The following is a 115343-nucleotide window of genomic DNA, read 5'->3' as shown; positions in this document are numbered from 1 at the left end:
AGCGGAGTAGTTCATGCGCCGTGAACGCTCCCGTTGAGGCAGACAGCACAGCAAAGCGCCGGCTGGTTTCCCAACCGGCGCTTTCCCGTGCGTGGACTTAGCCCGCGTGTTTACCGTGATCCGAACGTGCTTCAACGCCTTGGAGGAGCAGTAACGCCATGCGTTCCTGCTGCCTGCGTTCGCGCTTGAGTTCCTTCCGGAGAGCAGCGAGCTCTTCAGCAGTATGGGCCTGCTGCTCGGCAATTGTCTGTTGCTCCCGCAACCTTGCCTGCAGTTCCACGTTGGCCCGGCTCAGTTGTAACTGCTGTTCTGCCAGAACGTACTGCGTCCGCGACAACTGCTCCTGGACTTCCTTCACATCAGCGGTACCGTGAGGCCGTTCCTGGGTAAGGATCCGTGCAAACTCGAGGTCAAGATCGGATCCCGACTCCGGGCTGGAGGCTGGGCGTTCGGTGCGCGGAAGGCCCCGATCCCCCGCCGGCACCTGCCGTCCGCCCACCGAAACGGGAGGGTGGGCAGCCAGGCCGCGTGCGCCGTCGTCGTCCGCTTCTACTGTGTCCAGGGACGAGGTATCCAGTGACATTCCAGCGTCTCCGGAGGCCGTGGCAATGAGCTCTTTCTCGGGAGCAGCATCAACCGTGCGGCGCAGTGGACGCTCCTTGATGAACAGCACTGACAAGAGGGCCACCACGCTGATGATCGCGGAAATGAGGAAGATCTGGGCAGTTGCGTCGCCGTAGGCGGCACGCATGATCTCAGCGACGGGAGCGGGCATATCGGCAAGGTCCATGCTGGCCCCGGATGCGCCGCCCTGGACGGGAATTCCGGCTGCGGCCATGCCTTCAACGGCGAGGTCCTTCACATGCGTGGACATGATGGCACCGAGCACGGAGACGCCAATCGCGCCACCCACCGAGCGGAAGAACGCCACAGAGGCACTGGCAGTTCCGATGTCCTTGGACTGGACGGTGTTCTGCACGGCCAGCACGAGGTTCTGCATCAGCATGCCCAGGCCGAGGCCGAACACGCCGGTGTAGATCGCCACGATCCACAATTCAGTGGTGTGATCCATGGTTCCTGCGAACGCCAGGCCGCCAATGAGAAGGACGGAGCCTGCAATCAGGAACCTCTTCCACTTACCGAAACGGCTGATGAGGATACCGGAGGCCACGGAGCCGATCAGGTTGCCCGCGATCATGGGCAGCGTCAGCAGGCCGGCCTCAGTGGGAGTGGCGCCGCGTGCCACCTGGAAGTACTGACCCAGGAAGGTTGAGGAGCCGAACATGGCGATACCAACGGCAACAGAGGCCAGGATAGCCAAGGCCGTGGTGCGCTCGGAGATGATCTTGAGCGGAATGATGGGCTGGGCCACCTTGGTTTCCACGTAGACCAATACCGCAAGCAGTGCCACGCCGCCGCCCACCATCAGGGCGGACTGCCAGGAGAACCAGTCGTAGTAGTCAGGGTTGCCGGCGAAGGAAACCCAGATCAGGAGCAGGCTCACGCCGGACGTCAGAAGGATGGAACCGAGCCAGTCGATCTTGGCGGGGCGCTTGATGTGTTCGATCTTGAGGGTGATCTGGAGCAGGATCAGTGCCACAACAGCCAAGGGAACACAGACGAAGAACGTCCAACGCCATCCCAGCGGGCTGTCAACGATGAAGCCGCCCAGCAGCGGGCCGCCGGCTGTACCGACAGCCATGACCGCACCCATGTAGCCCGAGTACTTGCCGCGATCACGGGGCGGAATCATGGAGCCGATGATCGCTTGCGCCAAAGCGGTGAGGCCACCCATGGCCACGCCCTGGATGACGCGGGCGGTCAGCAGCAGCGGAATGGTTTCGGACAGGCCGGCCATGACGGAACCGGCCACGAAGATGATAATGCTCAGCTGGACAAGAAGTTTCTTGTCGAAGAGGTCCGCCAGCTTGCCCCAGATGGGCGTGGTGGCAGCGTTCGCCAACAGCGCGGCCGTAATGACCCACGCGAAGTCGGTTTGCGTGCCCTTGAGCTCGGACATGATGGTGGGCAGCGCGTTGGCGACGATGGTGCTGCTGAGGATCGCCGTAAAGAACGCCGCGAGGAGGCCGGTGAGGGCTTCCATGATTTGCCGGTGCGTCATGGGCGCGGCGGCCTTGTGCGCGGTGACTGAGGCGTCCACCGCCTTGGAGTTTTGTACTGGTGTAGCCATGCGTGGGCTCCTAAGCTGTCTGGTTTGTTGTGATGGAGCCGGCCGCCGTTGCCCGGATTGAGTCCTTGAGGGACTCCGTGAGTTTGTTGATCACCTGAGAGGCCTCGAGGGCGTCTGCCTCGCTCCAATCCGCCAGGTAATCGCGCAGTCTCACGCTGCGTTGTTCTTCAAATTCGCGCAGTTTCGCGGAGCCTTTCTCCGTCAGTGCGAGGAGTTGGGCCCTGCCGTCCGCTGGGTCCGGCCGCCTGACCACGAAGCCGAGTTCCTCGAGTTCACTGATGTGCCGGCTGAGGACCGGAGCGCTGACACCGAGCCGCGTGGCCAGATGCGTTGCGCGGCTCTCTCCCTCGCCGATGAAGCGCATCACCCCTTGCACCGCCATTCCGACGTCGGGAACGCGGGACATGTGGGCGGTCACCACACAGCGCAATGTGCGCTGGAGATCGAAGATTTGATGCACAAGATCGGTTGCCGTGGCAGAACCAACGGACATGGAAGACACCCCTCTTTTTGTTTGCCTAAAGCAACTATAACTCAAAGTGATTGCTTTGGGAAACTAAAGAGTGGGTGTGCATGGGCGTTGCGGGGCCCGCTCTGCGCCCTATTTCCGAGGAATAGGGCGCAGAGCGGGCCTCACAACGCAGAAAGCCCCCGCACGGAGTACCCGTGCGGGGGCTGCTTGCTTGGCGCGCTTAGTCGTCCAGGTGCGTGGGCCCGAACATCTTCAGCAGCGTTTCAACCACGACGACGTTGGGTCCGTCGGCTTCGAAGGACGCCTTGAGCGCGTCCCCCACTTCTTCGGGGGCCACCCGGCGGGCCGGGACGCCGAAGGACTCGGCGAGCTTCACGAAGTCGGGGCGGGCGAGCTCGGTGGCCGTGGCCTGGCCGAAGGCACCCACCATGTACTCGCGCAGGATCCCGTAGCCGCCGTCGTCCACGATCAGCCAGGTGACCGGGACGTTATGCTGCTTGGCCGTGGCGAGCTCGGAGATGGAGTACATCGAAGAACCGTCACCGGACACAGCCAGCACACGGCCGGGTTTGCCCGTGGTCTCCAGGCCCACGGCCCCACCGATGGCTGCCGGGAAACCATAACCGAGGCCACCGGCGCCCTGGGCGGAGTGGAACTGGCCCTGCCGGGCGTCCCAGCAGCTCCAGCCCCAGTACGCGGAGATGGTCATGTCCCAGAACGTTTGCATGTCGGCCGGAACAGCCTCGCGGATGTCGGCCATGAACTTCAGTTCCTTGGCCAGGTCCTGGGATTCAAGCCGGGCCGTGACCTTGGCCAATGATTCCTTGACCACGTCTTCCGGGCTGGTGCCGTGCCAATCACGCCGTGTTGCGTCCGCTGCACCTGCTGCGGCGAGGGCTTCGTCCAACGCGGCAAGTGCCTGCCCGGCGTCGGCGCGGATGCCCAAACCCGGGCGGTTGGATTCCAGGACCCGGGGTTCGGCGTCGATCTGGATGATCCGGCCGCGGGGTTCGAACGTGAAGTAGTTCGAGGTCACTTCACCCAACGAGGAGCCAATCACGATCAGGACATCGGCGTCTTCCAGGACATCGGTCATGTACCGGTCCTCGATCCACGACTGCAACGAAAGTTCGTGGGTCCACGGGAACGCACCGTTGCCACCGGGAGTGCAGATCACCGGGGCGCGCAGCTGCTCAGCGATCGAGAGCAACGACTTCTCAGCCCGGCCACGACGCGTACCGCCGCCTGCGATGATCGCCGGACGTTCCGCCGTCGAAAGCCACTTCACCGCTTCGCGGATCAACTCCACGCGCGGCGGGTTGTCGAACGCCTCAGCCAGCGCATCCTCCACCGGGGGCACCATGATGGGATCCAGCAGGACGTTCTGCGGAATTTCGATCCAGACAGGGCCCTGCGGCGAGGAAATCGCCTCGGTCCAGGCGTCCTGGATGGCGGATGGGATACCGGAAGCGTGCTGGATCAGTCGCTGGCTCTTGGTGACGTTCGCGGCCGAGGCCTTCTGGTCATCGAGCTGGTGCAGCATGCCCTTGCGACGCGCACCCAGGCCATCGAGCGGGATCTGGCTGGCGACAACCACCATGGGAACGCCCGTGGCGTAAGCCTCCTGCAGACCGGCCAAGGACGTCAGCGCACCCGGCCCGGTGGACAGGAACAGCACACCCACCTCACCCGTGGCACGGGAGTAGCCGTCCGCGGCGAACGCCGAGTTGTTCTCCACGCGGGAAGACACGAAGTGCAGATTGCCGCGGCCCATGGCGTCGAACAGCCCGAGAGCGTGCTGGCCCGGGATGCCGAAAACAGTCTTCGCGCCCAGCGCTTCAAGGGTCTCGACGACGAGGTCCCCACCGTTGCGCTGGTTAGTCCCCTTCGTGGGAGCTGCTGTGCCAGGATCGAAGTCGATCATCGCTGGTCTCCGGTTGCTCCGGTTGCCTGTGCGAGCTCCGCGATGCGAGCGCCGAGCGCCTGCTGCGCGTAGCCGTTCGGGGCACCTTGGCGGTCGCCTTCGACGGCGTTGTCCGCCATGAGGGTCACGAGCTCGTAGGCTACGTGGCTGCCTGCGACGCCCGTGATCTCTGCGTGGTCGTAAGCCGGAGCAACCTCAACGATGTCCGCGCCAACAAGGTTCATGCCGCGGAAGCCACGGATGATTTCGAGGAGCTCGCGGCTGCTGATACCGCCGGCCTCGGGAGTGCCGGTGCCGGGTGCGTGCGCCGGATCCAGGACGTCAATGTCCACGGAGATGTACAGCGGACGGTTGCCAATGCGGTCCCGGATCTTGGCCACCGTCTCCAGGACGCCTTGGTAGTAGACGTCTGCGGAGGTGACGATTCCGAAGCCGAAGCGGTGGTCGTCGTCGAGGTCCTTCTTGCCGTACAGCGGGCCGCGGGTACCCACGTGGCTGATGGCCTCGGTGTCCAGGATGCCTTCTTCCACAGCGCGGCGGAAGGGGGTGCCGTGCGTGTACTCGGCACCGAAGTAGGTGTCCCAGGTATCCAGGTGGGCGTCGAAGTGGAGCATGGCAATGGGCTCGCCGGTTCGTTCGGCTGCTGCGCGGAGGAGGGGCAGGGCAATGGTGTGGTCGCCACCAAGGGTGACCAGCTTGCTGCCGTTGGCCGTGAGGTCCAAGGCGTTCTGCTGGATGGTCTCAATGGCTTCGTTGATGTTGAACGGGTTCACGGCCATGTCGCCGGCGTCGGCAACCTGGATGTTCTCGAACGGGCTAACGTCCCAGGCCGGGTTGTACGGGCGCAGCAAGCGGCTGGCCTCGCGCACATGATTGGCACCGAAGCGCGCGCCGGGACGGTAGGAAACACCCGAGTCGAAGGGGACGCCGACAACCGTGACGTCGGCCTTGGCAACCTGGTCCAGGCGGGGCAGGCGGGCGTAGGTGGCGGCACCGGCGTAGCGCGGGATGCGGGACGAATCGATGGGGCCGAGGTTCCCGTTGGCTTCAATACGGAGCTCTTCCAAAATATGCCACTCCTTGTAATCATGGGGCGATTGAGTCACTAGCTGTGACACCCATCATACACTCGAAGTTTCCTAATATGCATCACCTGTTTACAAATCAGATTACTGAAAGGGGCATGAGATGCCGGTCACAGCAGGCGTAAAGATTCCATAAAAACCGGGGTCCCGGCGTCGACGGCGGCCATACGCTCCTAACGGAAGCAGCACCGTGCTGCGCGAAAGGACAACGTGACCACCCTGACGAGGCCTCCGGCCGACCCGGCCGACCGGCCAAAGCACTCCTTCAACCTCAAGTCGTGGCTGCTCGAAGGAATGCCGGACACCTCAGGCAAGCGGCAGGGCCCCCACGGGAAACCGACAGACTCCCACAAACCGCAGGCCTGGTGGAAGGTCATGTGCCTCACCGGCCTGGACTACTTCTCCACCCTTGGTTATCAGCCGGCCATTGCCGCACTTGCTGCAGGTTTGTTGTCGCCCTTGGCCACGTTGCTCCTCGTGTTCGCTACCCTGGCCGGCGCGCTGCCCGTCTACCGGCGCGTTGCCAAAGAAAGCCCGCGCGGCGAAGGATCAATCGCCATGCTGGAACGCCTGCTGCCACGATGGGGCGGCAAGCTGTTCGTCCTTGCCCTCTTGGGGTTTGCAGCCACGGACTTCATGATCACCATCACGCTCTCAGCCGCCGATGCCACGGCCCACCTCATCGAGAACCCCTTCGCCCCGCACTTCCTCGAAGGCCAGCAAGTGGTCATCACCATCGCCTTGATCGCAGGACTCGGCATCGTCTTCCTGCGCGGATTCAAGGAAGCCATCAACGTGGCCGTAGTACTGGTGGCAGCGTTCCTCGCGCTGAACCTTGTGGTGATCGTGGTGTCCATGACCCATCTCTTCACCGAAGCCGGTGTCATTACCGATTGGTGGACCGCGCTCACCACCTCCCATGGCGATCCCATCATGATGATCGCCTTGGCACTCCTGGTCTTCCCCCGTTTGGCACTTGGACTCTCCGGATTCGAAACCGGCGTCGCCGTCATGCCCCAAATCAAGGGCCACCCCACAGACACCGATGCCAAACCCACAGGCCGGATCAAAGGTGCCCACAAGCTCCTCACCACCGCGGCCATCATCATGAGCTCGTTCCTCATCACGTCCAGCTTCACCACCGTCATGCTGATTCCCGCCGCCGAATTCCAGGACGGCGGCAAAGCCGAAGGCCGCGCACTCGCCTACCTCGCGCACAAATTCCTCGGCGACGGCTTCGGAACCATCTATGACGTCAGCACCATCGCCATCCTTTGGTTTGCCGGCGCCTCCGCCATGGCCGGTCTGCTGAACCTCGTCCCCCGCTACCTGCCCCGGTACGGCATGGCACCGGCATGGGCACGGGCACTCCGCCCCCTGGTCCTGGTCTTCACGGTCATCGCTTTCATTGTGACCATCATTTTCCAGGCCGACGTCAACGCCCAAGGCGGCGCCTATGCCACTGGCGTCCTGGTCCTCATTACCTCAGCCTCCATCGCGGTAACCCTGTCCGCACGGAGAAAGAAACAACGCGCACAGGTCATTGGCTTCGGCCTGATCTCCCTCGTCTTCATTTACACCACCGTGGTCAACTCGATCGAACGCCCCGACGGCCTCAAGATTGCCGCCCTCTTCATCCTGGCCATCATGGTGGTCAGTTTCATCTCCCGCATGCGGCGCGCTTTCGAACTCCGGGCCACTCACATCAAGATGGACGAGAAAGCCCTCGAATTCGCTGCAAACGCTTCCGATGGGCCCGTTCGCATCATCGCCCACGAGCCAAAACACCTCAGCGCCAGCCGATACCGGGAAAAGCTCCAACACGCCCAGCAGGCCAGCCATCTGCCCGTTGACTGCGACGCCGTCTTCATCGAGGTCATTGTGGACGACAGCTCGGACTTCGAGCAGGAACTCCAGGTTGTAGGCAAACTCAGGCATGGGTTCAAAATCCTGGAGGTGCACAGCAACAACGTGCCCAACACCGTGGCCGCAGTGCTCCTCCACATCCGGGACGTCACAGGGTTCATGCCCCACATCTACTTCCGGTGGACCGAGGGCAACCCGATCTCCAACCTCAGCAAGTTCCTGTTCTTCGGCGAGGGAGAGATCGCACCGGTAACCCGCGAAGTATTGAGGGAAGCCGAGCCGGACATCACGCGCCGACCATGGGTGCACGTGGGCTGAGCGCGGCTTCCGCCCGCCGAGACTGCAGTTAGTGCCAATGTTTCCCCGAAACATTGGCACTAACTGTCACCTCGCGGGGCGCCAGGAACTAGCGGCTGGCTGCCGGCACCAGCACCCACAACACCTCGACGGTTTCATCTGTGGGGTTGATCCAGGTGTGGGGTTCGCGGCCCGGGAAGGAGAGCGTGTCCCCTTCTTCGAGGTCGTACTCCTCGTTGGTCAGGATGAGCTTGATCCGGCCCTTGACCACATGGAGTACGTCCACGTCGCAGTCCACTGCGTAGAGCTCATTTTCCCCGCGGCCACGTGGCTCGATGGTTGCCTGCAGGATTTGTAAGCGACGCTCGGAGCGGGCGGTCAACAAGCGCTCCACAATGCCCTGGCCACCCAGGGAGATGCGGGGGCCGTCGTCGCGCTTGGTCAGGTGTGTCTCCGGCGCCGCGAACAAATCGCCCACGGACACAGACAGCACCTGGCACAGAGTCACCAAGGAAGCGACCGACGGCGATGTCAGGTCCCGCTCCACACGGCTAAGGAAGCCCTTGGTCAGTCCGGTGGCATCGGCCACTTGCTCAATGGTGAGGCGCTGCGCCTGCCGGGCTGCGCGGATTCTGGAACCGATGGCAACTGGCACATTGCTCGGTTCAACGGGTAGAGCCTTCATTCACGAACCTTTCAGGCCTGTCATGTGGCCCTGTCATTGGAGCAATAGTAGCCGGGAGACAGGCCAAGAGCGCCAGAATACGCGGAAGCATGACCAAAGGATCTTGACTGTTACTCCCATCACAACATATCCTCATAGGCAACAAGTGTTGTCTGTGAGGCACACAACACATCCCCAATCTCCAATCGTCAGCACAGAGACTTCGTCGCTTCGCAGGAGTATCGTCGAAAACCCCAACCTCTGTGCATCAGCTCCAAGGACCGTTCATGGAATCATCGGCTATAAACATCGCAATCGTGGTGGTGTACCTGCTCGCCATGCTGGCATTCGGCTGGTGGGGCAAGTCCCGCACCAAGAACAACAGCGACTTCCTGGTGGCCGGCCGCCGCCTGGGACCCTTCCTTTACACCGGCACCATGGCTGCAGTGGTTCTTGGTGGCGCATCCACCGTGGGCGGCGTCGGCCTCGGCTACAAGTTCGGCATCTCCGGCATGTGGCTTGTGGTGGCAATCGGCTCAGGCGTGCTGCTGCTCAGCCTCCTGTTTGCCGGGACCATCCAGAAGCTGAAGATCTACACGGTCTCCCAGATGCTGACCCTTCGCTACGGCAGCACGGCAACCCAGACCTCGGGCATCGTCATGTTGGCGTACACCCTCATGCTCTGTGCCACGTCCACCGGCGCTTACGCCACCATCTTCGTGGTCCTCTTCGGCTGGGAGCGGTGGCTCGCCATCGCTATCGGCGGTGCAATCGTGCTGGTCTACTCCACTATCGGCGGCATGTGGTCCATTACCCTGGCCGACCAGGTCCAGTTCGTCATCAAAACAGTGGGAATCTTCTTCCTGATGCTTCCCTTCGCCCTGAACGCTGCAGGTGGCCTCGATGGCATCCGCGCCCGCGTGGATGAGAGCTTCTTCGACATCGGCGGCATCGGCCTCCAGACGATCATCACCTACTTCGTCGTTTACACACTGGGACTCCTGATCGGCCAGGACATCTGGCAGCGCGTGTTCACCGCCAAGACCCCCACCGTCGCCCGGTGGGGTGGCGCCACTGCAGGGGTCTACTGCATTCTTTACGGCTTCGCAGGTGCCTTGATCGGCATGGCGGCCAGCGTTGCACTCTCCGGCGTCGAAATCGCTGCCAAGGACGACGTTTACGCTGAGGTCGCTACCCGGCTCCTGCCCATCGGCATCGGCGGCCTGGTGCTTGCTGCCGCCGTGGCCGCCATGATGTCCACGGCGTCCGGCGCGTTGATCGCTGCGGCAACCGTTGCCCGTGCCGACGTCATGCCCTTTGTTGCCAGCTGGTTTGGCAAGAAGATAGACACGTCGGACTCTGACAACCCTGAGCACGACGTCAGGGCAAACCGTTACTGGGTCCTCGGACTGGGGCTGGTGGCCATCATCATCGCCATCTCCACCAAGGACGTGGTGGCCGCGTTGACCATCGCTTACGACATCCTGGTGGGCGGCCTGCTGGTAGCCATCATCGGCGGTCTGGTGTGGAAGCGTGGAACGGGCATCGCAGCAGCCTGGTCCATGGCCGCGGGTTCAGTGGTGACCCTGGGGACCATGACCATCCTTGAGATCAATGCTGAGGTCCCTTTGGACGGCATCTACGCCAATGAGCCCATCTACTTCGGCCTGATCGCCTCGGCCTTGGTTTACGTGGTGGTTTCGCTCGCCAGCAAGCCCACCGATCCGGCAGTGATGAAGGCCTGGACGGACCGGGTTGCCGGCACGCGCGTGGCAGAGCAGGAGCTCACCACGCCTGCCCCGTAGGCAGGTACAAAGAAACAAGCAAAGTTCGACGGCGGCGCCACCCCTTTCCGGAGTGGCGCCGCCGTTGTTTTGTCCCCCGGAGAAACGCACACCAGGCCCCACAACAAACACACCCCATTTGCGAGGCCCACTCTGCGCCCCAAAACCCCACCCAACCACGCACACCAGGCCCCACAACAAACACCCCCCATTTGCGGGGCCCACTCTGCGCCCCAAAACCCCACCCAACCACGCACACCAGGCCCCACAACGGGTACCCCTGGCAATGGGGTAGGGTGGTCCCAGCTTCAAGAGATGTGGCGCCAAGCTCCGACTTGCCACGCACCAACCCCATGTTCACGGGTGGTTCGGATGAGGAAGCGGCCCGTCCCGGACCAGAGACAACCGAGCGGGCAAGAGCACTCCACCAAGGAGCAGTCCCTTGCCGTACCAAGGCGATACCACCCCGGCCACAGCCAGCACCACAGAGACAACAGGGACCCCCACGGTCGCGGTGATTCCCGCCGTCGACCTCTTCCTGGGCGCGGTGACCATCCTTGCCGGGAACGGTGCCACGGCCCGAACCGGGCGCTTCCGGCATCCCCACCCGCAATTGATCGCGCAGGCGTTGGCCCAGGCGGTCCGGCCAACGCGTTGGTGTGAAGTGTCAAGGACGCTGACGGTGACTGTCGCCGCGGCGGGCAGGCGCGACGGTGCGCAAAGGCAGTTCACACTCAGTCGCGAGGATCCGGCCTAGCTTTCTTCGTCGTCCGCACGGAACTCTTCGGTTTCGTCGATGGGGACCACACGTTCGTCGTCGTCGGGGGCGTCTACTTCCTCAACCCAGGGCTGGTCCACTTCCTGGTCCTCGGCGTAGTCGTAGGCGGGGTCGGACTCGATGGTGGTCCGTTCCTGGTAGTTGGCGTGTGATTCGGTGGTGTTCATGGTGCAACCTCCGTCTCGTGGGCCGGTTTTCACGGGCCGGCTCAGCCCGTTGACCCGACTGCAGGAATCCAGGAGTGGGAGGACCCCAATCCCCTGTCCTTCCATCTGAGCACCGGCCTAAGCAACGGTCAAGGAACACCGAAAATTACGGTGCACCGAACATTCCGGCTAAGGAATACCAGCCAAAAATCCCTGCGAATAAGCGGTAACGTTGAGCGTGCAATGGGGCCGCAACTACCCCACCCAGCACAGGAGACAAAGTGCAGATGCACCAGGAATCCCACAGTTCGTCGAGCCACACTCCGGACACCACCCCCGAATCAGCAGCCGCCGAAAACGCTGGCACCCAACCCCCGCCGCCGTCGAACGCGGACATCCGCCGCTGGCGCCAATACCTGGCTGACGAGCGTGCCGAGGCCGCCGTGTACCGCGAACTGGCCCAGCGGCGTGATGGTGAGGAACGCCAAATTCTGCTCGCCTTGGCCGAAGCGGAAGGCCGGCACGAGGCCCACTGGCTCAAGCTCCTTGGTGAGCACGCGGGAATGCCCAAAGCAGCTTCCAGCCGAAGCCAGTTCCTGGGATTCCTTGCCCGTAACTTCGGCTCCGTCTTTGTGCTTGCGTTGGCCCAGCGCGCCGAAGGCCGTTCGCCCTATGGCACAGAGCCTGCAGCAACTCCTGCCATGGTGGCCGATGAACAAATCCACGAAGAAGTAGTCCGGGGCCTGGCCACGCGTGGTCGCAACAGGCTCTCCGGGACTTTCCGCGCCGCCGTTTTTGGTGCCAACGACGGCCTGGTCAGCAACCTTTCGTTAGTGATGGGCATGGCAGCAACCGGCGTGCCCAGCCCCGTGGTCCTGATGAGTGGCGTGGCAGGTCTGTTGGCCGGTGCGCTGTCCATGGGTGCGGGCGAGTACGTTTCGGTCCGCTCCCAGCGGGAACTCCTCAATGCCACGTTGCCCACGCAGGCAACCTTGACGGCCGCGCCGTCGTTGGACATAGAACACAACGAGCTGGTGCTGGTGTACCTGGCCAGGGGCATGACCCACGAGGCTGCGGAGCACCGCGCTGCCGAGCGTATGGGATTGTTCAGCTGCGACTGCGATCCGAGCCTGTCCTTGCAGCCTGAAAGACCGCCCGCGGATGAGCACGAATCCGTTGGCTCGGCGTGGGGCGCTGCACTGTCCAGCTTCTGCTTCTTTGCCTCGGGCGCCATCGTGCCCATCCTCCCGTTCATCTTCGGCATGACCGGCATTGCAGCTTTGATGGTGGCCGGGGTTCTGGTGGGTCTGGCGCTCCTGGCCACCGGCGCCGTGGTCGGCCTGCTGTCCGGAACGTCACCGCTGAGCCGCGGGCTGCGGCAGCTGGCCATCGGCCTGGGAGCGGCCGCTGCCACCTACGGACTGGGCCTGGTGTTCGGAGCAACCATCATGTGAGTTTGGACGGCCCACAAGTTTGGACGGCTCGGGCCGCAGACCGTAATGTTGGTTCGTCCTCCGCGCTGCCCCGCGTGACCAGGGCATCAGGAATGGAGAACCGTGGACCCGGAGCGGGAAATAACGCGCGTGCCAAAACACCGGCGCAGTGGCACAGTGGTGCTGGTTCTCCGCGGCGTCCTCATAGCCGGTCTTGCCGCAGTCGTGGCTGTTCTGGTGAGTGGGTACCTGCAGGGCGATCCCCGCATCACCGCCCTGTTCCCGGGCCTGAGCGTTCCGGGTGCCCCGCAGAGCGGGCCCGGCGGTGCCGAAACCCCGCGCGTCCAGGACGCGCCGCCGCCAGGACTTGAAGAGGCGGATGCCCCGCTGGCCTCGCCGTCAGCGCCCGGCACCACCAACGATTCGTATAAGTTCCTGGCCACCAACGACGACGGCACACCGGTAGGTTATTCGCCGTGCCGTCCGCTGCATTACGTCGTCAACAATGCCACCGCACCTGATGGCTCCGATGCCTTGCTGGCCACCGCCTTGGCAAATATTTCAGCAGCGACCGGTATCCAGTTCATCAACGACGGCACCACGGACGAGCTGCCTGTTGACCGGCGCGAGCCGTATCAGCCGTCAAAGTACGGTGACCGGTGGGCTCCCCTGCTGATCTCGTGGACCACGCCCGTGGAAGCACCTGCGCTGGCCGAGAACGTCATTGGGACCGGTGGCAGCACCATGTACTCCCTGAACAACGGTCCCAAAAGTTACATCACCGGGAGCCTGGAGCTTGATACGCCGCAGGTAACGGAACTGCTTGCCAGTCCCGGCGGGGCCGATTACGTCCTGGCAGTCATGCAACACGAACTGGGGCACGTAATGGGTTTGGATCATGTGGATGATCCGATCCAACTGATGTACCCGGAAATCGGAGCTCCGGACGGACTCGCGGCGGGCGACTTGAATGGCCTGCATCTTCTTGCCTCTGCGCCCTGCCGCAAGGACATCTAGGCCCCTTTCGCTGGTGGAGCATCTCGGCCATGGACTCCCGGCGGAGCGGGACTTATGCTGGCCAGTACGGCCGACGGCGGCGCCCCACCTCCCGTCGCAGCCTTCACGTCAGGGGGTTCCATGGAACCTTACGGGTCGCCCACGTGGCCGGACCCCGATCCCCCTCGCCCTCAGTACCTTCCGCAGTTCCAGCGCCCTCCTGAGCCTCCCCCCGTCAGGCCGCCGATCAAGCACAGCAGCGTTGTGGCCATCATGTTCCTTGTCGGCGTTCTCGCGTTGGTGTGCGCGGGAGCCTACTTCAGCGGCGAACTCCGCCCGTTGCTGTATGGCCCGTCCTCTTCGCAAAGCCAAGCACCCAGGCCCGGGCTGGTTCCGTTCGGCCAGCGTCTGGACCCTGTCCCGGGGCTTGAGGAGGCGGACGCGCCGCTTGGGACGCCGGCACCTTTGAAACGCACCAGTTCCTCGTACAAATTCCTGGCCCTCAAGGAAGACGGAACCCCGCTGACCTACTCACCGTGCAGGCCCATCCATTACGTGGTGAACTCGGACCTCGCACCGGCCTCCTGGCAGCCTTTGGTGGAAGAGGCCGTGGAACAGGCCGGGGCAGCCACGGGGTTGAGGTTCATCTACGATGGCCCCAGTTCCGAAGTTCCTTCCCCCACCAGGCCCGGGTACCAGCCCGAAAGGTACGGGGACCGTTGGGCCCCTGTCCTCATTGCGTGGAGCACCCCTGAGCAGGTGCCACGCCTGACCGGGCAGACCGTGGGCCTTGGCGGTAGTTCCTCCGTTGGCCTCAGCAACGGCTACAAAGCCTATGTCACCGGGACGGTGTCCTTGGATGCTCCTCAGTTCGCTGAGATCGTGAACGCCCCCAGCGGGGAGGAAATCGGCATAGCTGTGATCATGCACGAGCTCGGGCACCTCCTGGGCCTGGACCACGTGGACGATCCGCGGCAGCTCATGTTCGATCAAGCTTCCTGGGTGCGCGGATACGCTGCCGGTGACCTCACCGGATTGGCCCAGCTGGGCACGGGTCCTTGCAGCAAGGACTTCTAGGGTCCTATCCCGCAACCACCTATCCCGCAACCACCTATTTGGCAACCACTGCGAGGGCATCCTCCACGGTGTCAACCAGGAAGATCTTCTCCGCCATCGGCTTCCCGGCCGCGAGGCTCTGCAGCATGGGCCAGGCAGGAAAAGTCCGTTCCCAGTGTTCGCCACCCACCAACACCATGGGCGTGATGGTCTCCGGGGCCCCGTAGTAGTTCTCGCAGGCATCCTGGAAGATCTCCTGCACTGTCCCTGCGGCACCCGGGAGGAACACGATCCCACCGGTACAAAGCTCCAACAGGATGGCTTCCCGCACGGCGTTGGCGAAGTACTTGGCGATGTGGGTGGCGAACAGGTTGGGTGGCTCGTGGCCGTAAAACCAGGTGGGAATACCGAGGGTCGGGGTACCGTCCGGATAACGTTCGACGACGGCGGCTGCTTGCCGCGCCCAGGCCGTCACCGAGGGCCTGAATCCCGGCACAGCGGCGAGCGCCTCAAGCGCGGCGGTAGCGTCGGCGTCGGGCAGTCCGCTCAAGTAGGCCCCAAGGTTGGCCGCTTCCATGGCGCCGGGACCCCCACCCGTGGCGACCGTAAAGCCGGCCCGGGCCAGCAACCGTCCCAGCAGCGCGGCGTCGGCGAACTCCTTGCTGCCCCGCTGCGCTGCGTGCCCGCCCATCACCCCCACCAATTTGGTTCCGGAGAGTTCGCCCTTCTCCAGCAACTCGTCGAGCGCGTCGCCGATTGCATGGTCGTGGAGGGCTGCAGCGAGTGTGGCGTCCAGGCTGCCCCGCTGCCCGGGCAGGATGCTCCATTGGTAGACGCGGGCGTCGAAGGTGGACTCGTATTCTGTGGAGGAAATGTCCGGGTACAGTTCCCCGGCGGTGTACACACCGCTTCGGTAGGGGTTGAACGGCACATTGTGAAGTTGGGGGAAAATGAGCGCTCCCCGCCGTCGGAGGCTTTCCTCCACCCCGGCATCGAAGGTGCAGCCCAGAAAGATCGCGCCTTCGGGGTCCAAGGCTTTGAGCTCCCGTGAGTGGCCTCGGAGGTCCAACGACTGCGCATGCCAACCGTGCATGGAGCCGGCACCAGCACTGATCAGACGGCGGAAATGGGTCACGCTTTCCACCTCGAGCGTTCGCGGACTTGGGTTCAAAGCTCCGGAGCGATTCATGGTTTCAGCGTAGTGGTGCGTCGGCCCCGCGGCCGGGTGTTTGGGTGCGCGGCTGCAGCACGGTGCATCATGAAGGATGAAGAGTTCAGAAGTTGTTCGTCCGCGCATCGGCGTTCCGGTACGTCTGAGCAGTTCTGACACACCCGATTCCCGCGTGGGTGAAGCCAACCGGCTCTTCACCTGCATCGTGGACCTGTTGCGTGAGGCTGGGGCACAACCTGTGCTGCTGACTCCGGTTTCCGCGGACAGCGCCGGACGGTTGGCCGTGGAGATGCAAACGCTCGACGGCGTGGTGCTGCCGGGAGGCGGCGACATCAACCCACGCCTTTACGGGCAGGACCCGGATGGGTCCCTTTACGATGTGAACCCTGAGCAGGACCACCTGGACATGGACGTTGCCCGGGCAACCATCGACGCCGGCCTGCCGCTGTTGGGTATCTGCCGCGGCCACCAACTGCTGAACGTCCTCTACGGAGGAACGCTGATCCAGGACATGGCGCCATCGGCAGTGAACCACAGCAGCCTGGACCCGGCCGATCCCGAGGCCGGCGAATGGGCTTGGCATGACGTGGTCCTGACGCCCGGCTCGAAGACTGCAGGCCTGTACGGATCTCCCGATGGGAGTACCGTCAAAATTGCTTCCGGACACCATCAGGCTGTTTCCCGGGTGGGTGAAGGCCTCTTGGTCACTGCCATCGCGGACGACCGAACCGTGGAAGCCCTGGAAGACCCTTCCCGGTGGGTGGTGTCGGTTCAATGGCATCCGGAGGCCGCCCAGTTGTCCGACGCCGGGCGTTTGCTGCCCTTCAAGGAGTTTGTGGATGTTTGCCGCAACCCTACCCACGGCCCTTCGGCAGGAGTACAGTAGCGCTCACTGCATCGCTTTTACACCAGGCATCTGTTGGTGCAGTGAGTAACTACATCCGACATGACGTCCCGGGGGCGTCGTAAGTTTGCCGGCTGGGGGGCCCAACATCTGCTCAAGGAGCATGGTTGTGGACCGTCCAAAATACGCCAGTCTTCATACTCGACTACCGCTCGTCAGCACCCGCACACCAGCCCGGCGAATCGTTGGATTCCTGCTGGGCCTTTCTGTTGCCCTTTCATCCCTCGTCTTCGGCCTGGCCATGCCCGCCTCGGCGGCCGTACCTCCCTGCCCTGGCACCGGAGGGGCGCAGATGATAGTCGCCCACACCGACGACGATCTAATCTTCGTCAGCCCCGACTTCATGCGGGACATCCAGGCCAAGCGCTGCGTCCAGACCATCTACATCACCGCGGGGGAAGCCGGTGAAGGGCAGTCCTACTGGGGCGGCCTGGAGGACGGCATCCGGTCCAGCTATGCCATGATGGCCGGTGTAGCCAACGCTTGGACGGCCTCCGATGCCGGAGTTCCTGAGCGTCCACTAACCCTTCACACTCTCACTGCCGCTCCGAATGTTTCGGTGGTGTTCCTGCGGCTCCCGGACGGCTTTCCCAACGGGAACGGCACTACCCGCTACAACGGCCAGAGCATCCTGAAACTATGGGACGGTCGCATCTCCACCATCCGCCCCGTTGATGGATCTGCCACGTACACCAAAGCGCAATTGCAGAGCGTACTGAACCGGTTGGTGGCCAACTTCAAACCCACCACGTTCCGTACCCAGGACTGGACCGGCAACTTCACCACCCCTTATGACCACAGCGACCATTGGGCGGCAGCGAAGTTCGGTCAACTGGCTACCCGCGCCTACACAGGACCGCACACTTCCTCCGCGTATGACGCATATGTGATCGACGAATACGCCCAGAACGTCACGGGGACTGAACTCACCAACAAGGTGAACACCTTCAGGCGCTTCGCTGAGTTTGATGATTATCTCTGCGGCGACATCTGCCCGGACACTCCCTACAGTGACTGGCTCAAACGGCAGTACATCACTGCGATTGAATGGACCGGCAACGCAGCGAAATCGGCGGGAACCACTGTCTCAGCCTCCTCTCAGAAGGCCTCGGGACAAAGTCCGGAGAAAGCGCGGGATGGATATGCGTGGGGCACTCCCATGGACGCCAACCGTGAATGGGTCAGCAACGGTGGCAAAGCCGGCAGCTGGATCCAATACAACTTCTCCCCCGCACGGACCATCAACGCCGTGACCCTTTTTGACCGCCCCCTGCCCAGTGACCAGGTGACCGGCGGCAATCTTGTGTTCTCGGATGGCACCACTGTTCCGGTTGCGGCGCTGCCCAACAACGGCTCAGGACTGACGGTGAACTTCCCTGCCAGGACCGTCAGCTCCGTGCGCTTCAACATCACCTCCGTCAGCGGTACCACCACCAACGTGGGCCTGGCGGAATTCGAAGCGCATATCACCGCTGACATTGTTGCCCCCGTGGTCACAGCCACCCCGACAGGCGGCACGTACGACGTCGGACAAAAAGTCACGCTTGCCGTGAACGAGCCAGCCACCATCTACTACACCCTGGACGGGTCCACGCCCACTACGGCCAGCAGCAAATACGCTACTCCCCTCACTGTGAACGGGCCGCTGACCGTGAAGTACTTCGCGGTGGATACCGCGAACAATCCGTCTGCCGTCGTCACCCAGGTCTATTCCACCGGCCCTGACGTGACCAAGCCTGTGGTGACGGCCAACCCCACGGGCGGCGCCTATGCTCCCGGCACCACCATCGCCCTCACGGTCAATGAAGCGAACTCGGTGATCAAGTACACCAAGAACGGTTCCGACCCCTTGACCGCTGGCTTGGTGTACTCGGCACCGATCACCTTCGACGGCACGGGCCCGATGACGCTGAAATACTCGGCCACGGATCCTGCCGGAAACGTCTCCGACGTCGTCACCCAGACGTACACGGTGCCACCGGACACCACGGCTCCGGTGGTCACGGCCAATCCCACCAGCAGGGCATTGGCCAGTGGGGCCACCATCACCCTCTCCGCAAATGAACCGGGTGCGGCCATCTACTACACCAAAGATGGCAGCACGCCCACGGCAACGGAATCGGCCACGAACATCAAGTATTCGGCCCCGGTTTCCATGGGCACCACAACACTGAATCTGAAGTACATCGGGGTGGACACAGCGGGCAACACTTCGGCCGTGGGCAACCAGACGTACACCGTACCCGCAGCCGGGCCGCCGTCGGCCCATGACTTCAACGGTGACGGCAAAGCCGATGTCTTGGCCTCCGACACCGCCGGAAACCTGTATTTGTACCCCGGTGACGGAGCAGGCGGCCTCCTGCCACGGCAGACAGCCTTGGCGGCACCGGCATGGTCCAGCATCAACGAAACCATCACCCCCGGCGACTTCAACAGGGACAGCAAGAATGACCTCCTGGCCCGTGCCGGCGACGTCCTGTGGTTCTACCCGGGCGATGGGGCCGGAAGTTTCGGGGCCCGGGTCCAGGTGAGCACCGGCTGGAGCACCATGAGCCAGCTGTTCTCCCCCGGCGACTTCAGTGGCGACGGTATTCCGGACTTCATCGGCAGGCTGAGCTCCGGGGAGTTGCGGCTCTACGAAGGCAACGGAACCGGCGGTCAGCGAACACCCACCACTATTGGATCCGGCTGGAATGTGATGAATGCAATTCTGAGCACGGGGGACTTTAATGGAGATGGAAAGTCAGACGTCCTGGCGCGACGCGCAGATACAGGCGCTCTCTGGCTCTACCCCGGAAACGGAACCCGTGGGTGGCTTCAGTGGAAGCAGATCTCCGCGGGCTGGGACAACCGAACATCGATAGTCGGACCCCGCGACCTCAACGGTGATGGCAGCAACGACGTCATAGGCCGCATCGGCGACACCCTGTGGCTGTATCCGGGCACAGGCAGCGGAGCGTTCAGCACGGCACCGCCCATCAGCTTGGGCAGCGGTTGGCAGGTGTTGAAGATCATCGCCTAGCCGGCCCCCTGGACCTGGCGCGGGTCGGAGTTTTCCCCCAGACTCTTCGGCTCGCGTCAGCCATGTTAAACCAACAACGCGGGGTCACTTTTGGCCCGTTCCGGTGGTTGGAACGGGCCGTCAGTGACCCCGCGTTGCTTTGGTGAAGCTTAGAGCGTTGCGTAAACTTCGCGCAGCAGCGTGGCGGTCTCGGACGGCGTCTTGCCGACCTTCACGCCTGCGGCTTCGAGAGCTTCCTTCTTGGCCTGTGCCGTTCCTGCAGAGCCGGAGACGATGGCGCCGGCGTGGCCCATGGTCTTGCCCTCGGGAGCGGTGAAGCCTGCAACGTAGCCAACAACAGGCTTGGTGACGTTGGCCTTGATGAAGTCGGCTGCGCGCTCTTCAGCGTCGCCACCGATTTCGCCGATCATGACGATTGCCTTGGTCTCGGGGTCAGCTTCGAACGCAGCCAGGGCGTCGATGTGCGTGGTGCCGATGATGGGGTCGCCACCAATACCGATCGCGGTGGAGAAGCCGAGGTCGCGGAGTTCGTACATCATCTGGTAGGTCAAGGTACCGGACTTGGACACCAGGCCGATGGGGCCCTTGCCCGTGATGTTCGCCGGGGTGATGCCCACCAGGGCTTCGCCGGGGGTGATGATGCCGGGGCAGTTCGGTCCGATGATGCGGGTGATCTGCTTGCCGTCAGCGTCCACCTTGGACTGGGCGAGTGCCCAGAACTCGGCGGAGTCCTGAACCGGAACGCCTTCGGTGATGACTACAACGAGGCCGATTCCGGCTTCGATGGCTTCAACCACGGCGTCCTTGGTGAATGCCGGCGGAACGAAGACGATGGAGACGTCCGCGCCGGTTTCAGCGATGGCTTCCTTGACGGTGCCGAAGACGTTGATTTCCTTATCGCCGTGCAGAACCGTGGTGCCGGCTTTGCGGGCGTTGACGCCACCAACAATGTTGGTGCCGGCCTTGAGCATGAGGGCGGTGTGCTTGGTGCCCTCGCCGCCGGTGATGCCCTGAACGATGACCTTGGAGTCCTTGTTGAGGTAGATAGACATTGTGTCGCGTCCCTTTACTTAGCTGCGTTGGCGAGCTCGGCGGCCTTGTCGGCGCCCTCGTCCATGGTGGCGGCCAGGGTAACCAGCGGGTGGTTGGCCTCGGTCAGGATGCGGCGGCCTTCCTCAACGTTGTTGCCGTCGAGGCGAACTACCAGCGGCTTGTTCGCGGAGGAACCCAGCTCAGCCAATGCACCAACGATGCCCTTGGCAACCGCGTCACAAGCGGTGATGCCACCGAAGACGTTCACGAACACGCTCTTGACCTGGGAGTCGCCCAGGATGACGTCGAGGCCGTTGGCCATGACCTCAGCGGAAGCTCCACCGCCGATGTCCAGGAAGTTGGCGGGCTTGACGTTGCCGTGGTTCTCACCGGCGTAAGCAACGACGTCGAGGGTGGACATCACAAGACCGGCGCCGTTGCCGATGATGCCTACTTCGCCGTCCAGCTTGACGTAGTTGAGGTCCTGGGCCTTGGCCTTGGCCTCCAACGGGTCAGCTGCATCCTTGTCTTCCAACGTGGAGTGGTGCACGTGGCGGAAGTCAGCGTTCTCGTCCAGGGAAACCTTGCCGTCGAGGGCAACGATCTCGCCTGCGCCGGTACGGACCAGCGGGTTGACCTCAACCAGGGTTGCGTCTTCCTTCTTGAAGACATCCCAGAGCTTCAGAATGACGTCGGCCACTTTGCCGCGCAGTTCTTCAGCAAAACCTGCAGCAGCGACGATCTCGTCAGCCTTGGCTTGGTCGATGCCCACTGCGGGGTCGATGGCGATCTTGGCCAGGGCCTCGGGACGTTCCACGGCAAGCTGTTCGATTTCCATGCCACCCTCTACCGAGCACATGGCCAGGTAGTTGCGGTTGGCGCGGTCCAAAAGGACCGAGAAGTAGAATTCCTCGGCGATGTCAGCACCCTGGGCGATCATCACCTTGTTGACGGTGTGGCCCTTGATGTCCATGCCCAGGATGTTGGTGGAGTGCTCAAGCGCCTCTTCGGCAGTCTTGGCAACCTTGACGCCGCCAGCCTTGCCGCGGCCACCAACCTTAACCTGTGCCTTGACGACAGTTACGCCGCCGATCTTCTCGGCAGCTGCCTTTGCTTCTTCAGGAGTGTGCGCCACGATGCCGGCGAGCACGGGTACACCGTGCGCCTCGAACATATCGCGCGCCTGATATTCAAACAGGTCCACGGTTTAGTGTCCTTCTACGTCGAAGTAGTTTTCTGTTCAGCCGGGAACCGCGATGACCGCGATAGCCAGCTGCGGAAAGTACGCGGTAACAACCAGGATTGAAGCCGGTCACATTGCGTAAGGTCCTCTCGGAACTTTAGCCCTTTGAGGAGTCCCGCCAGCTACACACTACCTGTTAAGTGAGTAACCTTACACTTCTATCGGTTGTAGAAAAACCGCAGAATTTCGCGGTTTTTCGACTGTTCACCGGCGGCCCGGCGGCGATCACGAAGCTTACTTAAGGTTCCCCGCCACCGTTTTGCCGCCGTCGGAAATCAACTGGTAACCCTCGCGGCTCACGAAGAATGCCACGCCACCGGACACATTTCCGCAGGCAACACCACCGTTATATGCCGAACACCGAAGACCATTGCGCTCGATGTTCTGACCTTCTGCCAGCTCACGCAGCTTGGAGATGGGACCATCACGGCTTCCCTCCGGCCCGAACTCCGACTCCATTTGTGTTACGCCGGAACGACATGAGCCGTAGACGGCCTTCTCCGGAGTCAGGAGGGCTGTCCCGCCCAGGTATCCCAGGCCGATTCCTGCGCAGTCGTCAGCGATGTCGTCCGGTTCCGGTGCGGTGTACTTCGCCAGTTCACAATGGGCCACCGGGACAACAGCGAACTTGTTGTTGGCGGCGTCCGAGTATGAGTTGGCCTCATAGGGCAGATTCAGATGACCGCCCCGGGAAGAGGTCAAGGCACACACAATGCTCTTATCAGCCGTGACGAACGCAGTCACTTCCTCGCCCGCGGACAAGGTGGTCTGCTCGGTGACAGGAACCTGCTGCAGCTGTTCCAGCGGCGGTAGCGGTGCCGGCGGAACATAGTCCGGATCCTCGGTGGCGAACGAGCATCCGGCCGCCAGCACCATGAGCAAGGCGGCAAGGATCGCCCCAACAGTCCGTCGCATGCCCCTCATTATGCCCTGCTGTTTCACGCATCCAACTTGGTCAGGGGCGCGTACCGCAACAGCAGGCGCTTCTCGCCGATGTCGAACTTCACCTTCGCCACCGTCTTGTCCCCGGCGCCTTCAATGCCCAGCACCACTCCGTTGCCGAAGCTGGTGTGGTTCACTTTGTCCCCCGCCACCACGGAAATGACTTCCTTTTGCGGCTGGACCCTGTTGCGTACGACGGCGGCGGGAACGTCGGCGTCGAACCCTGCGGTAGGGCTGGCGGCAGCGCCGCGCGATGTGCCCGCACCCCAGAAGGAACCACCGTAGCGGTTGGACCCGACGGGGGCGCTCCCCCAGCCGCCTGCGGCCTGGCGGCTCATTCCTTCACGCTTCCACTCCACGAGTTCGGAAGGGATCTCTTCCAGGAACTGGCTTGCGGGGTTGTACTGGCTCTGGCCCCACATGCTGCGGACTTCGGAGCGTGTGACGTACAAGCGTTTGCGCGCCCGGGTAAGCCCCACATAGGCCAGGCGCCGTTCTTCGGCGAGCTCCTTGGGATCCGTCGCCGAGCGCTGGTGCGGGAAGATGCCATGCTCCATGCCGGTAAGGAAGACCACCGGGAACTCCAGGCCCTTGGCGGTGTGCAGCGTCATGAGCGTGACAACGCCCATCCGCTTGGCCTCAGCCACGGCGGCGTCGATGTCCGCACCCGGGGCATCGGGGATCTGGTCGGCGTCGGCCACCAGGGAGACCTGTTCCAAGAACTCGCCGAGGGATCCGTCCGGGTTGTCGCGCTCGTATTCCCGAACCACGGCCACCAGTTCGGCCAGGTTCTCCACCCGGGATTCGTCCTGGGGGTCGTTGCTGGCGCGCAGGCCTGCCAGGTAACCAGTCTGTTCAAGGACGGCCTCCAGGGCAGCAGCGGCACCGGACCCGGAGGCCACCTCGGCGAGGTCATCCAGCAGCTTCACGAAGCCCAAGACGGCGTTCACCGAACGGGTGGCCATGCCCGGCGCTTGATCGGCGCGGCGGGCTGCGGTCATGAAGGACGTACGCTCCCGCTCGGCCAAAGCGGCAACTGCACCCTCTGCACGGTCACCGATCCCGCGTTTGGGTTCGTTCAGCACCCGGCGGAGGTTGACGTCGTCGTCCGGATTCACCAGAACCCGCAGATAGGCCAGGGCGTCCTTGATTTCCTTGCGCTCGTAGAAGCGCGTGCCGCCCACTACCTTGTACGGCAAGCCCACCCGGACCAGGACGTCTTCAATGGAACGCGACTGCGCGTTGGTGCGGTAGAAGATTGCGACGTCGCCTGGCCGCAAATTGTCCTCGTCCTGCAAACGGTCGATTTCCTTGGCGATGAACTGGGCTTCATCATGCTCGTTCTCTCCGACGTAGCCAACGATTTTCTCGCCGTCGCCCTCCGCAGTCCACAAACGCTTTTCCTGGCGGTTCGGGTTGCGGGAAATCACCGAGTTGGCGGCGCTGAGAATGTTCTGCGTGGAGCGGTAATTCTGCTCGAGTTTGATGGTGCGGGCATTGGGGTAGTCGGCTTCGAATTCCACAATGTTGCGGATGTCCGCACCGCGGAAGGCATAAATGGACTGATCGGAATCGCCCACAACAGTCAGTTCGCTGGGTGCTACATCCGTAGCCGTGCCCACACCCACGATTTCCCTGACCAGTGCGTACTGGGCGTGGTTGGTGTCCTGGTACTCATCAACCAAGACGTGCCGGAAGCGGCGCCGGTAAGATTCCGCGAGCGCCGGGAAGGCCCTGAACATGTACACGGTTTCGGCGATGAGGTCATCGAAGTCCATCGCGTTGGCTTGCCGGAGACGCTGCGTGTAGCCCTTGAAGACGTCTGCAACGGCGCTTTCAAAGGGGTCGTTGTGGTTTGCCGAGGACACGTAGGAGTCGGCGTCAATGAGTTCGTTCTTGAGCGCGGAAATCTTGTGTTGGATGGCCTTCGGCGCGAACTTCTTGGGATCGAGGTCCAGATTCTTGGCCACCAGGGTGATCAGGCGCAGTGAATCAGCGGAGTCGTAAATGGAGAAGTTGGAATTCAGGCCCACGTTGGCCGCTTCCCGGCGCAGGATACGGACGCAGGACGAGTGGAACGTAGAGATCCACATTCCCTTGGCCCGGGGTCCCACCAAAGCTTCGATGCGTTCCCGCATTTCGGCCGCCGCTTTGTTGGTGAAGGTGATGGCCAGGATTTCACCGTGATGCGCACGCTTGGTGGCAATGAGGTAGGCGATCCTGTTACTGAGGACACGCGTTTTGCCGGAGCCGGCACCGGCCACGATCAACAACGGACTTCCTGCGTGCTTGACCGCTTCTTCCTGCTGCGGGTTCAGCCCTTGGAGCAGGGCGTCAGCAGTGGGCAAGCCGTGGGCTCCCTGGTTGTCCCACCCTCCCTGGGAAGGCTGCCGGGGAGGGTTCCCTGACCCGCTGGTCCCCTCCTGAAGGCGGGGCCCGGTGGCGCCTCCGCCTGAAGAGGAAAGCTCCGGGGCAGCCTTGACTGCGGCTTTGGTGCCTGCTTTGAAGGGTCCGTCTGCGTAGGGGTCAAACAACATATCCATGGTGCCTACCAGTCTAGGCTGTGCCTCTGACACTCAAAGGCACAAGACCTGGATCAGGTCTCCGGGTGGCACCGGCGGCGCACCAGGTGGATCATGCTGTCGCGATCCGGGGCGCCCTCCCTTATGCGGACAAACCCTAGGCAAATTGGGGAACAGAGGTGAGGGCGGCGCTCAACTCGCGTACCGCCGTCGGGCCTCCAGCCACGAACCAGTTCAGTCCGTTGACCGTCACGACGGCGGTGTCCCCGCCGGCCGCACGGACAATCGCCTTTCCGGGGAGCCAGTCCCATTCAGGGCAGCTGTGCTGGAACCAGCAGCCAAGTTCGCCGTCGGCCACGCGGCCAAGGTCGCAGGAACCGGAACCGAACATCCGCAGTGATGCGGCGGAAACTGCAGCCGCGTGCCACGGCATGGCGGCGCGGGGGTCTGCCAGCCAGGTGGGATGAATGTAGGTGGCGGCGGAGATTTGGCTGACGGGGAGGTCGCCGGAACCGGAGATCGATTCGCCGTTCAGGGTGGATGGGCGATCCTGGCCGCCCAGCCAGAGCTTGTCCAGTTCCGGTTGGTAGATGGCCCCGAGCAGCACCTCCGGATCGGCAACCGGCTTGCCGCCGTGGTCTGAATCGTCGCGTTTAAGGGCAATGGCCGAGCACCAGTACGTGGAGCCGTGCAGGAAGTTGTAGGTGCCATCAACGGGGTCGATCACCCAGGTCCGTCCGCTGGTCCCGGCAACGGACGCGCCCTCCTCGCCCAGGATGCCGTCGTCAGGGCGGCAGCGCCTCAACTGTTCCAGGACGTAAGCCTCTGCTGCGTGATCGGCTGCAGTGACGACGTCGGACACTGAGGTTTTGCGTTCACCCTGGAGTCCGCCCATCCGCATGAGCAGCGCCAGCTGGCCCGCCTCGCGGACCAGGGCGCTGGCCAGTTGGTAGTCATCCAGTGACGGATCGAGTTCAGTTGCTGTGTGCCTGCCAGTGGTCATGGTTCCACCTTATGTGGCGGGATAATGAATCACATGGCCAAGACACCCGCCCAGCGCATCAAGAAGCACGGAGCCAAGGCAGTGGTCCCCGATCACTCGCTGCCTCCCGTGATCAATACCACCACTTCGCGCACCCCGCAGAAGGCGCAGAGCAACTCCAAGCTCATTGTGATCGCGGGCGTGGTGGCGAGCCTGTTCCTGTTCTGGTACCTGCACCTGCTCACCCTCAACCAGATGACGCAGCTCTCGGGCGGCCTGGCCATGCCTGATTCGTTGATTGGCGGTTTCTCGCAGGAGTACATCGTCCAGCTGCGGGATGCCATGGATGAATCTGCCCGGGGCCAGCTCAACTATGTTCACAAGACCGCCGGCACCCTGTTTCCGCTGATTTTCGGCTTCAGCTGGCTCCTGCTGATCGGCACCAACGTGGCGCGAAAGTCATGGCGTTGGGCACTGTGGGCTGCTCCCCTGCTGTTCGCGGTGGCTCACCTGTGGTCCAACGTGGCCATTGATTCGGTGCTGGCATCCGAAGCGCCCGACGCCGGTTCGGTGGCCTTGGCGTCAGCAGTCACGGTTGCGTCCTGGGTACTGTTCCTGATCAGCCTGGTGTGCGGCGTGGCAGCCGTGTTCCTTGGGCGAAAGAGTGCGAAGCCCGCCTGACCACACCTTCGCGCGGCGCACCAGTGCGTACGGGCGCGGACGGCGGCTACGGGTGCGCAAAGCTCACAGGACCCGGAGCCCTCGCCGTTCCGTGTGAACACGCTGGGCAATCACCAGGCCGGCGGTTGCGAGGCCCACGGTCACCGGGTACCCCATAAACCGTTCCAGCAATCCCGGCTGAGGTACTTCCATCCCTGTAATGGCACCGATCACGAGTGCCCCGATGCAGATCAGCCCGCAGGCACCGAGGAACCAACTCATCGGCGTCTGCCGCCACCACAGGACTCCCAGCAGCAGGAGGGCAAAGCCGCCACCGATGAAAAACATCAAAGCCCCCGCAAAATGCCAGGGTGAGCCCAGGTCTTCGGGCACCAGGCCCACAATCACCGTTCCCATGCCAGCAACACCGGTGAGGATCCGGATGGTGACGGCCAGGATCCACGGCACGGTCAACACGCGGGTCTGAGCGGATCCCCCGGCGACGGCCCGGAAACGCCGTGCCTGCACACCGGGCCGCGCCGCGACGCTCAACAGCCCTGCCTTCAGGAACAGCGCGCCGAGGACCAAGGCCAGGCCCTGCACCACGAAGGAGGCATTCATCAGCAGATGCAGCGGCGAACAAACTGCCCTGTCCTCGTAGATGCCACAGGAGACCGCCCCAAGATCACTAATGAATCCGGTGGCCCTGCTGTAGGGTTCCGGGCCTGCCCACGCCGCGATCACGGCAGCTTCGGCCACAAAGTACTGGACCACGCTCAATTGCGCCCAGCCTCCGATATTCGCCCTGATGCTGCGGGTATCCGGAAGGAAGGATCCAACTGTCGCCGGTTCAGTCACGTGCCCTTTCATGAACGTCAGCCTAGCGGTGTTCGGGCAGCGCCCCGGCAGCTTGTATGCTTGTAGTCGTGTCCGGGCCCTCGAGCTCCAGCAGTGGGATTTAGCGCCATGGACACACAGGCCCTCGTAGCTCAGTGGATAGAGCACGGCTCTCCTAAAGCCGGTGTCGTTGGTTCGATTCCAATCGAGGGCACTTGAACCACCAGCAGCCCACCCCGGACTTGCAGGCCTACCTGGCCGGCAGTTGGCGCGTGGAGCGGACTCTCCTGGACCGGACGTCCGGCACCAGCGGAACCTTTACCGGCGTCGTGCGCTATACCCTGAACCCCGACGGCGGGCTTGACTACCGCGAAGACGGAACCATGCACTGGCCTACCCATTCGGGGCCGGCATTCCGCGAGTACCGGCTGAAACCGGGCGCCGGGCCGGATTCGATGGACGTTTTCTTCCCCGACGGCCGGCCGTTCCATGTGATGAGCTTCTCCGCAGAGGGCAACCGGGATGAGCACTGGTGCGACCCCGACGATTACCGCGTCAACTACGTCTACCAAGATCCCGGCTCGTTCAGCTTCACCTGGGATGTCCGCGGGCCCGCCAAGGATTTGCTGCTGGAATCGCACCTGGTTCGTATCGATGCCGGGAGGCAAGCATGAGTGGAACCGGCACGGACCTGATCGTTGTGAGCGCGGTCTGCGTCTACAACCATCAAGGTCATCTGCTGACCGTCCGCAAACGCGGGACGGACAAGTTCATGCACCCGGGCGGCAAGCCCGAGTCCGGCGAAACCGCTGCCGAGGCTGCTTCCCGGGAGCTCTTCGAGGAGGTCGGGATCGAGGTAACGCCGCACCTCCTGGAGCCTTTCGGCGTGTGGTTGGCTGTGGCGGCCAACGAGGCAGCCACCACTATCGAAGCCACCGTTTTCACTGCTCCCGGAACGTGGGAGGCGCACCCCTCCGCGGAGATAGCGGAAATCCGCTGGCTGGACCTGGACGCCCCGCTTCCCACAGATCTGGCACCGCTGTTGACGGACCACGTCATCCCTCTGCTGACCCCGCCCAAGTAAGACCCTGCCCAAGTAGGTAGCAGATCACGCCGTTCTCAGCGCTCAGAACGGCCTGATCTGCTACCCAGTTGGGCTACAGCTCCGGGACTGCTTCCTGCGCCACGGCTGTGGCTTCAGCAAACTGGGTTTGGTAGAGCTCCGCGTAGCGTCCATCCGCAGCAAGCAGCTCAGTGTGCGTGCCACGCTCCACGATCCTGCCGTCCTCGACCACCAGGATGGCATCTGCGGCACGGATGGTGGACAAGCGGTGCGCAATCACGACGGCGGTACGCCCCGCAAGTGCCTCGCCCAAGGCCGCCTGGACGGCGGCTTCATTGGTGGAGTCCAACGCAGCAGTGGCTTCGTCGAGGATCACAACACGGGGCTGCTTGATGAGGAGCCGTGCGATGGTGAGCCGTTGGCGTTCGCCACCGGAGAGCCGGTAGCCGCGCTCCCCCACCACGGTTTCCAGGCCATCGGGCAAGGACCGGATCATCGGTTCCAGACGTGCCCGCCTGAGCACGTCCCACATGTCGTCTTCGGTAGCGTCCGGCCGGGCGAGGCGCAGGTTGGAGGCGATGGTTTCGTGGAAGAGGTGGCCGTCCTGGGTCACCATGCCCATGGTGTCGCGCAGGGAATCGAAACTGAGATCACGGACGTCCACGCCTGTTCCGGGCGCTTGCCCGCCCAGGCGCACGGCGCCGGAGTCGACGTCGTACAAGCGCGAGAGCAGCTGCGCCACCGTGGATTTGCCGGCACCTGAGGAACCCACCAAGGCAACAGTCTGCCCGGGTTCAACCCTGAAGCTCACACCGTGCAGGACTTCCTCCCCGCCCCGGGTATCCAAGGTGGCCACGTCCTCAAGGGAAGCCAGCGACACTTTTTCTGCCGAGGGGTAGGAGAAACGGACGTCGTGGAACTCCACGGCAACGGGGCCTGCAGGCACGGAAACGGCGTCAGGCTTCTCCGTGATCAGCGGCTTCAGGTCAAGGATTTCAAAGACCCGCTCAAAACTGACCAAGGCACTCATGATTTCCACACGGGCATTGGACAGCGCAGTCAACGGAGCGTAGAGCCTTGTCAGAAGAAGTGCGAGCACCACAACATCGCCGGGTGCGAGCTGCCCGCCGATTGCCAGCCAACCGCCCAAACCGTAGACCAAGGCGAGCGCCAGGGCAGATACCAGCGTCAGGGCCGTCACGAAGGTGAACTGCAGCATGGCAGTCCGGACGCCAATATCCCGGACCCTGCCGGCACGCTCAGCGAACTCCCGGGATTCTTCATCCGGGCGGCCGAACAACTTCACCAACGTGGCTCCCGGGGCTGAGAACCGCTCCGTCATCTGGGTTCCCATGGCGGCGTTGTGCGCGGCAGCTTCGCGGCGGAGGTCCGCCAGTTTGGAACCCATCCGCCGGGCCGGGATCAGGAAGATCGGCAGCAGCACCATGGCCAGCACAGTCACAAGCCAAGAGGTGTTCAGCATGACCACCAGCGTGAGGATCAGGGCCACCACATTGCTGACCACACCCGACAAGGTGCCGGCGAAGGCGGACTGCGCCCCGATGACGTCGTTGTTCAAGCGGCTGACCAAGGCGCCGGTTCGGGTTCGGGTGAAAAACGCGATGGGCATGCGCTGCACGTGATCGAACACGCGCGTGCGGAGGTCCACAATGACGCCCTCGCCGATGATCGACGACAACCACCGGGTCACCAGGCCCACACCGGCTTCACCCACCGCAACGATCGCAATGAGGACGGCCAACCAGATCACCGTTCCAACGCCTGCGTTGGCAATGATGGAATCAACCACCTGACCGGCAAGCACAGGAGTGGCCACAGCGAGGAAAGCACCGGCAATCGAGGCGATCACAAAGGCGATGAGTTTGCCCTTATGCGGCGCAGCGAAAGCCATGACCCGTTTCAGGGTTTCCTTGGAGAACGGCTTGGAGCCGCTCTTGGCAGTGGTGATGTTGTACAGCGAGCTCCAGGCCACGCGGTCCATGCTCATGGGTTACTTCTCCTGGCTTGGGGTGTGATGAAGCTCTTGCACTTGGCCGTTTTCCAGGTGCCAGCGCGAATCGAGCCGAACGTTTTCCAATAACCGGCGATCATGGGTGACCAACAGGAGTGCGCCTTCGTAGCTTTCCAGCGCCTCCTCCAGTTGCTCAATGGCCGGAAGATCCAAATGGTTGGTGGGTTCGTCCAGCACCAGCAGGTTCACGCCGCGGGCCTGCAGCAACGCAAGCGCTGCACGGGTCCGCTCCCCCGGGGACAATGAATCCACGGTGCGGGAGGTGTGATCGGCTTTGAGGCCGAACTTGGCCAGGAGAGTGCGAACATCCGCACTGTTCCAGTCCATCAACACGGCTTCAACAGCGTCACCGAGCGGCCGCCCGCCGTCGAGCAGTCCACGCGCCTGGTCAATTTCGCCGATGGCCACCGAGGCACCCATGGAGGCATCGCCGTCGTCCGGTTCCTGCGTCCCCAACAACAAGCGCAAAAGCGTCGACTTCCCGGCACCGTTCGGTCCGGTAATGCCGATGCGCTCGCCGCCGTTGAGTTGAAGGTTCACAGGACCCAGCGTGAAGTCACCTTGGCGGGCGACGACGTTGCGCAAGGTGGCGACGACGGCACTTGAGCGGGGTGCCTGGCCGATGCTGAACTGCAACTGCCACTCCTTGCGGGGTTCTTCCACCTCGGTGAGCCGGGCAATGCGGGACTCCATCTGGCGGACTTTCTGGGCCTGCTTCTCGGACGATTCGCTGCTCGCGGCGCGACGGATCTTGTCATTGTCCGGGTTTTTCTTCATCGCGTTGCGGACGCCCTGGGAGCTCCACTCACGCTGGGTGCGTGCCCGGGAGACGAGGTCGGCCTTGGTGTTGGCGAACTCTTCGTAACGCTCCCTGGCGTGGCGTTTGGCCACAGCGCGTTCTTCGAGGAACGCTTCGTAGCCGCCGTCGTACACGGCAACGGAGTTCTGGGCGAGGTCCAGCTCCACCACCGTGGTGACACAGCGGGCCAGGAATTCGCGGTCATGCGAGACCAGGACCACTCCGCCGCGGAGGCCTTGGACGAAGGCTTCAAGCCTGGCCAGCCCGTCAAGGTCAAGATCGTTGGTGGGTTCATCAAGGAGGACCACGTCAAAACGGCTGAGCAGCAGCGCGGCCAAAGCCACGCGTGCAGCTTGCCCGCCGGAAAGGCCGGTCATCAGGGCGTCAGCGCCGAGCTCCAGTCCGAGGTCTGCCAAGACAGCAGGGACCCGGTCCTCCAGATCGGCTGCACCGGAGGCCATCCAGCGATCGAACGCCAGGGAATACGCGTCATCGGATCCGGGCGCTCCCGAGCCGAGGGCTTCGGCCGTGGATTCCATCTCATGTGTCGCTTGCGCACAGCCGGTGCGCCTGGCAATGTACGCCGCGATTGTTTCGCCGGCGGTGCGCTCGTGTTCCTGCGGCAACCAGCCCACAAAAGCGTCCGAAGGGGCAAGGCTGACGTTCCCCGCTTGTGGCTGGTCCACTCCGGCAAGGATGCGCAGCAGCGTGGATTTACCGGCGCCGTTGGCTCCCACCACACCCACAACATCTCCGGGCGCAACAGTCAGGGAAAGGTCCGAGAAAAGGGTGCGATGGCCATGACCACCGGCAAGATCCTTGGCCACCAAAGTTGCAGTCATTGTCTATCCTCCACCAAGGGAACGCAGAATTTCAGGCCGCGATTCCCGCGGGCATGGAAAAACCCGCTGGTCCGGACTTGGGGGGTGTACGGACCAGCGGGTTCAATCATCAAGCATAATTCAATGTGGCGTCAGCGTAAAATCGATCCGTACTCCCACTTAGGCCCCAGTTTGCTTCGCCTTCACGGCCCCTCCAGGAAAGTTCTCCATGCCCTTACAGTCCAAGGCGTTCCAGCGCTGGCTTCACGGTGTTGCGCCCGAGGCCAGCACAGCTGACGTCTGCAGGATCGCGGGCATCAAGCGAACAACGTTGGCCCAGCAGCTTGTCCGCGGCAAGGTTGCCGAGTCCACCTTGGTGAGTATCAGCCGCGGTTTCAACATCAATCCGGTACAGGCCCTGTCCACTTTTGATCTTTACGCCGACCTTCAGGGCCCCGCCGTCCCGCCCACGTCCTGCGAACTCGTCAGCCAGGTGGCCACCATCGACTTGCTGAGAGCAGTGGTGGACCGGAGCGAACCGGGCTCCTCCCCCGCTCCGCGCCTCTCGGAGCCCCCGCACCCCACGTCCGTGCGGAACTGGGTGGACGCGATCGACGACGGCGAGTTGCGGCACCGGGTCAGCGGCACCACCGGGATCGCGCCGCAGAATTTCTCCGCACATCTGACGGCCAACAGGCTCCCGCCGGAATTGGCTATCGCCACCTCGCGCGCTGCCGGGGTGGGGCCGGCAGGAGGGTTGGTGGCCGGGGGGCTGATTACGGAGGCCGAAGCCGGCTGGGCGCCCAATGCCAGGCAGGAAGCGCTGGACAGGATGTCCCAAAGTGCTTTGGCCACCCTTGCCGGCGAGCGGCTTCTGGCGTTGGGCAAGACGCTGAAGCGCCAGGAACAAGACCATGAACGAACTGAACGAATTTGGGAGAACCTCGGATGACGGCCGTCCTGCCCTGGATCACGCTGGCGGTGTGCCTTGCCATTACCCTCGCACGGATTCCCAGCGCATGGCGCGGAGAAAATCGTGAGGTTTTCTATGTTTTTGCGCTGATCTCGTTGAGCATCTTCATCAGCATTGAGGCCCCCTACCTGGTCATTGACGGGTGGTTCGGCGGGATGAACATCTGCAATCTGGTGCTCCGTTTCCTGCTGTACGGCACCTTCTATTTCATGGGCATCAAGATCGCCACAGCTTTCGGTTCGCCCTCTGCCGTGCGCGCGATCAAAGGCCCTTTGGGAATCACCGCTGCGCTGCTTGTGGGTGCTTTGACCATCTACTTCTTCATCATCACGGACACCCAAGGTTCCTCGGCCGGTATGAGCGGCTTGCACTGGGGACCGTCGTTGGAAGCGTACGCCTTCATGGGCCGCCTTTATCCCGGCTTCGTGGCTGCATGCCTGGTCCCCGCCATCTGGCGGACCGTGATGAGCACGGCGCCGATCCTGCTGCGGATCGCTTCGGCGTTGTTGCTGCTCGGTTTGTCACTGCTCCTGTTGTCACAGCTATTCCCGCTGATTCCCTTCTCAGAGGCATGGTTGAGGGTCCTCATCAACTACTCAGCGGCCACCTTTACAGCGATCGGTCTGGCCGGCATCTGGTTCTCCAAGTCAGTTGCGCGACGAAAGCAACGTCTCTCAGCGTAAGACTTTCACAAAACCATTAGATCGTGGCACAATCATGAATGTGTGAACGCGGCTTGCAGCCTGACACCGGAATCAGAGAACGGGTTTCCGGTGGATGTGGCGCCCACGTGATCACAATTGGGGGGATGAGTGGTGGCGGGCTGTTGGGGACCGCCCCCACTCAGCCTTTTTAAGGGCACGCTCGCACGCCGCCCGCCAAGCCTGGCCGGGACGGTGACTAAGATGGCTCCATGAACAGCCTTCGTACCCGCCGCTCTGTCCTTGCAGCTACTGTGGCCGCGGCCGCCCTTGCACTTTCCGCGTGCGGCGGAGGTTCTGCGCCCGCACAGTCCGGCGGTGACACGTCCCTTTCAGACGTGAAATCGAAGGGTGAACTCGTCATCGCCACCGAAGGTACCTACCGCCCCTTCAGCTTCCACGCTGACGGCGCCGGGGAGCTCACCGGGTTCGACGTCGAGATCGCCCAGGCTGTGGCCGGGAAACTCGGCGTGAAGGCTACCTTCCAGGAGACCCAGTTCGATGGCATCTTTGCCGGCCTGGAATCCAAGCGATTCGACACCATCGCCAACCAGATCTCCATTAACGACGAGCGCAAGGCCAAGTACGATTTCTCCACGCCGTACACCATCTCCACCGGCGTGGTAGTCACCAAGTCGGACAACAGCAGCATCAACAGCTTCGCGGACCTCAAGGGCAAGACCACCGCCCAGTCACTGACCAGCAACTTCTACAAGATGGCCGTTGAAGCGGGCGCCAATGTCCAGGCAGTGGAAGGCTGGGCCCAGTCCGCCACGCTGGTGCAGCAAGGACGGGTGGATGCCACCGTGAACGACAAACTCACGTATTTGGATTACGCCAAGAACACTCCCGACTCCGGCCTGAAGGTGGCCGCCGAGGCACCGGATAAGACCGAGAGCGCCATGGTGTTCCGCAAGGGCTCCACGGAGCTCACAGCAGCTGTGGACAAGGCGCTTGCCGATCTCAAAGCTGACGGCACGCTAGCCAAAATTTCGGAAAAGTACTTCGGCGCGGACGTCACCAAATAGATGAACTGGGACCTCATCTGGAGTTCCTTCGGGCCGCTGATCACCGGTGCCGTCACGGGGACCATTCCGCTGACGCTCGCGTCCTTTGCCATCGGCCTGGTTCTGGCATTGGTGGTGGCCCTGATGCGTCTGAGCCCCAACTGGTTCCTGTCAGGCATTGGCCGCTTTTACGTCTCGGTCATCCGCGGCACTCCCCTGCTGGTGCAGCTCTTCGTGATCTTCTACGGACTGCCCAGCATCGGAGTGAAGCTGGACCCGTGGCCCAGCGCGATCATCGCGTTCTCCCTGAACGTGGGCGGCTACGCGGCTGAGATCATCCGTGCCGCCATCCTGTCCGTGCCCAAGGGCCAGTGGGAAGCCGGCCACACCATCGGCATGTCACGGCCGCAGGCGCTGGTGCGCATCATCCTTCCCCAAGCGGCCCGGGTGTCCGTTCCGCCGTTGTCCAACACTTTCATTTCGCTGGTGAAGGACACGTCCCTCGCCTCGCTCATCCTGGTCACCGAACTGTTCCGCAACGCCCAGCAAATCGCGGCGTTCAGCCAGGAGTTCATGGCCCTCTACCTGCAGGCAGCCCTGGTTTACTGGGTCATTTGCCTGGTCCTTTCCACAGCGCAATCCGCCGTGGAAAAGAGATTGGACCGCTATGTCGCCCACTAACGAATCCGCACAGGAACCCCTCGTCGCCTCGGTCCTGGTGGCGCGGAACCTGGCTAAGGCCTTCGGAAGCAACGTTGTTCTGCGGGACATCGACATCGATATCCGGCGCGGCCAGGTGGTGGCCCTGATCGGGCCTTCAGGCTCCGGCAAGACCACGGTCCTGCGGTCCCTGAACGGCCTGGAGATTCCCGACGCCGGCACGGTCACCTTTGGTAGCGGCGATGACTCAGCCGAGCTCGCCATCGATTTCGGCGCCAAGGTGGGGAAGAAAGAGGTGGCTGCCCTCCGGGACCGCAGCGCCATGGTTTTCCAGCATTACAACCTTTTCCCTCACATGACGGTCCTGAAGAACATCATTGAAGGGCCCGTCCAGGTCCAAAAGCGGCCACGGGCGGAGGCCATTGCCGACGCCGAACGTCTGCTGGAGCGCGTTGGCCTCGCGGACAAGCGCGATGCCTACCCCTTTGAGCTCTCCGGCGGCCAGCAGCAGCGCGTGGGAATCGTCCGGGCGTTAGCGCTCAAGCCCCAGCTGCTCCTGTTCGACGAGCCTACGTCTGCGTTGGATCCCGAGCTCGTTGGCGACGTCCTCGGCGTGATCAAGGAACTCGCCGAAGAGGGGTGGACCATGGTGATCGTCACCCATGAGCTGGCTTTTGCCCAGCATGTGGCAGACGAGGTAATTTTCATGGACGGCGGCGTCGTGGTGGAACGGGGGCCGGCGGCTGAGGTGTTGCGGGAACCGCGTCAGGAGCGGACCAAGCTCTTTGTGAAGCGGCTCCAGCACGACGTCTAAGTGGTTCGCAGGATTTCAGTGGTTCGCAGGATTTCGTTGGTTCGCAGGATCCAGGTAGTACACAAATATGGGGGATAAATCCTTGGAAGAGACAGTCAGCGCGCCCGGCAGGGGTGGCTCCAAACGCACGGCAATCATTGTTGTTGTCCTTGTTGCGGCGTTGGTGGCCGTGGGGATTGGCACCTGGTTTACCCTCTTCCGGCCTGCGGAAACAGGCCGTGCCGACGTTATCCGCTTGGATAAGCACCGCATCATGGTGGACAACTCGATGAACCTCTACGATCCCCTGGTGGAACAGTTTTCGGGACGGTACTCGAACGCCATCTCCGAAAAAGCCGGACAGTCTGAAGAGGAGAAAGTCCTCAGCCAGGACCGTGAGCGCATAGTGCGCGAGTCACAGGCAAATCGCGAACGCTTGGAAAACATGGCTGAATCTCCGGTGCTCAAGGACCAGGAAGTCGCCGAGTCTTTCACCCGCTTCAAGGATCAGTACGGTGCGGTGATCGCGCACAACGATCAACTGCTGATCAATACCACCAACATCTACCGGTCTGTGGGCGGGCCCTGCGCAGCCCTGCATTCGTCACTGAACATTTCGAGCGAGTCCTACGCCCAGGATTACGTCAAGAGTGCTGATGAGTGCCTGGCCGCGCTGGGCGCCGCCAAGGACGGCGCTGACGCCGAGACCACCACCCTGCTCAGCGATGTTGAGGCAGTCATCCGCGGGCAGCGGGACAAACAACAGGAAGTGCTCAATAGCAAGGACCCTTTGGAGCGCCTGAGCAAGAGCACCCTCGCCGCCGTTGCCCTGTTGGATATCAATGAGGCATTCGCCAAGGCGCAGACAACATATGAAACTGCCACCAAGGACAAATACTCAAAGATCATCGAGAGTGCCAACAGCTCGAATTCCACCTTCGAAAGCGTACTCAAGAAGAGCCTGGAAAAGTTTGATGCAGCATCCGGTGAGGGGAAATAGCGATGACCATGGAGCCCGTTCGCAGTAAGAGCCGTCCCCTCCTGATTGCCCTCACCGTTGCCGTTGTGCTGGCCTTGGTTGCTTCGGTAATAGCGATTTCCTTGACCACCATGGCCGCTCAGCAGCGCAGGGAAAGCCTGGTCCTCCTCAAGGATGAGCGCCTGACGGCACTCGTCGATGCCAGAGGCAAAGTCCAGCCCGCAGTGAACAAGTACTTGGCCGCGTACAAGAAGGCCCGCAACGCCCCCGCATCACGCGAGGAAGCTGAGAAGAGCTCCGCCACGGAGCGGGACGAGTTCCAGCAGACCATCAAGTCCGCCCGCACGGCCTTGGCCGAGGCGCAGGCCAGCAACACCGCCGGTGCAGAAGCCGGCACGGTTACGGGGGCAGTAGACCTCCTTGGCGACTCCTACCAGGCTTACCTCGATTCCATGGAAGGCCTCGTGCAGTCCTACCCTCAGTTCGAAGGCCTCTTCAGGGAGGACGCAGGGTGCAGCGGACTGTTTGTGGGATCCAAAGCAGCCAACCTCCGGGAACGCCAAACACTCCTTGGACAGGCCGCTGTCCCTTGCCGTGAAGCGGTCAACCAACTCAAGCAATCCAAGAACGTCTCCTACGTGGAGTTTGCCCGGACCTTGGACAACGAGATTGCACAGCTGGAAGTGCATGCAGAAACAACCGCAAAGTCCGAGGAAAACTACAACGAATTCGTCCGGCTGAAGGACGAGTACGTCAAGAAGGTTGATGATGCCACCGCCCGGAATGCCCCCGACGCGGAATACCGCACCATTGCCGACGAACTCAAAGCCCTCAACACCCGGATAAAGAACAACAGGTCGGAGTTCGACTTTGCGGCCAAACGCTACCTGAACGGCGTGAAGGAAATGCCCACCTTGGTTGAGGAAGTGTTCTCCAAGAACGTCGCCGCCCAGATCAAACACCACGACACCGTGATCCCGCTTCGGGTCCAGGTGCTCAAAGATGCCATCGACGCCGAGCTGGCGGAGTAGTTCAGCGAACCACTTCCATCAGCGAATCAACCTCAGCGTGACCAACTGGAAGGGCCGGAGCACCAGCTTGGCGTCGGAGCCCTTCTCCACGGTCACCCCAGGAGTTTCGGTGGGGCGTTCCAGCAGGTCCGTGGCAACCACATCAGAGCACTCAAAATTTGCCCTGAGGAGGCCTGTTGAGCGCTCCCCCAACGATTCGTAGAGCCGGACAATCACATCGCCCGAGCCATCCTCGGCCAGCTTCACCGCCTCCACCACAATCGCGGGGTTGGTCACGGACAGCAGCGGCTCCACAGGCCGTCCGCCGGTGATGTGCCTCGGCTTCAGGTTGGTGCGGTAGCCCTCTTCCACGGCATCAGCGATCGCAGCGCCGGGCCGGATGGACATCTCAAGCGTGTGTTCGCCCCGGTCTGCCTCGGGGTCCGGGAACCGGGCGGAGCGCAGCAGCGAGGTGCGGACCGTCGTCGTGGTTCCGCCGTCGGCTCGGACCGCCCTGGTGACGTCGTGACCGTAGCTGGAGGAGTTGCACACGGCCACGCCGTAGCCGGGCTCTGCCACATGGATCCAGCGGTGGGCGCAGATCTCGAACTTGGCTGCTTCCCAGGATGTGTTGGTGTGCGTCGGGCGGAAGACGTGGCCGAATTGGGTCTCGGACGCTGACCGGTCCGCCCTGACATCCAAGGGGAAGGCGATCTTGAGCATCTTTTCGCGTTCCTGCCAGTCCACCGTGGTGCTGATCCCCAGCGACGCCGCACCGGCGTCGAGCGTCAGGCGCTGCGAAATGGTGGAGGCACCCACCTTGCGCTTGACCACCACGACGACGGCAGCCGGCGAGCGCTCAACCTCGACAGCGTCCGCTTGGGTCAAGGGAGTGACGTTGCGGCGGTAGAACTCTTCGATGTCCCAGGCGTCCCACTCGTTCGGGGTATCGCGGAACAGCTCCAGCAGGTTCCCGGTATGCCCGGGGGCGATGGCGTCGCGGCCACTGGCATGGTCCACCAGCGAGGTCAGCAGGCCATCATGGTTCAGGACGGCACGGACGATGCCGTTATCCAGAACGTAGCCGTCCTCCAGCTCCTCCACCGTGACTCCGGAGCCCGGCTCCGTTCCCTCGGCCGCCCCCAGCGCGGGGACGCCGTTACGCGGATGCGGGGCGGCGTTCAGCAGGAACTGTTGATCGCCCTCGCCTACCAGTGCTCGGGCTGCATGGCTGATGATCGCCTCAAGGTCCCTGGCTATGGCTTCATAGTTCCGTTCGGCGTCCTGGTGGACCCAGGCAATGGAGCTGCCAGGCAGGATGTCGTGGAATTGCTGGAGAAGAACCAGGCGCCAGAGCCGTTTGAGCTCGTCTGCGGGATACGCGTAGGCCCCGCCCAGGCGGACGGCGGCAGTGGCGCACCACAGCTCCGCTTCACGCAGCAGGTGTTCACTCCGACGGTTGCCGCGCTTGGTCTTCGCCTGGCTGGTGTACGTTCCACGGTGCATTTCCAGGTACATCTCACCCACCCAGACGGGCAGCTTGGTGTACTCGGCTTCGGCCTTCGTGAAGAAGTCCTTGGCTGTGCCCATGCGGACCTTCGGGGACCCTTCCAAATCTGCCGTGCGGTGGGCAGCGGCAACCATTTCGCGCGTGGGTCCGCCACCGCCGTCGCCATAGCCGAAAGGCACCAGGGACATGGTCCCGCGGCCGTGATCACGGTAGTTGCGTTCGGCGTGGGCCAGTTCGCGTCCGTGCAGCTCAGCGTTGTACGTGTCCACCGGCGGGAAATGCGTAAACAGGCGGGTGCCGTCTATGCCTTCCCAGGCGAAGGTGTGGTGGGGCATCCGGTTGACCTTGTTCCAGGAGATCTTCTGGGTGAGGAACCACCGCGAACCGGCTTCCTTGACGATCTGCGGGATGGCTCCGGAGTAACCAAACGAATCAGGGAGCCAAGCCTCCTGACACTCGATATCGAATTCGTTCAGGAAGAAGCTCTTCCCTTCCACGAATTGGCGGGCCATGGCCTCGCCGCCTGGCATATTGGTGTCCGATTCCACCCACATGCCACCCACTGGAACGAACTGGCCCGCCTTCACCTTTTCCCGGATCCGCACAAAGAGCTCAGGGAAGAACTCTTTCATCCACGCCATCTGCTGCGCCGAAGAACAAGAGAACACAAAATCGGGGTCTTCATCCATCAAGGCCACCACGTTGGAGAAGGTGCGGGCACACTTGCGGATGGTTTCGCGTACGGGCCACAGCCAGGCGGAATCGATGTGCGCATGACCGGTGGCCAGCAGTTCGTGGGCTGAGGCGTAGGCGGGACGGCCAAGGACCTGTGTCAGCTCTGCGCGGCCGGCAGCGGCGGTTCCGGCTACGTCGTCCGGGTCCATGACGTCCAGCATGCGCTCAAGCGCACGCAGGATCTCGTGGCGTCGTGGCATTTCGATGGGAAGTTCGTGCATCAAGCCGCTGAGGGTCCAGATGTCCTGGTTGAGTTCCCACACCGTTTCGTTCATTTCAGCGATGGCAATGCGGCCCAGTCTGTACTGGGGCTCTTCCCCGGAGGTCGCCTTATCTCCCAGGGGCGTGGGCGCGAACGACCACCCCTGTGCGACATCAGGATTGGCGGCGGCCTCCACGTAGAAGTCCACGGAGTGGCCTCCGCCCAGCAGTTTGAGCGGCACGTGGTAATTCCGGGGCGAAATCGCCTTGATGATGCTTCCATCGGAGCGCCAGGCGGTGCCTTCACACTGGAAACCGGGGACCTCGCTGTTGAAGCCAAGATCAACAATGATCTCCACTGTGGTGGACTCGGCCATGCCCCAGTCCTCCGGCACCTCGCCCTGCAGGCGCAGCCATTTGGTGCTCCAGGCCTTGCCCCACGCAGCTCCGGGCTCCTGCCGCACGTAGACCTGGCGTAATGCTTCGGCGGCCGGCACGGGCTCGCCGGGTGCGTCCCAACTGCTCAGCTGGAGCGGGATCGCCCGGCCGTAAACAGCCGGAAGAATGCGTTCCCGAACAAATCGGTCGAGACGCTGTTCAGTGATCCGACGGTCGTCGTGCAATGAGTTCCCCTTTGGGCGTTCGCTGGGTCATGAGTCTCGCTAACCGCGGCCCTTAAATGCTGGGCACGGACGGCGAAGGTGGTATCGCCGTGCTTCCAATCGATGGATAAAATTTACGTTGTTCCATCTTATTAGCCAAGTGACTGACGACTATCGCCAACGGTTTGCACGTCCATCTCAGGGGTGTCCACAACTATTCTGTCCCGCCCGGCGTACACATTAAGGCTGAGCCCGCGGCTGAAGCCAGCCAGCGTGATCCCCGTTTCCTCCGCCAGTTCCGCAGCAAGGCTGGACGGCGCGCTCACGGCCGCCAACACAGGAATCCCTGCCATGGCTGCTTTCTGCACGAGCTCGAAGGAGGCCCTGCCGGATACCTGAAGCACCGTGCCCTTCAGCGGGAGCATACCGGCGCGCAAAGCCCAGCCCACCACCTTGTCCACGGCGTTGTGCCTGCCTACGTCCTCCCGCAGGCACAGCAGCTCCGTGCTGCCGTCGTCATGGATCCTGAAGAGTCCGGCAGCGTGCACGCCACCGGTTTTGTCAAAGACCGCCTGCGCCTCGCGGAGGCGGTCCGGCAGCGCGGCCAGTGCCCGGACCGGGACCATGACGTTGTCCTCGCGCGGACTGTGGTGGGAGGATTTGCGGACAGCCTCGATCGAGTCCGTGCCGCAGATTCCACAGGAGCTTGAGGTGTAGACGTTGCGGCCGATGTCTGGCCGCACCACGTCCGGCCTCAGCTGGGCGTCCACCACGTTGAAGGTCTGCACCCCGTTTTCGTCCTCGCCGGAACAGAAACGCTCGGAAATCAGCTGGCCAGGCTCCCAAATGATCCCTTCCGAGACCAGGAATCCCGCGACGAGGTCGAAGTCGTCTCCGGGGGTCCGCATGGTCACGGAGAAGGACATCTCGCCCAAGCGGATCTCAAGAGGCTCCTCCACCGCCAAGACGTCTTCCTTGAAACGGACGGGATGCTCCACTGCCTGAGGCGAACCGTCCAGAACAAACTTGTGCACCTTGCGGCGCTGGGTTACGCGTCCCATATCAGGATCCGTTCTCCTCATGCTTGACGAAGCGCACCGTCATGGCTTTGTAGCCTGGGGTGTTGGATTCCCGTGCCACCAGTTCGCGGTGTACCAGCGCGTTGGCTTCCGGGAAGTATGCTGCGGCACAGCCCTTGGCTGTGGGGTATCCGATGAGCCGGAACTTGTCGGCCCGCCGTTCTGTTCCCGCGAAGGTGGAGATGACATCCACCAGGTCACGGTCTTCGAAGCCCAGTTCTTTCAGGTCCTCCGGGTGGACCAGGATCACACGGCGCCCGTCGGAGACGCCACGATACCGGTCATCCAATCCATAGAACGTGGTGTTGTACTGATCGTGGCTGCGAACCGTCTGCAGGATCAGGTGGCCCGCCGGTGCTTCAAGGTACTCCAGCGGCCGCACGGAGAAACGTCCCTTGCCGATGTCCGTGGCGAAGGTCCGGGTATCCCGGGGCGGGTTGGGCAGGACGAAGCCGTTCTTGGTTCGGACCCTGGCGTTGAAGTCCTCAAAGCCGGGAATGACACGCGAGATGTGGTCCCGGATGACGTCGTAGTCCTCGGCCATGGCACGCCAGTCCACACTGTGGTTGTCCCCCAGCGTCGCTTGCGCCATGCGGGCCACGATCACCGGTTCGCTCAGCAGGTGCTCGGACACAGGTGCCAGGCGCCCCTGCGTTTTGTGGATGACGGACATGGAGTCCTCCACGGAAAGGAACTGCTTGCCCTTGGGGTGTTTGTCATCCGTGTCCGTCCGGCCCAGCGTGGGCAGGATCAGGGACGTTTTGCCGTGCACCACGTGGGCGCGGTTGGGCTTGGTGGAAATGTGGACGGTCAGTCCAGCGTTCTTCAAGCCTTCCTCCAAGGCCGCCGTGTCCGATCCCGCCGCTGCGAAGTTTCCGCCCATGGAGACGAAAACATCCACCTCGCCCTTTTCCAAGGCGTGCTGGGTTTCCACGGAGTCGTAGCCGTGATCCCGCGGCATGTGGAAGCCGAACTCCGCATCCAGCGCGGCAAGGAACGGTTCCTTGGGTTTCTCCCAAATGCCCATGGTGCGGTCACCTTGGACATTGGAGTGGCCCCGGACAGGGCAGGCACCGGCGCCACGCTTGCCGAAGTTGCCCTGAAGCAGCAGGAGGTTGATGATCTCGCGGAGCGTATCCACCGAGTGCGGCTGCTGGGTCAAACCGAGAGCCCAGCAGATGATGGTCGCCTTCGACTCAGCCATCATCGCCGCCGCCTGGGTCACCTCTTCCCGGCTCAGCCCTGTTGCCCGCTCCGTTGCGGCCCAATCCAACACCGAACGGGCTTCCTTGTAGGCAGCGAACCCTTCGGTCTGCTCATCAATAAAGGAATGGTCGACGACGGTGCCCGGGTTGCGCTTCTCTTCCTCCAGGAGGAGGTGGCCCAGAGCCTGGAAGAGTGCGAGGTCGCCGCCTACTTTGATCTGCAGGAACTCGTCAGCGATGGTGGTGCCGCCACCGATGACACCGTTCAGGGACTGGGGATCCTTGAAGTTCAGGAGACCTGCTTCGGGAAGCGGGTTGACGGCGATGATTTTGCCGCCGTTGTTCTTGCAGTCACGGAGGGCGGACAGCATGCGCGGGTGATTGGTTCCTGGATTTTGGCCCACCACCAGGACCAACTGCGCGTGGTGAATGTCCTCCAGTGAGACGGTGCCTTTCCCAATTCCGATGGTGGGGTTGAGGGCACTGCCGGACGACTCATGGCACATGTTGGAGCAATCGGGAAGGTTGTTGGTGCCCAGGCTCCGCGCAAACAACTGGTACATGAAGGCGGTCTCGTTGGCCGTCCTGCCGGAGGTGTAGAACACACACTTGTCCGGGGTGGAGGCGTTGATGTGCTCCCCGATCAGGGCGAAGGCGTCGGCCCACGTGATGGGCGAATAGTGGGTGTCCCCCGGTTTGATGACCACGGGCTCGGAAAGTCGTCCTTGGCTTCCCAGCCAGTACTCGGTCTTATCCTCAAGGTCCGCGAGGGAATGCTTGGCCCAGAATTCGGCGCCCACTGTCCGGGTGGTGCTTTCCTCGGCGATCGCTTTGGCACCGTTCTCGCAGAACTCTGCGGGACTCCGCCTGCCCGTGATTGATTCCGGCCAGGCGCACCCCGGACAATCGAAACCGTCATGCTGGTTGACCCTGAGCATGGAACGGACCGTACGGCCCACCCCGGCTTGGGAGTAACCGCGTTCGAGGGCAACCGTGACAGCTTTGAGGCCTGCCGCTGCTTGTTTGGGCGGGTGGATCTGCAGGTCATCTTCGTTGATGTCCTGTTCTGGAGCATGCCTGTTCATGAGTCCATCATTGCACTTTGTCACCAGACCCAAAGCCCCATATGACACGACTCAAGCGTCCAGCGCGCTCCAGTCCACCGGGCCGGAAGGAGCCTTTCTTTGCTGCCTCGGCGCCGCTTTCCGGGCCTTCTCTTCCGGGGCTTTCGGCGCGGGCAGTGCTTTGCCCCACGGCAGGGCGAACGCAGGCACCATCTCACCCAGTTGGACTCCGTGGGGCGGCACCACCATCACCCCGTCCGCGCCGGCCAGGCCACGCATCATTCCAGGGCCGGCATGGTGGGTTGGAGACGCCAGCCCGTAGACGAGCTTGAACGGCATCAGGCGGGTGCGTCCAGGCTCGGCATCGATGGTGGTGCCGCAGGGAACCTCACCCACCTCTTCCAGACGGCCGTGTCCTAAAGCCGCCAGCAGGGGTGCGCCCACGGTAAACAAAGCCATCATGGCAGCCAGGGGATTCCCCGGCAGGCCCAGCACAAACCGGCCATCGGGCAACTCCGCCAGTACTGCCGGGTGTCCCGGGCGCATGGCGATGCCATCAATGAGCAAACTGCCGCCCAGTTCAGCTACGGCTTTTCGCAGGTGGTCGGTCGCCGAGCGTCCCGTACCGCCCGTAGTAATCACGACGTCGGCGGGCGGTTCCGCTTCAACGAACGGTTCGTCGGGGGTCAGTTCGTCCAGCGTCGGCTCGGTATCCTGGAGTGCGTCGATCCACTCTTCATAGTTGTCACCCACCCTGAGCTGTTCCCCTGCGATGCCGCCCAAAAGCTCCACCACGGCGCCCAGCTGCGGACCGAAGGTATCCCGGACCTGGCCAGGAAGCGGAACACCCCGGGTGACCACTTCCGAACCCGTCAGGAGGAACCGGACCAGCGGTTTTCCGAGAACCTCCAGCTGATCCAGGCCGGCAAGCGCTGCCAAGGCAATGTGTGCCGGATTCAGAACCGTCCCGGCGTTAAGCAGGACGTCACCCTCGGCGGCCTCCCCTGCAGCTTTACGGATGTGTTGGCCGTTGCGGGGCTCCCCCGGTTTGGCGCTGCCGCCAAGTGCAAGCACCGGCAGGCCGTCGTCGTCGGTGGTTATCACACCGCTCTCGCTGCGCAGTACTGCCTTGGCCCCGGGCGGAATCAGCCCGCCCGTAACTATGGGACTGGCTTGATGCGGCGCCAGCCGCTGCCCCGGCTCGTTGAGGATCCATGGACCACTGCCGTTGACGGCCCACCCGTCCATGGCGGACGAAGCGTAGTGGGGCATGTCCTGCACGGCCAGGGCATCCGAGGCCAGGGTGCGCCCAAGGGCTGCACTAAGCGGGACAGGGCCGGACGGAATGGGAGCGGCGACATCAAACGCGCGCTGCCGGGCTTCATGCCATGTGTGTGCCGCGTGATGGCCCTCGTGGGGGGCCACCGTCATTCCGTGCCGGTCCCGGACTCCGCATACTCCTTGGCAATTTTGCGGGCCAGTTCCAAGGCAGCGTTCATGGACGCATCATCGCTGGCCTGGCCGATCCCGCGGGCCATGCCGGCGGCATATCCGGCAATGAACGTTGTCAAGGGCGCAGCAGGGCGCACCACTGAGTGTGCCGCAACACCTGCCACCGCTAGGACCTCGTTGATGTCCACTTCCACGCCCTCAAGCTCGAAAGCCTGAAGCAGTGTCCGGCACCATTCCTCGAGAGTCTCTTCCTGGCTCTTCACGTCCGCCTCCAACTCGTAGTCAATGCCCAAGGCCGCCGCGTCCTCCCACGTATCCACGTCCTCCGTGGACCCCGCGGGGACCTCAACCTCCAGCACGTTCAGCCTAGCAAGCAGCCGGAACACTGAAGAGTTCGTTAACCCGGAACCTTCTGACGCTACACCCACTTCCCTTTCCAAGGCGGCCGTACTGTAGGCCCCCAGGAGTGGTTGCTTCCGCCCGTCCACAGAGACAGCCATGGCGCCTTCCACCCCAGGACTGGACTCCAATGCGGGCCACAGAAGGCCAACTCCGCGGGAGGCATGCGGCATATCGCAGGCCAGAACCAGCGTCCACGGTGCGTTGGGGCCATTCTTCTTCAACTCAGCCAGGCCTGCTGCAATGGCTGCCGCAGGTCCGGCGAACACGGGCTCCTCACGTGCCCGCAGGATCCTGACCGGGAGCTGTCCGCCGGCGCCCGCATCCGGCCCCACCACAACAACCGCCGAAGCACCCCGGGCAGCCTGCAGGGCATGCGAAAGCAGGGTATCGCCGTCGTACTTCAAGGATGGCTTGGGCACGCCACCGAGGCGGGTGGCCCTGCCACCCGCCAAAATCACGGCGTTGAACTCCATCCGCCCAGACTACCCGGGCGGCCGAAGCACAACAGAAATCGATCAGGCAGCGGATTCCGGCAAAAGGAACGGGTCCCAGTCCGGCGCAGGTTTCTCGAGTTCTTTGATCTGCCACATGGTTCCCTGGGGCACACCGGGTTTGAAACGGAGCTTCCAGCCCATCTCGGCCAGCGTGTGATCGCTCTTGGCGTTGTTGCATTTCAAGCACGCCGCAACCAGGTTTTCCCAGGAATCCGCGCCGCCCCTGGACTTGGGGTGGACGTGGTCTATGGTGTGGGCTGTTTTCCCGCAATAGGCACAGCGGTGTCCGTCGCGGCGAAGAACTCCACGACGACTCACGGCGGTAATCCTGTTGTACCGGGGGCGGATGTAGCGGTTGAGAAGAATCACGGATGGACGTCCGAGAACTTCCTGTGGCCCGACGACAGGCTCGTCGCCTTCGGCCACTACGCTAGCTTTCCCCGTCAACACAAGGACCAGCGCCCGGCGGAATGTTATTACCGCCAGCGGTTCATATCCAGCATTCAGAACGAGTGTGCGCATGCACGTACCTCTTCACGGCCGCACCCGTCAGGGGCACGAGGGCCGGCTGCCCTCTGCTTGTACGGGCTGTGGATCGACACCATAAGGGTAAGCACTTATATGCCGTATCAACGAATTTTTCTGTCGTTTCGCTCACAGTGTCGGCAAGAATTCACGCGCGGTTAAAGCAGAACACCCCGCCGGCCGAAGCCTGCGGGGTGTTCCAAAAGAGGGTGTATCAGCCGTTGACGCGAATGAAAACCGGGCCGGAGCCCACGTTGACGCTGAACAGTGCCGTGGTGGATCCGTTCCATCCACCGTGGACTGCCTGGCCGTTGCCTACGTAGACAGCGATGTGCGCCTGTCCAGCTAAACCACCGTTGGCATAGTAGGCGAGGTCGCCGGGCTGGGCTTCTGCTGCACTGACCGTGCGGCCCAAGGAGAGGTAGCCTGCAGGCCAGTCGTGGAAGTTGATGCCCACGGCTGCAAGGGAGTTGGTGACCAGCATGGTGCAGTCCTGGGTGACGCCAAGCTGGGCGTAAGCAGCTGCCGCGATGGCTGCGCCGAGCCCGCTGGAAGCGGCCGGAGCTGCCGGTGCGGGGGTCGTATTGCTGACCGCCACAGTAGCGCTCGCTGCCGGAGCGGCCTTGGCGGCAACCGGAGTTGCTGCCGTGGCTTCGGCCTTGGCTTCAACCTTGGCCGGGGCTTCTTCCACTACTACGGGAGCGGGGGCTTCCACGGTGGTGACCACGGGGCGCTCGTAAGAGATCGCCACAGTGGAGTCCGCTGCGATGGTGGCCTGGACTACCGACTGAACGTCCAGAGTGGACGTGGAGGTCGACTCGCGGTCCACGTTGGTCTCTGCAGCGTTGGCAGCGATGCCACTGGTCAGGACCAGGCCTGAAGCTGCGGCGATCACTGCTGCCTGGCGGCCAACGCCGCCGGCGTTGGAGCTGACAGCCTTGGCGATGACGGCAAGCGAGCTGGTCTTAGGGGCCTCAGCGCGGTGCCGTGCAAGCTTGTTTGCACTGGTCATGATGTTCTCTTTTCGTATCCGAGTGCCGTTGGGGTGCACACGAGTAGTGGGTTGGCAGGCACTGTGGGCATGCCGGCCGACCCCCGAACTGGATTATTTAGCGGAGGGTGTAGAACGAGGAAGTGCCGGTGGAAGCCACGGAGTGGAGCAGCGTTCCCTGACCGGGGTTCAAAGCGCTGATCATCATGCCGTTGCCAACGTAGATGCCCACGTGGGCTCCGCCGTTCTGCATGACGAGGTCGCCGGGAGAAGGAGTGCTGGTGGGGGTCATGGCCGTCCAAGCATTCACGCGCGGGATGCTGATGCCCGCCTGTGCATAGACCCACTTGGTGAAGCCGGAGCAATCCCAACCGTTCGGCGTTGTGCCGCCCCAAACGTAGGGAGAGCCGATTCCGGTGTAGGCAATGGCGGCCAAGCCGGAGGCTGCTGCGCTGGCAGCCGGATCTTTGGCAGTGGAGGACTTCGCCGTCACAGCTTCAGAAGCTTCTCCGGTGGTGGCCGCTGCGCGCTCAGTAACCCGCGCTGCGCGCTGGACTACTTTGGGGGCTTCTTTCGTGGCCACGGTGGGGCTTTCGAAGGAAACGGTGGCTGTGGGCTCTGCTGTGACCACTGCCGTAACAACCAGCTGTTGAGCGCTGGAGGCTTCGGTCTTGGAAACATCGGCGTCTGCTGCGTGTGCGGGCAATCCGACGGTGAGGACGAGGCCTGAGGCTGTTGCGAGAACGGCGGCCTGGCGGCCCACTGTTCCGGCGTTGGAGGAAACAGCCTTGGAAAGCGTGTTCAACGGGTTCGTACGAACCGTTTGGGCGCGATGGCGCGCAGGGGTAGTGCGTGATGACACGTAGGTAGCCTCTCCCAATGCCTGCGAGGTGAGCTGTCGGATTCGGATGGGAGTCATCCGGCCGCGCTGCTTCCAAGAAGTTTTGCGACTTAACCCCAAGGCCTTCTTTCGAAGACCAGAAGTGGTTCCCCCGCCCCTGCCAGACGATTTTTGCGAACGGACCTTGAGCGGTGGCAGAGCTAGGCAATCCACTCAAGTGCACCGGCCCCCTAAAAAGCCGATGCGCTCTGTACGCTACAACAATTGAACGCGAATGTCACATTCAGGTCACGGGGCGTCCCGCTCATGCGAGAGGCGACCATCATCTGACTTAGAGCCAGCCCATGGGGTCTACTACTTCGCCGTTGACCTGGACCTCGAAGTGGAGGTGGCAGCCGGTGGAAGCGCCCGTGGTGCCGCTCAGCGCAACAGTATCGCCACGGTTGACGGTCTGGCCCACCTTGACAGTGAATGACGACAGGTGGTTGTACGTGGTTTCGAGGCCGTTACCGTGGTCGATGACCACGCGGTTGCCTCCGCCATACTCGTGCCATCCGGCGAAGGTGACCTTGCCGGTGGCTGCTGCGTGGACGGCGGTACCGCACTGCGCTACGAAGTCCTGACCCCGGTGGAAGTCGCCGGCGCCGCCCGTGAGGGGGCTGATGCGGTAACCGAAGGGGGATGCCGTGGTGAGCGAATCAAGGGGGCTGGCCATGGTGCCGACGGACGAGGCGCGCTGGATGCTTCCGGCCGACTGGGCGCTGAGCAGTTGCTTCAGCTTCCCATCGGGGTCAGCGGCAGTGGCGACGGCGGCGCGGCTGAAGTCGATCTTGGCCGAAGCGGCAGCGGAAACCTCCGGCTGGCTACCGGCGGGGGCTGCGACGGCGAGGGCGGATTCGGTCTGGCCTGATTCCGAGGTGGCCATGACCGGGCTGGTGGCCGGCAGGCCGACAGTCAGGGCGAGTCCGGTGGCGGCAAGCGCAACACCGGCCTTCTGCCCGACGCCGCTGGCAGCGGCGAAGTCGGCAACCTGGCGCATGGGGCTCTTACGGCGGCGCACCTGACGTTCGGTGTCGCGGGGCCGGATCTCCGTCACGACGGTGGCTGGCCGCAGCTCAGCAGCGGGGCCGGACGCACGGCGACGGCCCCTGACGTTCTGCGATGTCAAACTCTGTTCCTCTCTCAAAAGCCTGCGAAGTTAGCTGTCGGATTCGGGTCAGAGAGTACAAAGACCCGGTCCGCACGAGGCGCTCACGGCACACAGGTATCCCAAGAGGGACTTGCATACGTGGGCACTTCTGCTGCGGACTTCACCCCAAGGCTGCTTCTCTAGACAGCCGCTTGTGGTTCCCCCGCCTCTGCCAGTGGTGGGTGACACACCTGATCCGCTGGCAGAGCTCGGCTCCGGATCAGGTAACGCTTTGGTATCGGCGCTAGTAAATAACTATAGGGGATTAAGGCCTTCGGTAATAAATTCGTTATCAACAGGAGCGCGCTCAGCGCGGAAGGCCCTTATCATCTTTTTCGGAAAACCGCCGGTCACGCGCGCAGAACAGGCGCAGAAGTGAGGTTTGACACGCTGTGGTCCAGCTGCGGTCAGCTGACGGAGACGAAGACGTGCGCGGCCACTTCGGGAGGCAACTCCAAAGCGCCTTCAATCCCGGGAACCCGAACCGAAATGTACTCGCCAACGCGTTCCAGCGAGACCGTCGCCCCCGGGCGGATTCCGCCCTCGTCCAGTTGGGTCAGGAGCTCAGGCTCCACCTGGATGGGTTCGGCGAGACGGGTCACCGCCACGCGTGAGTCGGGGGCATATCCGTCCATGGCCTGAAGCAGGTTGACGTCGAGCCGGGGGAAGGGCTGACTGGCAAGGCCACCGAGCGCCTCAAGTCCGGGGATCGGGTTGCCGTAAGGCGATTCCGTGGGATGCTCCAGAAGCTCGTAGAGTCGTCGCTCCACCCGCTCGCTCATGACATGCTCCCAGCGGCACGCTTCATCGTGGACGTAGGCCCAATCCAGCCCGATCACATCAGCCAGCAGGCGCTCCGCCAGGCGGTGCTTTCGCATGACCTCCGTGGCACGTTTCCGTCCGGCTTCGGTCAGCTCCAAGTGGCGATCGTTGGAAACAATCACCAGGCCGTCGCGTTCCATGCGTCCGATGGTCTGGGAAACAGTGGGTCCGGAGTGGCGCAGGCGCTCGGCAATGCGGGCCCGGAGAGCCACAATGTTTTCTTCTTCAAGCTCCAAAATGGTCCGAAGATACATCTCAGTGGTATCGATCAGATCCGTCATCCAGCTCAGCTCTCCTCGAACGCAGTTTCTTGCGTAATCTCCACCGTACCGCGTCCCTTGCCAGGGCGGTCGGTGTGCACCGCCGCCCCTTGAACGCCAACCCCCAGCGTAGCTTATTTGGAATTACTCTGGATAATTCCGGTCGCATTCGGTGAGCCCGCATTCCACGTAGCGGACTATGACGGCCGCAGGTTCCTGCGCGCGGGCCGTGTCAGGCAGAATTGGGGTGTCGAGGGGGCAGCTGATGCCCCATGCCACCTCCCATCTCTAGCCGACACCCATTGGAGCGCCACGTGAGCGACAACAGCATCACCATTCCCGCCGACCTGCTGCCCAAGGACGGACGCTTCGGCGCTGGACCGTCCAAGGTTCGCCCGGAACAGATCGAGGCTCTGTCTGCAGCATCGTCCACCATTCTCGGCACCTCCCACCGCCAGGCTCCGGTCAAGAACCTGGTTGGTTCGGTCCGTGAAGGACTCAGCCAGTTCTTCCGCGCTCCGGAAGGGTATGAAGTGGTCCTCGGCGTGGGCGGTTCAACCGCATTTTGGGATGTGGCTGCGTTTGGCTTGGTGGAGAAAAAGGCCCAGCACCTCTCCTTCGGTGAGTTCGGTTCCAAGTTCGCCGCCGCCACCAACAAGGCACCCTTCCTTGATGCTTCGTCCATCATCAAGGCCGAACCCGGAACCCGCCCTGTGGCACAGGCCGAAGCCGGTGTTGACGTCTACGCCTGGCCCCAGAACGAAACATCAACCGGCGTAGCCGCTCCCGTAAAGCGGGTCCAAGGTGCTGACGAAGGCTCCCTCGTTCTGGTGGACGCCACGTCAGCGGCCGGTGGACTGGACGTTGACGTCGCCGAGTCCGACGTCTACTACTTCGCCCCGCAAAAGAACTTCGCCTCCGACGGTGGACTGTGGCTGGGTCTCTTCTCCCCCGCCGCCTTGGAGCGCGCGGCCCGCGTCAAGGCCAGCGGCCGCTGGATCCCTGACTTCCTGGACCTGCAGACCGCCATTGACAACTCAAAGCTGAACCAGACCTACAACACCCCGTCGCTCTCCACCTTGGTGACCCTGGATGCCCAGGTACAGTGGCTCAACAGCAACGGCGGCTTGGACTTCGCCAGCAAGCGCACGGCAGATTCCGCCAACCGCATCTACTCCTGGGCTGAGGCCTCGGAGTACGCAACGCCTTTCGTCGCCAAGGCCGAAGACCGCTCCAACGTCATCGCCACCATCGACTTCGACGACTCCATTGACGCCGCGGCCATCGCCAAGGTCCTGCGCGCCAACGGCGTGGTGGACACGGAGCCTTACCGCAAGCTCGGCCGTAACCAGCTCCGCATTGCCACCTTCGTCGCCATCGAGCCGGACGACGTTTCTGCGCTCCTTGCGAGCATCGACTACGTTGTGGGCGAACTGAAGAAGTAGCACCACAGGATGTCGTCGGCGTCGTTCGGGTCGTTCCCGGACGGCGCCGCCGCCGTTTAAAGTCCGTTACGCGCCCTGCCTGCGGGCCTCGCCGTCGTCAGTTTCCGGACGCGCATTCAGCGATTCCACCCGGAAGTGCCTCAGTCCGCGGGCCCGCCGGTCAAAACGCAGCCGCAGCTGCTTGGCGCGGATGATCCACAGCAAACCCACGACGGCGGTGCTGACGCCGGCAGCCGCTGCGACGCCAACGGCCCAGCGCGGGCCGCCGACGTTGGCCACCCAGCCCACCAACGGTGCCCCAATGGGGGTGCCGCCCATGAAGATGGCCATGTAGAGGGACATGACCCGCCCGCGCATGACGGCCTCGGTGGTGGACTGTACGTAACCGTTGGCGCTGGTGATCAGGGTGAGCGCGAAGAGCCCGCAAGGAATCAGGGCCAGCCCGAAAAGCACTGCGTTCGGTGCCATGGCGGCCAGTGCGCTTGCCACGCCGAAGCCCCCGGCAGCCCCGAAGATCAGCCTGAGCCGCGGCCTTCCGCGTCTGGCAGCCAACAGTGCACCTGTCACCGAGCCTATGGCCATGACCGAGTTCAAAGCTCCGAATGCGCCTGCGTCCATGCCGAACTGGGTCCCCACCATCGCGGCAATGAACAGGGGAAAGTTGAGCCCGAACGTTCCCACAATGAAGACCGCCACCAACACCACTTGGATGTCCGGCCTGTTACGGACGTACCGTAAACCCTCCCGGATGCGCCCCTTGCCCGCGGGCGCCTTCGGTTGGATGCGGAGTGAGGATGTGGGAATGAGCTTCAGGGCCCAGAGCATGGCAACGAAGGACAGGGTGTTGATGAGGAACACCCAGCCGGGGCCCACCACCACCGTCAACACACCGGAAACGGCGGGGCCGATCATCCGGGCCACGTTGAACGAGGCGCTGTTGAGGGCAACCGCGTTGGGCAGGTAATCGTCGGTGACCAGTTCGGAAACGAAGGTCTGGCGGACGGGCGCGTCCACGGCGGTGACAATTCCGAGCATGAGGGCAAAGAGGTAAACGTGCCAGAGTTCAGCGATGCCCAGCAGTACCAACACGCCCAGTCCCGTGCTGAGGAGGGCCATGGCCACCAGGGTGATGAGCAGGAGCCTGCGCCTGCTGTAACGGTCAGCCAGCAGCCCCGCCCATGGAGCAAGGAAAAGTTGGGGACCGAGTTGGAGTGCAAGGGTGATGCCCATGGCCCCGGCGTCGTGCGCGGTCAGGTGGTCAAAGACCAACCAGTCCTGCGCCGTCCGCTGCATCCAGGTGCCGATATTGGAGATCAGCGCACCGAAAAACCAGATGCGGTAGTTGAGGATTCCGAGTGACCTAAAGGTGGACATCAGCGTCCGCCTTCACTGTGGTCACCCCGGGTTTCCGCAATGCCTATTCAGCCCCGGCTTCGTCGTGGTCAGCGTCGTCGTCTGAGTCGGCCTCAGCGTCGTCGTCGGCGGTTTCGGTGGCCTCGTCTTCGGCGGCCTGCACGGACTCTTCCGAGACGTCCTCAACGGTCTCTTCCACCAACGGCGTCTCATCCTCGGGACGAACGCGTTTGGCCCACGGCACCCACTCGGGAGCCAGGATGGAATCCTCGGAAGGCAGCAAACCGAGCTCGCTCACCGTCACGATCTTGGAGCGCGAGTTGCGGGTCACCACGGCGTACCACTGCCAGCCGCCGTAGCCGGCCAGACGGGACTCGAACAGGTGGGTCACCACACGGTCACCCTCCGACTTGGCGCCAAGGTGCGCCCCGACTTCACCCGGGTTGGCGATGCCTTCAACTGCACCACGAGCAGCATCGACGGCGGCAGCCAGGAACGCGTCCGGCTTGCCGGTGCGCCACACGGGTAAACCGGTTCGGGATTTGGCCGCGCCGGGCTTCCGCGCGGGGGCGTCCCCGTTTCCAGGAGCCTGGGCAGCTTCAGGGCCGGCCTTGGTGTCCTGTGCGGATTCCGATGTCATGGCCGGTCCTAAGCTTCCAGCTCGTCGGCAACCTTGCGCAATGCCAGGCTGATGGCCTTGGCCTTGTTGCCGTCCGGGTACTTACCTGAGGACAAGGAGCCGGAGAGGTTGTCCAGCACCGTGACCAGGTCCTGCACCATGGGTGCGAGGTCCTTGGCGTTCATGCGCTTGGCCTTGGCGATGGAGGGCGTCTTTTCCAGGACCCGAAGTCCCAGCGCCTGTGCTCCACGGCGGCCGTCAGCCACACCGAACTCAACGCGGGTACCGGCTTTGAGCTCCGTTATGCCCGCGGGCAGGGACGTTTTGGGCAGGAATACTTCCTGGCCGTCTTCAGCTGCGAGGAATCCGAAGCCTTTTTCCTTGTCATACCACTTGACCTTGCCGGTAGGCACGTAATCAACCTTCTTCGTTCTTGCTGTGGGAGACACGTCGGGCACATCACCGCATCCGCAGGGATCTGCGGGATCGAGGGTGACAGCCCGGTCCGTGCTGGTCTGTTCCTTCAAGGTTATCCTGCCGGACCCCCTATTCCCGCTTTGCCGCGATCACGCGGTACCTGAACCGGAGATCACGCAGTCCCCGTCACGGGCTGCTGCTAGCGTTGTGACCATGACTTCCCCGGGTTACCGCCGCCCTCTCATGATCATCGCCGCCGTCATTGCCGTCATCTCCCTGGCAGCCGTTGGCACGGTCATGGCTGTGGCACTGAACGAGGACGTGCCGCCGGTATGGGTGACCTGGACGGCCCTGTACGGACTGCCGGTGGCCTTCATGCTGGCCGCATTCCTGGTCCTTGACGCTGTTCGCCAGCGCCGCCGGCAGTAGCCTCCAGCCCCACCGACGAGCACCAGCGGCCCCGGGGCGGTAACGTTGGATTGATGTCCCTTATACGCGCGCTCAGCAAGGAACTCGAAGCGCGCAGCGACAATTCGCTGCGGGCCTTGTTTGCCGCGCGGCCGGACCTCATCTCCCCCATGGCTCCCGACTTTGCAGCCCTTGCTGCGAGGGCGAGCGCGCGGGTCAGCGTGCAGCGGGCCCTGGAGCGGTTGAACAAGCCTGAGATGCAGGTCCTGGAAACACTTCATCTGTGCACCAATGCCGATACCGGCCACAGTATTTCGGCGGCCGGGCTGAAGAAGGTCATTGCCGGTTCCACTCTGTCAGCGCTGGACCCCATCCTCGCAAAGCTGCAGGAGTTGGCGCTGGTCCACAGGGCGGATCCGCCGGCGGGGTCGCCGGCAACCTCGTCCCGTCAGCGTTTTTACCTTCCCGTGGGCAGCCTTAAAGACGTCATCGGAATCTACCCGGCGGGCCTCGGCCGGAGCTACACCGAACTTGTGCGGCTTCAACCGGCGTTTACCCAGCGGGTAGTGCAATTGGTGGCCGAGCTCCATCACAGCGGTGCCGGCATCCACCCCGCCAGTACACCGATGGATGCAGCCCTCGCCCTTCAACGGTGGACGTCCACCCCGGAAAGTCTGCGCGCCATCCTCGCCACTGCGCCGGACCGGACAATGGGCCTGTTGGACAAGTTCGGCAGCTGGGCCATGGGTGCAGTACCTCAAGCTCAGCGTCGCGCCTCGGTCACCCACGAAAGTCACGACGTCGGGCCTATCGACTGGCTGTTGGCCCGCGGTTTGCTGGTCCCCTTGGATGCCGGCCATGTGGAGCTGCCCCACAGCGTGGGCCTTGCCCTGCGCGGGGGTGCGATCGTGGACGACTTCACGCTGACCCCTCCCGTTCCGGAACTCGGCCACACGAGTGCCGCCCTGCGACGCAACGCGGCCATGGGGGCCATCGCCGAAATACTGCGGCTGACAGCCGAGCTGTTGTTCGCCGTTCGGGAACAGCCCTTGGCTACCCTCCGGAGCGGTGGTGTGGGTGTGCGCGAGCTGCGGCGTTTGGCCGAATCCATCCGTTTGGGTGTCCACGAGTCAGCGGTGCTCCTTGAGTTGTGCGCCATGGCCGGGCTGCTCCGCTTGGATGTGGACAGTTCCACGTGGGTTCAACCGCCCTCGCTCGAATGGCTGAACCTGCCCCGTCAGGAACAATGGCTGTGGTTGGTCAATGCCTGGCTGGCCAGTGAGCGGGCACCATCGCTTGTAGGGCAGCCCCTCACCGGCCCGTCCTCATCGGCAGCTCATCAAGGCGCGGCCGGCACCACCATCAACGCGTTGTCCGCAGAGGCGCAACGGCCCGACGCCCCGGTGGTCCGTCGTCGGGTCCTGGAGATTTTGAATGAGCTCACAACCGAGGCGGCGGCCCCTGATGGCAAGGCGCCGGTTTTGGATGCGCGAGCTGTGCTGCAGCGGGCTGAGTGGGCCCAGCCGCGAATGTCCCGCCGGTTCAGTTCCTTGGTTCGGGGCATCCTTGAGGAAGCCTCACTTCTGGGCCTGATGGGATCCGGAGCGTTGACGCAGCTTGGTTCCGCCATGGCTGATGGCCAGCCGGAAAAGGCCATGACCATCCTGGGTGAGCACTTGCCGGCTGCCGTAAACCACATCCTCCTCCAGGCCGATCTCACGGCGGTGGCTCCCGGATACCTCGCCCCGGAACTGAGCGAAACGCTGCAGTTGATGGCCGACGCCGAGGGCCAGGGTCCGGCGTCGATCTACCGGTTCTCAGCCACGTCCGTCCGGAGGGCGCTCGACGCCGGCCAGGATGCGGAATCGCTGTTGGCGTTCCTCCGTGAACATTCGGCCACGGACGTGCCCCAACCTTTGGAGTACCTGATCCAGGACACCGCTTCCCGGCATGGCCGCCTCCGAATCGGAACGAGTGCCAGTTTCATCCAAAGCGACGATGAAACTGCCATTACCGATCTTCTTCTCGAGGCACGGACCTCGGCTTTGAGCTTGGTGCGCATCGCACCCACTGTCCTGACGTCCTCGGCCAGCCCGCGCGAAACTGCACGCGTCCTTCGCGAGCTGGGACTCTCGCCTGCAGTCCAGGAGGCCGAAACCGCCGTCGTGCGTTTCAAACGGACAACGGCCCTGCCCGGGAGCGCCCGACCGGTTTATACGGCGCCCCGAACGGCTCCGCCGGACGACGATGTGGAGGCCCAGCTTTCGGTCCTGCGGCAACACCGCGCAGTCCCGGCGGAAGCGACGGGCGAGGCGTCCACGCAGCTCGGCTTGGAGACCTTGCAGAAGGCCATTCGGCTCAAACAGGCAGTGACCATGAATGTGGTGGACAGCCTGGGGAATGCCAATACTGAAACCGTTGTTCCTGTATCCGTCTCCGGTGGTCGCGTCAGGGTGTTTGATCCTGCCAAGGACACCGAACGGGTGTTGTCCATCCACCGGATCATCGATGTGGAACCCGCAGGAGAAGTGAGGATTCAACAGTGACCGACGGTCCGCTGATCGTACAAAGTGACAAGACCATCCTCCTGGAAGTGGACCACGAGCTCGCCACCGAAGCCCGGCATGCAATCGCCGCCTTCGCCGAGTTGGAGCGCGCCCCGGAACACATGCACAGCTACCGGCTGACGCCGCTGGGTCTCTGGAACGCCCGGGCTGCAGGGCTGGATGCGGAGCAGGTGCTCGATACCCTCCTGAAGTACTCCCGTTTTCCTGTCCCGCACTCCCTGTTGATCGATATCGAAGAGACCATGTCCCGCTACGGCCGGCTGCGGCTTGAAAAGGACGCCCAGCACGGACTGGTGATGCGCACCGATGACTACCCGGTGCTGGAGGAAGTCATCCGTGCAAAGAAGATTGCTCCCCTGCTGGGGCCCAGGATCGACGGCGAAACCGTGGTGGTGCACTCTTCCCAGCGCGGACAGTTGAAGCAGCTGCTCCTCAAACTGGGCTGGCCCGCGGAGGACCTGGCCGGCTACGTTGACGGGCAACCGCACCTCATCATGCTGGACGAAAGCGGCTGGCAGCTGCGCCCTTATCAGAAGTTGGCCACGGAGAACTTCTGGGCCGGCGGCAGCGGCGTCGTCGTGCTTCCCTGCGGGGCGGGAAAGACGCTGGTAGGCGCGGCAGCGATGGCTACATCCTCCACCACCACGCTCATCCTGGTCACCAATACCGTCTCCGCCCGGCAGTGGAAGGACGAACTGCTCAGGAGGACATCACTGACCGAAGACGAAATCGGCGAATACTCCGGTGCAGTCAAGGAAGTCCGGCCGGTCACTATTGCCACCTACCAGGTCCTCACCACCAAGCGCGGTGGACTCTATCCGCACCTGGAACTCGTGGACGGGCACGACTGGGGACTCATTATCTATGACGAAGTCCACCTGCTGCCCGCCCCGATTTTCCGGATGACCGCCGACCTCCAGGCCCGGCGTCGGCTAGGCCTCACAGCAACGCTGGTGCGGGAGGACGGGCGCGAAGGCGAGGTCTTCAGCCTGATCGGTCCCAAGCGTTACGACGCACCATGGAAGGACATCGAGGCGCAGGGCTACATCGCGCCCGCCGACTGTGTTGAAGTCCGGGTAGACCTCCCCCGCGACGAACGGGTGGCCTATGCGATGGCCGACGATGCTGACAAATACCGGCTCTGCGCCACCTCGGAAACCAAAACCACACTGGTTGAAGAGCTCGTGGCAGTCCACAAGGGTGAACAGTTGCTGGTGATCGGCCAATACATTGACCAACTGGACGAGATCGCCGAGCGGTTGGACGCTCCCCTGATCAAGGGCGAAACCAGTGTCAAGGCACGGCAGAAACTCTTTGATGCCTTCCGCAAAGGTGAGATTCACACGTTGGTGGTGTCCAAGGTGGCCAACTTCTCCATCGACCTGCCTGAAGCGTCGGTCGCCATCCAGGTCTCAGGTTCCTTTGGCTCACGGCAGGAAGAGGCCCAGCGCTTGGGACGCCTCCTCCGCCCCAAGCAGGACGGCCGCGCAGCCCGTTTTTACTCCCTGGTGGCGCGGGACACACTGGACCAGGATTTCGCGGCGAAACGCCAAAGGTTCCTGGCCGAACAGGGCTACGCCTACCGGATCATGGACGCCAAAGACGTGGGCAAGGACGTTGGGCAGGAGCAGTAGGAAGCCCGCCGGAACTATATTCCTCAGGACTCTTGCTATTGATCTCCAACAACTTTACGATTCCTAGTGAAGCTCTCCGCCCTTAATGGTTGCCCCTGGTCCAGGCAGCCTGGCGGCCAGCCGTCGGCGGTGGGGGAAGCCCGCAGCCAGGGAGCCGATGGTTTGAAGGCCTTGAAGAATCTGTGAATTGATTACCAGAGGATTCCCCATGCGCAAAGCCCTCCTGGTCCTTTCCGCGATAGTCCTGCTGTCAGCACTCGCACAGCTGTTTTTCGCTGGATACTTCCACTTCCAAAACACCATCGAAGCCCAGCGTGAAGCGGGCGTCTACCATGCAGTCAACGGCCAATATGTGTTGCGGTATTCAGCGTTGCTGGCCGTGATCGTAGCGGCCCTTGCCAAGGTGGGTTCCCGTACCATCTGGTTGGCTGCAGGAATTTTCCTGCTGACCTGGCTTCAGCTGTTCATTTTCATCATCGGCGGCATGTTGACAGGTTCCTCACCGGAGTTCATTACTCCGGCGGGCTCCTGGGTGGTCGCCATCCACCCGATCGTTGGCGCGATGATGATTTTCATGTCCTATTGGTTGTTCAAGCGCGCCAGAGAGGCTGCCCTGAACCCGCAACCGCTGCCTCCCAGGGCCGCCTCTTCGGATGCTTCCACGTCGCCCAGCACAGCCTGAGCACCCGCAGCTGTGAACACCTCGCAGCTGCTGGCGGTAGATCTGCTGCTGTCCGTCCTTTCGGCCGGCGCGTGGATCGGCGCCGCGTGGATGACCGCGTCCCTGAGCGACAAGTCCCGCCGGAATGACGTGGCCTTGCTGCTATTGGGCATAGCCGTCGCAGTGACAGTGGGACGGTATGCATTGCTTCCCGCTTTGGTGGCGGGCAGTTGGTGGTTTGCCAGCGAACGCATCACCATCAACCTGCCTCTGACCGCCATCCCCGCGGCTTGGGCCGCAACGGCCGGTGTTCCGTTCTTGCTGAGGAGGCGGAACACCGGCCCCAAACCCCGCACCAGTGATCCAGGGCGTTCCAGTCGATCCCGCGAGTGGGCCGTCCCGGCCATGGTGGCAGCTGCCGCGTCAGCCATCGCGTCACTGGCGTTGACGTTTATCCTGGGTCCATTCCCGTCCCTGTGGAGCCTCGTCGTGGTGCTGTTGATGATGGCGGCATCTGTGGGGATCGCAAGGCTGGCACTGTTTCCGCGGACCGGTCAGGTCACGCCGCCGTCGGCCTCCCGCGTCGGCAGAAGGCCGACGGCGGCTGCCGCAGTGGCCGGGTTGATGATCTGTACGGCTTTGGGTTCGGGGGTCTTTGCCTGGCTTGGGAGCCGGTCGGCCGACGGCGCCACCATTACTGCCGCCGTCGGTCATCACGGCAGTAACGGAACCCCAGTGAAGGATCCGACGCCGGTGACCAGCCTTGTGGGAAATGTCTCCGCCGACGCCGTGGTCCGGCGCTACGAACTGACGGCACGGGTGGAACAGGTGACGCTGCCATCCGGGCAGACCAGAGAAGCCTGGACGTACGGCAGCCTGCCCGGTCCCGCCTTGGAGGCCAACGTGGGCGAAGTGATGGAGGTGGTGCTCAACAACCGCGACGTAGCTGCGGGCGTAACGCTGCACTGGCACGGGTACGACGTCCCCAACGCCATGGATGGGGTGGCCGGAGCAACCCAGGATGCCGTGATGCCCGGGAAGTCCATGACCTATCGCTTCACCGCCGCCCAAACAGGTACCTACTGGTACCACACCCACCAAGATTCCGCCGAGGGGGTCCGTAAGGGCCTCTACGGCACATTCGTCGTGCACCAGCCCACATCTGCCCGTGCTGATACGGACATTGTGGTGGCGGGGCACGACCTCAGCGGTCTGGGGTTGCTGGGCTCCTCAGACCGTGGCAGCGTGCACATCGCCACACCCGGCTCCACCGTGCGGGTACGGCTCATCAACACCGATTCCGTGCAGCAGCGGTACTTGATCCAGGGCACGGCCTTCAAAGCCGTGGCGGTTGACGGGACGGACGTCAACCGGCCCCAGGAAGTGACCGGCAAACTGCTCCGGCTTGGTGCAGGCGGCCGGGTGGACCTCGCCTTCACCATGCCCGCCTCGCCGGTAACGGTGCGTTTGGACGCCGCGGCCCGGGCGGCCGTGGTCATTGCGCCGCCTGGTTCAGCTGCCGCAGATTCCGGCGGAGCGAATCCGGAGACGGTACCGGCAGGTGTTTTTACCTCAACACCCGTGCTCGACCTGCTGGAGTATGGCAAACCCCTGGATGATTCAGAGCCCGTCCGCCCGATCACCCGGGAAGAGGTGATGGTGCTGGACCGGCAGTTCCGTTTTGTTGACGGAATTCCCCGCTACGCCTTCACCGTGAACGGGGCGGCGTATCCGCTGGTTCCCTCCATGGAAGTGGCAGAGGGCGATACCGTGAAGGTAACGGTGGTGAACCGGACCTCAGAACCACATCCGATGCACCCGCATGGCCACCATGTGAAGATTCTGAGCAGAAACGGCGTGGTCCCCAGCGGATCACCGCTCATCCTGGACACCGTGGATGTGATGCCGGGCGAGGTATGGGAACTGCTGCTTCACGCCGACAATCCCGGTATCTGGATGGACCACTGCCACAACCTGGACCATGCAGCCGAGGGGATGATGATGCTCCTGAAGTACCAGGGCGTGTCATCACCGTTCGTGCACGGCGGCCACTCTCACAACCGGCCTGAATAAATGGACTACCGGCATAAATGGACTGCCGGAGAAGCGTGAGACTCAGGCGACCATCCGACTGGTCACCTGGATCTTGACGTGGTCCACCACAGCCCAGGAGTCCTCATCGCGGAGTTGTGCGCTGGCGAACCGTTCGGCTGCGGTCAGGTTGTCAAAGTCCTCGCGCCGGATGCGGCCTGAATCGGTGTCCAGATATGTCACGTGGAACTCGACGTCACTGGTGCGGTTCTGGTGGATGCTTGCGGGAGCTGCTGTGTTTGCCATGGTTAAAGTGTGGAACGGGGCACTGACATTATGGGAAGCATCCGCAGGCGTGTTGGGATTTCAAGGATTTAGTGCTTCCTCAAATGCTCAGGGCTTCCTCAAATACAGCCCCGAAACCTGGCGGACCGTATCGCTGAGAACATCCAAGACGCTGGATGCGGTCTTCCATCGCTGCCAATACAGCGGTACGTCGAAGGGCCGGTCAGGGGCCAGCTCGATCAGCCGGCGGTCCGCGATTTCGGGTCCGCACTGAACTTCCGGGATCAGGCCCCAGCCGAGGCCCAAACGGATCGCGTCACCGAAGTCCTGGGAAGCCGGGACGTAGTGCCTGGGTCCTTTCCGCTCCGGGACCGGCTCGCCCTCGGCTGTGAACGCCGCCTGCACGAAGGCCCACTGATAGGTGTCCTTGCGGTCGAAGTCCACGGTGGTCGCCGCATTGAGCGTGGCCCCGCCCAAGTGCCTCACCGGGCGCTTGTCCAACCCCTCTTCCAGCCCCGGGAACCACCGTTCCACGAACTGCGGGGCTGCAACCGCGCGGTAGCGCATCACCCCAAGGCTCTCTACGCGGCACCCCTGGACAGGCTCGGGAGTTGCCGTCACGGCGGCCATGACTGTTCCGGAGCGAAGCAGCGACGTGGAGTGTTGCTCATCATCCCGGTGCAGGTCGAAGGTCACGCCGAGGTCCCCAGACACCTGGGCCAGCGCTTGCAGGAACCACACCGCCAGCGAATCCGCGTTGACCACAATCGGCACGGCCAGCTGCGCCCTGTCCGTACCCATCCCCAATTCCCGTCCGGCGTCCGCTTCCAGTTGCGCCACCTGCCTCGCCAAACGAAGCACCACCTCCCCTGCCTCGGTGGCTTGGGCCGGGTTGCTGCGTTGAAGCAGGACCCTCCCGGCCTGCTGCTCAAGCGCCTTCAGCCGTTGTGAGACCGCAGACGGCGTGATGTGGAGGAGGCGCGCAGCAGCATCCAGCGTGCCCTCGGAGAGAACCGTGGCAAAGGTGAGCAGCTGATCTGAAGGAAACTGAGGCATAAGAAGATCTTATGCAGCATGAAAATCTTTAGCTGGTCTAAATGTTCGCCTGACCATAATTTCGAAGGGTGAACTTTAACGATTTCTTCCAACCCGCCGGCCTAGGCTTGGCCACAGGACTTGCCCTCATCGTCGCTATCGGAGCCCAGAACGCTTTCGTCCTCCGGCAAGGAATCCGGGGCGAGCACATTGTGCCCATCGTGGCCGTCTGCGCCTTGTCCGACGCAGTGCTCATCGCGGCCGGCGTGCTTGGCACCGGTGCGCTCATAACGGCAGCCCCTGCCGCCGTCGTCGTTCTTCGCTACGTGGGAGCCGCATTCCTGGTGACGTACGGCATCATGGCGGCGCGGCGCGCCCTCCGACCGCAGTCGCTGACCACTAGTGGAGGACCAATCAATGACGGCGGCGCGAAGCGCGGTGTCGCTGCAGCCGTCACTACCGTCCTCGCCTTGACCTGGCTCAACCCGCACGTCTACCTGGACATAGCCCTCCTCGGTTCCATAGCCAGCGCCCAAGGAACCCAACTGCAGTGGTGGTTTGGTGCCGGCGCCATGCTGGGCAGCATCCTGTGGTTCTGCTCTTTGGGGTTCGGTGCGCGTTTCCTCCGAGGATTCTTTGCCCGGCCCCGGTCCTGGCGGTTCCTCGATGGCGGGATCGCCGTGACCATGGTGGCGTTGGGGGCGGGGTTGGCGCTTGGGGCCTGATAGGCAGCATCAGCCACGCAGGCGGCTCCCATGCGGCGTCCAGAAAACTCCCAGTTTCTGGGAGCATCATGGGTGTCATGAAAAAGAACGGTCCTGAAGCCAAGCTTCTCGTTGTCGACGACGAGCCAAACATCCGCGAGCTGCTGTCCACGTCGCTGCGATTTGCAGGCTTCGAGGTCGTTGCGGCCGCCAACGGTCGCGAAGCCCTCGCAGCGGCCGATCTCCACTCCCCGGACCTTGCAGTCCTCGATGTCATGCTGCCGGACATGGACGGATTCACCGTGACCCGGCGCCTCCGCGCTGCCGGTAAGCACTTCCCCGTACTCTTCCTCACCGCGAAGGACGACACCGAGGACAAAGTCACCGGCCTCACCGTCGGGGGCGACGATTACGTCACCAAGCCGTTCAGCCTCGACGAAGTGGTGGCGCGCATCCGCGCCGTCCTTCGCCGCACGCAACCCCTGGAGGACGACGACGCCGTAATCCGCGTGGACGATCTTGAACTCGACGACGACGCCCATGAGGTCCGCCGCGGTGGCACAGTGATCGAGCTGTCCCCCACCGAATTCAAGCTCCTGCGCTACCTCATGCTCAATCCCAACCGCGTGCTGTCCAAGGCCCAGATCCTTGACCACGTCTGGGAGTACGACTTCAACGGCGACGCCTCAATCGTGGAGTCCTACATCTCCTACCTGCGACGCAAAGTGGACATCGATCCCGATGCCGCAGCCCTGATCCAGACCAAGCGCGGCGTGGGCTACGTCCTGCGAACGGCAGAGAAGCGCTGACCCTTGCTGCAACGCTGGAAATCGGCGTCCCTGCGGTCGCAGCTCGTCGCCATCATCATGGGCCTGCTCCTGCTTGCCCTGGCGGCCACGGGCGCTGGAACGCTGACGCTCGTCAAGAGTTACCTGCAAGGCCAGGTGGACGACAAACTCAAAGCCGCCGTCGCCTTGGCCCAGGATCAGCAGTCCTTTGACAAGCTGGCCCAGCCCAACACCTCAACTCCTACGGACACCGCAGTACCCACGGACTACTCGCTGACGCTGTATGTACCCGGCCTGGAGCCGTACCCCTTCGGCGGCAGTCAGAAGGATCGTCCGGCAATCTCCAACATCACAGCGGCTGAGGCCAAACTCCGCGGCAACGCCCCCTTCCAAGTCAAGGGCACTACCGGTACCAACTGGCGCGTTGTGGCCGTCGGGGTCACCGCCAACGGCCAAAACGGCGTAGTGATCATCGGGCTACCGCTCACTCCTGTGGACAAAGTCATGGAGCACGCAGTCCTGGTGGTCGTTGGCGTTGGCCTTTTGACGCTGGTTTTGGCGTTCTTCATCGCTACCTGGACCGTGGCCCGGTCCTTCCGTCCGCTGGCCAAAGTGGAAAAGACGGCTGCGGCCATCGCGGCCGGTGATCTGTCCCGCCGCGTGGAAGTGGACAATCCTCACACCGAGGTTGGCCGGTTGGGCGGATCCCTCAATGCCATGCTTGCCCACATCGAGGCATCTTTTGCTGCCCGCGCAGCGTCCGAAGGGCGCATGCGGCGTTTCGCGGCCGACGCCTCCCATGAGCTGCGAACACCCTTGGTGACCATCCGCGGCTTCTCCGAGCTGTATCGTCACGGCGCCTTGGCCACCGAGGAGGACGTGGCCATGGCAATGGGCAGAATCGAAAGCGAAGCCAAGCGCATGGGCTCCATGGTGGAGGATCTGTTGATGCTCGCCCGGCTTGATGAGCAGCGGCCGCTTCAGCTCAAGCCCGTGGACCTGCAGCTTCTTGCACACGATGCCGTGGTTGATACCAAGGCCTCCTCAGGAGACCGGACCATCACCCTGACCGGACTCGACGCCGCCTCCCCCACCGCCGCGCCCGTCCAGGGCGACGAAGCCAAACTCCGGCAAGTCATAGGGAACCTGGTGGGAAATGCGCTGAGGTACACCCCCGAGGGCAGCCCCATAGAACTCGCTGTCGGTGTTCGCACCACACCTGCCGGCTCGGTTTCAGTCATTGAGATCCGCGATCACGGGCCGGGCATTCCGGAGGCCGAAACCAATAAGATCTTTGAGCGCTTCTACCGTGCGGACACCTCACGCACCCGGGAAACCGGAGGCAGCGGCCTTGGGCTTGCGATTGTTGCTGCGATTGTGGGCTCCCACGGCGGTTCGGTCCAGGTTGCCGAGACCGACGGCGGGGGTGCCACCCTGGTGGTCAGCCTCCCGTTCCACAAGGAATCGGCCGAGCTGTTGTCCACATAACGCGGTTGTCCACATAGCGACGAAGGCCTGTTCTGCGGGTGCGGGAGGCTGCTTAGGCTCGATGGTGTAGCCACCCATTCCCCGCAACACGCGGAACTTCTTCGTCGAAAGGCATCATCCATGAGCGTCATCTCAGTCGATACCGAATTGCTCCAGCTCAAGTCCGCCAACGTCAAAGGAACAGTGGATCGCATCAGTTCCGATGTTCTGGCCATGAGGCGCGGCTTGGAGGAACTCGAGGCCACCTGGCGGGGAACAGCTGCCACGAATTTCCAGGCGCTTATGGTGGAGTGGTCCCTGACCCAGAGCAAGGTTGAGGCCTCCCTGGCATCCATCACCATGGCCCTGTCCTCAGCCGCCACCACCTATTCGGAAGTGGAACAGGGCAACACCCAGCGCTTCAGCTACTAGCTGCCCTCGGCGATTCTTCCCCTCCCATGAACTCCTGCGGGGCTGGCTGTCTTCCCCCTGCACAGCCGCCTCGCAGGTCTGTACAGCCGCCTCGCAGGTCATGAGTACCGTCTCCAGGGCTCCCTCTCCGGGGATTTAGCCCTCGACAGTCCCCTGGTGGAACCGGAGCCGCCATTGGCCGCGGTCCAACAGCCATACGGAGCTGCGGAGCGCTGAGCCTGTGTGCGCGAAGCTGCGGTAATTCAGCAAGATGGTGTTCTCACTCAGCCGGTCAGCGCTGAGCAATTCCAGTTCGGTCGGTTCGCCGGGATCCTCTTCCAAGGCCATCATCATGGCGTCGCGCGTCCAGAACCTTCCCGAACTGCCGATCTCCGCGAAGTCCGGGTGGAGCAGCACACCGATCCTGCCAATGTCCGCCCTCACCTCCGGCCTGAGCAGTTCCCGCTCCAACGCCAAAACCGTGTCCTCTGCAGACAACTGCTGTGCAGAAGCATCATCTTCCAGCTCGCTGAAGAGATCTGCTTGGCCAAAGATGCCGGATTCACCGAAGAGCGTGGGCTCAAAATGAGGCCGGGGGCTGCGGTCGGCTTTAACGGGTGCAGAACCGGCTCTCGCGGCGGAGACACCGGCCCCGGTGCTGGCAGTGACAGGTTCAGAGACTGGCACATGAACAGTCTCTTGCTGAAACCTCACCTGCTCCTGTGCCTCGCCCTGCTCTGGTGCCTGGCCTTGCTCCTGGGCTCCGGGAAACCCGGGGCCGGCCCGGTGGGCTACGCCTTGCTGATAGGCCGTTGCAGCGGCCCGTGCTCGCTCGTCGGCGGCTTCGTTGAGGTCGTGACCAGCATGGCCCTTGACCCATTCGAAGGTGTACTTACGGCCAACGATCGCTTGGTCGATGTCTTTGAGAAGGTCCACGTTCAGCACGGGTTTGCCGTCGGCCTTTCGCCAGCCCTTCCGCTTCCATCCCGGCATCCACTTGGTGATGCAGTTGATGACGTACTGGCTATCGCAGAGGATCCGCAGCTCTTCTTGTGGCACGTGGGCCGTGGACCGGAACAGGTCCAGGACGGCCATCAATTCACCCTGGTTGTTGGTACCGTGCGGCCAACCTCCTGCTCGCCAGCAGGAGTCATCAACGTACCAGGCCCAACCGGCCGGCCCAGGATTACCGAGGGCAGACCCATCGGCGGCAGCAATAATCGTCATGGGGTTAATCCTGCCAGACCCCACCGACACTAAAACCGTGATATCACCCAACTAAGTAGCAGATGATGTCGTTCTGACCGCTCAAAACGACATCAACTGCTACCTACTTGGGTGCCGACGCCAAGAGTGCCGACGCAAAACGGCGGCCCCCACCAAAAGGTGAGGACCGCCGTCGTGATGCTGGTCTAGCTCAATGCTGTTCCAGCGGAAATGCTTGGCGCTGTATCGCTACAGCAGGGAGGCTTAGAAGCCGCCCATGCCGCCCATGTCGTCGCCGCCGGCAGCCGGAGCGTTCTTCTCGGGCTTGTCGGCAACTACAGCCTCGGTGGTCAGGAAGAGACCAGCGATGGAAGCAGCGTTCTGGAGAGCCGAGCGGGTGACCTTTACGGGGTCGTTGACGCCGGCAGCCAGAAGGTCTTCGTAGACGCCCGTGGCAGCGTTCAGGCCGTGGCCCGAAGGCAGGCCGCGAACCTTGTCCACCACAACGCCCGGCTCGAGGCCGGCGTTGAAGGCGATCTGCTTCAGGGGTGCGTCGATGGCAACCTTGACGATGTTGGCACCGGTTGCCTCGTCACCCTCAAGGGTGAGGTTGGCGAATGCCTTGGCGCCTGCCTGGATGAGGGCTACGCCACCACCGGCAACGATGCCTTCTTCAACAGCAGCCTTTGCGTTGCGGACTGCGTCCTCAATGCGGTGCTTGCGTTCCTTGAGCTCAACTTCGGTTGCGGCACCGGCCTTGATGACTGCAACGCCGCCGGCCAGCTTGGCCAGGCGTTCCTGCAGCTTCTCGCGGTCGTAGTCGGAGTCGGAGTTTTCGATCTCGGCGCGGATCTGGGCCACACGGCCTGCGATCTGCTCGGCGTCGCCGGCACCCTCAACAATGGTGGTCTCGTCCTTGGTGACAACAACCTTGCGGGCGGTGCCGAGGAGTTCCAAGCCAGCGTTTTCGAGCTTGAGGCCAACTTCTTCGGAGATGACCTGGCCGCCGGTGAGGATGGCGATGTCGGCCAGCTGCGCCTTGCGGCGGTCACCGAAGCCCGGAGCCTTGACGGCAACGGACTTGAAGGTGCCACGGATCTTGTTGACGATCAGGGTGGCCAGGGCCTCGCCCTCGATGTCTTCGGCGATGATCAGCAGCGGCTTGTTGGACTGCATGACCTTCTCCAGAACCGTGACGAGTTCCTTCACGTTGGAGATCTTGGAGTTGACGATCAGGATGTACGGATCTTCGAGGACCGTTTCCTGGCGCTCTGCGTCGGTGACGAAGTAAGCGGAGATGTAACCCTTGTCGAAGCGCATGCCTTCGGTGAGTTCGAGCTCCAGGCCGAAGGTGTTGGATTCCTCGACCGTGATGACGCCTTCCTTGCCCACCTTGTCCAGGGCTTCGGCGATGAGGCTGCCGATTTCCGGGTCGCCGGCGGAGATGGAAGCCGTAGCTGCGATCTCTTCCTTGGTCTCGATTTCCTTGGCGGAGGCGAGCAGTTCGCTGATGACTGCCTCAACAGCCTTCTCGATGCCGCGCTTGAGGGACAGCGGGTCGGCGCCGGCGGCAACGTTGCGCAGGCCTTCCTTCACCAGTGCCTGAGCAAGAACGGTTGCAGTGGTAGTACCGTCGCCAGCGACGTCATCCGTCTTCTTGGCAACTTCCTTGACCAGTTCTGCACCGATCTTCTCGTAAGGATCGTCCAGCTCGATCTCCTTGGCGATGGAAACACCATCGTTGGTGATCGTGGGGGCGCCCCACTTCTTTTCGAGGACGACGTTGCGTCCACGCGGGCCGAGGGTGACCTTGACGGCGTCTGCGAGGATGTTCAGGCCCCGCTCGAGGCCGCGGCGTGCCTCTTCATCAAATGCAATGATCTTGGCCATAACGGCGGTAGTCCTTTCGGGACAGTCGTTAAGAAGGTACCTGTCAGATGGGGTGCCCGCGACGGACGGTTCTTCGCTTGCGGCCTATGTATGCCCCGCGCTCCGAACCTCACCCCACCAAGGTGTTTCTTGATCCTCCGCGGATTCCCTACCCGTCCACCGCCGGGGTTAACCGGGCCGGACTTAGCAGTCGAACCGTAGGAGTGCTAAATCAATAATTAGCACTCGACCGGGGAGAGTGCAAGCAGAGATTCCACTTTGCGCTATAAACAAAGAGGTTTCAGCCGTGGGCTGACGGGAAGAGGCGTGGTGGCCGCGATCAATTAAGCGACGCGGACGCCTTCGGCTTGCGGACCCTTCTGGCCCTCCCCCAGTTCGAACTCGACGCGCTGGCCTTCTTCGAGGGCGCGGAAGCCATCCATCTGGATGGCTGACCAATGTACAAAGACGTCGTCGCCGGATTCATCCACAGTGATGAAGCCGTAGCCTTTTTCGGCGTTGAACCATTTGACGGTTCCCAAAGCCATGATGCCCACACTTTCGCAGTAGCCAAGACCGGTTGCCGGGATCTCCGTACCGGAATCAATCCACTGTAACCACTGTCACCATCACCGCGCTGCCGAGGAGGGGCAGAGCACCGCTTTTGTTATTGAGGCTTAACCGAGTTGGGGTCTTTGAGCTCCGCGTCGCGCCCGCGGTCTACTGGAAGCCGGGTCCGGCCACAACCACCAGCGGCTGTTGAACCTCAGGTGTTTCCACAATGTTCTGAATACCCAGCAAGGTTCCCAGCGCCTCGGCGTTCGCCTTTTGCGCGGGAGCGTTGTAGAAGATCACGGACGTCTGCTGCGGCAGTCCACCCCAGTTCCCTACCGTGCTCAACGCCCAACCGTCACCCTGGACGAGGCCCGCCACACGCCCGGCCAATCCAGCGGTTCCCGCACCGTTGTAAACAGCCACCGGAGTGGTCTTGTCCACAGCGGCCGCGGAAGGAGTGGCGGAAGGAGATTCCGACGGCGTCGTTTCAGTGGGTTCACTGCTGGGCTCGCTGGAAGCGGAGGGCGCATTGGATTCTGTCGGTGCAGCAGACGGTGCCGTAGATGTCTGCTGGGGCGCCGGCGTCGTAACGTTTGACGCAGCGCCCGGTGCTACCAGGCCAAGGTTCGGGAGGACCAGGAAGGCGACCAGTCCGAGCACCAAGGCCACTGCCCCCACTGTCAGGATCGGCCACAAAGCGGGGCGCGGGGTGTCCTGGGCGTCGCGGTGAACGCCCTGGCGGGACGTGCTCTGCGGAACCTGATCGAATTCGTCCTTGGCATATTTGGTCATGGTGAAGCGGTGTCCTTGCTGGTTGCTGCTGACTGATCAGCCGGGCGATTTACGCGTCGGACCCCAGGCGACGTGCAGTCCTCGCACGCTGGCGTGACGTACGTAGTCTACGCAGTCTCTTGACGAGCATGGGATCGTGGGCCAACGCGTCCTCGGTATCGATCAGCGCGTTCAAGATCTGATAGTAGTGGGTGGCGGAGAGGTCGAACAGCTCTCGAATAGCCTGTTCCTTAGCTCCGGCGTACTTCCACCACTGCCGCTCCAGCGCCAACATCTGCTGGTCCCGCTCGCTCAAGGGAGAGTCGCTGCGGGTCTCGGCTGCGAGGTCCTCGAGCGCGAAACCTGTGGCCTGCGACGCCATCGGTTCCGGTGCTGGTTCTGCCACGGCACACTCCTTCGACGCTTGGTGGGGGTAAATGCCTACCCCCATGTTACGGGCGAATAACAACGCTGTCATTCGCAGGGCCGGCACTGCGCGGGAGACAATGGCGTGGTGACTGGCGAGGATGCACTCTTTGATCTTGAACCTGCCGACGCGGCCGACCCAGGCTTCGCCGCGCTGTGTGAGCTGCCGCTCGATGAGCTGATGGCTCCGGACTGGGCGGACGCCTTGCGCCCGGTGGAAACCCACCTCCGTGAGACTTTGAGCTACGTGTCCGGGCGGTCCTCCAGCGGGGCGCAGGTTCTTCCTGCAGCCAGTAACCTGCTGCGGGCCTTCAGGCAGCCACTGGCCGACGTCAAGGTCTTGATCCTCGGCCAGGATCCCTACCCAACTCCCGGCCACGCGATCGGACTTTCTTTCGCCGTTTCCAGCCCGACGCGCCCCATTCCACGAAGCCTCGCCAATATCTACCGCGAACTTCACGACGACCTCGGCCTGCCACCCCGGGTGCACGGCGACCTCAGCGCCTGGACCGAACGGGGCGTCCTGCTCCTGAACCGCGTCCTCAGCGTCGAAGCAGGAAATGCCGGCTCTCACCGCGGCAAGGGATGGGAAGCCATCACGACGGCGGCCGTCACCGCCGTCGCCAACCGTACGGACGGTGCGGGCCGGAAGAGTCCACTGGTGGCGATCCTGTGGGGCAAGGATGCCGAGAGCGTCACGCCGCTGCTGGACGGGGCGCCGTCCATCGTCTCGGTCCATCCGAGTCCGCTCTCCGCATCACGAGGGTTTTTCGGCTCAAAGCCCTTTAGCCGGGCCAACGAATTGCTGGAGGACCTAGGAGCTGAGCCCATCAACTGGGAGCTGCCGGTACTGTAACCACCACTGCCCTGTAACCTTCGCCTCATACCCAGCGGGCGCGCAGGTAATTAGCTTAGGCTTGCCTACATGACTGCACTCCCCGTCACTTCGTCCGCCTCACGCAAAACCCGTCCGCAGGTCAACCTGACCGTCCTGCGCAACGAACGCCTCTCACCGCACATGGTGCGAATCGTCGCCGGCGGACCTGGCTTCAGCGATTACGCGAACAACGAATACGTGGACCGCTACGTCAAAATCGTCTTTCCGCAACCGGGCGTCGAGTACGAACTCCCGCTGGATCTGTGGGTCATCCGCGACACCATGCCCCGCGAGCAGTGGCCACACACCCGGACCTACACCATCCGCTGGGTGGACCTCGAAGCGCAAGAACTGGCCATCGACTTTGTGGTCCACGGCGACGAAGGGCTGGCAGGCCCCTGGGCTGCCGCCGCGAAGCCCGGCGACTCCATGATTTTCACGGGTCCGGGCGGTGCCTACAACCCCGCACCGGATGCCGACTGGTACTTGTTCGCCGGCGACGACGCCGCCATACCCGCCATCGCGGCCTGTGTTGAGGCTCTTGCTCCAGATGCCCGCGGCACTGTCTTCCTCGAGGTGGATAACGAGGCCGACATTCTTCCGATTTCCGCGCCGGCCGGCGTGGAATTGCACTGGCTGCTCCGCAAAGGGGTTCAAGCCGGGTCCAGTGACCTGCTTCTGGAGGCACTCAGGAACACGCCATGGCTGCCCGGACGCGTCGATGTCTTCGCCCACGGCGAGCGGGGCTACATGAAGGGTCTCCGTGAGATCTTCTTCGTGCAGCGCGGTCTGGAGCGTTCTCAGGTATCGCTCTCCGGATACTGGGCGCAGGGTCGCGTGGAGGAAGTCTTCCAAGCCGAGAAGAAGCTCCCTGTCGGTAAGATCTAGCCTCAGTTCTTAAAGCCGAACGGCGCCGCCTCAAGGCAGCGCCGTTCGGCTTTTGTGGTTAACGCCTGCGTACCCGGCGCCGTTCATTGCTGGACAGCCCCTTCGTGAGCGGCCTTGCCAGGTTGTCGCCCAGCACAATGCCCGCCGCCACTCCCAGCACAATGGCGCCGGCGTTGAGCATGCCTCCCGCACCGAGCAGGATGTTGCCCCCTTCAACCGTGAGGGCGTACATGGAACGGAAGATCGTCAGGCCTGGGAGCAGGATCAGTGCGGCGGGAACAGCCACCACAAGCTGCGGTGCCCCCAGCTTGAGCGCCACCACACGGCCCAACAAGCCGATCACCACTGCAGCGACAGCCGGCGACAACCGGTCGCCGAGGCCGGCTTCGCCAACCCCCCACAAGACGAAGAAGCCCACAATGCCCACTGCCGCCGTCGGGACCAGCAGCCGCATTTGAGTCTGTTCGGTGACTCCGATGGCCACCACCGCAACAGCGATGAGGAACGCTTGGACCCACAAGGGGTAAGCGTCGGGGAAGGTCTGTGTGACGTCCAGGACGGCGCTGCCCATCAGCGTTCCCACGACGACGGCAACGCCGATCCCCGCCACGATGGCACCGAAGGTGAGCAGGGTGGAAAGGAACCGGCCCGCCGCCGTTACCGGGAAGCCGTTGATGGCGTCTTGGACGGACGAGACGAGACGGCCTGTGGGGAGCAGCAGCAGAATGCCTCCCGCCACCACAATGGATGGCGCAATTTCCACCCCGGCCCAGCGAAGCATCAGCGCAATGAATGTGACCAGGAACGCGCACGCCATGGTGTTGAAGAAGTCGGCGGTCCGCCATCTGGCAAGCTGACGGGAGAGCAGGCTGATCAGGATGTTTGAACCAAAAGCCACCGCAGACGCACCGATGCCACCGCCCAGGACGCCCACGAATACTGCGGCGAAGATGCCGAAGGCGATAGTGACCATCCACCGGGGGAAGGGCTTGGCGCTACGGATAATCTCGTTCAACCTGCGCACGGCTTCGTCGCGGCCCACTCCACCGGCCACGATGTCCGTGACCAGCTGATGCACCTGGGCAAGGCCGGCGTAGTTGTTGGTCCAAGAGCGCACCACACGCAGCAGCGTGATGGGAGTTTGATCCTTCGGCGCGTAGTTGATGGCCACCGACTGGTTGGTGATGTCCACTTCAACGTTCTTCAGGCCAAGGGCTGCTGTGACCGCAATCATGCTGGTTTCAACCTCAAGGGCGCCTGCACCGTAGCGGAACATGACTTCAGCCAAATGCAGGGCGAAGTCAATGGTCTTGCGAGCCGAGGCGTCCACACCCACCACTTGAATGGTGGGGTTGGCGTAGGGACTTCCGGCCAACCGGTCCACGATGTTCATGGGTGCGGTGGGCGGGCTGTCACCTTGAACCAGACGCATCAGCATGCGTTTGGCATTGACGTTCTGCCGGACCTGGGATGGCCGCAACGGCTGGGTTTTGGGCAGCCCATCGGTGTGGGGCCTGTTGGCGGACCCGTCGGGGCGTTCAGTCACGCGGTGATCCTCCCTTGGCTTGTGTGATTAGCGGTTCCTCCGAAATTTTCCTACTACGGGCAATTTCTCAAGGGGCAATCGTCCCAGAACTGTCTGGGCGGTCCCTGCGAGCTTCCTGACCGCTCGGTAGCCATGGAAGACCAGCGGGTTTACCGGGGCCACGAAATCACCCACCAGCTGCACTACCTCGCCGCCGAAGCCCTTCTTGAATTCGTAGCCACCGTGGCCGGTTTCATCCTGGCCTTGGATACCGAAGGTGCCGTAGAAGTTGTAGCGCGAGTATCCGTTGTTCAAGGCGTGCAGCATCATGCCCCAGTAAAGGGAGGTGGCGCCGTTGAAGTAGATGTAGTCCTGGACGGTCCCGCCGATGACGCACACCAGTTCGTCTCCGGAGCATGCAAAGTGAATGGCTGCAACGGTGGCGACGCCCACAGAATCCGGGAAACGTTCAATGTCCTTGAGGCTGCGCTCGTAACTGTCCACGAGGTCCTGGACCACTTTGACGCGGTTGGCTTTCTTCTTGCTGCCGGTCTCCTCCACCTCGCGCTTCAGATCCGCCAGGGTTTTGGACTCGGCATCCAAGCGCTCCGTGATGGAGGCCCGGTACTCAGGGATGTTGATCTTGGCCATCATGAGCTTGGTGAACTCATCGGAGGTGTTCCGCAGAAGTTGCTCGTAGTACTCGCGTTCGCGGTACGTGAAGCCCTTCTCATCTCCGGCAGTGCTGAGCGCGTTGTAGAAGTCATCCAGCGTTTCCAGGGTGGCCTGTTCGAGGTAGACGCCGTTCTTCTCAGCTTTACGGATGGCCTTGCGGGTGCGGTAGTTCATCCCCATGATGAGCTCTTCGGAATCGGCGATACCGTCGAGCTGCTTGATGAACATCCAGTTGATGTTGGCGAAGTTCATGTCGAAGCCCTGGTGCGTGAAGCCCAGGCCTTCGAACTCTTTCAGCAACGGACGGTTGTCCTCAACCTCGGGGTGCTCGGCGCCTTCTTCGTCCCGCGCGATGTACCGGATGTTGGGCGAGATGCGCAGTTCGGCGGCCTTCTTCGAGGCCGCATGCTTCTTTAACTGCTCGACGACGAAGCTCACCACCGAGGGGTCGCTGTAGTCCATCAGTGGTCCCTTGGCGCAGTCGGCGGTTTTGTACCCGATGCGGTTGGACGTGTAGACGAGCTTTCCCGCAGCAATGAGGCTGCCGTTTTGCATCACACCAAAGAGCTCGACTTCCTGTCCCCGTGCACGCTGGAAGCGTGTGAGATCGAGGGACTGGATAAAGCTGCCCTGCGGGTGTCCCTTGGCGAATGTCTCGAAATCAGCGTCACTGAGAATCACGAATTCCATGTCGGTTCCAGCCTCAATCGGAGTCAAAGAAATTACCTCACCTAAAAGTAGATTGCACCCGTTGGTGGCCGGGGCGGGCCTGAAGTTGTGTTGCTGGCTGCAAGTGGGACCTCAGTAGAACTGGCCGCCGGTGCGCATGGTTTCGAGTCGACGGAAGATGCGCTCCGCGCCCTTGAGCCACAGTTTGTGGCGGACGGGTCCCAGGACGTGGTCGTAACAGCCGACGAAGTCCGTGACGGTCTTGGTAAAGCTCGTCTTGAACGAACCCAGTCCATAGAGCGGGTGGGTCTTGTCCTTGATCCTTGCAGCGGGCGGTGTTCCGCAGAAGTCGTATTCCACGCACCCCAATTCCTGCATACGCTGGATGGCCGCCCATTGGACCAGATGGGAGTCGCCGTACTGCTTACGGTTCTGGGTGGACCCGCCGTCCTTGTACGTGGCTTTGGAGCCGTAGTTGATGACGAAAGCACCAACGCTGGGCGCGCCGTCCTCGTAGACAAAGAAGAAATGGCCCTGTCCGCGGCTGCAGAATTCTTCCCAGAACTTGGAGTAGTACTCGTAGTTTCGCAGGGGCATGGCCCCCTTGGCGTTCATGGTGTTCTGCATGAGCGTGTAGAGCTTGCGGTAGCTGTCCTCGCCCGGCTCTGCCTGCCTTACCTCGCAGCCTTCACGCTCGGCCCTGCGGACGGCGTTGCGGGCACGGGAAGAAATGCTGCGCAGGACTTCATTGGCCGGCGCCGATATGTCCAGCAACGCCGTGGAATCGTTGGACTGGATGTTGGGAGCCTTGACCAGGCCGGCGGCTTGGAGTTCCGCTGTTGCTTCAGCCGACTCAACAATGTCTGGCTCGATTTTGATGCTGAAGACGTTCATTTTCTTCTCGCGAGCCAGCGCGGCGACTGCCGTGAGGGCAGGCTGAATATCGCTGACATCTGCGACGTCAGGCCCCTTGATCAGGTACCAGAGCCGACCCATCACAGGGAACTTCTTCTCCAGGAGCAGGTTGTAGCTGGAGTACTCCTGAGTCTCGACGACGAGCCGCCGGACCAGCCAGCCGTTTCCGTCTTTGACTGCCGCGTAGGCATCCGACTGCAGCATGTTGCCGCCATTCGGATTCGCCGTGACGTGCTTGTCCCAGTTATCGATTTCCTCGGCGGTGGCAAAGCGGGCGGTAAATTCTCGCAAGGTGGCCGTGTCCAATCTCAGGGTTTTGGTGCAGTGTTCAAAAGCGTAGTGCGCATGCGGACATGCAGCCCCAAGTCTATCGGGGTATGTGGATATCGCCCGATTCCGCTGATTTACCAAGGGATTAGAGCCTGATCTGGTCTGCGCTCTCCAGCCTGATGGCTTTGGTTTCCATTCCGGATTCCCGCTGGCCCTTCACAAGACGATCCGCGTTGATGAGCCGGCTGAGGCTGAGCCCGGTGAGGTCTGCGATCTGCCCGATGGGTACTTGGAATGTCCGGAACGGCCCCAGCGGCGGTGGCTCACCTTCAAGGAGTCGCTGGCCGATCGCCTTTTTCAGCTCCACTTTGCCCAGCATGGGCGATTGGTCCAGCACAAAGCCGACAGCGGCCAGCTTGGCGTCGTTGGTCCATGCCGCGATCTTCCAGAACTTCCGAGGAATCTGAACTCCCCTATACACAGGATCGTCATCGACGAACACCGGCCCAGTGAACACGCTGAGCTTCGCGTCATGGGCGTCTGCATGGCCCAGAACGTGATCTTCCAGCCCCACCCACAACTCCTTGCCCTGATTGAAGTCATCAATCTGTGGTGCCGCGTTGGTATAGCTAAAGGTGTCCTGGTTGGCTTTCTTCGCCGTTGCTGCATCGCCCCACACCGGATCCAGGCGCCGGACCAAGTGACCGCGATCAAACGCATTGTTCTTGTACAGATCCGGGCCGGCTTGCTGTTCCCGGGGGATTCTGTCATCCACATGCCATGAACCCTCGCGGGCCAGGGGCACCAGTTCCTTGCCGTTGATGTTGACCCCCACAATCGCCGCGAGCTTCCGGGTAACCCGGAAGCGCACAGAGAAGTGGGTGTAGTCCAAGAGAATGGTGGTTGCCTGCGGACTGGGCAGTTCAAGCCGTGTCCGCAAAAAGTCCCTGCTGTATCCCCCGCTCATGGACACAGCATGACATCAGGGGCTGACAGTAATGGGGCGCCGGGCCCTTCGCTGCTCAAGAAGTGCCACCACAACGGCCGCCACTGGGCCGATGACAGGGACAGCAAACGCCAGCAGCGCCAATGCGAACCGAACGCCCGGTGAGAAGGACTTAGTGCGAAGTACCAGGATCACGGCGGCTACCAACAGAAGGATTGACACTGCCCCGGCGCCCAATACGGCAGTTTCCCACAGCGTAGGGACAATCGGATTCGGTTGGTTTTCCATACGGTCCCCCAGAGGCAGTTGTGAAGTCACAGCCTACAGAATCAGCATTCGACGACGTTGACGGCGAGGCCGCCCATCGCGGTTTCCTTGTACTTAGTGGACATGTCCTTGCCCGTCTCCCGCATCGTCACGATCACCTCGTCCAGGGAGACCCGGTGCGTCCCATCGCCCCACAACGCCATCTTCGCCGCGTTAATGGCCTTCGCCGCCGCGATCGCGTTCCGCTCAATACACGGAATCTGCACCAACCCCCCGATCGGATCACACGTCAACCCCAGATTATGCTCCATCGCGATCTCCGCAGCGTTCTCCACCTGACCCGGCGTACCACCCATCACCTCCGCCAAACCAGCAGCAGCCATCGACGACGCCGAACCCACCTCACCCTGACACCCCACCTCAGCACCCGAAATGGACGCCTGCTCCTTATACAAAACCCCCACCGCACCAGCAGCGAGCAAGAACTTCACCACCACATCATCCCGATCCGCCTGGGTGGCCTGATCCATCCCCGGAGCGTAGTTCAACGCGTAATACAACACCGCCGGAATAATGCCCGCCGCACCATTAGTCGGCGCCGTCACCACCCGACCACCAGTGGCGTTCTCCTCATTGACCGCCAACGCGATCAAATTCACCCACTCCTGCCAATACTTCGGATCATTCCGGTCCTTGTCCTCCTTCAGGAGCCGCTCCAACCAATCCGGTGCACGACGACGAACCCTCAAACCACCCGGCAACACACCTTCACGCTTCAACGACGTCTCAACACAGGCCTCCATCACAGCCCAAATATGCAACAGACCCGCACGGATCTCCTCCTCAGACCGGGACGCCCGCTCGTTGATGAACATGATGTCGCTGAAACCCAAACCCTTGGACGCGCACCGGCCCAACAACTCCGCCGCCGTCCTAAACGGCAAGGGCAACTCCTTCTTCGACTCCTCAAGATCCTCCAGGGCCGCGTCCTCCTCACCCTCCCGGACAATGAACCCACCACCGACCGAAAAGAACGTCGCCTCCCGCAGCACCTTCCCCTCCGCGTCAGAGACAGCAAACTTCATCCCATTCGTATGCCGCGGCAACACAGTCAACGGATGCAGAACCATGTCTTCCACCGCATACGGCAACTCCGCACCCTCACCCGAAGCACCAGCCAGGTTCAGCACTCCAGTCTCCGCGATCGCCGCGAGCCGCTCCTCCACCTCCTCAGGCAGGATCAACTCAGGGTGGTACCCCTCCAAGCCCAGCAGCACAGCAGTGAAGGTCCCATGCCCCTTGCCCGTCGCAGCCAACGACCCATACAAATCAACACGCAACGATGCCACCGAACCCAGGACACCAGCGTCCTTCAGCTCACCAGCAAACACCGCCCCAGCACGCATCGGCCCCACAGTATGAGAACTCGACGGGCCAATACCCACAGAAAACAGATCGAAAACGCCAACAGCCATGGTCGGGATTCCTTAACAAAGCTTGAAAACGGTCCGGCAGATGGTCCTACCGGAGGGCCGTCCCCGCTTGTGGCGGAAAACGACCGAAGCACGACGCCGGATGGCCCCCAAAGGCGGCAACCCGGCGTCGCAATACTATTCAGTTCAACAATCCCACGCTACGCCACAGTGTGCGTGCTTGGGTGGCCCGATGGAACGGACGCCATTCCCCGATTCGGGGATTCCCTGCCGAACATGCCGTGCGCACGGCACATCCCGCAGCGAACCCCCGAAATGGACTCGGGCGCAGGCAGTTAGGAGAGGTCTCCGCCATTCTTGGAGGCGTACTCCTCGGCCGAGAGCAGCGGGCCCTCGGACTCAGCGGCGACCTTGAACAACCAGCCGGCACCGTAGGGATCGTTGTTGATCAGGGCGGGGTCGGAAACAACGGCGTCGTTGATCTCCGTGACCTCGCCAGTAACCGGCGAGTACAGGTCCGAAACGGACTTGGTGGACTCAACTTCGCCGCAGGTCTCGCCCGCAGTCACAGAGGAACCTACCTCGGGCAGGTCAACGTACACAATGTCACCCAGTGCGTCGGTGGCAACTTCGGAGATACCAACGGACACGGAGTTCCCGTCTCCGCGTGAAACCCACTCGTGCTCGTCGGAGTACTGAAGTTCGGGCGCTACTTTGGGCATTCTGATTCCTTACTATGGTTGGTCAAAACTATGGGTGGGATGGTGGGGCACCGAATTCCTCCGCGTGCTGCTCCTTCGTCGCTTTGACGCACGCTTCCGGAATCCGCTCCCCCACCGAACGGCCACGCGAGTCCGGCCTCCGGCCGAAGGCGACTGACTCAGCGAACCCGCTTGTAGAACGGCAGCGCGACGACTTCGAACGGCTCGCTCTTACCCCGCAGATCGATGTCCAGTGCAGTCCCCTGCCCGGCAAACTCGACGTCGACATACGCCAACGCTACCGGGTAGCCGAGCGTGGGGCTGGGCTGACCGGACGTGACTTCGCCAACCACTGCGCCGTCTTTGAGGACCGGGTAGTGTCCACGGCCTGCCCGGCGTCCCAGGCCCTTGAGACCCACAAGCTTACGGCCGGACGTAGAACCAGCACCGGACGCTTTCAGGGCAGCGAGTGCTTCCTTGCCAACAAAGTCGCCTTCCTTGGAGAGCGCAACAACCGGCCCAAGGCCTGCAGCGAAGGGGTTGCCTTCCCGGGAGAGCTCGTTGCCGTAGAGGGGCATGCCTGCTTCCAGGCGCAGGGAGTCGCGCGATGCCAGCCCGGCCGGAACCAGTTCGCCTTCATTCGCGGCAGCCACAATGGCCTGCCACAGCGCGGCAGCTGATTCGTTGGCCACGAAGATCTCGAAGCCGTCTTCGCCGGTGTACCCGGTGCGGGCGAGCAGCAGGTCTTGAGTGCCGCCGTCGAACGTGAACGGGACGTCAACCGCCGCGTAGTACTTGAGTTCGGTGACCAGTGCGTGCTGTTCGGCCGGGACGAGGCGAAGGAGGATCTCTTCAGCGAGCGGCCCCTGAACGGCGATCAGCGAGGTCTCGGCGGAAGCATCCTCGACGACGACGTCAAAACCAGCGGCACGCTCCAACAACGCCGCAGCAACAACGGCAGCATTGCCTGCGTTGGGGACCACCAGGAACTTGTCCGAGCCTTCTTCGGTAGAGGCACGGCGGTAGACGATGAGGTCATCAATGATGCCGCCGTCTTCCTGGCAGATCAGCGAGTACTTGGCCTTACCGATGGCCATGGCGGAGATCTTGCCTACCAAGGCGTAGTCGAGGAACGCGGCAGCCTCGGGACCGGTGACCCAGACTTCGCCCATGTGGGAGAGGTCGAACAGGCCGGCGGTCTTGCGGACGGCGTGGTGCTCAGCCAACTCCGAGGAGTACTTGAGGGGCATTTGCCAGCCACCGAAGTCGGTGAAGGAGGCGCCGAGCTTCTTGTGCTCTTCGTAGAGAGCTGTGTAGTTCTCAGTCATTTTCCGGAACCCCTTAGTTCTCGAAGTCTTCGATCGGCGGGCAGGAGCACACCAGGTTACGGTCTCCGGCGGCACCGTCAATGCGGCCAACAGGCGGGAAGTACTTGTCCTGCTTCAGGTGGTGGACCGGGAAGGCGGCCTGCTCACGCGGGTACGCGCGGTCCCAATCAGAGGTTACGACGGCGGCTGCCGTGTGAGGTGCGCGGCGGAGTGGGGAATCCTGCACGGAGAAGTCGCCGTGGGCAACCTGCTCGATCTCGGCACGGATAGTGATCATGGCTTCGATGAAGCGGTCGATCTCCACGAGGTCTTCGGATTCGGTGGGCTCCACCATGAGCGTGCCCGCCACCGGGAAGGCCAAGGTGGGCGCGTGGAAGCCGAAGTCGATGAGGCGCTTGGCCACGTCTTCAGCGGTGACGCCGGTCTTGGCCGTCAGTTCGCGGAGGTCCAGGATGCACTCGTGTGCCACAAGTCCGCCTTCGCCGGTGTAAAGAACCGGGAAGTGATCGTTGAGGCGGGAAGCGATGTAGTTCGCAGCGAGCAGCGCAGACTTGGTGGCTTCGGTGAGGCCCTGGCCACCCATGAGCTTCACGTAAGCCCAGGAGATCGGCAGCACACCGGCGGAGCCGAAACGGGAAGCCGAAATGGGGACGTCGTTACCTTCGGTCCAGGACGCCGCATCGCCCGGCATGAACGGTGCGAGGTGCGCCTTGGCTGCGACCGGGCCTACACCGGGTCCGCCGCCGCCGTGCGGGATGCAGAAGGTTTTGTGCAGGTTCAGGTGAGACACGTCGCCACCGAACTTGCCCGGCTGGGCGAGCCCGACGAGTGCGTTGAGGTTGGCACCGTCGATGTACACCTGGCCGCCGGCCTCGTGGATGGCGTCGCAGACTTCGCGGACGTCGGCGTCGTACACGCCATGCGTGGACGGGTAGGTGATCATGATGGCCGAGAGGGCATCCCGGTGGGCTTCGATCTTGTTCTTGAGGTCAACGTGGTCGATGGTGCCATCGGGTGCGGTGGCCACTACAACAACCTTCATGCCGGCGAGTACCGCTGAGGCCGCGTTGGTGCCGTGCGCGGAAGCCGGGATGAGGCAGACGTTGCGCTGTTCGTCGCCACGGGAGAGGTGGTAGCCGCGGATGGCCAGCAGGCCTGCGAGCTCACCCTGGGAACCGGCGTTGGGCTGGATGGACACTTGGTCGTAGCCGGTGATCTCGGTCAGCTGGGCTTCGAGGTCGGTGATGAGTTCACGCCAACCCTCGGTCTGGGAGTCCGGGGCGAACGGGTGGATGGAGGCGAACTCCGGCCACGAGATGGCCTCCATTTCAGCCGTGGCGTTGAGCTTCATGGTGCAGGAGCCCAGCGGGATCATGGTGCGGTCCAGCGCGAGGTCACGGTCAGAGAGCTTGCGGATGTAACGCAGGAGCTGGGTTTCGGAGCGGTGGGTGTTGAACACCGGGTGCTGCATGAAGTCGCTGGAACGCTCCACGGAGGCCTCAAGCGCAAAGCCTTCAGCGGCTTCAGCCACTGAAGCGCCGAACACCGCTGCGACGTCGGCCACAATCGCGGAAGTAGTGGTCTCATCAACCGAGATGCCCACAGTGTCGGCGTCGATGCCGCGCAGGTTGATGCCCTTGGCCTCGGCAGCGGCCACGAGCTCGCCGGCCTTGCCGGGAACGCGGACGGTGATGGTGTCGAAGAACGAACCGTGGAGGACCTCGACGCCGGCAGCCTTCAGGGACGCTGCGAGGGTGCGGGCGTGGCTGTGAGCGGTCTCCGCAATCGCCTTCAGGCCCTCGGGACCGTGGTAGACGGCGTACATCGACGCGACGATAGCGAGCAGGGCCTGCGCGGTACAGATGTTGGACGTGGCCTTCTCGCGGCGGATGTGCTGCTCGCGGGTCTGCAGCGCCAAGCGGTAGGCGGGGACACCGGCGTCGTCCTTGGAAACGCCCACCAGGCGGCCGGGCATGGAACGCTCCAGACCCTTCTGGACGGCCATGTACGCAGCGTGCGGGCCGCCGAAGAACAGCGGGACGCCCAGTCGCTGCGCGGAACCAACAGCGATGTCCGCGCCCTGCTCACCGGGAGGGGTGATGAGCGTCAGGGAAAGGAGGTCGGCAGCGACGGTAACCAGCGCGCCGCGTTCCTTGGCGTCAGCGATCACGGCGGAGTGATCGAACACGCGGCCGGAGACACCCGGTTGCTGCAGGACGACGCCGTTGATGGCGCCTTCCGGGAGGCCGAGCGACAGGTCGGCCACCTCAACCTCGAAGCCGAGCGCTTCGGCGCGGCCCTTCACGATGGCGATGGTCTGCGGCAGGCAGTCGGCGTCAAGAACGGTTTTGCCATCCTGGACAGCTTTGTTCTTGTTGGCACGGCGCATCATGAGCACGGCCTCGGCCACGGCGGTTGCTTCATCCAGCAGGGAGGCGTTGGCGATCGGCAGGCCAACCAGGTCCTGCACCATGGTCTGGAAGTTCAGGAGCGCCTCAAGACGGCCCTGGGAGATTTCCGGCTGGTACGGGGTGTAGGCGGTGTACCAGGCCGGGGACTCAAGGATGTTGCGGCGGATCACCGGAGGCGTCACGGTGTCGTAGTAGCCCTGGCCGATCATCTGGACGGCGGTCTTGTTCTTCGAAGCGAGCTTGCGGAGCTCGGCAAGAACTTCAACTTCGCTCAGGGCGTTCTGCAGGGTGAGGGCAACGTCCTGGCGGATATCGTTCGGGACGGCTGTGTCGACCAAGGAATCAACGGTGTCGTAACCGACGGACTTGAGCATGGTCTCAATGTCGGCCTGGCGGCGTGCGCCGATATGCCGATCGACGAAGGTGGTGGAGGCAGAACTAACCGTCACGAAGGAACTCCATTACTTGGGCAGCGTTTGGGTACGCCACAGCGGCTGGGTTCCTCCCCGCTCTGTATTGGACCTGAGAGTTTCCGCGCGTTGTGGGACAACCATCGCTTGCACCGTCGGTGAGCACAGCTCTCTTCACCCTGAGGTGCCGAGTGCCTGCTGCTTTCCAGAGTTGCCTTGCCGCGGCGGTGCGTGGGCCTGAGAGATTCCTGGGGAGGGTTTGCTCCTACGGCGCCTGCATCACTAGCTTGCAGGACTCTCCCGCCGCAGATCAAAGGCATGTTCAGTTGTATGTGGGCGCCACGCTGGGCACGCCACAGGAGTTAATTGTCCTACGCTCCGGCCTCAGCAGCAAATGGAGGAACTACTGCTTCCGTAGCCGCTCGAGCACTCCCAACAGGATTTCGACGTCGGCCTCCCGCCCGGCGTTGCCGCCCTCCTGGCCGCCTTCAAAAATCGCGTTGAAGTAGAGGCCATCGCCCATGTAGCTGACAGCCTTGGCAACGTCCGGTCCGACGTCTTCTGCCAGCACGTCCAGCCACCGCTGTTGGATGGCGGCAAACCTGCGGCGGGTTTCCTCGTGAGCCACTTCAGCCAACCTGGTAGCGGCAACGAAGGCCCGGTCCATGGGCGTATCTGCCCAGAGCGAGGACCTGATGAAGTAGGCAGCCGAACCATCGGGCGCGGCCTTCATCACTTCGGTGTCTTCATCGGCGAGCAGGTCCAAGCGCTCCAAAAGGGCCGTGATCAGCGCTTCCTTATTGGGAAAGTGGTAGAGCAGCCCACCCTTGGATACCCCTGCACGCTTGGCAACGGCATCGAGCGTGGCAGCCCGCTCCCCCACTTCAATGAGGAGGGCTTCAAAGGCATCCAGGACGGCGTCCCGGGCAATTGGTTTTCGTGGCATGTGTCCATCATTCCCTAAAGGCTCTCGGGGGCTATATTTGAAACTATACCGTCTGGACGGTATAGTGATGACATGTTCTCGCCGTCCTCAACCCAAGCACCCCGTTCCGCCCACCCCGCTAAGGGCCAGGCAGCACCGTGGCGCGACTGGACGGCACTGGCGCTCCTGATGTTTCCGGTGCTGCTGGTGGCCGTCGACAACACAGCGCTCACCTTTGCCCTCCCCGAAATCGCCCGATCCCTGAACGTTGGCGGCGTCCAGTTGCTCTGGATTGTTGACGCCTACCCGCTGGTCCTCGCCGCGCTGTTGGTGTCCATGGGCAACTTGGGCGACAGGATCGGACGACGGCGGCTGCTGCTGGTCGGCAGCACAGGCTTCGCAGCGGTTTCGGCTGCTACAGCATTCGCACCGTCCGCTGAATGGCTGATTGCCGGCCGCGCCGGCCTTGGTGTCTTCGGTGCCATGCTGATGCCCTCAACCCTGTCCCTGATCCGGAACATTTTCACCGATCCCAACCGTCGCCGGCTCGCGATCGCCGTTTGGGCTGCAGGCTTCTCCGGCGGCGCCGCCCTTGGCCCGATCTTTGGCGGCTGGCTGGTGGAGCACTTCTGGTGGGGCGCCGTTTTCCTGGTAGCAGCATTCCTGCTTTTGCCCCTGCTTGCTTTCGGCCGGGTACTGATTCCCGAGTCCAAGGATGCCAATCCCGGACGTGTGGATGCGCGCAGCATCCTCCTCTCCGTCGTCACCATGGCGCCGTTCGTTTACGGGATCAAGGAATTCGCGGTTCATGGTTTCGGGGCGTCCGCAGCTGCCTTCATGGGCTTTGGCCTGGTGATGGGCATCCTGTTCGTGCGTCGCCAGCAGCGGATCGTGAACCCCATGCTGGATGTTGCCTTGTTCAAGAACAAGGTGTTCAGCACGGCAATCGTGGCGAACGTCCTGTCCCTGTTCTCCATGACGGGCTTCATCTACTTCTTCGCCCAGCACCTGCAACTTGTTGAGGGCCAGTCCCCCATGGAGGCCGGTATCGCGATGATTCCCGCCCTCCTGGCAACGGTCATCGCCGGCCTGCTGGTGGTACCGCTGGTCAAGCGTGTACGGCCAGGGTTCGTTGTGGCCGCAGGCCTGACGCTCAGTGCCGTGGGCTATCTGATCGTCGTAGTGGGCGATCACGGCAGCGGACCGGTGTTCCTGTTGTCAGCCCTGACCGTCCTGGCCGTCGGCGTGGGCGCTGCGGAGACCATCTCCAACGACCTCATCCTGGCTTCAGTGCCGGCCGACAAATCCGGTGCCGCCTCGGCTATCTCCGAGACCGGCTACGAACTGGGGTCACTGTTGGGAACGGCAGTGCTTGGCTCGATCCTCACGGCTTCTTACCAGCACAACCTGATCATGCCGGACGGCATCTCCGAGCAAGCTGCCGGGAATTCCGGTGAGACGCTCGCCGGCGCTGTTGATGCGGCGGCCGCACTTCCGGCCCCGTTGTCGGAGGCGTTGACACACGCCGCCCGGACAGCGTTCGAGTCCGGCGTCCACATCACTGCGGCGATTGGGCTGGTACTGATGGCCGGCGCGGCAGTGCTCGCCGCCGTCGTGCTCCGGCGTGTGCCGAAGGCGCAGTAATAGGTAGAGCGCCGAAGGCGCAGTAATGCCGCTGTGAGGCCCGCTCTGCGTGGTTCTTTGGGGATTTGCCACGCAAACCGGGCCTCACAGCGCTTCGGTTGGCGCCGCTTTCTTGTCGACGACGGCGGTCAGCTCGTCGATTCTGTCGAGGGCATCGCTGAGCCGGCTGACAGTGTTCCATAGCTGCGGGTGTTGTTCCCTGACTTCCTCGAGCGTGGCGCCAGCCGAGGTCAGGGATGCGAGGTCGAAGCTCACATTGGTCCGGGCTCCGGCGATGGCCGCGCGGAGGGCTCCGAAGCCCACCACGACGTCCGCGATCAGCGCAGGGTTGCCGTTGGATGCGAGCCAGCCGAGGTCTTCAATGGCATTGATCGCCCGCTCCCCGAGGACCGCTGATGCCTTCGCGGCATGGACGGAGGCTCGATGAATGGCGTCCTCGCGTTCAGGTCCGGGATCCAAGCGGAAGGCTGCGCCGAAGGCGTTGGAGGCGGAAGCGTCGTCGTCGGCTAGTTGAAGGGCCGTTTGACGGAGTTCGTGAGCACGGGAGTGAACGCCGCTGAGCTGCTCGCGCTGGGACTTCTCCGCCTCGGTGTATCCGGCCACCATGGACGTCAACGAGGCCGCGATGGAGAGCATCACCCCTGTTCCGGCGCCGCCGCCCGGGGATCCGCTGGATTCCGCCAACGCCTTGGTCCACTCCTCAACAGTGGATAGCTGTGTGGTGACTGACTCGGAATGGTTCATGACATCCAGTGTGCCGGGGCTTCCCAGGCTTTGCATCCATGGGCTGGATACACTGGCCACACCATGGCGTCGAACGAAAAGGGCAGATTCATGACCATTGACCTCGAAGAGCTTTATAAGGACCTGCACGCCAACCCCGAACTATCCTTCCAGGAGACCCGAACAGCCGGGATCGCCGCGGGATACCTCGAAGATCTTGGCTTCGCCGTTCACCGCAACATCGGAAAAACCGGTGTTGTTGGGGTTTTGGACAATGGGCCCGGACCAGTGGTGATGCTCAGGGCAGACATGGATGCGTTGCCAGTGAAAGAGGCAACGGGTTTGGACTATGCCAGCACGGCAGTGGGTGTTGATCATGAGGGCAAAGACATGCCAGTCATGCATGCTTGCGGCCATGACGTGCACGTGAGCTGCCTTGTTGGCGCGGTGGAGGTCCTGGCCGCGCAGCGTGATGAGTGGCAAGGCACGCTGATCGCTCTCTTCCAGCCGGCCGAGGAATGGGGCGGCGGGGCAGAAACCATGGTTGCCGACGGGCTGTATGACGTGGTGCCGAAACCGGACGTCGTCCTGGGCCAACATGTGGCCCCCTTCCCCGCGGGATGGTTCGGCATGCGTGCCGGCGTCACCATGGCGTCCGCAGATTCCCTCAACATCACCTTGCATGGACGAGGTGGCCACGGATCGCGTCCGGAGACCACTGTTGACCCGGTGCTCATGGCTGCCGCGACTACTGTGCGATTGCAGGGCATTGTCTCGCGCGAGCTCGCCGCCAATGACTCTGCGGTGGTGACGGTGGGGCAGATTCACTCAGGGACCAAGAACAACATCATTCCCGAAACGGCAACATTGGGCCTCAGCGTCCGCACCTTCAGTGACGGCACCAGGGACAAAATCCTTGGTTCCATTGAGCGCATTGCCAAGGGAGAATCCACAGCTTCGGGCGCTCCCAAGGACCCCGAAATTCAGTTTGAAGAGCATTTCCCGCTGACCGTCAACGACGCAGCCGCAACCGGCAGGGTGTCAGCTGCGTTCACGGCAAAGTTCGGAGAGACACAGATCATTGATCCTGGCCCCGTGTCCGGAAGCGAAGACGTGGGAGCCCTGGCGAAGGCCGCAGGCGCTCCGCTGGTTTTCTGGTTCCTAGGCGGTGCTGAGCCTGCTTTGTTCAAGGAATTCGCCACAACGGGCCGCCTTCCAGAGGACATTCCCTCGAATCACTCGCCGTACTTTGCGCCAGTCATCCAACCGACGCTGGCGCGCGGAACGGAAGCGCTGGTGACGGCTGCCCGGGAGTTCCTGGCCACTAAGTCGTAGGACTGCTTTGTCCCAAGGCAGACCGAGAAGGAAAGGCGCTGCGAGCGCGGCGCCTTTCCTTAACGTGCTTTTCGGTGCGGCCCAGTATCCGGCCTAGTGGGATACGACTAACGTGCGCGCATCCTCAACAGCCCGGTTGGTCTCCTCCATCATGAGATCTGCATTGATTGCAGCACCTGCCATGACACCTGCGGCTGCGGAGGCCATCACCTGCCCCATGAGATCGGCGACGTTTCCTGCAGCGTAGACACCCGGCACCGACGTAGCACCGCCCATGGGATTGACGTCAACGTGGCTTCCAACACCCATCGGGTGCTCCACTATGGGGACGCCCAGGGTTTCCAGCACGCCGGATCTTGCCTCCAGCCGTGGGCCGGTGACTACAGCGTCCACCGGAATCATGGTTCCCGATGCCAGGACCACACCCGTCAAAGCGTCGTCAGTTATTCGCAGGGCCTGGACTCTGCCGTCCACCACGTTGATGGATCGGGCAGCCAGTTGTTCCCACTGTTCTTCTGTCGGTTCCACGATGTCATTGAGGAACAGGGTGATGTCGGGGCTCCACTGGCGGAACAACAACGCCTGGTGCAAGGCCATGGGCACTGACCCCAGGATTCCGATTGCTTGATTCCGGACCTCCCAGCCGTGGCAGTACGGGCAGTGCAGGACGTCGCGGCCCCAGCGTTCCCGGATGCCCTCGATCTCGGGCAAGATGTCCACCAACCCGGTGGTCACCAGTAGTCGGCGCGCTTTGACAGTTTGACCATCAGCCAGGTCCACCTCGAAGGCGAGCTCTGAACCGGCCGTTGGCTCCGCCGTCGAGCGTGCGCCAAGTGCGATGCCGGACATTATGTCCGCCCCGTACTGGAGCGCCTCCGCTCGTCCGAGTTTCAGCAGCTCCTGGGGATTGACTCCGTCCCGCGAGAGGAATCCGTGCACCCCGGCTGCGGGCGCGTTCCGCGGCTCCCCGGCGTCGATGACGAGGACGGACCGCAAAGCCCTGCCCAGGGTGACCGCAGCACTTAACCCAGCTGCGCCACCTCCCACCACAACGACGTCATACTCCCCCGCGACCCGGTTGTTCTCATTTTCCGTACTCACCAATGCCTCCACATCTCCAGCGACCCTGCGCCGCTCCTTCCATGGTTGGTCAGGATCCGCTGAATCAGCAAGGAAGTTTGCCAATATGGCAAACTTGGAGCATGACTACGGATTTCAGCACCATGCTCGACGCCGTCGGCCCTCGCCTGCGTGCCATGCGAACCCAACGCAACGTGACCCTCACGGAGGCTTCGGAAGTCACCGGCATCTCCGTCAGCACGCTTTCCAGGCTGGAATCGGGCCAACGCAAACCCACCCTGGAGCTTCTTCTCCCCATCGCGCGGCTGTATCAGGTCCCATTGGAAGAACTTATTGACGCCCCGGAAACAGGCGATCCCCGCATTCACCTCAAACCGCACGTTCACGAGTGGGGAACGGCCGTTCCCCTCACGCGACGCCCCGGCGGCATCCAGGCCTTCAAGATGGTCCTCAGGGGCGGCACAGGCAAGGAGACTCCCACGCCGCAATCGCATGAGGGCTACGACTGGGTGTATATCCTCAACGGCAAGCTCAGATTGGTGCTGGGCGAGAACGACTTTGTCCTGAAACCGGGCGAGGTGGCGGAATTTGATACCCGCACACCACACTGGTTTGCCAGCGCCACCACAGAACCGGTGGAGCTCCTCACCCTCTTCGGGCAGCAGGGCGAACGGCTCCACGTGCGGGCCCGCCCCAAACGCTGAGGCGGCAAGCGCTGAGCGCTGATTACGGGAAACTCAGGTTACGAAGCCAGCCATTCACGCGCACTTCGACGCGGACCCGCCGGCTCGACCCTATGCTCCTGCTGGTTGATCTCAGCCCACACCTCATCGAGGGAGAGTCCGAGGACCTCCGCAATTGCTGCGACGGTGGGGAACGCAGGCGTCGCCACCCGGCCTGATTCGATCTTTCGGAGCGTTTCGGGCGAGACGCGGGCATCCAGAGCAGTCTCCAGCATGGAGCGTTCCCCCCGGGCGCGACGCAAAAGAGCACCGAGGCGTTGTCCGCGCTCGGCCTCTGCGGGTGTAAGCGGCAACCTGACCATGGCTCCAATTGTAATACCGGGATAATATGGCCGGGATAGTTATTGGTTTTCACATGAAAGGCCTCGCATGATTGAGATCCTGAGCCGTACAGAACTAGGCCGCGCCAAGGAAGCCGGCGCCCTGGTGGCCAACATTTTGCACACGCTGAAAGGCCGGGCAAAGGTGGGCACCAACCTCCTCGACATAGACCGATGGGCAAAGAGCATGATCCTCGAGGCCGGAGGCGTCTCCTGCTACGTGGACTACGCGCCCTCCTTTGGTCGCGGGCCATTTGGCCACTACATCTGCACCGGAGTTAACGATGCAGTCCTGCACGGATTGCCCACGGACTACAAGCTGGCTGACGGCGACCTGCTGACGCTGGACCTGGCGGTTTTGAAGGACGGAATCGCGGCGGACTCCGCCATCAGCTTCATCGTGGGCGAGTCTAAGCCGGCCGAGAGCGTCGCGATGATCGAAGCAACCGAACGGGCATTGCGCGCGGGCATCGAGGCCGCCCGGCCCGGCGCCCGCATCGGCGATCTCTCCTACGCCATTGGCTCAGTTCTGAGCGACGCCGGATACCCCGTGAACACCGAGTTCGGAGGCCACGGCATTGGCTCAACCATGCACCAGGAGCCTCACGTACCAAACATGGGCCGACCCGGCCGAGGATACAAACTACGCCCTGGTCTCATGCTGGCCCTGGAGCCCTGGGTGATGGCCGATACCGCCCAGCTTGTAACAGACGCCGACGGCTGGACGCTCCGCAGCGCGACCGGGTGCCGCACCGCCCACAGCGAGCACACCATTGCCATCACCGACGACGGAGCCGAAATTCTGACCCTGCCGACACTCTGAGCCAATGATTTCCCGGACGCTCCCGCCCTTGTTCGGGTGACTCAACGCTGAACGGGGCGCGGGGCGAACGAATGCGGAATCCGGGCAAACCGGTTCACTCCCTGAGACGCCTCACACCGCATCTTGCGCTTGAGGGTGACTCCCGTCATACTAAATGAACGCTATTCATTTAGTGACAGTCGTCTCACGGAGTAAACCCCCCATGATTGAAATCAGACACGTGGAAGCCTTCGCTTCCCTGACCACCGGCCCGGTGACATATCGGCACCCGGCCGAAGCGGTGGACCCCAACGCCCCGCTCGGCACAGTAAAAACGCAACATACCCAGGCAGTTACCACGTGAGCGCGTGGCGCATGCCATCGGAAACGGCTCCCCAGGACCGCGTTTGGATGGCTTTCCCCACCGGCGGCTACACCTTGGGTGACACCGACGAAGAGGCGCACGCGGCGCGCTCCACTTGGGCCGCCGTCGCGAACGCCATCCTCGAGTTCGAGCCCGTCACCATGGTGGTATCGCCCGACGACGTCGAAACAGCTGCGCACTACCTGGACCCACGCGTTGAGGTAATTACCGCTGACCTCAACGACGCCTGGATGCGGGACATCGGACCGTCGTTCGTCTTGGACGCCAACAGGCAACTCGGTGCTGTGGACTGGATCTTTAACGGCTGGGGTGGCCAGGATTGGGCAACCTGGGACAAGGACTCGCTCATCGCCGAGGCCATCAGCGGCCGCGCCAACGCCCGGCATCTCCCCTCAGGGATCGTCAACGAAGGCGGGGGCATTCAGGTAGATGGCGAGGGCACTGTCCTGGTCACCGAAACGGTTCAGCTGGACCAAGGCCGCAACCCTGGCCTGACCAAGGCTGACATCGAGCAGGAACTCGCCCGGACCATCGGCGCTACTCACGTGATCTGGCTTCCCCGGGGCCTCACACGCGACTCCGAAAAGTTCGGCACCCGCGGACACGTGGACATCGTGGCCGCAATTCCAAGCCCGGGCACCTTGTTGGTCCACTCGCAGCAGAACCCGGAACACCCGGACCACCACGTCTCCCGCGAGATCATCGATTTCCTGCGCACCACCCACGACGCAGCTGGCCGGGACTGGAACATCATCGAAGTTCCCGCCCCCGAAACACTCACCGACGACGAGGGGTATGTGGATTACAGCTACATCAACCACCTCGTGGTCAACAGCGGGGTCATCGCCTGCAGTTTCAATGACCCCATGGACGAGAAAGCCCTCCGCATTCTCGCCGATGCCTACCCCGGCCGCCGCGTGATCAGTGTTGACGCGCGCGAACTGTTCGCCCGGGGCGGCGGCATCCACTGCATTACGCAGCAGCAGCCTTCGGCCATCTAGAAAGGGCCTCATATGAGCCAGACAATCCACCGCAGCGGCAGTAACGCCGCAGAGTCGCATGACATCAGCGGCAAGGGACTGAAGACGGGGCAGTTGGGGCTCCTCGCCGTCGTCGTTCTTGGCATTTCAACCATCGCCCCGGCGTACACGCTCACCGGTGCGCTCGGCCCAACCGTCAACGAGGTGGGGCTGCAACTGCCCGTCATCTTCCTGATCGGTTTCATCCCGATGATCCTTGTATCGCTGGCCTACCGGGAGCTCAACGCGGACTCCCCGGACAGCGGCACCACCTTCACCTGGGTCACCAAGGCTTTCGGCCCCTGGGTTGGCTGGATGGGCGGCTGGGGTTTGCTCGCAGCCAACATCATCGTCCTATCCAACCTGGCTGGCGTGGCCGTGGACTTCTTCTACCTCTTCCTGGCGCAGGCCACGGGCTCACCTGAGCTTGCCGACCTCGCCTCGAACAAGCTGCTCAACGTTGCCACCTGCTTCGTTTTCGTGGCGCTGGCCGTGTGGATCAGCTACCGGGGCCTTCACACCACCAAGATCGTCCAGTACGGCTTGGTAGGTTTCCAACTGCTGGTCCTGGGCCTGTTCGTTGCCATGGCTTTCGCCAACTGGTCCACGTCCGAGTCCGCTGTTCCCTTCAGCTGGGACTGGTTCGACGTCACCAAGGTCGAGACTTTCGGCCAGATCGCCGCCGGTATCTCGTTGTCGATCTTCGTCTACTGGGGTTGGGACGTTTGCCTCACCGTGAACGAGGAAACTGCCAACGGTAAGAAGACTGCCGGCCTCGCAGGCACGCTCACAGCGGTGATCGTCCTGGGCATCTACCTGCTGGTCACCATCGCCACCATGATGTTTGCGGGCGTCGGCGACACAGGAATCGGCCTCAACAACGCTGAGAACCACGCCAACGTCTTCACAGCACTGGCATCACCGGTCATGGGTCCGTTCGCCATCCTGATGTCCCTCGCCGTACTCTCCAGCTCTGCCGCATCCCTGCAGTCCACGTTCACGTCGCCGTCCCGCAGCCTGCTGGCCATGGCGCACTACGGCGCCCTGCCGGAGCGCTTCAGCCACATGAGCAAGAAGTTCTCGACGCCGGGCTTCGCCACCATTGCGGCCGGTGTCCTGTCCGCGGGCTTCTACGCGGTGATGCACGTGATCAGCGAGAACGTCCTCAACGACACCATCCTGGCCCTGGGCCTGATGATCTGCTTCTACTACGGGCTCACGGCCATCGCGTGCGTCTGGTACTTCCGGAACAGCGTTTTCTCCAGCGTGAGGAACTTCTTCCTGCGGCTCGTCTGCCCGCTGCTGGGCGGCGTTGGCCTCTTCGTGGTGTTTCTTCAGACCGCCGTGGACAGCTGGGCTCCTGAGTTCGGCAGTGGCTCGGAAATCTTCGGAGTGGGGCTCGTGTTCGTGCTCGGCATCGGGATCCTGGCGTTGGGCGCGGTGGTCATGCTGATCATGTCCCGCGTTCGGCCCGGGTTCTTCCGCGGCGAGACCATCCGGAAGGATACGCCGGCACTGGTTGTGCCGGAGTAAGACGCCGCTGCAACCCCGCGATCTGGGCACTTCAGCGCCCCGTCAATCACCAGCGATGCGCCACGTCCACCACCAGGCGAGAACCGCCGTCGGGCCCGTCCAAGGTGAACACCCGGAACGGAAGGCGGGCCCGGACACCCAGCCCGATGCTGGTAGTGCCCTCAAAACTGCCCGCATAAACCACCTGCCGGAACGTTTGGTACCCGGAGACGTTGGACAGTTCAGCCTTGGCTGCCGGCAGATACGTCGGCTGGCTGTACTGGTTGTACGACGGCGCCGTGACCATCACTTGCAGATCAGCATCCCCCAGAACAGGGATGGAATAGCCGGTAGCATCCTGGGTCACCACCGGAACATACTGAACCACGTAACCGGCTACCTTCCCGGTCATATCTATCACCAGGCGGTCGTAGCAGGGCTGTTGACCCGTACGGACGTTGGTGACATTGGCGGAACTCCAGTCAAGGTCGGCCTTAGCCATGGAACCCCACGAGATGCCGCAATATGTAGCTGCCGAGGCGGGCCCCGGTGCCACCAGACCGAGCCCGGCAGCAGCCATGACCGCTGCCAAACCCGCTCCAAGTTTCCTCATTTTTTGTGCCCCCTTCAGGCGAAGTTGATACTTCAACAGTAGGAGTGCATCAGGGTGTTTGGGCGGGTTGTGGCCGCTTCGGGGCGCAACCGTTAAGTGGGTGCAGCTGCGGTCACAAGAGAGTTATTGAAGAGCGGTTTTTTGAGTGATCAGCGGCCACATCAAGGGTCTTCGGGCACATGTTCGTGATCGAAGATAACGAGACCCGGGCGTTACTTAGCCTTCGCAGTCCTTGCAGAACTTCAGACCGTTCTTTTCCAGCGCAATCTGGGACCTGTGACGGACCAGGAAACAGGAGCCGCACGTGAATTCGTCAGACTGCTCCGGGACCACAATGACAGTCAGTTCTTCACCGGAAAGATCTGCACCGGGCAGGTCAATTCCTTCGGCGGTATCGTTTTCCTCGACGTCGATAACCGCAGTCTGCGCAGTGTTTCCACGGGATGCCTGAAGGGCCTCAAGCGATTCGGCGGGAGACTCTTCTTCTGTCTTGCGCGGGGCATCGTAATCAGTAGCCATTGAGGTTCGCTTTCGTTGCTGCATAGTGCCTATTCCGGCACCTCAGTGAAGCAGTTTAGGGCATATTACTCGTGATCAACGAATAGTGTGCCCAACGCGACATTCTGCAGCATTCCCGGCGGGTTCTACGGTTCTGTATGTACCCTCAGGGCGTGAGCTTGGATGGCCTGCGCGCTGGCAACAGTGACGCCGCTGAGGGCAGGTAGCCACGACAAGTCGCTCCTGGTTCCTTGCCCGCCCAGGCCGTGTTCCTCCGCTGACGGATCCGTGCAATCCAGGACGTAGGCAGCCTCGATCCAGGCCGCTATGGTGGTGCCGACTGAGCTGGCAAGCGAGGCTAGTGATCCGATCATGCGGTAACGGTATCCAGCCCGCGTTTGGAGGCGGTTTCCGGTGGATCACGAGCTTGTTAACTCCTCAGTCCTGCACAGCCTGCTCCACGATGTACTCCGCTATCGCCATGGACGACGTAGCGCCCGGAGACGGTGCGTTGCGCACCAAGACCGTGTCCCGGCGTCGTGCGATGACAAAGTCGTCCACCAGCGAACCGTCACCGTTCATGGCTTGGGCCCTCACTCCCCGGGTGCCAGGAAGAATGGTGGCCCCTTCCAGGGAGGGTACAAAGCGCATGGCCTCGCGGATGAACTTTTTCCTGCTCACCACGGTCTGGAATTCGCGAACGGCTGAGGGCACATTGTGTCGGGCGAAATTCCAGAACCCCGGGAAGAGCGTGTAATTCAGGACGTCGCGAACGTTCACCTCGTTCCACGCGTAGGACTCGCGGCCGAAGGAGATGAACGCATTCGGGCCGAGCAGCATTTCGCCGTCGATGCGTTTGGTGAGGTGGACGCCGAGGAAGGGATGTTTGGGGTCCGGGACGGGATAAATGAGGCCGCGCACTTGGTCCCGGGCTTCCTTGCCCAACAGGAAGTACTGTCCAAAGAACGGCACGATCCGTGGCGTCGCCGGCTCACCGGTCGCCTCGGCCACCCGATCCGACTGAAGACCGGCGCAAACCACCACGAGGTCGTAATGCTCGCCGCCGTCCTTGGTACTCACCACCACACCGCTGTCCTGCTGCTCAAGCGCGATGACTTCCTGTCCCAGACGGATGGTCCCGTCCGAGCTGCGGACGTCGTCGGCGAGCGCGTTGGTGATGGCCCTGTAGTCAACGATCGCCGTTTCCGGCGAGTGCAAAGCTGAAAGCCCGACGGCGTTCGGCTCCACCTCGCGTATCTGGTCACCGCGCAGCATGCGAGCGCCCGGCACCCCGTTAGCTGTGGCTCGGGCGAAAATGCTGTCCAGGCGCTTGGATTCCTCGGGGGTCTGGGCGATGACCAGCTTGCCGCAGGAATCGTAGGGAAGGTTCTTCATGGCGCAGAATTCCTGCAGCAGCTCCACTCCCCTGCGGCACAGCTTCGCCTTCAGCCCGCCGGGTTCGTAGTACAGGCCCGCGTGAACCACACCGGAGTTGTGTCCAGTCTGGTGTGCTGCCAGCCGGTCTTCTTTTTCGTAGACGGTGACCTGGACGCCCTCGAGCCTGTTGGTCAGTTCCCTCGCCACAGCAATACCGATGATCCCGCCACCAACCACGGCGCAGCGTTTGATGGTCCTCATGGCTGGCACTCCTCGTCGTAGGGGTGGGTCGGGCGTTGCAGGGTGGTTCTCAGCATTTCATGCGCATTACCCGAGCGGCAGGTAAGGCCGGAAAATGGCACGAAAAAGGGCGACACGCGAGGTGTCGCCCTTTTCATTGGCAGGTATTACTTGCCGTGGTGGTGACTATGCAGTCGGCTGATCGAAACGCTGACCGGCCGGGTTGGACGGCAGGAGCGCGAAGACCAGGATGGCAAGTCCACCCACGAACGGGATCAGTCCGAGGAGAGCCAGCCATCCACTGAAGTTGCCATCGTGCAGACGACGAACCAGCAGTGCGATGGACGGGATAAGGACCGCCAGGTAGAAAACGGCAATCAGGATGAGGCCGACAACAGCTCCCGGGCCTGGAACTGTTCCGCTGCTGGTAGTGGTGGATCCAGCCGCACCTAGAATGCCGGTGAGGATCTGCAGGACGATCCCGACGACGCCCAATGCAAGGGCGACCCACCAGTATTCACTGCGGCTGGCGCGGCCTGAGAATGCGGTGTACTTCTTGAAGAAACGCGTGACGGCTGCGCCGATCGGAGCGCCGTAGTACGGAGCCCACAGCGGCGGCTCGCCGGCCTGGACGCCGTACTGCTCAGTTTGTTGCGGTTGTTGCGGGTAAGAGCTCATTGGTATATCCCCCGGGTTAGGTGTGAGTCGTGATGGAGCTTAGTGCTCAGTGTGAGTCGTGCTTATCGTAATGCCCCAACAGCGAATAAGGCAGTTCGATGGAGGAAATTAACCCGGATTTAGCTTGGTAACGCAATATTTCGTTCCACGAGGCTCCTCATGAGACCCAAATTTGTTCGAGGGCTAACCAACGGCAAACACGTCGATTTCCACGGAACCGGGCCTTCGCCGTCCTGTTCCCACCATGATGGTGTGATTAAGCCAAGCCAACTCGGGCGAAGCAGTTGAAAAACGCGGACTGCACCGGAAATAGATCAGGGCGGGGTCTACGTCTTCTCCCCTATTCAACCTGGCGATATCTTTCGCGGCGCCGAAGCGGAGAGCCGCGTTGTGCACGTACACCACGGCTCCCCCTTCGAGCTCCACCGCGTATCTGGCGTCCAACTCGGTCAGCTCGGCGTTCCGGAGAATCTGGTAGTCCGCACCGGCTGGCACTACGCGCCCTTGGAACTGTGGCCCGGATACCGTCCCACCAATAATGGGAATGATCCGCCGGTGCCCCTCCGGTGTTGGCCCCACATCAATGGGCTCGCCGACCTCCACGCTGAAGGTGGCGAGGAACGTTAATGCCGGCGGCTCCGGACAGAGCGTCACTGGGCGTAGTGCTTTCGGAGGTCCATTTTCCGGATCTTCCCGCTGGCGGTTCGGGGCATCTCCTCAACGAACACCACGGACTTGGGGATTTTGTACCGTGCCAGCCGACCCTCTAGATGCGAGCGCAGTTGCTCCTCAGTGAGGGATTCGCCCTCACGCAAGGTGACGATCGCCCGGGGCACTTCTCCCCATTTCGGGTCATCAACACCGATCACGGCCACACTCCCCACAGCGGATAGCTCCGCAATGGCAGCTTCCACCTCGGCCGGGTAGATGTTCTCGCCCCCGGAAATGATCATGTCCTTGATGCGGTCCGAAACGAACAGGAAGCCTTCCGCATCTTGGTAGCCCATGTCGCCGGAGCGGAACCAGGACGACTCGGAATAACTCTCAGCGGTGGCTTCGGGCCGGTTCCAGTACTCCTTGATGACGTTGGGGCCGGAGATTTGAATCTCCCCCACCTCGCCAAGGGCGGCGATGCCGCCCAGCGGATCGGCGATCCGCACATCCGTGAAGAAGTGGGGCAGTCCTGCAGAACCAGCCTTTTCCTTGGACCTCGATACCGGCAACATGGTGGCACCGGGCGCGGTCTCCGTCATGCCATAGCAGCTGGTGAAACCTATGCCGCGCCGCTCATAGGCTTCTAAAACCCTGCCAGGAACAGCGGAACCGCCGCAGGTGAGCTTGTCCAGGGAGCTAAGGTCCGCCGTCGACCATCCGGGATGGTCGCAGAGCATCTGGAAGGTGGTGGGGACGCCGTTGAGTGTGGTGATTTTGTGCTGCCCCACCAGCTCCAGTACCCGGCCGGCGTCGAACTTGGCTTCAAGCACCACGGTGGCACCCTTCAGCAGCATGGGAAGCAGACCCATATCAAGGGACGCCACGTGGAACAGCGGCGAGATCATGAGCGCCACATCGTTGCGGTTCAGGTCCATATCCACCACCGTGTTGAAGCAGTTCCAGGTGATGTTGCCGTGTGTCAGCAAGGCACCTTTGGGTTTACCTGTGGTGCCGGATGTGTAGAGGATCATGGCGCCGTCTTCCAACGTCACCGCTTCATCCAGCGGGGTCGCCGTTGCAGCGTCAAGCACCTCACCATAGTGTTCGACGCCGGATGGCAGCTTGAGAGCCGAACCTTCAGTGACGTCGTCGGGCGCCACCACAAGACGGTGTGTCACGCCGGTGTCCGTGCAGGATCCGGCGGCTACGGACTCCAAGGATGCAGCGCTGATGAGCACGCGCGCGCCCGAGTCCTGCAGTTGAAACCGAAGCTCAGGAGCGGTCAGCCGGGTGTTGAGCGGGACGAACATCGCCCCGAGCAACCCGCATGCGAAGAACGTCTCCACAAAGGACGGGTGATTCTCACCGAGGTAAGCCACCCTGTCCCCCTTGGCCACTCCCCTGTCCTTAAGGGCTGTGGCCAAACGGTCGCTCCGGTCTGCGAGTTCGGCGTAGCTCAACGTATGGCTGCCCGAAATGAGTGCCGTCTTAGGCCCCGATTTGGCACGGCGGCGGTGCAGCCAGGATCCAACTCCGTTGTTGTCCATGGTGCCGTACTCCTAACTGACCGTAGAGAGGTCGTTGTTCTTAGACTCCCGCGTCAGCAGGATGAAGACAATCGATACCAGCGACATGATGGAAAGGAACACCACGACGGGGACGATGCTCTGGCCGGCATCCTTATACAGGCCCGCCACAATGCCGGGGGTGAAGCCCGCGCCTATCAGTGTTGCCAGTTGGTAGCCGACGGCCGCGCCGGTGTAGCGGTTAGTGGTGCCGAATTGCTCGGAAACGAACGCTGCAAGCGGACCGTAAAGGGACGAATGCAGAACCAGCGCCACTGTGAAGGCCAGGAAAACCAAAGCGATGTTGCCGGAACTGAGCATCCCAAACATTGGGAACAGGTACAGGATGAACAATGCCAGGCCGGTGACCATGACCGGACGGCGACCAAAGCGATCCGAGAGCCTGCCGCCCAGAAGCACGAACAGGATGGAGATGGCCGAGGCGCCAGCGAAGGCATAGAGCACGCCCTGTTGTGGTGCACCTTTGGACACCGCGTAGGTGACGGAGAACGTGGGCAGCACTACCTGGAGGCCGAAGCCGGCGGCACCGGCAAACATGATCATGATGAGGGCCTTGGGACGCTTCAATACTTCCAGCAACGGGATCTTGCGCTTAGTGCCTTGGGCGCTTTCCTTGGCAACGGCCTCGGCGAAGATCGGGCTTTCCGAAACCCGCAACCTCACGAACATGCCCACGATCAAAAGCACGAAGGACAACAGGAACGGCACACGCCATCCCCACGCCAGGAATGCGTCTTGGGGAAGGGCGGAAAAGATGCCCATGACCACGGTGCCGAGTACTGCGCCCGTCGGGGCACCGGCGTTGACGAACGACGCCGCAAACCCGCGCCGTTTGGGATCCGAATGCTCCAAGGCCATGAGCGCGGCCCCGCCCCATTCACCGCCCACAGCGATTCCCTGGAAAACACGCAAGACCACCAGGAGTACCGCACCCCAAGGACCAATGACGTTGGCTCCAGGAATCAGGCCAATCAGCGTTGAGGCAATACCCATCATGGCCATGGACACAATCAGCATGCCCTTGCGGCCGATGCGGTCACCGAAGTGCCCGAAGATGATGCCGCCCAAAGGCCGGGCAACATATCCGGCAGCGAACGTGGCATAGGCGGCAACGACGCCCACCCACTCGTCAGTGCCGGCGAAGAACACTTTGGGGAAGGCAACTGCTGCGGCTGTTGCATATAGCAGGAAGTCGTAGAACTCGATGGTGCTGCCCAGATAGCTGGACATGATGACCGTGCGCGCTTCTTTGCGCTTGGCGGCCGTGCTCGACGGTGCGAGCGCAGTGTGTCCTGACATGGCTGTTCCTTGGGAGAGGAGGGAGGGTGGGTCTTAGCGGGTTATTTGTAGAAGCGGGCGAGGAATTCGGCCACGACGGCGGGGCGTTCCTGGCCTTCGATCTCGATGGTGGCGTTGACCTTGATCTGGGCGCCGCCCTTGACCTCGGTGACTTCGGCGATGCTGCCGTTCATCCGGACTTTGGAGCCGACCTTGACTGGTGAGGTGAAGCGGACTTTGTCCAGGCCGTAATTAACCTTGGTGGTCACGCCTTCCACGTCGAAGAGTTCGCCCCAGAACGGGATGATCAGGGACAGGGTGAGGAAACCGTGCGCGATCGGAGCGCCGAAGGGACCGTCCTTGGCGCGTTCGGGGTCGGTGTGGATCCACTGCTGGTCGTCCGTGGCATCGGCGAACAGGTTGATCTGCTGCTGGGTGATTTCGCGGTAGTCGGTGGTGCCGAGGTCCTTGCCGGACATGGTGAGCAGGGTGTCGAAATCGACGACGAGATTGGGCATCTTTGCCTCCTGTGTTGTTGTTTGTAGAGATTTAGTGGGTGAAAGCACTGGCACCGGTGAGGGCGCGGCCCACGATCAGTGCGTTGATCTCGTGGGTGCCTTCGTAGGAGTACACGGCTTCCGCGTCGGCATGGAAACGCGCGACGTCGGAGGCGAGGGTGATGCCGTTGCCGCCCACCACTTCGCGGGCGAGGGCAACGGTTTCGCGCATCATCAGGGACGTCTGCATCTTGGCCAGGGCCGAGTCCTGATCCCGGTAGATGCCCCAGCCCTGCTGCTCGGTCAGCCGGACAACGAGTGAAAGCGAAGCGGTGACGTTGCCGAGCATGCGGGCCAGCTTCTCCTGGACCAGTTGGAACGAGCCCAAGGACCTGCCGAACTGCTGACGCTCCTTCACATAAGCCAGCGCAGCTTCGAACGCCCCGGCCTGGATTCCGGCGGCGATCCAGGCAACGTCCGAGCGCATCGCCCGGAGCATAGCGGCCACGTCCTTGAAGGAGTTCACGTTGTGCAGGCGCATGGCTTCGGGAACCCTGACATTGTTCAGGGTGATGTGGGCGTTCTGCATCATCCGCAGTGAAGTTTTACCCTGGATCTTCTCCAGGGACACCTCGGGAGCGGTGCGGTCAACGAGGAACGCTTTGACCTGCCCGTCGGCGACATCGCGGGCGAATACGCACAGGACGTCGGCTGTGGCCGCGCCTCCGATCCACCGTTTGGCACCGTCCAGAACCCAAGCACCGGAGCCCGTGCCGCCGTCGGGATCTTCTTCGTAACGGGCGGTGGTGGACAAACCGCCTGCGATGTCCGAGCCGTGCTCGGGTTCGGTCAAGGAGAAGACGCCCTTGAGGGAGAAGTCGATGACTTTGGGCATCCATTCCTTCTGCTGCTCTTCGGACGCGCCCACCCGGATGGCTGTCCGGAACAACCCCGCCTGGGCGGTGTACCAAGTGGCCAAAGATGCATCAGTACGAGCCAGTTCGAAGATCCGGAAGCCGTGGTAAATCCCCCGCGCAGGGGCCTCAACAGTGAGGTGGGCCGGTTCCATCAGATCCAGGTCAATCAACGGCCGGGCCAGTTGCTCGGGGAACTCCCCCTTCTCCCAGTACTCGGCCAACAAGGGCTTGGCTTCGGCGTCGAGGAAGTCCCGCAGCCGGCCAAGTACCTGGCGTTCGGCAGTGCTCAGCAGCGCCTCGGCGTCGTACCAATCCGCCACGGAATACAGCCGCTGTTCCTGGCTGGTCTTAGTGGTAGCCGTTGCGGTCATCTCAGCCACCCAAACCAAGCAGCCGGACGGCGTTGTCCTTCAGGATCCTCGGCCGAACCTCGTCCTTCAGCGGCAGGTCAGCGAACGCACCCAGCCACTTCTGCGGGGTGATCAGCGGGAAGTCGGTGCCGAACAGGACCTTGTCCTGCAGCACTGAATTGGACAGTCGAATCAAGGATTCCGGGAAGTACTTTGGTGACCAGCCAGAGAGGTCGATGAAAACGTTGGACTTGTGCGTCGCGATCGAGTTCGCCTCGTCCTGCCATGGCACCGACGGGTGGGCCATGATGATCTTCAGGCCCGGGAAATCTGCCGCCACAGCATCCAGCAGGAGCGGATTGGAGAAGGCGAGCTTGATCCCGTACCCGCCGGGGAGACCTGCCCCCATGCCGTTTTGACCGGTGTGGAAAATGCAGGGAAGCCCCAGTTCCTGGAGGGTTTCCCACAGTGGATAAAACGTCTCGTTGGACGGATCAAATCCTTGCAGCGACGGGTGGAACTTGAAACCGCGGGCACCGAGCTCAACAGCCTGATGTTTTGCCCCGGCGATCGCGTCCTCCCCCGTCCGCGGGTCAACACTGCCGAACGGAATCAGCACATCATTGTTCCGGGCAGCGCCCTCGATGAGTTCCGGGATGCTGTTGGGCTCGTGCTTGAGCTGGGTGCGGGCGTCAACAGTGAACACGACGGCGGCCATGTTCAGTTCGCGGTACACCTCGGCGATCCTGTCCAGCGATGGCGTGCGGTCCTCGGCTTTGAAGTACTTCGCCGAGGCCTCCGTGAGCGCATCAGGGAGCGATCCGTGGCCGCAGCTGTCTACTTCGAGGTGGACGTGCATGTCGATCGCATCCAAGGCAGCCGCATCGATGCCAGGTTCGTAACGGGTGGCCATGATCAGCGGGCCTCAGCCTTGGCCGGTTCGGGCTGCAGTTCCTCGGGCAGCGGCAGGAATTCCTCGCCGTAACTCTGCAGGTTTTCCTGGCCGAAGAGCGTGCCGGCGTTCTCTTGCAGTGCCTTGTAGCTCCAGCCCCCTTCGCGGTATTCGGTGCTCGCCGCCGTCGGGTGTGTCCAAACCTGCAACCGGTCACCACCGGCACCGATCGCCTGGCCGGTAATTTCAGCAGCCTCATCAGAGGCGAGGAACGCAATCAGCCCGGCGACGTCGTCGGCCGTTCCAAAACCGAGGTCGTGACGGAAGAACGACGGCATTGCCTCGCCACGCTCATCGGCCTCTACGGCCTTCTGGAAGTAAGGGACCGTCTTGGTCATCGCCGTGGCGGCCACCGGAATCACGGAGTTAACCGTCACGCCGGCCTTCTTCATCTCCAGAGCCCAGGTTCGGACCATGCCTACGATCCCGGCCTTGGCAGCGGCGTAATTAGTCTGCCCGAAGTTGCCACGCTGACCGGTGGGCGAACCAATGGTGATGATCCGGCCGGCAATGCCGTTCTCCTTGAAGTACGCGAACGCCTCCCGGACGCAAGTGAACGTCCCTTTCAGGTGCACGTTGATGACCAGGTCAAAGTCCTCGTCGGTCATCTTCAGCAGGCTCTTGTCGCGCAGGATGCCGGCGTTCGTGACCAGGATGTCCAGACGACCGAAAGCTTCCACAGCACCTGCAACCAGGGCCTTCGCGGCGTCAGTGGTGCCCACCGGAACCACCACAGAGGTGGCGCGTCCGCCGTCGGCCTCGATCAGCGCAACAGCGTCCGCAGCGGTCTGAGCGTTCACGTCGTTAATAACGACGGCGGCACCCTGGCGGGCGAGCTCCCTCGCGTAAGCGAGTCCAAGACCCTGTCCACTCCCGGTGACGATTGCAACCTTGCCGTTCAAGCTCATGGCGTGCTCCTTCGCATGCAGTAACCGGCCTGAGCCGGTGAGGCCGATCCCACTGCATCGTGAGATCCTTGTCATGATCAATGAGAATACGGATCATTGAAAAAGTCAACGATTGTTTTTCATTACTATTGGAGTTGTCATGGGCCCGCAAAGCACCGAAGTGGAAACCCCGCGCCTGGCCGCAGCAAAAATCGGCAGCGATGTGGGCCTGTTGCTGGCCAAACTGCACGCCACAGGTTCGCTCCTGAACAACAAAGCACTGGCCGACTACGGCCTCCGCGAGCGGTCATTCTCAGTGCTGACACTCGCCTGCAGCGGGTTGGAACCCACCCAACGCGAACTGGCCGATTTCCTCAGCCTGGATCCCAGCCAGGTGGTCAGCCTGGTCGACGACCTCGAGCACCGCGGACTGGTCAAACGAGCCCAAGGCAAGCAGGACCGCCGGGCCAAGATCATCGTCTCCACCGCTGAGGGCCGCCGGATCCACAACAAAGCAAGGGCCGGACTCGAAGAGTGTGAGCGGACGCAACTGGCCACACTGACTGAAGACGAGAACGCGCAGCTCAGAGCGCTGCTCAAGAAAGCCTTGTGGGGTTAGGCTGAGTGCCGGCGGCCCGGACTGAGGCCGCCCGATGGACATCTGCACAGCAGAGCCCCGCTCACGTATGCACCTGTCCATACCGGCATCCGGACGCTTCTGTCAGGATCGGAAACTATGAGCTTCCCTCTTTTCCACGATCCCCTGCAGGGCGCCGTCACCGTAGACGCACCTGCTCGCGATCCTCAAGTCCACCGCCAAAGCCGCACTAACAACAGGCCGGCTCGCCAAGCCACACATGGATCCAAGCCTGCACGCACCTCCCGGCAGCGAGAGGTAGCGAAGGTTGCCGAAGACCTCCAGGCTTTGATGGCGCGGACCTCAGGCAGACACTAGCTAACCCTCAGTGCCCGTAAGTCGCTGCGCAGGTTGGGTAGTATCCAGACGAGTAGTCGACTTTTCAAGATGATTTCTTCCACCATTTCTGGACGTTCGACTGCACGGCCCGGACCATGAGCACCTCTACGGCGGCCCATACTCCGGTGATGATCTGGGATGGTGGGCGGACCGGATTCGTGAGTGGGACGTCCACGGCAAGGACGTATACGTCTACTTCAACAACGACGGCGGTGGTAACGCCGTGCGCAACGCTGACACTTTGCGGTGGCTGCTTGGGGTCAGTTGACTCTCTATGCCAGGCGACCCCGGACGATCTCGCTGACAGTCTTGCCATCAAAACGGCCAGCAACCTTGGCGGTGACTGGCTTCATGACGGCTCCGATGGAACGCATGGACAACTCCTGGCCATCAGCCTTCAGAGCCTTGATGGCATCGTCAACGATTGCTTCCACTTCTTCCCGAGTGAGGGCTTTCGGCAGGTAGGCCTCGATGATTTCGGCCTCCGCCACCTCGGCTGCGGCCCGATCTGCCTCGCCCGCCTCGGTGTAGATCCGAGCCGTATCCCGACGCTTTGCGGCTTCCTTCTGAAGCAGCGAGGTGACCTGCACGTCGTCGAGCTCCACCGGCGTCTTGCCTGACTTCTCACGGGTGGTGATCTCACCCAGCACGTTGCGCACAGTGGTCAAGGCAACCTTGTTGCCTGCTTTCATGTGGTCAACGACGTCCGCTTTGAGGCGTTCTTTGAGTGTCATGATGCTCCTTGTTTGGGTTCCTCCTGTTATCTTCCCAGAATGAGTGCATGGGGGATGTTTCGCGGAGCCGAGCCGCGGGTGGTTGGGCATTTCCTATGGCGCGTCCTCGCCGCACTAGTGCTCGTTGCCTCCGTGGTCGGTTCCTTCATTCTGGTATCAACCCAGATCCAGGTCGCCGCCAGCAGTGTCCACGTTCAGGACTCCGTGGCGAGTAACACCTCGGCCGAGACTCAAGTGCTGGGCGGATCCTGCTCCGTTGTTTCCTTCTCAGTGGGCCCGCTGACTACTACTTGCGCGGGGCTGTGGAGAAGGTACCCGTTGAGCCAAGAGAACAAGGCGCGGATCTTCTGTTGGAGGCCGGACAACAGAGCAAGGTGCACCAACAGCCAGGACAGGAAGGCAAGGATGCCCTGGAGCTGGAGCCGCTTGCGGCCCAGTTCTGCTACCGCAGCTCCGCGCCCCACCATCGCCATGTAGCCTTTGTCCACGTAGCGGAAGGGCGTGCGGTTGCCGCCGCTGAGGTCCGCAAGGACGTTCTTGGCCGCCCACTTTCCAGCTTGCTGAGCCACCGATCCCAGCTGCGGCAGTTTTGCCCCCGTTGAGTCCGTGATGTTGGCTGCATCTCCGATGACGTAGACGCCGTCCGCGTCAGGGGCGGTGAGGTCGGTGCGGACATCGATTCGTCCGCCTCTCCCCTGGGTGAGGCCCGAGCCGGCGATGAGGTCGCCCGCCTTCAGTCCACCGGCCCACACGACAATTTGCCCTGGTACGGAGTTCCCATCCGCCAAAGTCACTCCGTCCGGCCGGACCTCGGTCACGCCCACTCCCATGTGGAGTTGGACGCCCACCTTCTTCAAATGATCGGTGGCGTAGCTCTGCGACTTCTTGGAAAACATGTTCAGGACTGTGGGCACCATGTCCACCAAATGAACCCTGCAGCGTGCCGCGAGTTCCGGCGAGAAGTACTTGCTCACCACGTATTTGACGTTCTCGGCCATTGCCCCGGCCGTTTCAACTCCGGTGGGTCCGCCGCCCACCACCACTACATCCACGGACCCGTCGGGGTTTCTGTCGGCCTGGTCCAACAACCGGGTGAGGCCGGTCCCCAGCTTCGTGGCATCCGTGACGGAATACAGCGGGAAAGCATACTCCTCGGCGCCGGGCGTGTTGAAGAAGTTCGGTACCGCACCCACCGCGATGACCAGGATTTCGGCGTGGAAGACGCGGCCATCAGTAGTCCTGACCACTCGCTCGGCGGCGTCAACAAAATCCACTTTCGACGTCAGAACCTTCACCGTCTTGTAGCGCCGGAAAACGGAACGCAGTGGCCGGGCAATGGCCGAAACCCCAATTTGCGAGGTAGCCACTTGATAAAGGAGCGGCTGAAACTGATGATAATTATTCGCGTCGATCAGCAAGACACGGACACCCTTGCGCCCCAACTCCTTCGCTGTTGCTACACCAGCGAATCCGGCACCGACAATGATGACTGGGTATGAGTCCTCCATGCGAGCAACTTACTTCACTCCACGTCCGGACAACAGAGGCCCGTGACCCGCCGTCGAGCGTTTATGTTCTTCTCCTCTGGGTACGCAGTGGGTAGTGTTCTGCATTCGGCAACGCACGCGGAAGGGTGATCTTGTGAACGAGGACGGGCTGACGGACGCAGTGCAGGAAGCGGGAGCCGTGGAGTTGCTCCTGATCCGGCACGGCGAGAGCGAAGGCAACGTGGCCGCAACCGAGGCACGCTTGGCGGGGGCCGAAGTCATTGACGTTCCGGCCAGGGACGCTGACGTGAATTTGTCGAGCACCGGGCAGGACCAGGCGAAGGCCCTGGGCACGGCACTCGCCCGGATTGCTGAAGAGCTAAGACCGGACGCCGTGGTCTCCTCCCCCTACGCCAGGGCACGGCAGACCGCGGAAATCGCTGTCGAGACGGCCGGCTGGCCGGTCAAGGTGCTCACCGATGAAAGACTCCGGGACCGGGAACTAGGCATCTTGGATCGGCTGACGAGCCTGGGCGTAGAGACCCGATATCCAGACGAGGCCGAGAGACGGCTCTGGCTGGGCAAGCTGTACTACCGGCCGCCGGGCGGTGAATCGTGGGCCGATGTGGCGCTCCGCCTCCGCTCAATCCTGGATGAGCTCAACACCTTGGGTACAGGTCACCGGGTGATGCTGGTCTGCCACGACGCCGTCATCCTGCTGGTCCGGTACGTTCTTGAGGGCATGTCCGAGCAGGAAGTCCTTGACCTCGCAGCCACCACGTCAGTGCTGAATGCATCCATCACCCGGTACGTGCGGCCTACCGGCGCGGGGCCTTGGGAATTGGAAAGCTTCAACGTAGCGGACCACCTCACAGAGCAGGGTGTCACCATCACCGAGCACGCAGGAGACGCAAGTGTCCACCCACAGTGATTCCACCTCCCCCACACTGGTTACACCATCCCTTCTGCGTGACTGGCCATTGCCGGCTCCCGGAGACGACAAGTACTCGCGCGGTGCCGTGCTGGTCATCGGTGGAGCACGTTCGACCCCTGGCGCGGCGTTGCTGGCGGGGACGTCAGCACTCCGCGCAGGAGCCGGGAAAATCACCCTGGCTGTTGCCGAATCCGTAGCAGCGCAGGTAGGAGTCGCGCTGCCGGAGTGCGGCTCTATCGGACTGCCCGAGAACGCCGACGGTTCCGTGACCGGCGAAGGACTCCACCGCATCTCCTCCTACGTGGAGCGTGCCGACGCCATCCTGGTGGGGCCGGGCCTGGATGATCTTGAGCTGACCGAGTCTCTGCTGCGGGCGCTGCTGGAGCAGGAGGAATCCGGAACCAAAGGAGGTCCCGCCGTCGTACTTGATGCTTTTGCTTTGGCCGGGCTGGTGAAGATGGAAGATGAGGTGGCGCCGTGGCGGGGCAGGCTGATCCTCACCCCCAATCCGACGGAAGCAGGTATTCTGCTGGGCCGCGACGTGGAGGATCTGGGAGGTGCCGTGCTGGACATCGCAGAACGCTTCGATGCTGTGGTGAGCTGCCAGGGATTCATTGCGGGGCCATCGCCCGCGAACTCCGCGGAGTCCCGGCTGTGGAAGATCACCACCGGCCACGGCGGACTGGGCACATCTGGAAGCGGCGATGTTTTGGCGGGCGCTATAGCCGGGCTCCGGGCGCGCGGCACCAGCGACGCCCAAGCTGCGTGCTGGGGCACCCATCTTCACGCGGCGGCAGCAGACCGACTGGCCAGCAAGCTAGGGCCCTTGGGGTTCCTGGCCCGGGAACTCGCCGACCAACTGCCCGCCCTCATGCTGGAGCTCAATACCTGATACGACCAGGCTGCCGGGTGGAACCGGCCCGCAGTTAAGCCGGCTTGAGCAATTCATGCTCGACGACGGCAGTACGGGACAGGGTCTTGTAGCCCTCCTGTTCGAACAGAACAGTCAGGACATCGTCCTCGTGGCGCATCACCAAGCCGGGACCCCACTCTTTGTGGATCACGGTGGACTGCAAGGGGAACTGATTCTCCGCAGCTGAAGCGGGCTGGCCGACGCGACCCGACCCGGCGGCGTCGGGCGTTTCCTCGCAAGCATCACAGTTGCCACAGGGCTCCGGAAGGTCTTCCCCGAAGTAGCCCAGCAGGAACTGACGACGGCAAGCATCCGTCTCCGCGTAGCCACGCATCATGGTGAGCCGGGAGTGGTCCACGCGTTGCCGGGCCTCAGCCAGTTCCACTGCGCGGTCCACCAAAGTGGTCAGCTTGGCCTTGGAACTGAGCCGCGCGCCGCGTTTACCCGTGGTCACGGCGCCGGCTTCCTCCAACTGATTCACCAACGCTGTGACCCGGCGGGCAGGGAATCCGGTGAGCTCCACCAAAGCGGTCTTCGGAGCAGGCGCGCCGGCGTTCTTGACGACTTTCAGTACGGCTGCGAGGTCCGCAGCATCCGGAGACTGGGTGGCGAAAAACTTGCGCAGGCCAAGGTCCTCGGCGCGATAATGCAGAATCGCGGACGCCGCCCGGCCATCGCGGCCCGCCCGGCCGATCTCCTGGTAGTAGGAGTCCAGGGACTCTGGAATGTCCGCATGCACCACGAACCGGACATTGGGCTTGTCGATGCCCATCCCAAAAGCTGTAGTGGCAACCACGGCGTCCACTTGATCGTCCTGAAACCGCTCAAAGATACTTTCCCGGTCTGCGTCAGAGCGGCCCGCGTGGTAAGCCTCGGCACGCAGACCTTGCTCTGTGAGCTTGGCAGCGTACTTCTCGGTGTCCTTTCGAGTAGCGGCGTACAGCAGGCCCAGCCCCTCGGCCTTGGCAAGTGCCACAACCTGCTCCACAACGGCTTTCCGCTTGCCTCTATCCTCCTGATGCCGCACAACATCGAGGCTGATGTTCGGGCGATCAAAACCACGAACCAGGACCAGCGGCTCCGTCATACCGAGCCGTGTGACAATCTCGTCGCGCACCGGCGGGGACGCAGTAGCGGTCAAGGCTATGACCGGCGGGTTGCCCAGGCGCTCGCGGACGCTACCCAGCTCGAGGTAGTCCGGGCGGAAGTCATGACCCCAAGAGGATACGCAGTGGGCCTCATCCACCACGAACAGTGTGATGTGCAGCCTGGCGATTCGTTCCACGGTTTCCTGCTTGGCCAATTGTTCAGGGGCGAGGAACAGGAAACTCGCCTTGCCGGATTCGACTGCCAGCCAGGCGGCCTCCACCTCTGAATCACTACGGGAAGAATTGATGACGACGGCGGCGCCCTCGCCTAAGTCCTCGGTCAGCCCGTCCATTTGGTCTTCTTGTAAGGCAATGAGGGGAGAAACCACGACGGCGGCTCGGCCCGTTGTGTTGTGAAGGTGCAGTGCTGCGACTTGATAGGTAGCGGATTTTCCGTACCCGGTCGGCATGACAGCGAGGACATCACGCCCTTGAACGAGGGCAGTCATGCCGGCGAGTTGGCCGTCGCGCAGCTCAGGCAAGGAAAAAGAAGTGGCCGCCAGGGCGGTCAGGGCAAGGTCATCGGACATGAAGATGTGGCTCCGCGTTGTGGTTCCTGCGGCCACTTGCATCAGCCGAGGTGACCAGCCTAACGCGGGCGAGGCCCCGCCGTCGTACGCCGTTTGCCTGGTTGTGGATAACCCGGATTGGTGACGTTAGCGCGGGTCCCGGCGGCTCACCTGATAGATCAGGTGGGTGACGCGGGTTCCTGGCAAGATCACGGGATCGTCCAGCAGGATATCCGCGTCAAGGTCCGCGAACCAGCGAATTCCGCGTCCGAGCAGTACAGGGACCAAGTCAACCCGGAGTTCGTCCACCACTCCCAAGCGCAGGCACTGCTGTGCCACGTCCGCGCCGGCAACACCGATCTCCTTACCCGCCGCGAGGTGGGCGGCACGTTCCAAGGCCGAATCCAGGTCCCCGACGAATTCGAACGGGACCCGCTGACCATCCCGCCGGACCGGTGGCCAATCCGACGGGGGTTCGCGATGTGTCAGAACAACTGTTGGTGACTCGTTGGGCGGGTGACCTCCCCACCCCTTTGTCATATCGAAAATCCGCCGGCCGGAAATGAACGCCCCTTCCCGAGGGAGTGATTTCCAATAGGCGGCATCTGCTTCGCTGAGGTGAAACGGCACGGGGTGGCCTGGCATCCAGGTTTCCACGGATCCGGCCTCATACCAGTCGAACAGCGGACCGATTCCGTCGTCATCCCGCGCGATGAATCCGTCGAGGGACATGGAAAACTGAGCTGACACACGGCTGTTCCTGTACATGAAATCAGTGTGGTGACCCCACCCGGCTTGTCAAGAACACCACCCAACGACACCGCCCCCGCCACCCGCGGGGTGAGCCTCGCGCCGTCCACCGGTTTCGGCCTTCCTCATTGAGGGTCCGCTCGGCGCACCACACCCGGCCGCACAGCGCTTAGCCCCGGCACGGCCGGCTACAGAGGACTGCCAAATTCCCGAATGGTGATTCCGGTAAAGTTCGCGGCGCCCCCGTCCGAATAGAGCGAGAGCCCGGCATCGCCATCGGCGAAGTGAACCTGCTGCGAAATCACAGTGTGCCCGGAGTTCACAAACACCTCCACGCTCTGCTTGTCCACGAAGATGCGCAGATGGACGGACTGCGCGTTGGCATCTATAGGCGCAGCGGCCCGCGTGTAGGGCACCAGCGAATACCCTCCTTGGTCTGACGGCGCGCGGTCCACGTATAACTCGTCACCGTACTTGCCAATATTGGTATGGCGGAAGCCGTCAGGGGAACGGCCAACAGATACCCCGACGTTCGTGGCCACGTTCCATGAAATATCGAGCTCAAGCTCGTAGGCGCGGCCACTCCAGGGCAGTACGACGCTGCCGTTAACCGTGTGGTCAGGCAGGGTGGTGGTGGCGGTAACGTAACCCTGCAGCGCCTCAACCGGGGAGCTGATCAAGCTGTACCAGCCT

At 62.7% G+C, this 115343-nt stretch carries 106 protein-coding genes, 1 tRNA gene, 1 pseudogene and 5 riboswitches (1 of these 113 only partly in view); of the genes and pseudogenes, 43 read left to right on the top strand and 65 right to left on the bottom strand.

Translation table 11 applies throughout. The annotated features are described in order from the left end of the window. Positions 1-97 precede the first annotated feature (97 nt). The 4 genes from AR689_RS12825 to speB all read right to left on the bottom strand — a co-directional run bounded on the left by AR689_RS12825 (position 98) and on the right by speB (position 5654). Entirely contained in the window at positions 98-2191 is a 2094-nt protein-coding gene (locus AR689_RS12825; RefSeq protein ID WP_062070698.1) for an MDR family MFS transporter, read from the bottom strand. 10 nt (positions 2192-2201) lie between these two features. After that, entirely contained in the window at positions 2202-2684 is a 483-nt protein-coding gene (locus AR689_RS12820; protein ID WP_062070696.1) for a MarR family winged helix-turn-helix transcriptional regulator, read from the bottom strand. Positions 2685-2883: 199 nt separating this feature from the next. After that, complete coding sequence (locus tag AR689_RS12815; protein ID WP_062070694.1) at positions 2884-4587, bottom strand: thiamine pyrophosphate-binding protein; 1704 nt, start codon at positions 4585-4587, stop codon at positions 2884-2886. Beyond that, complete coding sequence (speB, locus tag AR689_RS12810; RefSeq protein WP_062070692.1) at positions 4584-5654, bottom strand: agmatinase; 1071 nt, start codon at positions 5652-5654, stop codon at positions 4584-4586. Before speB ends, AR689_RS12815 begins: the two co-directional genes overlap by 4 nt. Positions 5655-5882: 228 nt before the next feature. Here speB and AR689_RS12805 point away from each other — a divergent pair, with 228 nt between their 5' ends. Continuing rightward, positions 5883-7856 carry an APC family permease gene (locus tag AR689_RS12805; protein WP_062070690.1) on the top strand — a complete coding sequence of 658 codons (1974 nt, stop codon included), beginning with the start codon at positions 5883-5885 and terminating at the stop codon, positions 7854-7856. An 88-nt stretch (positions 7857-7944) separates the two neighbouring features. Here AR689_RS12805 and AR689_RS12800 read toward each other — a convergent pair whose 3' ends face one another. After that, positions 7945-8520 (bottom strand): helix-turn-helix domain-containing protein, encoded by a 576-nt coding sequence (locus tag AR689_RS12800; protein WP_024819844.1) that lies wholly within the window; start codon positions 8518-8520, stop codon positions 7945-7947. 266 nt (positions 8521-8786) lie between these two features. Between AR689_RS12800 and AR689_RS12795 the strand changes: the two genes are divergently transcribed. Next, positions 8787-10304, top strand: a complete 1518-nt coding sequence (locus AR689_RS12795; RefSeq protein WP_197412872.1) for a sodium:solute symporter family protein — start codon at positions 8787-8789, stop codon at positions 10302-10304. A gap of 285 nt (positions 10305-10589) precedes the next feature. After that, a riboswitch (SAM riboswitch) is annotated at positions 10590-10709 on the top strand. 16 nt (positions 10710-10725) lie between these two features. Then, positions 10726-11040, top strand: a complete 315-nt coding sequence (locus AR689_RS12790; protein WP_062070686.1) for a hypothetical protein — start codon at positions 10726-10728, stop codon at positions 11038-11040. Here the strand turns inward: AR689_RS12790 and AR689_RS12785 are convergent. After that, a complete protein-coding gene (locus tag AR689_RS12785; protein WP_062070684.1) occupies positions 11037-11228 on the bottom strand; it encodes a hypothetical protein in 192 nt (63 codons plus the stop codon). The genes AR689_RS12790 and AR689_RS12785 overlap by 4 nt on opposite strands. A 266-nt stretch (positions 11229-11494) precedes the next feature. Here AR689_RS12785 and AR689_RS12780 point away from each other — a divergent pair, with 266 nt between their 5' ends. From AR689_RS12780 to AR689_RS12770, 3 genes are all read left to right on the top strand, one after another. Further along, entirely contained in the window at positions 11495-12661 is a 1167-nt protein-coding gene (locus tag AR689_RS12780) for a VIT1/CCC1 transporter family protein (RefSeq protein ID WP_062070682.1), read from the top strand. A 102-nt stretch (positions 12662-12763) separates the two neighbouring features. Continuing rightward, a complete protein-coding gene (locus AR689_RS12775) occupies positions 12764-13657 on the top strand; it encodes a matrixin family metalloprotease (RefSeq protein ID WP_231745510.1) in 894 nt (297 codons plus the stop codon). A 120-nt stretch (positions 13658-13777) separates the two neighbouring features. After that, complete coding sequence (locus AR689_RS12770; RefSeq protein WP_231745509.1) at positions 13778-14713, top strand: matrixin family metalloprotease; 936 nt, start codon at positions 13778-13780, stop codon at positions 14711-14713. 34 nt (positions 14714-14747) lie between these two features. Here the strand turns inward: AR689_RS12770 and AR689_RS12765 are convergent, their stop codons facing one another. Then, positions 14748-15881 (bottom strand): LOG family protein, encoded by a 1134-nt coding sequence (locus AR689_RS12765; RefSeq protein WP_062070678.1) that lies wholly within the window; start codon positions 15879-15881, stop codon positions 14748-14750. Positions 15882-15957: 76 nt separating this feature from the next. On the opposite strand from AR689_RS12765, the gene AR689_RS12760 reads away from it, so the two are divergent. Together AR689_RS12760 and AR689_RS12755 are read left to right on the top strand one after the other, a co-directional pair. Beyond that, the gene (locus tag AR689_RS12760; protein ID WP_062070677.1) at positions 15958-16749 is read left to right on the top strand and encodes a gamma-glutamyl-gamma-aminobutyrate hydrolase family protein; all 792 of its coding nucleotides are present in this window, start codon (positions 15958-15960) and stop codon (positions 16747-16749) included. 121 nt (positions 16750-16870) lie between these two features. Beyond that, a complete protein-coding gene (locus AR689_RS12755; RefSeq protein ID WP_062070675.1) occupies positions 16871-19789 on the top strand; it encodes a DUF7402 domain-containing protein in 2919 nt (972 codons plus the stop codon). 149 nt (positions 19790-19938) lie between these two features. Here AR689_RS12755 and sucD read toward each other — a convergent pair whose 3' ends face one another. The 5 genes from sucD to AR689_RS12730 all read right to left on the bottom strand — a co-directional run bounded on the left by sucD (position 19939) and on the right by AR689_RS12730 (position 26531). Beyond that, positions 19939-20841 (bottom strand): succinate--CoA ligase subunit alpha, encoded by a 903-nt coding sequence (sucD, locus tag AR689_RS12750; protein ID WP_062070672.1) that lies wholly within the window; start codon positions 20839-20841, stop codon positions 19939-19941. A gap of 14 nt (positions 20842-20855) precedes the next feature. After that, entirely contained in the window at positions 20856-22025 is a 1170-nt protein-coding gene (sucC, locus tag AR689_RS12745; protein ID WP_062070670.1) for an ADP-forming succinate--CoA ligase subunit beta, read from the bottom strand. 273 nt (positions 22026-22298) lie between these two features. Then, complete coding sequence (locus tag AR689_RS12740) at positions 22299-22988, bottom strand: hypothetical protein (RefSeq protein ID WP_062070668.1); 690 nt, start codon at positions 22986-22988, stop codon at positions 22299-22301. Positions 22989-23002: 14 nt separating this feature from the next. Beyond that, positions 23003-25549, bottom strand: coding sequence for a DNA helicase PcrA (pcrA, locus tag AR689_RS12735; RefSeq protein WP_062070666.1), 2547 nt, complete (start codon positions 25547-25549; stop codon positions 23003-23005). A 136-nt stretch (positions 25550-25685) separates the two neighbouring features. Further along, a complete protein-coding gene (locus tag AR689_RS12730; RefSeq protein ID WP_062070665.1) occupies positions 25686-26531 on the bottom strand; it encodes an inositol monophosphatase family protein in 846 nt (281 codons plus the stop codon). Positions 26532-26564: 33 nt separating this feature from the next. On the opposite strand from AR689_RS12730, the gene AR689_RS12725 reads away from it, so the two are divergent. After that, positions 26565-27191, top strand: coding sequence for a hypothetical protein (locus AR689_RS12725; protein ID WP_062070664.1), 627 nt, complete (start codon positions 26565-26567; stop codon positions 27189-27191). 63 nt (positions 27192-27254) lie between these two features. Here AR689_RS12725 and AR689_RS12720 read toward each other — a convergent pair whose 3' ends face one another. Beyond that, positions 27255-28028: a DUF998 domain-containing protein gene (locus AR689_RS12720; RefSeq protein WP_082697953.1), complete on the bottom strand. Its 774-nt coding sequence runs from the start codon at positions 28026-28028 to the stop codon at positions 27255-27257. Between the two features lie 120 nt (positions 28029-28148). Between AR689_RS12720 and AR689_RS12715 the strand changes: the two genes are divergently transcribed. From AR689_RS12715 to AR689_RS12705, 3 genes are all read left to right on the top strand, one after another. After that, positions 28149-28221 (top strand) — tRNA-Arg (locus AR689_RS12715). A gap of 1 nt (position 28222) precedes the next feature. Further along, entirely contained in the window at positions 28223-28681 is a 459-nt protein-coding gene (locus AR689_RS12710; protein ID WP_062070660.1) for a DUF6314 family protein, read from the top strand. Then, positions 28678-29091, top strand: a complete 414-nt coding sequence (locus AR689_RS12705) for an NUDIX hydrolase (RefSeq protein ID WP_062070658.1) — start codon at positions 28678-28680, stop codon at positions 29089-29091. The genes AR689_RS12710 and AR689_RS12705 overlap by 4 nt, the downstream gene beginning before the upstream one ends. A 73-nt stretch (positions 29092-29164) precedes the next feature. Here the strand turns inward: AR689_RS12705 and AR689_RS12700 are convergent, their stop codons facing one another. Together AR689_RS12700 and AR689_RS12695 are read right to left on the bottom strand one after the other, a co-directional pair. Then, entirely contained in the window at positions 29165-31078 is a 1914-nt protein-coding gene (locus AR689_RS12700) for an ABC transporter ATP-binding protein (protein ID WP_062070656.1), read from the bottom strand. A 3-nt stretch (positions 31079-31081) separates the two neighbouring features. After that, a complete protein-coding gene (locus AR689_RS12695; RefSeq protein ID WP_062070654.1) occupies positions 31082-32743 on the bottom strand; it encodes an ABC-F family ATP-binding cassette domain-containing protein in 1662 nt (553 codons plus the stop codon). Between the two features lie 208 nt (positions 32744-32951). On the opposite strand from AR689_RS12695, the gene AR689_RS12690 reads away from it, so the two are divergent. The 7 genes from AR689_RS12690 (at position 32952) to AR689_RS12660 (ending at position 38866) form a co-directional block, all read left to right on the top strand. After that, entirely contained in the window at positions 32952-33674 is a 723-nt protein-coding gene (locus AR689_RS12690) for a hypothetical protein (protein WP_062070652.1), read from the top strand. Further along, positions 33671-34378 (top strand): hypothetical protein, encoded by a 708-nt coding sequence (locus AR689_RS12685; protein ID WP_062070650.1) that lies wholly within the window; start codon positions 33671-33673, stop codon positions 34376-34378. Before AR689_RS12690 ends, AR689_RS12685 begins: the two co-directional genes overlap by 4 nt. Positions 34379-34608: 230 nt before the next feature. Beyond that, positions 34609-35424 (top strand): amino acid ABC transporter substrate-binding protein, encoded by an 816-nt coding sequence (locus tag AR689_RS12680; RefSeq protein WP_062070648.1) that lies wholly within the window; start codon positions 34609-34611, stop codon positions 35422-35424. Next, complete coding sequence (locus tag AR689_RS12675; protein WP_062070646.1) at positions 35425-36084, top strand: amino acid ABC transporter permease; 660 nt, start codon at positions 35425-35427, stop codon at positions 36082-36084. Next, on the top strand, positions 36071-36877 hold the full coding sequence (locus tag AR689_RS12670) for an amino acid ABC transporter ATP-binding protein (RefSeq protein ID WP_062070644.1): 807 nt from the start codon (positions 36071-36073) through the stop codon (positions 36875-36877). The genes AR689_RS12675 and AR689_RS12670 overlap by 14 nt, the downstream gene beginning before the upstream one ends. A gap of 67 nt (positions 36878-36944) precedes the next feature. Next, complete coding sequence (locus tag AR689_RS12665; RefSeq protein WP_062070642.1) at positions 36945-37856, top strand: hypothetical protein; 912 nt, start codon at positions 36945-36947, stop codon at positions 37854-37856. Positions 37857-37858: 2 nt separating this feature from the next. Continuing rightward, positions 37859-38866 carry a hypothetical protein gene (locus AR689_RS12660; RefSeq protein ID WP_062070640.1) on the top strand — a complete coding sequence of 336 codons (1008 nt, stop codon included), beginning with the start codon at positions 37859-37861 and terminating at the stop codon, positions 38864-38866. A gap of 18 nt (positions 38867-38884) precedes the next feature. Here the strand turns inward: AR689_RS12660 and AR689_RS12655 are convergent, their stop codons facing one another. The 10 genes from AR689_RS12655 to AR689_RS12610 form a co-directional block, all read right to left on the bottom strand. Then, on the bottom strand, positions 38885-41914 hold the full coding sequence (locus AR689_RS12655; RefSeq protein ID WP_062070638.1) for an alpha-mannosidase: 3030 nt from the start codon (positions 41912-41914) through the stop codon (positions 38885-38887). Between the two features lie 131 nt (positions 41915-42045). Beyond that, the gene (fdhD, locus tag AR689_RS12650) at positions 42046-42954 is read right to left on the bottom strand and encodes a formate dehydrogenase accessory sulfurtransferase FdhD (RefSeq protein WP_062070636.1); all 909 of its coding nucleotides are present in this window, start codon (positions 42952-42954) and stop codon (positions 42046-42048) included. Position 42955: 1 nt separating this feature from the next. After that, the gene (locus tag AR689_RS12645; RefSeq protein WP_197412871.1) at positions 42956-45262 is read right to left on the bottom strand and encodes an FdhF/YdeP family oxidoreductase; all 2307 of its coding nucleotides are present in this window, start codon (positions 45260-45262) and stop codon (positions 42956-42958) included. A 51-nt stretch (positions 45263-45313) separates the two neighbouring features. Beyond that, the gene (locus tag AR689_RS12640; protein WP_062070634.1) at positions 45314-46672 is read right to left on the bottom strand and encodes a molybdopterin molybdotransferase MoeA; all 1359 of its coding nucleotides are present in this window, start codon (positions 46670-46672) and stop codon (positions 45314-45316) included. Beyond that, positions 46669-47568, bottom strand: coding sequence for an NTP transferase domain-containing protein (locus AR689_RS12635; protein ID WP_062070632.1), 900 nt, complete (start codon positions 47566-47568; stop codon positions 46669-46671). The genes AR689_RS12640 and AR689_RS12635 overlap by 4 nt, the downstream gene beginning before the upstream one ends. 42 nt (positions 47569-47610) lie before the next feature. Beyond that, positions 47611-48111: an HNH endonuclease gene (locus AR689_RS12630; RefSeq protein ID WP_011773756.1), complete on the bottom strand. Its 501-nt coding sequence runs from the start codon at positions 48109-48111 to the stop codon at positions 47611-47613. A 217-nt stretch (positions 48112-48328) separates the two neighbouring features. Next, positions 48329-49126 carry an NlpC/P60 family protein gene (locus tag AR689_RS12625; protein ID WP_062070630.1) on the bottom strand — a complete coding sequence of 266 codons (798 nt, stop codon included), beginning with the start codon at positions 49124-49126 and terminating at the stop codon, positions 48329-48331. Positions 49127-49223: 97 nt separating this feature from the next. Next, positions 49224-49967 carry a C40 family peptidase gene (locus tag AR689_RS12620; protein ID WP_286158882.1) on the bottom strand — a complete coding sequence of 248 codons (744 nt, stop codon included), beginning with the start codon at positions 49965-49967 and terminating at the stop codon, positions 49224-49226. A gap of 4 nt (positions 49968-49971) precedes the next feature. Beyond that, positions 49972-50132, bottom strand: a riboswitch (cyclic di-AMP (ydaO/yuaA leader). 145 nt (positions 50133-50277) lie between these two features. Further along, positions 50278-51114: a M23 family metallopeptidase gene (locus AR689_RS12615; RefSeq protein ID WP_062070628.1), complete on the bottom strand. Its 837-nt coding sequence runs from the start codon at positions 51112-51114 to the stop codon at positions 50278-50280. Positions 51115-51118: 4 nt separating this feature from the next. Further along, positions 51119-51330, bottom strand: a riboswitch (cyclic di-AMP (ydaO/yuaA leader). Positions 51331-51542: 212 nt separating this feature from the next. After that, positions 51543-52238, bottom strand: a complete 696-nt coding sequence (locus AR689_RS12610) for an iron-dependent transcriptional repressor DtxR (protein WP_062070626.1) — start codon at positions 52236-52238, stop codon at positions 51543-51545. Between the two features lie 293 nt (positions 52239-52531). Between AR689_RS12610 and serC the strand changes: the two genes are divergently transcribed. Further along, complete coding sequence (gene serC / locus AR689_RS12605) at positions 52532-53662, top strand: phosphoserine transaminase (RefSeq protein ID WP_062070624.1); 1131 nt, start codon at positions 52532-52534, stop codon at positions 53660-53662. A 66-nt stretch (positions 53663-53728) separates the two neighbouring features. On the opposite strand, the gene AR689_RS12600 is transcribed toward serC, so the two are convergent. Genes AR689_RS12600 through AR689_RS12590 form a run of 3 tightly spaced genes read right to left on the bottom strand, consistent with a single transcriptional unit; the run spans position 53729 to position 56047 of the window. Further along, on the bottom strand, positions 53729-55036 hold the full coding sequence (locus AR689_RS12600; RefSeq protein ID WP_062070622.1) for an MFS transporter: 1308 nt from the start codon (positions 55034-55036) through the stop codon (positions 53729-53731). A 43-nt stretch (positions 55037-55079) separates the two neighbouring features. Next, a complete protein-coding gene (locus AR689_RS12595) occupies positions 55080-55655 on the bottom strand; it encodes a DUF3027 domain-containing protein (RefSeq protein ID WP_062070620.1) in 576 nt (191 codons plus the stop codon). Positions 55656-55663: 8 nt separating this feature from the next. Further along, complete coding sequence (locus AR689_RS12590) at positions 55664-56047, bottom strand: cold-shock protein (RefSeq protein WP_024819803.1); 384 nt, start codon at positions 56045-56047, stop codon at positions 55664-55666. A gap of 217 nt (positions 56048-56264) precedes the next feature. Between AR689_RS12590 and AR689_RS12585 the strand changes: the two genes are divergently transcribed. The 5 genes from AR689_RS12585 (at position 56265) to AR689_RS12565 (ending at position 63394) form a co-directional block, all read left to right on the top strand. Further along, entirely contained in the window at positions 56265-56480 is a 216-nt protein-coding gene (locus AR689_RS12585; protein ID WP_062073774.1) for a hypothetical protein, read from the top strand. A 53-nt stretch (positions 56481-56533) separates the two neighbouring features. Continuing rightward, positions 56534-59005 (top strand): helicase-associated domain-containing protein, encoded by a 2472-nt coding sequence (locus AR689_RS12580; protein WP_062070618.1) that lies wholly within the window; start codon positions 56534-56536, stop codon positions 59003-59005. Continuing rightward, the gene (locus AR689_RS12575; RefSeq protein ID WP_062070616.1) at positions 59002-60660 is read left to right on the top strand and encodes a DNA repair helicase XPB; all 1659 of its coding nucleotides are present in this window, start codon (positions 59002-59004) and stop codon (positions 60658-60660) included. The genes AR689_RS12580 and AR689_RS12575 overlap by 4 nt, the downstream gene beginning before the upstream one ends. Positions 60661-60868: 208 nt before the next feature. After that, positions 60869-61342: a hypothetical protein gene (locus AR689_RS12570; RefSeq protein ID WP_062070614.1), complete on the top strand. Its 474-nt coding sequence runs from the start codon at positions 60869-60871 to the stop codon at positions 61340-61342. Positions 61343-61354: 12 nt separating this feature from the next. Further along, entirely contained in the window at positions 61355-63394 is a 2040-nt protein-coding gene (locus AR689_RS12565; protein ID WP_062070612.1) for a multicopper oxidase family protein, read from the top strand. A 42-nt stretch (positions 63395-63436) separates the two neighbouring features. Here AR689_RS12565 and AR689_RS12560 read toward each other — a convergent pair whose 3' ends face one another. Further along, the gene (locus AR689_RS12560; protein ID WP_062070610.1) at positions 63437-63658 is read right to left on the bottom strand and encodes a hypothetical protein; all 222 of its coding nucleotides are present in this window, start codon (positions 63656-63658) and stop codon (positions 63437-63439) included. A gap of 87 nt (positions 63659-63745) precedes the next feature. Then, a complete protein-coding gene (locus AR689_RS12555) occupies positions 63746-64693 on the bottom strand; it encodes a LysR family transcriptional regulator ArgP (RefSeq protein WP_062070608.1) in 948 nt (315 codons plus the stop codon). A gap of 68 nt (positions 64694-64761) precedes the next feature. Here AR689_RS12555 and AR689_RS12550 point away from each other — a divergent pair, with 68 nt between their 5' ends. The 4 genes from AR689_RS12550 to AR689_RS12535 all read left to right on the top strand — a co-directional run bounded on the left by AR689_RS12550 (position 64762) and on the right by AR689_RS12535 (position 68063). Continuing rightward, positions 64762-65397 carry a LysE/ArgO family amino acid transporter gene (locus AR689_RS12550; protein ID WP_062070606.1) on the top strand — a complete coding sequence of 212 codons (636 nt, stop codon included), beginning with the start codon at positions 64762-64764 and terminating at the stop codon, positions 65395-65397. 77 nt (positions 65398-65474) lie between these two features. Beyond that, the gene (locus AR689_RS12545) at positions 65475-66185 is read left to right on the top strand and encodes a response regulator transcription factor (RefSeq protein WP_024819794.1); all 711 of its coding nucleotides are present in this window, start codon (positions 65475-65477) and stop codon (positions 66183-66185) included. Between the two features lie 3 nt (positions 66186-66188). Further along, entirely contained in the window at positions 66189-67652 is a 1464-nt protein-coding gene (locus tag AR689_RS12540; protein WP_062070604.1) for a sensor histidine kinase, read from the top strand. Positions 67653-67772: 120 nt separating this feature from the next. Further along, on the top strand, positions 67773-68063 hold the full coding sequence (locus tag AR689_RS12535) for a WXG100 family type VII secretion target (protein ID WP_062070602.1): 291 nt from the start codon (positions 67773-67775) through the stop codon (positions 68061-68063). Positions 68064-68198: 135 nt separating this feature from the next. On the opposite strand, the gene AR689_RS12530 is transcribed toward AR689_RS12535, so the two are convergent. The 5 genes from AR689_RS12530 to AR689_RS12510 all read right to left on the bottom strand — a co-directional run bounded on the left by AR689_RS12530 (position 68199) and on the right by AR689_RS12510 (position 72849). Further along, a complete protein-coding gene (locus AR689_RS12530) occupies positions 68199-69269 on the bottom strand; it encodes a ribonuclease HI family protein (protein WP_062070600.1) in 1071 nt (356 codons plus the stop codon). 243 nt (positions 69270-69512) lie between these two features. Next, a complete protein-coding gene (groL, locus tag AR689_RS12525) occupies positions 69513-71138 on the bottom strand; it encodes a chaperonin GroEL (RefSeq protein WP_062070598.1) in 1626 nt (541 codons plus the stop codon). Between the two features lie 323 nt (positions 71139-71461). Then, positions 71462-71665 (bottom strand): cold-shock protein, encoded by a 204-nt coding sequence (locus AR689_RS12520; RefSeq protein ID WP_011773737.1) that lies wholly within the window; start codon positions 71663-71665, stop codon positions 71462-71464. A gap of 172 nt (positions 71666-71837) precedes the next feature. Then, positions 71838-72464, bottom strand: coding sequence for a LytR C-terminal domain-containing protein (locus tag AR689_RS12515; RefSeq protein WP_062070596.1), 627 nt, complete (start codon positions 72462-72464; stop codon positions 71838-71840). Between the two features lie 49 nt (positions 72465-72513). After that, positions 72514-72849, bottom strand: a complete 336-nt coding sequence (locus AR689_RS12510; protein WP_024819788.1) for a DUF3263 domain-containing protein — start codon at positions 72847-72849, stop codon at positions 72514-72516. Positions 72850-72954: 105 nt separating this feature from the next. Between AR689_RS12510 and AR689_RS12505 the strand changes: the two genes are divergently transcribed. Further along, complete coding sequence (locus AR689_RS12505; RefSeq protein ID WP_062070595.1) at positions 72955-73725, top strand: uracil-DNA glycosylase; 771 nt, start codon at positions 72955-72957, stop codon at positions 73723-73725. Between the two features lie 69 nt (positions 73726-73794). Next, positions 73795-74634, top strand: a complete 840-nt coding sequence (locus tag AR689_RS12500; RefSeq protein ID WP_062070593.1) for a siderophore-interacting protein — start codon at positions 73795-73797, stop codon at positions 74632-74634. Between the two features lie 58 nt (positions 74635-74692). Here the strand turns inward: AR689_RS12500 and AR689_RS12495 are convergent, their stop codons facing one another. From AR689_RS12495 to AR689_RS12450, 10 genes are all read right to left on the bottom strand, one after another. After that, positions 74693-76180 carry a threonine/serine exporter family protein gene (locus tag AR689_RS12495; RefSeq protein ID WP_062070591.1) on the bottom strand — a complete coding sequence of 496 codons (1488 nt, stop codon included), beginning with the start codon at positions 76178-76180 and terminating at the stop codon, positions 74693-74695. Between the two features lie 27 nt (positions 76181-76207). After that, positions 76208-77524 (bottom strand): peptidoglycan bridge formation glycyltransferase FemA/FemB family protein, encoded by a 1317-nt coding sequence (locus tag AR689_RS12490; RefSeq protein WP_062070589.1) that lies wholly within the window; start codon positions 77522-77524, stop codon positions 76208-76210. 111 nt (positions 77525-77635) lie between these two features. Beyond that, positions 77636-78724, bottom strand: coding sequence for a lipid II:glycine glycyltransferase FemX (locus AR689_RS12485; protein ID WP_082697949.1), 1089 nt, complete (start codon positions 78722-78724; stop codon positions 77636-77638). Positions 78725-78833: 109 nt separating this feature from the next. Beyond that, positions 78834-79655, bottom strand: coding sequence for a DNA/RNA non-specific endonuclease (locus AR689_RS12480; protein ID WP_062073772.1), 822 nt, complete (start codon positions 79653-79655; stop codon positions 78834-78836). A 15-nt stretch (positions 79656-79670) separates the two neighbouring features. Further along, complete coding sequence (locus AR689_RS12475; RefSeq protein WP_062070587.1) at positions 79671-79922, bottom strand: hypothetical protein; 252 nt, start codon at positions 79920-79922, stop codon at positions 79671-79673. Between the two features lie 41 nt (positions 79923-79963). Continuing rightward, positions 79964-81376 carry an L-serine ammonia-lyase gene (locus tag AR689_RS12470; protein WP_062070585.1) on the bottom strand — a complete coding sequence of 471 codons (1413 nt, stop codon included), beginning with the start codon at positions 81374-81376 and terminating at the stop codon, positions 79964-79966. Between the two features lie 293 nt (positions 81377-81669). Further along, positions 81670-82056: a glycine cleavage system protein GcvH gene (gene gcvH / locus AR689_RS12465; protein ID WP_024819780.1), complete on the bottom strand. Its 387-nt coding sequence runs from the start codon at positions 82054-82056 to the stop codon at positions 81670-81672. 158 nt (positions 82057-82214) lie between these two features. Continuing rightward, on the bottom strand, positions 82215-83363 hold the full coding sequence (gene gcvT, locus AR689_RS12460; RefSeq protein WP_062070583.1) for a glycine cleavage system aminomethyltransferase GcvT: 1149 nt from the start codon (positions 83361-83363) through the stop codon (positions 82215-82217). A 13-nt stretch (positions 83364-83376) separates the two neighbouring features. Further along, positions 83377-86223, bottom strand: coding sequence for an aminomethyl-transferring glycine dehydrogenase (gene gcvP, locus AR689_RS12455; protein ID WP_062070581.1), 2847 nt, complete (start codon positions 86221-86223; stop codon positions 83377-83379). Positions 86224-86275: 52 nt separating this feature from the next. Then, a riboswitch (glycine riboswitch) is annotated at positions 86276-86398 on the bottom strand. Between the two features lies 1 nt (position 86399). After that, positions 86400-86497, bottom strand: a riboswitch (glycine riboswitch). Positions 86498-86587: 90 nt separating this feature from the next. Then, entirely contained in the window at positions 86588-87130 is a 543-nt protein-coding gene (locus tag AR689_RS12450; RefSeq protein ID WP_062070579.1) for a TetR/AcrR family transcriptional regulator, read from the bottom strand. Between the two features lie 72 nt (positions 87131-87202). On the opposite strand from AR689_RS12450, the gene AR689_RS12445 reads away from it, so the two are divergent. Beyond that, positions 87203-88753: an MFS transporter gene (locus AR689_RS12445; protein ID WP_062070577.1), complete on the top strand. Its 1551-nt coding sequence runs from the start codon at positions 87203-87205 to the stop codon at positions 88751-88753. An 84-nt stretch (positions 88754-88837) separates the two neighbouring features. Here AR689_RS12445 and AR689_RS12440 read toward each other — a convergent pair whose 3' ends face one another. Further along, positions 88838-89497, bottom strand: a complete 660-nt coding sequence (locus AR689_RS12440; RefSeq protein ID WP_062073771.1) for a cyclodeaminase/cyclohydrolase family protein — start codon at positions 89495-89497, stop codon at positions 88838-88840. Positions 89498-89587: 90 nt separating this feature from the next. Between AR689_RS12440 and AR689_RS12435 the strand changes: the two genes are divergently transcribed. Then, positions 89588-90811: an amidohydrolase gene (locus AR689_RS12435; RefSeq protein ID WP_062073770.1), complete on the top strand. Its 1224-nt coding sequence runs from the start codon at positions 89588-89590 to the stop codon at positions 90809-90811. Between the two features lie 93 nt (positions 90812-90904). On the opposite strand, the gene AR689_RS12430 is transcribed toward AR689_RS12435, so the two are convergent. Beyond that, on the bottom strand, positions 90905-91912 hold the full coding sequence (locus AR689_RS12430) for an NAD(P)/FAD-dependent oxidoreductase (RefSeq protein WP_062073769.1): 1008 nt from the start codon (positions 91910-91912) through the stop codon (positions 90905-90907). A gap of 101 nt (positions 91913-92013) precedes the next feature. Between AR689_RS12430 and AR689_RS12425 the strand changes: the two genes are divergently transcribed. Further along, positions 92014-92595 (top strand): helix-turn-helix domain-containing protein, encoded by a 582-nt coding sequence (locus AR689_RS12425; protein WP_062070575.1) that lies wholly within the window; start codon positions 92014-92016, stop codon positions 92593-92595. A gap of 38 nt (positions 92596-92633) precedes the next feature. On the opposite strand, the gene AR689_RS12420 is transcribed toward AR689_RS12425, so the two are convergent. Further along, positions 92634-92936 (bottom strand): helix-turn-helix domain-containing protein, encoded by a 303-nt coding sequence (locus AR689_RS12420; protein WP_062070573.1) that lies wholly within the window; start codon positions 92934-92936, stop codon positions 92634-92636. A 67-nt stretch (positions 92937-93003) separates the two neighbouring features. Between AR689_RS12420 and map the strand changes: the two genes are divergently transcribed. The 4 genes from map to AR689_RS12405 all read left to right on the top strand — a co-directional run bounded on the left by map (position 93004) and on the right by AR689_RS12405 (position 96693). Then, positions 93004-93777, top strand: a complete 774-nt coding sequence (gene map, locus AR689_RS12415; RefSeq protein WP_062070571.1) for a type I methionyl aminopeptidase — start codon at positions 93004-93006, stop codon at positions 93775-93777. Between the two features lie 202 nt (positions 93778-93979). After that, positions 93980-94120 carry a hypothetical protein gene (locus AR689_RS23080; RefSeq protein WP_156424593.1) on the top strand — a complete coding sequence of 47 codons (141 nt, stop codon included), beginning with the start codon at positions 93980-93982 and terminating at the stop codon, positions 94118-94120. An 11-nt stretch (positions 94121-94131) separates the two neighbouring features. After that, entirely contained in the window at positions 94132-95142 is a 1011-nt protein-coding gene (locus tag AR689_RS12410; RefSeq protein ID WP_231745644.1) for an agmatine deiminase family protein, read from the top strand. Between the two features lie 12 nt (positions 95143-95154). Beyond that, positions 95155-96693 carry an APC family permease gene (locus AR689_RS12405; protein WP_062070567.1) on the top strand — a complete coding sequence of 513 codons (1539 nt, stop codon included), beginning with the start codon at positions 95155-95157 and terminating at the stop codon, positions 96691-96693. Between the two features lie 46 nt (positions 96694-96739). On the opposite strand, the gene AR689_RS12400 is transcribed toward AR689_RS12405, so the two are convergent. From AR689_RS12400 to AR689_RS12345, 12 genes are all read right to left on the bottom strand, one after another. After that, positions 96740-97285, bottom strand: a complete 546-nt coding sequence (locus AR689_RS12400) for an AMIN-like domain-containing (lipo)protein (RefSeq protein WP_062070565.1) — start codon at positions 97283-97285, stop codon at positions 96740-96742. A 216-nt stretch (positions 97286-97501) separates the two neighbouring features. Beyond that, positions 97502-97804, bottom strand: coding sequence for a DUF4193 domain-containing protein (locus AR689_RS12395; protein ID WP_024819766.1), 303 nt, complete (start codon positions 97802-97804; stop codon positions 97502-97504). A gap of 125 nt (positions 97805-97929) precedes the next feature. Next, positions 97930-98157, bottom strand: coding sequence for a hypothetical protein (locus AR689_RS12390; RefSeq protein WP_062070563.1), 228 nt, complete (start codon positions 98155-98157; stop codon positions 97930-97932). Positions 98158-98221: 64 nt separating this feature from the next. Continuing rightward, positions 98222-99421 carry an L-2-hydroxyglutarate dehydrogenase gene (gene lhgD, locus AR689_RS12385; RefSeq protein WP_062070561.1) on the bottom strand — a complete coding sequence of 400 codons (1200 nt, stop codon included), beginning with the start codon at positions 99419-99421 and terminating at the stop codon, positions 98222-98224. A 165-nt stretch (positions 99422-99586) separates the two neighbouring features. Continuing rightward, positions 99587-100078 carry a DUF805 domain-containing protein gene (locus AR689_RS12380; protein ID WP_062070559.1) on the bottom strand — a complete coding sequence of 164 codons (492 nt, stop codon included), beginning with the start codon at positions 100076-100078 and terminating at the stop codon, positions 99587-99589. A gap of 183 nt (positions 100079-100261) precedes the next feature. Next, a complete protein-coding gene (locus AR689_RS12375) occupies positions 100262-100732 on the bottom strand; it encodes a DUF3237 domain-containing protein (RefSeq protein ID WP_062070557.1) in 471 nt (156 codons plus the stop codon). Further along, positions 100729-102279, bottom strand: coding sequence for an o-succinylbenzoate--CoA ligase (menE, locus tag AR689_RS12370; RefSeq protein WP_062070556.1), 1551 nt, complete (start codon positions 102277-102279; stop codon positions 100729-100731). Before menE ends, AR689_RS12375 begins: the two co-directional genes overlap by 4 nt. Positions 102280-102291: 12 nt before the next feature. Next, positions 102292-103617, bottom strand: a complete 1326-nt coding sequence (locus AR689_RS12365; protein WP_062070554.1) for an MFS transporter — start codon at positions 103615-103617, stop codon at positions 102292-102294. A gap of 41 nt (positions 103618-103658) precedes the next feature. Beyond that, positions 103659-104114: a MaoC family dehydratase gene (locus tag AR689_RS12360; RefSeq protein WP_024819759.1), complete on the bottom strand. Its 456-nt coding sequence runs from the start codon at positions 104112-104114 to the stop codon at positions 103659-103661. Positions 104115-104145: 31 nt separating this feature from the next. Beyond that, positions 104146-105381: an acyl-CoA dehydrogenase family protein gene (locus AR689_RS12355; protein ID WP_062070552.1), complete on the bottom strand. Its 1236-nt coding sequence runs from the start codon at positions 105379-105381 to the stop codon at positions 104146-104148. A gap of 1 nt (position 105382) precedes the next feature. After that, positions 105383-106273 carry an amidohydrolase family protein gene (locus AR689_RS12350; protein WP_062070550.1) on the bottom strand — a complete coding sequence of 297 codons (891 nt, stop codon included), beginning with the start codon at positions 106271-106273 and terminating at the stop codon, positions 105383-105385. A gap of 2 nt (positions 106274-106275) precedes the next feature. Further along, a complete protein-coding gene (locus AR689_RS12345; protein ID WP_062070548.1) occupies positions 106276-107220 on the bottom strand; it encodes an SDR family NAD(P)-dependent oxidoreductase in 945 nt (314 codons plus the stop codon). 139 nt (positions 107221-107359) lie between these two features. Between AR689_RS12345 and AR689_RS12340 the strand changes: the two genes are divergently transcribed. The 3 genes and pseudogenes from AR689_RS12340 to AR689_RS22745 form a co-directional block, all read left to right on the top strand. Beyond that, positions 107360-107818 carry a MarR family winged helix-turn-helix transcriptional regulator gene (locus AR689_RS12340; protein ID WP_062070546.1) on the top strand — a complete coding sequence of 153 codons (459 nt, stop codon included), beginning with the start codon at positions 107360-107362 and terminating at the stop codon, positions 107816-107818. Between the two features lie 117 nt (positions 107819-107935). Beyond that, complete coding sequence (locus AR689_RS22750) at positions 107936-108154, top strand: hypothetical protein (protein WP_082697945.1); 219 nt, start codon at positions 107936-107938, stop codon at positions 108152-108154. 82 nt (positions 108155-108236) lie between these two features. Next, a pseudogene (locus AR689_RS22745) lies at positions 108237-108443 on the top strand (DUF72 domain-containing protein); the annotation flags it as partial. Between the two features lie 4 nt (positions 108444-108447). Here the strand turns inward: AR689_RS22745 and AR689_RS12335 are convergent. Together AR689_RS12335 and AR689_RS12330 are read right to left on the bottom strand one after the other, a co-directional pair. Continuing rightward, the gene (locus AR689_RS12335) at positions 108448-108909 is read right to left on the bottom strand and encodes a GatB/YqeY domain-containing protein (RefSeq protein WP_062070544.1); all 462 of its coding nucleotides are present in this window, start codon (positions 108907-108909) and stop codon (positions 108448-108450) included. A 230-nt stretch (positions 108910-109139) separates the two neighbouring features. Then, on the bottom strand, positions 109140-110417 hold the full coding sequence (locus AR689_RS12330) for an NAD(P)/FAD-dependent oxidoreductase (protein ID WP_062070542.1): 1278 nt from the start codon (positions 110415-110417) through the stop codon (positions 109140-109142). A 133-nt stretch (positions 110418-110550) separates the two neighbouring features. Here AR689_RS12330 and AR689_RS12325 point away from each other — a divergent pair, with 133 nt between their 5' ends. Both AR689_RS12325 and AR689_RS12320 read left to right on the top strand, forming a co-directional pair. Continuing rightward, the gene (locus AR689_RS12325; protein WP_062070540.1) at positions 110551-111327 is read left to right on the top strand and encodes a histidine phosphatase family protein; all 777 of its coding nucleotides are present in this window, start codon (positions 110551-110553) and stop codon (positions 111325-111327) included. Further along, positions 111311-112222, top strand: coding sequence for an NAD(P)H-hydrate dehydratase (locus AR689_RS12320; RefSeq protein WP_062070538.1), 912 nt, complete (start codon positions 111311-111313; stop codon positions 112220-112222). Before AR689_RS12325 ends, AR689_RS12320 begins: the two co-directional genes overlap by 17 nt. A gap of 34 nt (positions 112223-112256) precedes the next feature. Here the strand turns inward: AR689_RS12320 and AR689_RS12315 are convergent, their stop codons facing one another. From AR689_RS12315 to AR689_RS12305, 3 genes are all read right to left on the bottom strand, one after another. Further along, positions 112257-113921 carry a RecQ family ATP-dependent DNA helicase gene (locus AR689_RS12315; protein WP_197412870.1) on the bottom strand — a complete coding sequence of 555 codons (1665 nt, stop codon included), beginning with the start codon at positions 113919-113921 and terminating at the stop codon, positions 112257-112259. 126 nt (positions 113922-114047) lie between these two features. Beyond that, positions 114048-114650, bottom strand: coding sequence for a dihydrofolate reductase family protein (locus AR689_RS12310; RefSeq protein WP_231745508.1), 603 nt, complete (start codon positions 114648-114650; stop codon positions 114048-114050). A 188-nt stretch (positions 114651-114838) separates the two neighbouring features. Next, positions 114839-115343 carry the final stretch of a glycoside hydrolase family 32 protein gene (locus AR689_RS12305; protein ID WP_062070532.1) on the bottom strand. 1055 nt of this gene lie beyond the right edge of the window, so only the last 505 of its 1560 coding nucleotides appear in the window; the start codon falls outside the window, past its right edge; it ends in the stop codon at positions 114839-114841.

The organism is Arthrobacter sp. EpRS71 (assembly GCF_001512285.1).
In the GTDB taxonomy this organism is placed as follows: Bacteria; Actinomycetota; Actinomycetes; order Actinomycetales; family Micrococcaceae; genus Arthrobacter.
This window is presented reverse-complemented; position numbering and strand designations above follow the sequence as displayed.

Bases quoted from the DNA above. Each gene is read 5' to 3' on its own strand.
- AR689_RS12335 (WP_062070544.1), bottom strand. From the start codon at position 108,909: ATGACACTCAAAGAACGCCTCAAAGCGGACGTCGTTGACCACATGAAA.
- AR689_RS12520 (WP_011773737.1), bottom strand. From the start codon at position 71,665: ATGGCTTTGGGAACCGTCAAATGGTTCAACGCCGAAAAAGGCTACGGC.
- AR689_RS12410 (WP_231745644.1), top strand. From the start codon at position 94,132: ATGCCATCGGAAACGGCTCCCCAGGACCGCGTTTGGATGGCTTTCCCC.
- AR689_RS12825 (WP_062070698.1), bottom strand. From the start codon at position 2,191: ATGGCTACACCAGTACAAAACTCCAAGGCGGTGGACGCCTCAGTCACC.
- AR689_RS12730 (WP_062070665.1), bottom strand. From the start codon at position 26,531: ATGACCACTGGCAGGCACACAGCAACTGAACTCGATCCGTCACTGGAT.
- AR689_RS12785 (WP_062070684.1), bottom strand. From the start codon at position 11,228: ATGAACACCACCGAATCACACGCCAACTACCAGGAACGGACCACCATC.
- pcrA (WP_062070666.1), bottom strand. From the start codon at position 25,549: ATGGATATGTTGTTTGACCCCTACGCAGACGGACCCTTCAAAGCAGGC.
- lhgD (WP_062070561.1), bottom strand. From the start codon at position 99,421: ATGAGGACCATCAAACGCTGCGCCGTGGTTGGTGGCGGGATCATCGGT.
- AR689_RS12365 (WP_062070554.1), bottom strand. From the start codon at position 103,617: ATGTCAGGACACACTGCGCTCGCACCGTCGAGCACGGCCGCCAAGCGC.
- AR689_RS12330 (WP_062070542.1), bottom strand. From the start codon at position 110,417: ATGGAGGACTCATACCCAGTCATCATTGTCGGTGCCGGATTCGCTGGT.
- AR689_RS12395 (WP_024819766.1), bottom strand. From the start codon at position 97,804: ATGGCTACTGATTACGATGCCCCGCGCAAGACAGAAGAAGAGTCTCCC.
- AR689_RS12600 (WP_062070622.1), bottom strand. From the start codon at position 55,036: ATGTCCACCTTTAGGTCACTCGGAATCCTCAACTACCGCATCTGGTTT.
- AR689_RS12700 (WP_062070656.1), bottom strand. From the start codon at position 31,078: ATGAGCATGGACCGCGTGGCCTGGAGCTCGCTGTACAACATCACCACT.
- AR689_RS12820 (WP_062070696.1), bottom strand. From the start codon at position 2,684: ATGTCCGTTGGTTCTGCCACGGCAACCGATCTTGTGCATCAAATCTTC.
- AR689_RS12755 (WP_062070675.1), top strand. From the start codon at position 16,871: ATGGTTGTGGACCGTCCAAAATACGCCAGTCTTCATACTCGACTACCG.
- AR689_RS12585 (WP_062073774.1), top strand. From the start codon at position 56,265: ATGACTTCCCCGGGTTACCGCCGCCCTCTCATGATCATCGCCGCCGTC.
- gcvT (WP_062070583.1), bottom strand. From the start codon at position 83,363: ATGACTGAGAACTACACAGCTCTCTACGAAGAGCACAAGAAGCTCGGC.
- AR689_RS12345 (WP_062070548.1), bottom strand. From the start codon at position 107,220: ATGAGCTTGAACGGCAAGGTTGCAATCGTCACCGGGAGTGGACAGGGT.
- AR689_RS12340 (WP_062070546.1), top strand. From the start codon at position 107,360: ATGGGCCCGCAAAGCACCGAAGTGGAAACCCCGCGCCTGGCCGCAGCA.
- AR689_RS12480 (WP_062073772.1), bottom strand. From the start codon at position 79,655: ATGAGCGGGGGATACAGCAGGGACTTTTTGCGGACACGGCTTGAACTG.
- AR689_RS12595 (WP_062070620.1), bottom strand. From the start codon at position 55,655: ATGACATCGGAATCCGCACAGGACACCAAGGCCGGCCCTGAAGCTGCC.
- AR689_RS22750 (WP_082697945.1), top strand. From the start codon at position 107,936: ATGAGCTTCCCTCTTTTCCACGATCCCCTGCAGGGCGCCGTCACCGTA.
- AR689_RS12780 (WP_062070682.1), top strand. From the start codon at position 11,495: ATGCACCAGGAATCCCACAGTTCGTCGAGCCACACTCCGGACACCACC.
- map (WP_062070571.1), top strand. From the start codon at position 93,004: ATGATTGAGATCCTGAGCCGTACAGAACTAGGCCGCGCCAAGGAAGCC.
- AR689_RS12645 (WP_197412871.1), bottom strand. From the start codon at position 45,262: ATGAACAGGCATGCTCCAGAACAGGACATCAACGAAGATGACCTGCAG.
- AR689_RS12800 (WP_024819844.1), bottom strand. From the start codon at position 8,520: ATGAAGGCTCTACCCGTTGAACCGAGCAATGTGCCAGTTGCCATCGGT.
- AR689_RS12470 (WP_062070585.1), bottom strand. From the start codon at position 81,376: ATGGCTGTTGGCGTTTTCGATCTGTTTTCTGTGGGTATTGGCCCGTCG.
- AR689_RS12390 (WP_062070563.1), bottom strand. From the start codon at position 98,157: ATGATCGGATCACTAGCCTCGCTTGCCAGCTCAGTCGGCACCACCATA.
- AR689_RS12420 (WP_062070573.1), bottom strand. From the start codon at position 92,936: ATGGTCAGGTTGCCGCTTACACCCGCAGAGGCCGAGCGCGGACAACGC.
- AR689_RS12640 (WP_062070634.1), bottom strand. From the start codon at position 46,672: ATGACGGTGGCCCCCCACGAGGGCCATCACGCGGCACACACATGGCAT.
- AR689_RS12475 (WP_062070587.1), bottom strand. From the start codon at position 79,922: ATGGAAAACCAACCGAATCCGATTGTCCCTACGCTGTGGGAAACTGCC.
- AR689_RS12315 (WP_197412870.1), bottom strand. From the start codon at position 113,921: ATGTCCGATGACCTTGCCCTGACCGCCCTGGCGGCCACTTCTTTTTCC.
- AR689_RS12350 (WP_062070550.1), bottom strand. From the start codon at position 106,273: ATGGCCACCCGTTACGAACCTGGCATCGATGCGGCTGCCTTGGATGCG.
- fdhD (WP_062070636.1), bottom strand. From the start codon at position 42,954: ATGGGACGCGTAACCCAGCGCCGCAAGGTGCACAAGTTTGTTCTGGAC.
- AR689_RS12440 (WP_062073771.1), bottom strand. From the start codon at position 89,497: ATGAACCATTCCGAGTCAGTCACCACACAGCTATCCACTGTTGAGGAG.
- AR689_RS12450 (WP_062070579.1), bottom strand. From the start codon at position 87,130: ATGCCACGAAAACCAATTGCCCGGGACGCCGTCCTGGATGCCTTTGAA.
- AR689_RS12815 (WP_062070694.1), bottom strand. From the start codon at position 4,587: ATGATCGACTTCGATCCTGGCACAGCAGCTCCCACGAAGGGGACTAAC.
- AR689_RS12560 (WP_062070610.1), bottom strand. From the start codon at position 63,658: ATGGCAAACACAGCAGCTCCCGCAAGCATCCACCAGAACCGCACCAGT.
- AR689_RS12435 (WP_062073770.1), top strand. From the start codon at position 89,588: ATGACCATTGACCTCGAAGAGCTTTATAAGGACCTGCACGCCAACCCC.
- AR689_RS12635 (WP_062070632.1), bottom strand. From the start codon at position 47,568: ATGGAGTTCAACGCCGTGATTTTGGCGGGTGGCAGGGCCACCCGCCTC.
- AR689_RS12760 (WP_062070677.1), top strand. From the start codon at position 15,958: ATGAAGAGTTCAGAAGTTGTTCGTCCGCGCATCGGCGTTCCGGTACGT.
- AR689_RS12665 (WP_062070642.1), top strand. From the start codon at position 36,945: ATGGGGGATAAATCCTTGGAAGAGACAGTCAGCGCGCCCGGCAGGGGT.
- AR689_RS12625 (WP_062070630.1), bottom strand. From the start codon at position 49,126: ATGACCAGTGCAAACAAGCTTGCACGGCACCGCGCTGAGGCCCCTAAG.
- sucD (WP_062070672.1), bottom strand. From the start codon at position 20,841: ATGTCTATCTACCTCAACAAGGACTCCAAGGTCATCGTTCAGGGCATC.
- AR689_RS12445 (WP_062070577.1), top strand. From the start codon at position 87,203: ATGTTCTCGCCGTCCTCAACCCAAGCACCCCGTTCCGCCCACCCCGCT.
- AR689_RS12535 (WP_062070602.1), top strand. From the start codon at position 67,773: ATGAGCGTCATCTCAGTCGATACCGAATTGCTCCAGCTCAAGTCCGCC.
- groL (WP_062070598.1), bottom strand. From the start codon at position 71,138: ATGGCCAAGATCATTGCATTTGATGAAGAGGCACGCCGCGGCCTCGAG.
- AR689_RS12770 (WP_231745509.1), top strand. From the start codon at position 13,778: ATGGAACCTTACGGGTCGCCCACGTGGCCGGACCCCGATCCCCCTCGC.
- AR689_RS12400 (WP_062070565.1), bottom strand. From the start codon at position 97,285: ATGAGGAAACTTGGAGCGGGTTTGGCAGCGGTCATGGCTGCTGCCGGG.
- AR689_RS12660 (WP_062070640.1), top strand. From the start codon at position 37,859: ATGACCATGGAGCCCGTTCGCAGTAAGAGCCGTCCCCTCCTGATTGCC.
- AR689_RS12675 (WP_062070646.1), top strand. From the start codon at position 35,425: ATGAACTGGGACCTCATCTGGAGTTCCTTCGGGCCGCTGATCACCGGT.
- AR689_RS12690 (WP_062070652.1), top strand. From the start codon at position 32,952: ATGCCCTTACAGTCCAAGGCGTTCCAGCGCTGGCTTCACGGTGTTGCG.
- AR689_RS12360 (WP_024819759.1), bottom strand. From the start codon at position 104,114: ATGCCCAATCTCGTCGTCGATTTCGACACCCTGCTCACCATGTCCGGC.
- menE (WP_062070556.1), bottom strand. From the start codon at position 102,279: ATGGACAACAACGGAGTTGGATCCTGGCTGCACCGCCGCCGTGCCAAA.
- AR689_RS12545 (WP_024819794.1), top strand. From the start codon at position 65,475: ATGAAAAAGAACGGTCCTGAAGCCAAGCTTCTCGTTGTCGACGACGAG.
- AR689_RS23080 (WP_156424593.1), top strand. From the start codon at position 93,980: ATGATTGAAATCAGACACGTGGAAGCCTTCGCTTCCCTGACCACCGGC.
- AR689_RS12670 (WP_062070644.1), top strand. From the start codon at position 36,071: ATGTCGCCCACTAACGAATCCGCACAGGAACCCCTCGTCGCCTCGGTC.
- AR689_RS12705 (WP_062070658.1), top strand. From the start codon at position 28,678: ATGAGTGGAACCGGCACGGACCTGATCGTTGTGAGCGCGGTCTGCGTC.
- AR689_RS12570 (WP_062070614.1), top strand. From the start codon at position 60,869: ATGCGCAAAGCCCTCCTGGTCCTTTCCGCGATAGTCCTGCTGTCAGCA.
- AR689_RS12515 (WP_062070596.1), bottom strand. From the start codon at position 72,464: ATGACCAAATATGCCAAGGACGAATTCGATCAGGTTCCGCAGAGCACG.
- AR689_RS12685 (WP_062070650.1), top strand. From the start codon at position 33,671: ATGACGGCCGTCCTGCCCTGGATCACGCTGGCGGTGTGCCTTGCCATT.
- gcvH (WP_024819780.1), bottom strand. From the start codon at position 82,056: ATGCCCAAAGTAGCGCCCGAACTTCAGTACTCCGACGAGCACGAGTGG.
- AR689_RS12610 (WP_062070626.1), bottom strand. From the start codon at position 52,238: ATGACGGATCTGATCGATACCACTGAGATGTATCTTCGGACCATTTTG.
- AR689_RS12765 (WP_062070678.1), bottom strand. From the start codon at position 15,881: ATGAATCGCTCCGGAGCTTTGAACCCAAGTCCGCGAACGCTCGAGGTG.
- AR689_RS12425 (WP_062070575.1), top strand. From the start codon at position 92,014: ATGACTACGGATTTCAGCACCATGCTCGACGCCGTCGGCCCTCGCCTG.
- AR689_RS12380 (WP_062070559.1), bottom strand. From the start codon at position 100,078: ATGAGCTCTTACCCGCAACAACCGCAACAAACTGAGCAGTACGGCGTC.
- AR689_RS12490 (WP_062070589.1), bottom strand. From the start codon at position 77,524: ATGGAATTCGTGATTCTCAGTGACGCTGATTTCGAGACATTCGCCAAG.
- AR689_RS12630 (WP_011773756.1), bottom strand. From the start codon at position 48,111: ATGCGCACACTCGTTCTGAATGCTGGATATGAACCGCTGGCGGTAATA.
- AR689_RS12695 (WP_062070654.1), bottom strand. From the start codon at position 32,743: ATGACTGCAACTTTGGTGGCCAAGGATCTTGCCGGTGGTCATGGCCAT.
- AR689_RS12500 (WP_062070593.1), top strand. From the start codon at position 73,795: ATGACTGCACTCCCCGTCACTTCGTCCGCCTCACGCAAAACCCGTCCG.
- AR689_RS12680 (WP_062070648.1), top strand. From the start codon at position 34,609: ATGAACAGCCTTCGTACCCGCCGCTCTGTCCTTGCAGCTACTGTGGCC.
- AR689_RS12795 (WP_197412872.1), top strand. From the start codon at position 8,787: ATGGAATCATCGGCTATAAACATCGCAATCGTGGTGGTGTACCTGCTC.
- AR689_RS12405 (WP_062070567.1), top strand. From the start codon at position 95,155: ATGAGCCAGACAATCCACCGCAGCGGCAGTAACGCCGCAGAGTCGCAT.
- AR689_RS12725 (WP_062070664.1), top strand. From the start codon at position 26,565: ATGGCCAAGACACCCGCCCAGCGCATCAAGAAGCACGGAGCCAAGGCA.
- AR689_RS12555 (WP_062070608.1), bottom strand. From the start codon at position 64,693: ATGCCTCAGTTTCCTTCAGATCAGCTGCTCACCTTTGCCACGGTTCTC.
- AR689_RS12530 (WP_062070600.1), bottom strand. From the start codon at position 69,269: ATGACGATTATTGCTGCCGCCGATGGGTCTGCCCTCGGTAATCCTGGG.
- AR689_RS12740 (WP_062070668.1), bottom strand. From the start codon at position 22,988: ATGAGGGGCATGCGACGGACTGTTGGGGCGATCCTTGCCGCCTTGCTC.
- AR689_RS12580 (WP_062070618.1), top strand. From the start codon at position 56,534: ATGTCCCTTATACGCGCGCTCAGCAAGGAACTCGAAGCGCGCAGCGAC.
- AR689_RS12355 (WP_062070552.1), bottom strand. From the start codon at position 105,381: ATGACCGCAACGGCTACCACTAAGACCAGCCAGGAACAGCGGCTGTAT.